This is a genomic window from Peribacillus deserti, assembly GCF_002863585.1.
Lineage (GTDB): Bacteria > Bacillota > Bacilli > Bacillales > DSM-1321 > Paraperibacillus > Paraperibacillus deserti_A.
The window spans coordinates 1-115,343 of the sequence record NZ_PGUY01000021.1 but is presented as its reverse complement, the minus strand read 5'-3'; the positions used below and the strand labels follow the sequence as shown (position 1 = coordinate 115,343).

The window sequence follows — 115,343 nt, the reverse complement described above, 5'->3', positions numbered from 1 at the left end:
CACGGGTTCCATCCCCGAAATAGGTATATACTGTGGAAGATACATCAAAACAATGGAGTCCCGGATTTATGCCCTCTGTATGTTTCACCCATCCATAGGTAACATTTGCGAAAAGAAGGCAGCTGGATCGATTGTTTCCTGCACTGGTCCGTATTGCTTGCGGGAGACGCTCTACATTCCAATCCAAACTTAAGTGCTCCACTGCTATATTTCGGTTTCCTTTAAAATGACTTTTATTTGTGATGACCCAGGCACTTCTGGAAGACTGAGGATGAAGCTTTATCACACTTTTTCCTTTTCCCTTGCCCGTTATGATGGACCATGAAGGAAGTTTAATTCCTCTTGTCACAAAGATTCCTTCTGGAACGATCACCTTTACATGCCCACTTCCAAGCGCCTTTCGAAATGCCTCGGTGCAGTCTGTCATTCCATCGCCCTTCGCCCCGAATTCCGTCACATCCACCTCACGTTTAATCATGTTTTGAAGCTTTTGATATTCCTGGTCAAGTAATAACTTCCATTCAGGGTAAACGGTTCCCTCGCTTACAGCCGGAGTATGAGACCACTCCCTGTCCTGTATCCCGGCTGATTTAATCAGGAATAATCCCATCAGCTTTTGCAGGCCTCTAAATGGGGGAATAATAGCAGGAGCTTCTTTTTTATATTGGTTAAATAGTTGGTTTGTTTCTTCAATAGCCTGCTGTATGTTATCTATACCGGTATAATCTTTAATAAGATCCTTATTTTTGCCTGGATCATGTGTTTTACTTAAATATATCAAATCCTCCACCTCGTATCCTTTCTACAAGGATTATTCCCGGTCTATACCGTATTAACCTGTTTTACTACAAAAAAGTATTTGTAGCCGCCGATTCATGGCTGTATCCTGTAAACCTTTACTGCTACTATTTATTAACAGAGCTTTCTGTTTAGCGAGTAAAAGATTGTTACGGCAGCTTTACCCCTTGCTCCATATTCACTCTATTTGTTTTCCGAGATTATATTTATCTGTTGTAGTTCTTCATAATAACAAAAACCGGATAAAGTAATTTGAGTTAAATGTGAGAATGATTAAGTCAGCTGGCTCATTTACCACTAGATATTGTGGAAGTATGAAATTTCGTTTCAGCATTTGGTCTTCTGCGCATGGCAGGTAAGAGGAATCTGGCAGAAATGATGGCAGCCGAGGCTATTATCCGGATGCGGTTGGAACAATCCTAATATCTCCCATAAGCGTTGGAGAAAGATTGGGAAGCCATTTAAATACAATCAAACTTATTTTAGGGATGAGTGTGTTACCTGTATGGAATTCCTGAGTTGAATAAAAAAGCACGATCGACTCCGGTTGAAGTAAAGGTGGTTTTTAGGAAACAAAAGGCTGGCAATATTGCTGATGTGATCATTTGCATATAGGAATTCGGTGGAATGTTTTCCATTACTCTGAAAATGCGAATAAAATGAATCTACGTAAAAAGATTGCTTATCAATAGAAACCGTCGTTTTTAACCCGCCGATGTTTTGTATGTTTCAAAGGTTTCCTATAAATTTACAGAAGCTGATGATGAAGCAGCAAATACACAATACCCGGAAAAAACTAAATAACAATATTCGCGGTCCTGCATTCCGTGGCCCATTAGTTCACGTTCATACAAAAAAGACCGAACTATTTCTCGGTCTTTTCCCTTGGCTCTTTTCTAAAAGATTGTTGTTTTTTAAAAGTTTTTTACGGCACCCTATTGTTCAGTCAGGTCGATTAGAGCGTAAGGTGCGAGACTCCTGCGGGAGCAGCGGGACAGGTGAGACCCCGCAGGCGAAGCCGAGGAGGCTCACCGCCCGCCCCGCGGAAAGCGAGCATCCTGGAGAGGAAATCAACCTCTTGTTCTATAGCAACAAAGTTTGCGAAACAGCCTTTCCCTTATACAGACACAATATAGCTTTTTTCGGGTTACCCAATTTGATTTTGAAATAAGGTATTTCTGTCACTAAGCCTTGTTATTCTAGTGTACAAGAATATATTAATCAAAATAACGATCAGAGAGACCATCAGCAGAAATTGAGGGCCGATAAAAAACACGCCGGATACCTGCCCCACCAGCATTCCGATAACCGGCAGCACAATAATTCCCCCGATGTTTTGAGCTTCTTGAAAGGTTTTAACTCTTGAGGAAATAATGACATTTAACAAAATCGTCATTATGGTAACCAGCGGAGATAAACAAAGGATCAGAATCAGCCAATTTATTGAAGGAAATATGAGTTTATCGAATAAAGAATATCCCGCTGTATTAATAATAATTCCGCTTATTAAGAAACTTACCGCAGATACAGCAAAAGACGGTGTGAATGAAGCGATAATTTTTCCGATGAACAGCTCCTTCATGGTAATCGGGGAAAATAATAAGCTCTCTAGAGTTCTCCGTTCCTTTTCCCCTACAAAACTATTAGCTCCTAACACAGAGGCTGTTATTATGGGTACCAGCAGAAATAAAGCAGGGAGAAAATAATTAATGGCAGTATAGTAGAATTTTTGATTGATTGTTTTCAAGCCGGCTGAATGTTCTACCTTATCCAGCAGAGATTGAATAAGCTCCAGCGACTTACCATCCAGCACACGGTCAATATCGGCGAATAAAGCCACACCTGCTAAAATACTCGGAAAGGCCACACAGAATATGATTGGTATCACTATAAGTGTGACAAAAAGACTTTTGCTTCTTTTAATGTCAATTAAATCTTTCTTCACCAATGTGAAAATCACTGTTTTATCCATTATTCCCCTCCCGAATATGGAAATAGATCGATTCAAGGTTATTGTTCTCTTGAATGACAGAATACACAGGGTAACTTTTTAAGATTTCTTTTAATAGAATCGGTATGTCCTCTTTATTGTGAAGCTTGAACGTTATGTAGGAACCCCTTCTTCTCATACACTGAAAGCCCTTAATGGTATGTGTAGGTTCGATTGGAAAATTGGACTCGATTGTAATCGTTAGTTCTTTAATATATGCAGCTTCTAATTTGTGCAGTGGAGCATGCTCAATAATGGATCCGCTTTCCAAAAAAGCGAAGGAAGTGCAGATGGTTTCTAACTGATGGAGGACATGTGAACAAATCAGGATGGTTGTGCCGGTTTCTTGATTGTACTTTTTCAAATAGGACAAAACCATCCGTATGCCTTCGGGGTCTAAACCATTTGTCGGCTCATCTAGAAAAAGGATTTTTGGGTTATGCAAGAGCGCCTTCGCCAGGCCAAGCCTCTTCTTCATCCCCGTACTATAGGCACCTGCGAGCTTATGCTGATGCTCTTCTAAATCAAACAAGTTTAAGAGCTTGTCGATTTGGGCCTTTTTATCCTTTACTTTATATAACCCTGCAAAAAAATTCAGATTTTCCCTTCCGCTCATTTGATGGTAAAGCCCGGCGCTTTCTGTCACAATCCCTGATAATTTTCTAATTTCATCGCCTTCTGTAGCCGGATTAAAGCCGAAAATCGATATACTGCCCGTATCATGATTTATGACACCATTCAACAGCCTGATGAAAGTGGTTTTGCCAGCACCATTCGGCCCTAGCAGCCCTATAATTTCTCCTTCATTTGCGCTGAAATTTATATCTTTTAAAATCAGTTCATTGCCGTATCGTTTAGATACTTTGGATACCGAAATAATAGCCAATGCAGCTCCCCTTTCTATCCTACGTCTTCTTTTTCATGGTTCCTTTTTACTATTCTCTTCCAAAATTTAATCTATTTTCATACAGCCGTCAATGACTATTTTTCTTTTTTCGATCAAAAAAAGAGCCGGCATAAGCCAGCCCCGGTAACCCTCGGTTACGTAAATTATTTAGCTAGGACATCTGTTAAAACCGGTACAATTTGCTTTTTACGGGATACAACTCCTTTTAAAACGGCTGTACCTTCAGTTAGGGCTACATCATACGCTTTTTCAACCGCACTGGTTTTCTCTCCTAAAGCTAAAGCAACGGAATCATTAGTTAAAATATCTGTTACAACAAACAGGAACAGATCCAGGCTCTTTTCGTTAATAACTGAAGTAATTGCAGCTTCTAACTCTGCTTTGCGTGACATTACTTCATCCGTGTCAACGGCATTTACCTGTGCGATTTCAACCTTGCTGCTTCCCATTTCGAACTCTTTTGCATCCAATGAAATAAGCTCCTGGATCGTTTTGTCCCCTAAATCTGCTCCAGCCTTCAGCATATCCAGTCCATAGCTATCAGCATCGACACCAGCTATTTCCGCTAGTTCGCGGGCAGCAGCAATATCTTCATCTGTACAAGTTGGAGATTTAAATAATAATGAATCTGAAATGATTGCAGACAGCATAAGGCCGGCGATATCTTTTCTGATTTCCTTGCCGTTTTCTTTATATAATTTATTTAAGATCGTAGCTGTGCAGCCTACCGGTTCTGCACGGTAATACAAAGGATCGCTTGTTTCAAAGTTCGCAATGCGGTGATGGTCAATGACTTCTAGAACACGTACAGCATTAATATCATTAACGCTCTGCTGGCGCTCATTGTGATCTACTAAAATAACCGATTTAACTTCGTTTGCAGCCGTTTCAACCAGGCGGGGAACTTCAACGTTAAAGTGGTTTAGGGCATATTCTGTTTCTCCGTTGATTTGACCAAGACGCACAGGTTCTGCATCCATACCAAGCTGTTTTTTTAAGTCTGCATAAGCAATCGCCGAACAAATAGTATCCGTATCGGGATTTTTATGACCAAAAATTAATACTTTTTCCATATTTCATTACTCCTTATATGTATATTTCAGGACCTCTTTCGGCTGATGGAATTCCACCAAAACCATACCATATCCCCAAAGGGTCCTAAGGTTTGACAGCTATTCTATATGTCTCGGGTTAAGACTAGCTTGAATACCGTTAACCAATATTTTTATTATATCTATTTCTTCCTTCAGCACAAAGCATTTTCCACTTTTTTATGAGCCCTAATTTACAGGAAATCATTTTGTAACTTTTTTAATATTATTGTAAAGTTTCACCCCCCTTCCCTCATAGGATAAACGGTAAAAACCATTAGGGGGGAATTTTTTGTTTAGAAAGTGTCTAATTCTATTTGTATTTGTTTTCTTGGCAGTTTTCAGCATGGGCGGAACCAGCAGCTTTGCTGCCGGCAGCAAACTCATTGTCATTAATAAGGCAAATAACCAGCTTGCCTATTATAACAATGGAGTCTTAACCAAGATATTTAAAGTAGCGACGGGCAGGAAGCCATCCTATACTCCAGAAGGTAAATTTAAAGTGGTGAATAAACTTGTAAACAGGCCTTATTATTCCGGCCATATTCCGGGAGACGATCCAAGGAATCCCCTGGGCAACCGCTGGCTCGGATTGAATGCACGCCAGACATGGGGAACTACCTATGCCATCCATGGCAACAATAATCCTGGTTCTATAGGGACATACGCCAGTGCCGGATGTGTCAGGATGTATGATCAGGAGGTAGAGTGGCTGTTCAGCCAGGTGCCGGTTAATACTCCTGTTGTGATCACTGCTTCTTCGAAGCCATTTAACAGTATTGCAGCTTCTTATGGGTTTAAGGTAAAAGGTAACTTTAAGCCCCCTGCTCCTCAGACTGCTGCAGCTGTACTGAAAAAAGGCAGCCGCGGAGAACAGGTTACAGCCCTTCAGAAAAAACTGACCTCTTTAGGGTACAGCACAAAAGGAATTGACGGGGTCTTTGGTTCGAATACAGAGAATGCAGTTAAGGCTTTCCAGAAAAAAAAGGGCCTCAAGATGGATGGAATTGTTGGAAGCACTACAAAAAAGGCTCTCGGCTTGAAATAACAAAAGCGGCATCTCCACAAGGATGCCGCTTTAAATCAGCCAATAATGATTTTTTCTTTAGGATATTGATAGTGCCCCGTCTTTTCCTGGCGGCCAATGATGAATAAAAAGGAGATAATGCCGACTCTTCCTATAAACATCAGGATCATTACTACAATTTTCCCAGTTATCGAAAGATCAGAAGTAACCCCTAATGACAAACCGACCGAACCGAAGGCAGAACAAACCTCAAAGATGATTTCTACAATGTTCAAAGACTCTGTGATCGTCATTATAAAGATCGACAGGAAGCACATCGTCACCCCCATAGTCATGACGGCAACCGCTTTATAAATGTCCTCTTCGCAGATTTCCCTCTTAAAGACTTTAATAGCTCTGTTTCCAGTTGCGAAATTAATAACAAATAAAAACATAATAGCAAAAGTGGTCGTCCGGATCCCGCCTCCTACCGAACTCGGCGAAGCGCCTATAAACATTAAGAAGCTGAGCAGCAGGGTGGTCGGCTCTGAAAACTGGCTCACATCCATTGTCGTAAGTCCGCCGCTCCTTGTGTTGGAAGAAATGAATAAAGAATAAAAGAATGTATCTGTCCAGCTTTTATCCGCAAAAAACCCATTTTTTTCAAGGAGGATGATTAAAAGTGTCCCTACCACAATGAGAGCGCCAAAAGTAAAGGATGTGATCTTAGTGAATAAAGAAAAACGGTACTTGTATGGATAATGATTGTCCCTGGAAAAATACTCCTTTATTTCAATCAGGACTGGGAAACCTATAGCACCCAATGTAATTAATATAATTGTAATGATCTGCAGAAAATAATCCTTTGCATAAGGAACCATGGAGTTTCCTGAAATATCAAATCCCGCGTTAGTCGTCGCACTTACAGATAAAAATAATCCATGCAAAAAAGCTTCTTTCCAATCAGAAAAATATTGTAAGAAGTATAAACCCAGTACAATGGCTCCGATGACTTCTATGATCAGTATCATCTTAACAATTTCAATCAACAGTTTAACGAGTCCGGAAAGCTTCGTCTGGTTTTGATCCGTCATAATAAGCTGCCGCTCTTTAAGACCAATCTTCCTCCCCAAAATCAACCAAAAAAACGTCCCCAGCGACATAATGCCAATCCCGCCAAACTGCAGCACAAACATCAATAAAAACAAGCCGGTTGTATTGAATGTCTGGCTGACATCTACTACAGAAAGACCTGTAACACTAACGGCACTGACTGCCATGAATAGAACATCAATAAATTCCCATTTTACTCCTGGTTTCAACGATATCGGAAGACTCAATAATATAGTAGAAATTGTAACAGAAATCACATAATACATAATAATTAACTGAGCGGGATTCAGTCTGTCGAGCATTCTTTGCTTCATACTGCTGTCCTTTCAATACAAGCTTAAAATATATTTAACCATATACCCGGAATTTTAACATATATACCGGGCCGATGTTCAGATAAGGGTGCGGCTGGCTGATTGGACTGTTGAGTATCCATGTAATGTGGTTTTACATAACAAGGCCATACTGTTTTTAAGCTGCTAAATATGACTTCAGCTTGCCCGCCGGCAGAACTATACAATAACAAACGGCTGTACATTCCGGGACTATGGGCGCCATAACCATTTCCCTCCGAGAAGGATTATATTTTGTTTTCCCTCCCACCTTGTGGGAAATGGGGACTGTCCCCATTACGGATCTAGATGTAACGGGCTTGTACGCTTCGGGAAATAGGGGACTGTCCCCACAATCTAATCCATATTTTCTAATCTTTCTAATATACGTCTCTTCTTATACAGCATTGTTCCGGTTTCAGCCAGATCCTTGATCATGGAGCGGTTGGTAATCGCCCCAAAAACAAGACCGGCGACAGGAACCATTTGAAAAAACTTTTTCCAGCCGAATGCATCTCGATATGTATAGACTACTTCCCGCCACCCTTGAAGCTGTGACATCATTTCTCCTGAGGCATCATCAGATGGGCTGCTATGTTCCTTCAGGCTGTTCAAGATTGCTCGTTTGCCGACGATATCAGCTGAGGAAAACTGAAGACACTTTACAATAAAAATTCTTTCGCTTTTTTCATTCGGGTCGTATCCATAGATGATCGCTATTTCCTGCAGTGTTTTTAAAGAGATCGCCAGGATGGCCGGGATATCAAGAGCAAGAGTAAACATCCCTCCTATTCCCGTGCTGGCCCCTTGAAAGGCGGCTAATTTCTTCCGCTGCCCAACCAGCTCGGAAGTCACTTTGTCTAGAGACTTAATGGGAAGGCTATGGATATCGGAAAGTGAGGTTAATGGCTTTCCTGTACTCTGCTCAATCCTGCTGAACAGCCTTTCTTTGCTGATCAAGTATCTGCCCCCGGACTGGATGTAGCCTCCAATTTCATCAAGAAGGCTGCCCATTTTTTTATGAATAAACGCTGGAGTAATTTTGTCCAGTATTTTAAAGGGCAGACGGCCGATACGATCCCAAAACCACAGGCCGCCTTGTTCATCTTCCCACTTTTTGATCGTGTCAAGCTCCTTCAATAGTTCTTCTTTTGTTTCCAATATTCATCACCTTCAGTTTGGTAGTGTTAGTGCCTATTCTACACAATTTCTACGGCTATGTTTAGGGTTATCTTTCATCAGCCGTACGAGACAAGGATGTTACTGGTACGATATAGGTGTTGAATGAAAAGTAAAAAGCCTTCTATCGCAGACAGAAGGCTTTACAATATAAAATTTTTAGAATGGAAGCAGCGCTGCTTTTTCCACCGTTTTAAGGTTTTCTATCATCTCAAGCCATTCTTCCGGCTTGTTCGGCAGCACCGTATAATAACGTGTAAGGAAGTTTACAATCAGATCCGCTTCCACTTCCGTTACATTTCCGGCCATAGGCAGGAAACAAAGGTCGAGGCCGGTAACTGCCTCTCCGTCATTATTCCAGGATGGATGGACGTAGGTAAAATCCAGGCGCTTGTATCCAAGGTGGCTCAACACTTCACGGCGGACAAAAGGGTCCATCGGCTTGACTCCGCCGAACTTAAAGTCCTGAACGAGATATGGGTTATAAATTTCTGCAAACATACCAAAGAGTTTTTTCCCGTTTTTTTCTGCAAGACCATGGAGGTCTTCAAGTCTCTTTTGTGCGAGAAACGGTCCGACACCAAGACCCTCTCTGCCGATAATCGTAAAATCAGTCATGGCAATATTCATGTCCTCATAATACCGGTATTCTGTTGCACCCACTACTTCGCCGTTATGTAAAGCAACATATACCTGGATACCCTCATCTTCCAGGGGTTCTGCCCATAGATTGAATTCAAGGACTTCTTCAGGAGGAAACACTTGCTGCATCAGTTCATGCATTTGTTTAAATAAAGGATCGGTTAGACCGGTAATTCTGCGATAATCCACTTCTTTTTCCCCTTTTATTTTAGTGTGGTTTAAACGGATTCTTCCATTCCATGAGGGCACCGTAATGACAGGATTCTTCGTCCTCTAAATAATTTGCTGCTACTTTGATAGGGGTGCGGCCGCAGCGAAGGAGGAAGGTAATGACAGGATCCTTCAGCTCTCCTTTTATTACAGCCTCAAGATAGTCCTCAGGAGGCATCAGGTCCGCCTTTTTGTGATATCCTGGCATCCTTCCGCCCCCTAGCAGCCTTTCCAGCCCAAGATGAAGGACTACATCATACATTGAATGCATCAGCCATTTTCCGATTCCTGATTTTCTAAATCGAGGCCGGACACTGATATCGACAACATACAGGGTATTCCCTTTTGGATTATGGGTTCTGATATATCCATTATCAGTGATTTCCGCCCAGGTATGGTCACTGTCGCCATACTTATAGTCTACTAACAGTCCAGTCATGGAACCAGCGATTATACCATCCACTTCCATACATAAGGCACCTTCCTGGAATAGAGTAATATGATTCGTCAGCTGCTCTATATTCCATAATAAATCAGGCGGAAAGGGCGGCGGGAAGCATTCCTTTTGGATTTCTATTAAACTTGGAAAATCGTCCTCTGTGTAATTGCGGATTACAGCTCTCCTGGGTTTATCACCATCGAATATAAAAAATTCCTTGTGAAACATAGCTGCCCCCTTAAACAAGCTCTGCTATTTTTGTTTCCCAATCCCCATACAGATCGGTCCTGCGGTCGCGCCATGTCGTAACAGACCCCTTTTCCCTCACTTTATACAGAAGCTCCAGGTTAAGGTCAGCTGTAATAATCATGTCTTGATTCATTTCACCTTCGGCAGCAATCCCGCTTGGAGGAAACGGAATATCATTTGGAGTGATAACCACTGCCTGGCCGAAATTGGCCCTCATAAAATCTACTGTAGGAAGTGAACCTACTGTACCGGTGGTCACCACATACACTTGGTTTTCAATGGCACGTGCATGGCTTGTGTACCTTACTCTATGGAACCCGTGACGATCGTCTGTGCAGGATGGACAGAAAATGACATCGGCGCCTTTCGCTTTTGCCATTCTAACGATTTCGGGAAATTCGATGTCGTAGCACGTCAGCATCGCTATCGTTCCCTTTTCCGTTTCAAAAACCTCCAGCCCCTCTCCAGCAGACATATTCCATTCATTAACCTCTGTGGGTGTGATATGAAGCTTCGCCTGTTCAGCTACCCTGCCATCTGGATAAAATAAATGAGCTACATTGTAGAGACGGCCATCTCTCTGCACTACATGCGTGCCCCCAATGATGTGCATCTTCATCTGCATGGCCAGCCTGATGAATAACGCACGATATTGTTCGGTAAAATCAGGGAGATCCTCTATAGTACGCGCTTCCCCATATTCATTGGGAATGGACATCAGCTGAGTTGTAAAAAATTCCGGAAAAAGTACAAATTCAGCATCGTATTCCGCAGCTGTTTTTACATAATGCTCAACCTGGCTTTCAAACTCGTGAAAAGAATGAATCGAGTGAAGGTCGTATTGAACCGCAGACACCCTTATTTGCATAAAAAAACACCCCGCTTTTTATCTATATAACGTAAGCAATAACGATATTATTAGATAATTTTATATAATTGGCAAGTACACACTTTTTAGTTACATAGTAACAAAAAGTATACTATAAAAAGTCTTTTATTAGGTGATTAACTTTCTGCTTCGTATCGTGCAAATTTTGGATGCCGAGTGATACGGTCGATACAGCTTCAGGTCCAGTCTGACCCTTTCATTGTCGTTCAGTAACAGCCTCAAAAATCCCTTTTTAAATGGCTATATTAAAGGTCATTGTTCATTTTTGCACGATGTTGATTGGAGCGGAAGGTGCGAGACTCCTGCGGGAAAAGCGGGGCAAGGGAGACCCCACAGGCGTCAACGCCGAGGAGGCTCCCGGACCGCCCCGCGGAAAGCGAGTGCCTGCAGCGGAAATCAACAGCCATGTTTAACATAGCTTTTTAAATAAATAAAAGCCAGGGAGCTTGTCCCTGGCCAATTTGGTCATTATTTGATTAATGCTGATGGTGACTGCCTTTGGAAGGATTCGTAATGACAAACTCTTCTTGTGGTACATAGAAGAATTGAATCCATACTCCATCCAGGAAGTCATCATTTTTATCAAGTAATACATCGATGTCTTTGTCGGTTTTAACAATTTCATCATTCTCAGTTGGTGTATCAAAAGTCAAGGCATAATGAGCATGGTCCCCATGTTTTTCAGTCACAATGACTCTTATCATTTTGCCAGCAGCTGCTTCTTCCTCATTAAGCATTTTCTTAATCACTTTCGCAGCATTTCTATTGATTTTACATTTCATATCAGAAATTCTCCTCTTTCAGTTGATAGTGATATTATCCCACCTATTAGGAAAAATTAAAAATAAATTGCTCCTAAATCATCTTGTCCACTCTGTTTATAAAAAAAAGCCATCCTTTTGGAATGGCTCAGATACCAGCTTAATATACCATTTCAATATCGTGATAGTACTTGAACTCTAACAAATTATTGGCAGGATCGATCAAAAAGAACGTAACATGCTCTTCTTTCTTTCCCTTAAACCGGATCATCAGCTCCTGGAAAAAGGGCAGTTTCTGTTCCTGGGCAAAAGTAAGGGCTTGATCGAATTCTTCTTTATCTGTAAAGGTGATCCCATAATGCCTTGGATACATTTTTGGACGTTCATCCACGCTTTCTGGATTTAAATGGCACACCACTTGATCGCCAAAAAAGTTGAAAGTAACTCTGTCGTCATATCTTCTTGCAAGAGTACAGCCTAATTTCTCGTAAAAATCTACGGTCTCATCCAGATCCTTACACGGTATGGCCAGATGGAAAACTTTGTTTGTATCTCTCATTCATATTCCCCCTCATGAAACGTATAAAAAGTGTCGGAGCGAAGTCCCAGCCGGAGTGTTTCTAATGATATCGGATCAGTGAAGGGTATGTTTGCCAAATTAACATTCGGACCCGCAAGTTTTATGAAGGACGTCTGCAGTTTTTTATTTGGAGCCTCAAAAATAATATTGGCTAATGAGATGCCTGCCTCTCTGATTCTGCCTACAATGTCGAAGCGCATTTCTCCTTTTTCATCACACAGACCACTTGTACCGCTCTCCCTGGCTTCCGTAATCACTTTATAGGCACCGGCTTCCAAATCTTCTTGTATGAATTGGACCCAGTCCTCGGAATGAAGTGTGTTTGAAATCACGGAATCTTTGTGGCCGACCTCGCTGAACACGATAAAATCTTTTGAAAATTCCTCAATAAATCTAGCTTTTTCCCGATTAGGGATATCAATTGTCCCGTTGGAGATCTCCACGAAGGCTGATCCATACCGTTTACAAAAATTGTAATATTCATCTACTTTCTTTTGGCTTAAAAACTTTTCAAATAAAGTTCCTCCAAAGAAAAAATCCACATTATTTTCATCAAGGAAGCTGATTTTTTGTTCCAGGCATGAGGTAATAATCGAAGTACCCCAACCAAACTTAATGAAATCTATATATGGCCCTGCACTGGCAATCGTATCCTTAAACAAATTGAACGGCACGCCGTTATCAATTAAAATGGTAATTCCATGCTTCCTTGGTTTGCATATCCTTTCAGGCAAATGGAGCCCCTCTATATTCACACGCTTACCCTCTCAATCATCGGTATTCTGTCTTTATAGCTGACCTTCATAATAAAGCCTGAAGATCGTTCCTTTATACAAAGATCTATATCTTCTGGATTGAACTGCGGCTTCGCTTCATCGAAAAATTTTTGAGCAGCCGCCGAATTTACGATTCTATCTGCGGCCTCTTTTCCAGTACAACTGCGTGGTCCATGCAAAAGGCCCGAAATATACTCGGCACAAGCAAGATCATCGTCACCATCCGGATGTGAGGCGATTATATTGATCAACTGATCAGGAGCAGGGCCTATCAGCTTATTTTTAATAAACTCGGCGGTGGTTCTTGCATTTGAAAATCCAGTCACAAATACATATTCAGCATCCAATGAGTTCAAGGTTGCCGTGACGCCGTTTGTAGTCTTTTGAATCAAATATCTGTTTCTTAGATCGGCCTTGAACACATTGGCAGGTGAATTGTCAAAGTCAAAACCTGAAATAGGGAGACCGCCGACCTCTCCAGCAAGAAGATAATCTGGATTTTTCTGCTTTAGTTTGAAAGCCTCCTCCACACTGCCTGCGAGAAGAATTCCTTCAGCGCCTTTCATAAACGCGTATTGCGTTACCGTAAAAGCGCGTATCACGTCAATCACCACATTTATATATGAAGATTTCAGTGCTGGTTCATGTCCTTGAAATATATGAATTCCCACCTGCACCCTCTCCTCCTGTGTTGATGAGAGCTACAGTTCAAATAACTGTATTACACTAAAAAGTATATTCGCCCGGTTGGAATGGGTGCCAAGTGCTCAAGCCCTTCCTTGGTAAAAACCCAAATGTTTATTGCAAGGCAGCTTTTTGCCAAAGTGTACTGGTATTTATAAGGAATGTAAGTTGTACTTGGAGAGTTAAACATTATGGAGGCAGATAGTGAGGTATTACTTGAGGAATCAGCTTTCCATAAAGCAGGCAACTATTCACTCACAAATCGGAGGACCGCAGACATTATAAAAGATCCTCGTAAAACAGAGGATCTTCATACATTTTCCTTATTTGATTAATTAATACAAAGCTCCCGGCAAGCGTCAGCACATCTCCGGCACGCTTCTGCACATCTCCGGCAGTAATCATCCTCGTATTGCTCACAAGCCCTGGCAGAAGCGTCACAGATATTAGCTGCAACACTGCATAACACTCTTGAATAAGGGCTTTCCCGTGTAATCAGCTGCCTGACAAGGTTACACACATCTGCACAATCTCTGACAAGCCTCAAAGCTTCCCTTCTCACATCTTCGCTGCGCAAGCATTCTCTATAACAGTACTCACAGGCTTCTGCACATGCATTACAAGCTTCTGCACACTCTCTTAAGTAAGTTCTTAATCTTTCACTTGATGCCACAGGTGCACTCATCTCGATCCCTCCAAGAAGTTACTTCTTACGTGTACAATATATGAAAGGGATTTCTGTAATATTCAGGTAAAAAGAAGGGACAGAATATAAATTCATATCAGCCTTTGTGGGGTTGAGTAAACATATTAATAGCCTGCACGTGCTGCAAAATCTCATCCTTAACCTTTTCTGTCTGCGATGTATCCCCGCACTCTTTTGCATTCTCCACCTTATCAAGAAGCAATGCCAGCTTTCCCAGCATCATTTCCTTCTGCAATAACAGGTAGAAGGAGTCCGGTTCTTCAGTATTTTCCCGAGCGGCATCAGACCCATTATTGAATAAGGTCAATTCCCGATTTTCCCCGCTTATTTCATGTTTTTCACCCTGTACATTTCCTTGAATTAAGAGAAATTCGATGGCATTTATTAGCTCAGGAGCAGGATTTACCAATCTTTGATATTCAAGCCGGAATATAAAATTCCCGTCGGTTTCTTTAAAAAAAGTAAAGGGAAGTGATTCGTCTTTTTTTATACTATCAATTTTCATCCATTTCGCATGATCATTCAGGAACAGTTTATCAGATATAAGTTTCATAATATGAAGCCACTTCTGTACCAATGGTTTGGCCACGTAACCCCTAAAATCTCTGTAAATTACAATTCTCTGCAAAAAAAGACTCCTCCTTTCTGCGATATCATATGAGACGCACGAAAGAATGGAAACGTTTTAAACGAAGGATGGGCAATTGATGTTGAAGGCAGGGAATTGTTTGCATGAATGATTAATATCAAACAGTCTGGATGCAGACTGCTTTGGCCATCAAGATTAGGCTCCTAGCGACCCCGTTTCCCCCGGAAGTAACCAATGGGCTTGCAAGGGTTACGCGAGGAAACTTCCTATGGGTTCAGTAATGGAGCTCTCAGGCGCCGCAGTTCAATTTACCATACCTAACAAATTTATTTTAATTTTCTTTGGCTGGATTTAAAGCTCTCTGGGCTGGGAACTATAAATTGCAGGGCTTATTTCGTAAACTGTATTTCATACATAGGTGGTGCTTAAAAATTTTATGAGTAAAAACGAAACAGTGAATGCATCTTTTCGTATTGGGCCTATATTTGCAGTAATGATAGCCGGTGCAGTTGCCGCTTTTTTAAATCAAACACTGATCAACATAGCACTTCCGCAAATCATGAATCAGATGCATATATCAGCAGCAACAGCAAATTGGCTGACGACCATTTTTATGCTTGTAAATGGAATCGTTATTCCTGTAACTGCCTACTTGATGAACAGGTTTACGACCAGGCAGCTTTATCTGGCTTCCATGGGGCTCTTCGCTGCTGGAACATTGATCTGTGGAATTGCACCTTCCTTTTCAATCATTCTGATCGGGCGTGTGGTACAGGCTGCTGGAGCCGGCATACTTTTTCCGCTTATAACCAATGTGATCTTCACTTTATTTCCTCCCAACCGCCGAGGGTATGCAATGGGGATTTTTGGGATTGCGATGAACTTTGCCCCAGCTGTCGGTCCAACCTTAGCAGGCTGGGTCGTCCAGACCTACTCCTGGAGAGTTCTCTTTTTTATTATCTTTCCTATTGCTTTTCTTAATTTTGCTGCGGCCATTTTCATAGTGAAAAATGTGACCGAAGTCGGCCGGCCTAAGCTTGATATCCTTGGCGTGATTTTATCAACCATAGGATTTGGAGGCATTCTCTATGCCTTTACCGAAGCTGGTACAAAAGGCTGGGCCAGTATGGAAGTAGCTGCAATGTTTGCGGTAAGCGGGATCAGTTTGAGTCTCTTTGTCTGGAGGCAGTTACGGGTGGAAGCTCCTATCCTCGAATTTCGGATTTTTCGGTACCGCATCTTCACATTAACGACCATCATTAATATTATTGTGACTATGGCGATGTTCTCGGGAATGATTTTAATGCCTATTTACATGCAGAATGTCCGCGGCTTTTCTCCATTGATGTCCGGATTACTGCTTCTTCCCGGGGGAATAGTGATGGGCATCATGTCCCCTATTACCGGCAGGTTATTTGATAAATATGGCGCAAAGTGGCTGGCTGTGATAGGTCTTGGAATTACGGTCATTACTACGTTTGGATTAAGCAGGCTGCACACCGATACTTCATTTAATTACGTCGTCACCATCTATACAGCTCGCATGTTAGGAATGTCTCTCTTGATGATGCCTATATTTACAGCCGGATTAAACGAACTTTCCTTGGATTTAAACAGATATGGCACAGCCATGGTCAACACGCTTAGAATGATTGCTGGTGCAGTCGGCATGGCCTTTTTTGTATCCATTATGACTAATAACGGCGCACAGCATGTAAAGGAAATAATCCGCCTCCAGCAAATTTCACCAGCTGACAAAGGAGAAATAGCTGCAGCCATCAACCAGGGAACCGTCATGGGGGTAAATGATGCATTTTATATCGCAGCATGGCTTACAGCAGCTGCATTTATATTGGCCTTCTTTATCAAACGCACATCACCAAGAGAGAACATCATATCCCGCCCCCGAGAAAAGACTGATTCCAGACCTGGTCTTCGCGGAGGGGCGAAGAAGTTATTAGACTAAGCTGGGACAGATCCAAGCGAAAACTTTAAAAATTACGAGGTAAAAATAGTAATTACGAACATTTGCTATCCATAGTTAAAAACGGCTGCCGGATCTGGCAGCCGTTTTTACCTTTGTTCAAAAAAGAATGCAGATCTCACTGTCCATCCATGAAACGTGCATATATTCCTAAAATCGTTCATATATCCCAGAAATCGTGCATATACCCTAAAAATCGTGCATATATCTCAAAAATAGTTCATATATCCAGGAAGGGTCCACAAACCGTCCATATATCCAAGAAGGGTACTCATATCCCGAAATTCGTTCGTATATCTTAAGACTCTAATATATCCCAAAAATCCTTTATCTCAGGAATCGTGCATATATTACGATAATCGTCCATATATATTATAAATCGTGCATATGTCTCGAAAATCGTTCGTATATCTTAATCATCATTCATTATCCCAAAAGTCATGTATATTCCATCCCGAAGTAAATAAAACCCTTGGCAGAATCCTTTTCAGATGTCTCCCATTCAGTCATTTTCTGAAGCATGCCCATTTTTTCTAGGAGTTGTTCCTTTTAATCCTTGAAGGGCAATAGCTGCCTCCCCTAATTTCCTGCAATAATGAGCTAATCCTCTATTATGGCCTGGTTCCCCACAATAAGTAAAAAGGTTTACATAATCTTTTTATAAAAAACCATTAGCGGATGCTGTACCCCGCCCTGTATTGTTCCGGGGTTAATGGATCTCCGCCAAGTACAAGTGATGCTTCATTAGCCCAGTAAGGATTGCGCAGCATACCCCTGCCTACTGCTACCAAGTCCGCTTTTCCTTCTCTGATGGCTTGTTCACTTAAATCATAATCTTCCATACGGCCTACTGCTATGGTTGGAATGTTTACGGCTTCTCTTACTGCAGCTGAGAAATCAAGCTGGTATCCTGGACCGGCTGATGCTGGTCCTGAGGTTCCTTCACCGCCTGATGATACATGCAGAATATCCACTCCAGCTTCTTTATAACGCTTAATCAGCTCGATCGAATAATCAAGGTCATACCCTCCTTCAGCATACTCAACTGCTGAAATGCGGAGGATCAGCGGCATGGATTCCGGCATAACACGTTTTGCCGCTTCAATGATTTCTACGCCGAAACGGGCTTTATCTTCCCCGTACACATCCGTTCTTTTATTTGTAAGAGGTGATTGAAATTGATGAATCAGATAGCCATGAGCCCCATGAATTTCAATAGTATCAACACCTGCTTGTACGGCCCTTCTAAACCCTGCTTCAAATTTACCGACCATTTCTTTCACTTCTTCTGTTGTTAATTCCCTCGGCTGTTTATAGCGATCTGAAAACTGGATGGAAGATGAAGAAACGGGTACCTCAGCATCTTCAGCTTTTCTCCCGGCATGGGCGATTTGAATGCCCACCTTGGCACCGTAGCTCTGGCATGATTCGATAATCCTTTTGAACGCCGGAATATGATCATTAGACCAGATCCCCAGATCAAAATCTGTAATACGGCCATCCGGTTCCACATCGGTCATTTCTATAATAATTAGTCCGGTTCCCCCAACCGCCCGGCTGGTATAATGAGTATAATGCCAGTCATTTGGTATTCCATCCTTCGCTTTTACGGAATATTGGCACATTGGCGGCATAACGATACGGTTTTTTAATTTTAGCCCTTTTATTTCAAAGGAATCTAATAAAGTGGTCATCATATAACTTCCTTTCCTGTACATTCCCTATGAAAAAATCCTTAGTGTTCATAATGGGATACTTTACATTTTTACATTTGCCAATCTTTGATAGCAAATTAAATGCCTTAAAAAATAATATAAAGCTGGATTACCATATGTAGTGTTCCCCGCCCTTTTAATTATAATTAAGCTTAGGTCGTGCCTGTTTTATGCAGTAAGCAGGCACTTGCTTTCCGCGGGTTTCGGGATTTCTCCCTTGACCCGCAGGAGCCCCACCCCGTCCGCTTTAATCATTATAAAGCTTAAAGCAACAATAGATTTTTCACCCATAATTTAAATTAATGAGCAAGAATCAAGATGCCCTATGTGGATGTTTTTAGTAAAATCGAAGTAAGATGTTCAAATACTGCTAGACTTGGAGGTGTTACTATGTATACAGGAATTTTTAAGTCTCCTATTGGGCTGCTAAAAATTGAAGCAGATAACAATGCCATTTTATCCATTCGTTTCTCAAATACAGACATACCAGAAGAAGTTCAACATTCAAACCATCCAATAATAGTCGAAGCCATAACTCAAATGGCTGAATACTTTACCGGCAATAGAATTTCTTTTTCTCTCCCTCTAGACATAAATGGCACTGCTTTTCAGAAAAAGGTATGGCAACAAGTTAGTACGATTAAATTTGGAAAAACGCGGACCTACAGTGACATTGCATATGAAACGGGGAGTGAAAAAGCCGTGCGGGCGGTTGGGAACGCAAATAGTAAGAATAAGTTCCTGATCATCATTCCCTGCCACCGTGTGGTTGGCTCACGCGGACAGCTCACAGGTTATTCCGATGGACTATGGCGCAAAGAATGGCTTTTAAACCATGAAAAGAAGCTGGCTGCACAAACAAAACCCAATCATCTGTCTGATCGGGCTGGTGTTATTTACTGAAGACATCCGAAACCAGATTGCTGAATTCTCTTAAATAATACAAGTAGTTTCCGGCGCCATAATTATAGCGTTTGTTGTACATCTTTGCGACGACCACGTTATACTCAGGAATTACTAATATGGTGGGTCCGGTTACCCCTAAAATTTGATAAGAGCCCTTTGGCACTCTGCTTCCAAGTTCACTTCTTGCTGCAGGGGCAGCTTGAACATACCAGAACAAACCGTTATAAGGAAGATCTGAATTTTTATAGTGAGGACTTTGTACGGTTGTGGCAAGCCGAATAACTTCATTAGGTACAATCTGTATGCCATTTATACGCCCTTGGTTCAAATGAAGATTCCCCCAATAAGCAAATTCTCTCGCTGATACGTGAAGATTTGATTGGGAACCGTCCTTACTATCACCCAGCTTATGGGTTCCAGCTTCGGCCGGGTCTACGATAACCTTTACCAGCTCATCAGCTTCCTCTGTATGCCAGCCGGTCTGATTCCAGCCTGATGGTATAAAAACTCTTTCTGAAAGCAGTTCAGGAAAGTTTTTCCCATACAGCTTATTAATGAGACGAGTTATGGCCCATACATTTATTCCTCTGTATGCCCAGTTTTCACCAGGCGCAAATTCTCTAAATATGGTGCCATCCTCTGTTACATGCAGTCCATGGGAATGGCTGATAAAATGGCGGATCGTGCTTTTCCCCAGTAAATAAGGATCAATATCCTCTATATAATCTGCAGCATAATCATCAAGGCTGTTAATTTTCCTTTCGTATAAGGCATATGCCACCGCCAGCCCAAGATAGGATTTTCTGGCCGATGCAATGTTAAATTGTGATTCAGCCGTGACACGCCTGGAAGGAGCGGTATTAGAATGAAAGCCGCTGTAGTGTTCCAGAATTAACTGATTATCCTTCATTATAACCAAACCTGCAGCGGAACTTTGATTTCGTTCTTTAATCTCTTCAACCCAGTGAATGAGTGGTTCTAGATTATATCTCAAATGTGGACCCTCCCGTTTACTTATAATTCGTCAAAATTCATGGTTTCCCTTCAAACTTCTGTGTAAAATCGCAGAGATTCGGAAAACTAAGTCTGGTGTGAACTTTCACCCTACTAACTTCGATGGAGGGATATAACCATGAATGTTCGTGAAGGCTTAATTCCTACCGCTTTAGGCACTGCCGTAACTGCCGCTGGTTATACAATGAAACAAATGCAGGGCTCCAATAAAATGATTGCAAACACGGTCTTCGGATTTGGTCTAGCCCACGTGGTGCTTGGAGTCATTGACCTTGTTGAACATCGACGTTAGTAAGTAAAAAGGAGCACTCTCTTGTGCTCCTTTTTCATGCAAAAAACCCCTTTATACCAGGTACAAAGGGGTTTTTTGCATTTATGCTGATAGTTGTTTCTTTCCAGTGACTCCTGAAAGGATTCCGGCGCCTATTGCCTGAATCACTGTTTTCACAATGACCTGGCCAAGAATAGCTGCCGGCACAGCTTCCCATGGTAAAAATCCTGCTCCGAACGGGCTAAGCCCGATAACCACAAAGATAGCGGAATCAAGGATCCCCCCTACCAAACCGCTGTAAAATACTCGCCAGCTCATCGGCAGATTTAATCTTGTATATATTTCGGTATCAGTCGTTTCTGAAACTGCAAACGAAATCGCAGATGCAAGCACGATCAGCAGGGTATCACCCAATAAGTACGATACTACAGCGGACAAAATAAGTGCCGCAGCAATGGTCAGGTATGTTTTGGATCTTCCAAATTTATTTTGGACAAGGTCCCGCAGGATAAAGGTCGCTCCAATAAGGAACGTTCCCATCGGAACAATGAAAGCCCCAAATGTTAATGGAGCAAAAGATGCAGTCACCACGTTGGCTGCAACAATCGCAAGTAAATATAAGGGTATTCGAATCATAATTTCTCCTTATTAAACTCCTCTTTTATTGCCCCATACTAAGGCATGGAGCTGAGGAAGTACTTTTACATTTTTAAGTTCATTGTCATTCATAACAGCATCGATTAACCTCTCGTATTTATTCAGTAAATGAGTGATTAACAACGAATTGTCTTCTGTGGCTGTTTCATCATTTCCGACCTGCATAAAGAATGGAATCTGTGGATACCTTTGATGGATTCCTTTAGCATACTCGTAGTCTTCTTGATTAAACACAACCACTTTCAAACTTACATTTCCCGAAAAATCATGACTGCTAAGCCTTGCAATCACATCATCAAGAATGGAAAAGTTTGTAATCATCTTAGAGCTTGGCGGCTTAGGTGAGATCGTCAGCTCATCGATTTCCATCATCCAGTCCTGCCATTTTGACCCTTGAGTTTCAAGACCTATTTGAATCTGGTTTTGTTTAAAAAGGGTGATCACATCTTCCATATTTTTAAGGAGTGCCGGATTCCCTCCAGAGATCGTTACAAAGGAAAAACCTTCTCCGCTTAATTCTTTAAGTTTTTCCCAAATTTCCTGCGGCTCCATCTGGGTGATCAAGTGCCTGCCGGTTCCGTCCCAGGTAAAAGAGGAGTCACACCATGAACACGAATAATCACAGCCGGCTGTCCTAACAAACATCGTTTTCTGTCCAACAACCATTCCTTCACCCTGAATGGTCGGTCCAAAAATTTCCATAACAGGAATCTTACCCAAGCTCCATCCACTCCCGTCTTGCTTCTGCAAAGCTTGTTTGCGTTTCATACAAACGCACGAATTCGACTCTGGCACCATCGTATTGTTCTTTACGGTTTCCCAGGGCGTCTTTCATCTTCTCATAAATCCAGGCCACCATATTTTCTGCAGTCGTATTCATTGACGGAAGAGTTTCATTGATATAGCGGTGATCCAGGAAAATTTCTATTTCATTTTTCCATATTTCCTTAATATCCCCAAAGTCGATCAGAAGGCCTCGTTCGTCCAAATAGCCGCTGATTCCAAAGATAACTTTGTAAGTATGCCCATGAAGGTTCTTGCATTTTCCTTCATAATGATGAAGATGATGTGCAGCGTCAAATGTGAATTCTTTACTCACCATTACTCTCTTTGAATGATATTTAAGCTGTTCCAGCTTGATATCTTCATGGAGTTTTTGAAGTTTATCAACAATACGGAAACCGTACATCTACAACACTCCCTTTTCGGCCAGATATTGATTAAGCCCATTTTGCCGTAAATGACAGGCAGGGCATTCACCACAGCCGTCGGCAATGATTCCGTTATAGCATGTCAGTGTTTTTTCCCGGACAAAATCAAAAGCGTTAAGATTATCTGCCATTTCCCACGTTTCTGCTTTATTCAGCCACATTAAAGGAGTATGGATCACCAGGTTTTCATCCATTGACAGATTAAGAGTAACATTAAGCGATTTAATAAAGATGTCCCGGCAATCCGGATACCCGCTGAAGTCCGTTTCACAAACACCGGTAACAATATGTTTTGCTCCAATTCCCCTTGCCAAAATTCCGGCAAATGAAAGGAATAGCAGATTTCTACCGGGTACAAATGTGCTGGGGAGTTCTCCATCTTTTCCGTCGCTGACAGGAATATCGGCTCTTGTTAAAGCATTTGGAGCCAGCTGATTTAAAAGCGACATATCAAGGATATGATGCCTTACATTCAGTTCTTCCGTTATGGCTTTAGCACAATCAATTTCAAGTTTGTGCCTCTGGTTATAGTCAAACGTTACAGCCTCTACTTCCTCAAATTGCTCCAAAGCCCAGAATAAACAGGTAGTACTGTCCTGTCCCCCGCTAAATACAACAACCGCTTTATCTCTTTTCATACGAACTCTCCTTCTAAACGAAAAAACAGTGCAGCTAAAGAAAAGCAGCACTGTTTTTCCTTAGTTTTTTAAAGAGGGTAGCTAAGAACCTCTCCCGTACGGTCTTAATGTAAAAAACACCGTCCGGTTTTTATTTTTTTTAAGTCAACTTAAATATAATAACATAACTTTATAAAAACGAAAGAGTTTTTTATCATATGCAGCTGTGACGTGTCCTTATTCTGGTCAGATTACAAAAAAATGCTGTGAACGGAGCTTTTCAAAACAATCTATGTAAAGACAATTCATGGCTGTAATAACACGCGGAAATGTTTATAAGTCTGATGATGACAGCTATCTACCTAAAGGTCTAAAAAATGAGCATTCTGCATAGTAAAGAGTGCTCTTAGTAGGAGAAATACGGATGTTATGTATGGCGGTATCATGTTCCAGCTTAAAGAGATAGCTAGGCTATAAACCATATTGAAAACAGTACTGATTTTGCTTATTACACGTGAAATAAAACAGTTTTTTTATAAAAACCATCCATATAGAGTGATTATTTTCTGAAACTCGCTTAGAAAAGGGATAAATGGCAGCATTCATACTAGATTAGAAGATTTTAAGTCTCGTGCTCAGTGCTTATGCTTACCTTTAAGGTATTTATGCTTATGTTTTAAAATTTTATGCTTTAGTTTTAGAATTTTATGCTTATCTTTAACAGGTTTATGCTTATCACATGTAAACCTATGCGTATGCTTCCTGTCTTTTGCTTAAGAAAAACCTTATATGCTTAAAGAACAGTCTTTATGATTATTAGTTAATTGATATGTGTGAGAATGCTTTTATGATAGCCACAACCAGTATGCTTAAAAATTACCTTTTTGATATTGCAACAGCCTGTTTGCCTTTAAACAGTCTATTTGATTATCCGATTTGCTTATTAACTGCCACTATATCGAACGACAACTGCATGCATAGGTTCCCTCTCGACCCATACTTTCATTAACATGGAACTTTTACGAGTCCTTCCTAAAGAAAGAATAACTTTATACAAACATGAATACTGTATCCTGATTTTAACTATCACGAATTGGACATAATTGTTAATGAGGTGACAGCATGAAAAAGAAAGTAATAATCATACTCTCAATAAGCTTTATGGTATTTATGACTGGACTATTCATCTATTTTCTAGTAAAAGATGACACATCAAAATGGCAGGTAGGGCTGGGCGGAATTATTGTGAGCGGTCTGCCGTTATTATTACTTTTTCTGAGAAATAATCCATTTAATATTCCGGAAATCATTGGCTACTATGTTTTTATTTTCTGCTCTACATTTTTGGGATCAATTGTAAAATTTTATGTATATGTTAGGTGGTGGGACACTACTCTTCATCTTTATAAAGGACTTTTTATGGGTGTGATTGCGATAACGCTCATTAAGGTACTGATCACGAAAGAGGCCCTCGAAAGGACCTCACGCTTCCTGATCTTCCTTTTTGTCCTTTCCCTTGCTATAGTAGCAAGCGTTGTTTGGGAAATTTATGAGTTCTTCGGTGACCTTTACTATACTGAAACTATGCAGCGGGGCGGAAATAAGGATACCATGTACGATTTACTCGCTGGTTTTGCCGGAGCCTTGATCATAGCTTCATATGCAGGATTTAGAAAGCAAAAATTTTGACATGACGAGGTGAACCATGAGCAGGAAACTTATTATAACAGCAAGCATGATTTATGTTTTATTCATGGCTGTGCTGTGCTTATATTTTTATTCTTCCGGACAACAATTTAGAGCCTCAGTGGCAATCGGAGGTATAGTATGCGGAGCTGTCCCCTTGCTGCTTGCTTTGTTTACCAAGCTGACTTTTAACGTTCCGCTAACGTTCAGTTACTTAATTTTTCTGGTTGCCTCTCAATATTTAGGTTCCATCAGAGGCTGGTACGGACTTGGCTGGTGGGATACATTTCTCCATGCACTTAGTGGTGCCCTTTTAGGATTCACTTCCATTGCGTTATATGAAAGGCTTGCCTATAGAAGTGCCGGACGCGGGATCTCTCCATGGTTCGTATTCCTGTTTACCTTCTCTTTTGCTGTTCTCGGCGGTGTGCTTTGGGAATTCTATGAGTTTGCTTCAGATCAGTTCTTTAATATGACCCTTCAGGGAGGAGGAAACAAAGACACAATGACTGACCTCATCTCAGACAGCCTGGGCGGCCTTGCTGTCGCTGTCTGGGCTGGAATGAGAACAGGGTTCAAACAGAGGAATGACCACACTTAATAATTAATTAACAGCAGGTGATGCTGGATAAAGTCAAACAGTTGGCTGGTTTCCAGTGTTCTTATGATTGTGTTTTCGTAAGTGCTGAGTTTTGTTGATTGGCTCTTTTCTAAAAGATTTTAATAAGTTCTGTGAACCAATACTATTGTTAAACAGGTTGTTTGGAACGTATGGTGCGAGACTCCTTGATTCAGCTCAAAGCTTTAGACCCTTCGAGCCATAAGCCAATCCGTCCATGAGAAGAAAACCAGTTCTCATATTGGCTTATGCTTTTCAGGTCTCTGCCTTCCCTAAACTTTCGTGTTGATAAATGACAAGCTTATCATTAGAGTTCTTAAACAATGATAATGGGGAAGGCCCGCGGGTCTAGCCATTGCTATTAAAAGGCAAAATCGGCCTTTCTCTGCCGCGCGTCATATGACGGGCTAACGCTCGGGTGCACAGGAGGGGCCACTGGACGTGGCGGTTCGAGCATGGTAAGGGCGTCTAAGCTTCTGTCTTCGCTGTCGTTTGCGAATCAGCAAGTCTTCTTAATCAGGTGTCTGTTTTACTTCATAACTAGGCTGCTACCATCCACGGCTTGCTCCCCCTCCGCCTGAAGAGCCGCCTCCACCGCTTCGGGGACCTCCTCCTCCGCCCCCTCTTGAGAAAATAGACAGCAGGAAAAAGGTAAGTGTTCCTCCAAAAAACACAAAATCCAGAATGATAAGACCCACAACCAGCAGGATTACAAGCCAGGTTGGAATGGACCCTCCATCTTCCTGCTGCGGAGTTTCAGATCTTTCACTGCCATCTCCTGAGACAGCATTCGCAATAGCTCCATACGTTTTCATGACAGCGATATTTGACTGATCTGCCTGCAGACTTGGAATGGCATTTTCATCAATGATTCTGCCGGCTCTTCCATCAGGAATCACGCCTTCAAGCCCATACCCGACTTCGATCCTTATTTTCTTTTCTTTCATTGCTAATAGCAACAGTACGCCATTATCTTCTTTCTCAGTTCCAAGGCCATACTCACGGTAGGCTCTATTTGCATAATCTTCTATGGCTTCGTCTCCGATGGAGTTCACTGTTAATACTGCAATTTGATTGGAAGTATGATCCTCCACTGTCCGTCCTAATTGGATTAACTGTGCTTCTTCATTGGGATTTAAAACATTTGCACGATCCTGGACATATATATCGCCGGCAGCCCGCGGAATGGGATCCGCGCCAGCCGCCTCAGCTCTGCCGCATATCAGTACAACAAACATTGATATGATGAGAAAGACAGAGCTTTTTCTGCCGCCCATTTTACTTTCCTCCAAAATCGACCGCAGGAGCCTGTCCGGACCTTGGGTCAGCCTTGAAATACTCTTTCTGGTCAAAACCGGTTATCCCCGCTACAAGCGCTCCTGGAAACCGTTTTACTTTTTTATTATAAGAAGCCACTTGATCATTATAATCGCGGCGTGCTACTGAAATGCGATTTTCTGTACCATATAGATACGATTATTGGCGAAACTCTAGTCGTAACTACCAAACCTTAACTTGTACCTTGATATATATGATTTAGGTATCCATACCTTTTATGACCAATAATGTAATTGTTGGACAAAAAGGAATTTAATAAAGTAAAATGATATAGAGAATAAAGGTTCTTGGTTTTAATAGGGGACATAGCCTCGGTCCGAGGTAGGACTCCGGAGAAACGAAGTTTCGAGGACCTTAAAAATTATATACATATACTTTAAAATGGTAGTGCCTCTGTTAATAGATGCCGGGGTTAACAATAAAATTAAATAAAATGAACAGACAGTCTATAGATTAAGGTGGGTGTACATGGAACTCTCTAATTACAAATTTGTTGCTAGAGAAACAGAATTTAATGAGATAGTGCAAGGGAAAATGAGAAATATAAAAGCAGTTACGATTGGTGTTTTAGAAAAAACTACAGGGATTATTTACCCTCATCCTGTTACTGATTTTATAAAATCACAATATGGAGATACAGGTGGTACGATTAACAGTCAAAGTGCTCCTGCTAGTCTTATATGTAGATTTTTAAACTTTTGCATTCAAAAGATTGATGATGGAGATGCTGAATTTCATGACTTGAACCATATAGGATTGTCAGCTTTAGAAAGAAAACACGCCAGCAAATTCATTACAACAAAGACATTTGAAGGTCTTCAACCTAGTTCTATTAATCAATATGATACCTATCTTACACAATTTTATATTTATTTAAAAAAGGCTAACTTAATAGATGAAGAGTTTCCAATAGAAGGTAAGAAAAATTCTAAAGGAGAAATTATTCATAAATCTATCTTTAAGGGAGTTCCAAAATTAAATACAAAATATCCCTCAAGAGATACTACAAGAGAAAGACCTATGAAGCTTAAGGATTTTGGAGAAGAAAGAGCAGCTTTAACTGCTAGATTGATTCAAGTGGCAATGGATAAGGCTCCTGAAATTGCACTTGGCATTTGCTTTCAATTCTACGGAGGTCTTAGAAGAGGTGAAGTCGTTAATTTAGATAGAAGTTCATTAATTGTCACCCGCGGAGAATCCATGGAAGTACAAATAAAGGACAATCGAAGACGCTTTTTCTCTCGCCTTAGCGATACTAAAAGAGAAAATCCTAAAAGATTAAACTATTTAAAGTTACATATGGCTAGACAAACAATTCTTGATAACGATTTAGTTTGGGATATTTACGACAAACATATAAAAAAGTTAAACTCTTTGCTTAAAAAAGACAAAATAAAAAAACCTTCTGCACTATTCGTAGACGAAAATGGCTATCCAATGTCGGGGCTAGTTTACGATAAACGTTTTAATAAAGTGAAAGAGGCATTTCTAAAATCCCTAATTGGTCATAAAGATTACGAACAAATAGAATCCACGTTTTGGTTATCTCATGCAGGAAGAGGAATTTTCACAAACATGCTTATTGATTTAGGATTTTCAGTCACCCAATTAGCCATTGCTCGTGGCGACACTAACATTAACTCAGCCATGGCTTATATTGATGAAGTTCTTTCTAATGAACAGATGAAAGAAGCTATCAATGAATTAAAGAAATACCCTATTCAAGACCTTGGAGTAATTGATTACAAACATGTACAAAAGTGGAAGAAATTAAATCCTGCGTTGAAAAGGAGAAGTTAAAGTTATGGAACACGGATGGATAACAAAATATGAAGTTGTTCACTCAGGTAAATATAAAAAAATAGCAAAAACGTATAAAGGGTTTAAGCCATGGGTTGAACAAGGTTTAATCTCAACAAAAGAAGGAACCGGAAAAACCAGCGGAAGCATTACTTACTTTAAGGAAAGTGATTTAAACGACGTTTTACGACTAATTGATTTACTTGAAATTTGGTATGTGCGTGATATTGAAGCTATGAAAATGATTGGAATGGCAGCCACTCTACGTCTAAAGAATATTCCTATGCTCAAAGACTTTTGTGATTCCGAAGGAATTGATTATAAATACTATGAAAAAGGTATTTTGAACACATATCTTTATGTTAATAAAACTCAACTAAATGAATTTCTTGATACTCATATTAAAAGTGCTGATGTTTATAAAAAGTACAACATCGACCTTGAAAGAATATATTCTCTTGAAAAAAAGTATGACATTGGAAGAGTTTCAATAAATGACTCTCTAGTCTTTTTTAATCTTGATGATGCCAATAAATACTTCACTATACCAGAACTAGATATATCGAATTTTTATAGCTTACAGGAAGTCCAATCCTTGTTGAACATGAAAAGATTTGATTTAGAAGCCATGAGAAAAGAAGGGCTCCTCAAACATGTCATCATTAAAGCAAAAACCTACTACAGTAAGCAAGATATTGAACAAATATTAAAGGAAATAGAAAAAATTAAAGAAACCTTTTGTACTGCAAAAACACTTAGGAAAATCCTTAATATTAAGTACACCCCGGAGCACTTTGTTCCCTCCCCTACTAATTTTCTGGAAAGAAAAATACTAGATGGTCAAAGTAGTAATAAATACTTATTGAAAGATGTCTATAAATTTAAACAAGAGAAAGAAATAAACGAAATGTATATCGAAATTTTAAATGATACTTCTGACCTTGTTTCCGCTTATCGAACAATTCTAAAACTGAAAAAAATCACTTTCTCAGATAAAAGCCTTTACACTCAAAATGATTGGCAAAATTTCTCAGAAACTAAGTTAATGTTAACTAATGGCTCCAGAGCTCATCAAAAAACTATGGTGTCGCACCTGGTTGACTGTACGTCATACCTAGTCGAATTAACACAAACAAAAGAACTTTATTCTCTTTCATCTAATGATATTAACTTAAAATTATTCACCAAATTAGTACCTATTGCGAAACAATGCACTCTTTATTCATTCCTTCTAGAGTTTCATGGAAAAACAAATGACCTGTTAAAAAAAAATAAACAAAATACAAATATTTTTAAGTTAGATAGGGTCATCAATCCGTATAAATATGAGAAAGCTGAAAAAACTAAAGAAACATATTCATACGAGGAATATAAAGATTTGTATGAATATGGACAATCAATGAATCACAAAATTCCAGCTATTAAGGATGCAGAAGAAATAATATTGAAAACGGGAAATGGAAAATATTATGCATCATCATGGTTATATGTCTTAACCCACATAGGAAATGCCTGGAGGCATGGAGATGTTATGTGGGTGCCTTTGCTAGATTTAGAACCTATTGGTGTATCTTCCCTAGAACAGTTAAAAATGCAAGATTTAACAATGGCACAAGCAAATGCAATTGTGAATCAAATTAAACAAAAAGACCTTGCGGTTGAAAAAACAGGAGCAACAAATAGATTTAACTGTCCAGATGATTTGATTTTGCCCTTTGCAACTGCGGCTGTAATTTGTTCGCTGATTGTTAAAGAAACGAGAGGAATTATAATTGATAAAGGTGGTACTAAAAACCAAAGGATTATAGATTTTGGCATATCTGATAACAGTAATTTCCCTAAAAAAGCACAAAATGCTTTTTTCAAGGACTTTAAGATAAAGAACTTCGAATTCAGGAGTATGAAATTGAATAGAACGGTATTAACTCTCATGTACACTATATTGGTAAAAAAAGGACGTGGGAGTGCAGCTTTGAAGTTGGCGCAACGATTAAGAGCTCATGAGAACTTTGAAACAACTAATATCTACCTTGTTATTCCACAGGAGGAACTTGACGAGTTATGTGAAGGTCTTTTTAACAGAAAACCTTTTGGTTATATAACTGACCTACTAGCGACAACATTGCTTGGAGAAAGTGAAATCAGAGATGAAAGAACGAGAGACATAGTTGCTTTAAATTCAATATTTGGTGGTGTACACCATATTCAAGCAACCACTGGATTTATCAATCAACACATTGCTGATAAACAAAAAGTGGCGGAAAAAATTTTCAACATGGGACTTAATGAGGTTACAGGTTTAATGTTTGATTTGAAAGTTAATGCCCTTCCAGGAAAGGAAGAAGAATTCCAGTGCTTATTTTCACCTGAATGTAGACGACCGGAATTAGAATCTTGTAAAGATTGCCCTTTTTCAGTTCCTAATTTTTATGCGATTTCATCTGTAACTGAAGGTGTCAAAGACTCAATTTGGAAGTTTTTCGACGAATTCGAACCAGATACTTTCGAAGGAGAGAAAACTCGCCTCCTGAATGCATTATATAGGGATTTAGATATTCTTGAACAAGCTATGCAAACATTCGGAGAATCAGAGGTATTGAACTTTTTTCCAGGTGGAAAAGAAGAATACGACCAGTTACTAGATTTATTAGATGAAGTTCAATCAAAAACTGGAGAAGAATTAGAAACATTAGAAAAAACATATCTAACTTATAAACCTATTTATTTAACATAGGAGGAACTATGGCTATCTTACAAAATGACATTACAATTGATATTGGAGAGTTTTCAGACGAATCATTTGATTTAGAAACAAGTATACACGAGTCTAAAGAAATAATTAACGAATTAGTCCAAGAAAACAGATGGATTAAAGGCGAATTTGAAGACGACTATTGGCTAGTATCTAAATTACTTTATAGCGAAAACAACACTGGATATGACTTTAGTATTTTTAATACGACGTCTTTTAATAATAGTCTGCCAGATAATTTTAAATCTATTGTTAAATGTTGGACTGTAAATCTTATCAATGAATATAAAAGACTATCTATAACATACCTTATCCAATTAAAAAAATGCTTTGAAGTAACTTTAGGATTCAGAAGTGAAGAGAAAGAAGCTTTAAAAAAGTTCCTTCAATACTCTGATTATAGTGATAAGTACAAAGCTGATATGGTATGTGCATTATTGAATTTCTTTGACTATGCAGATTTAGAAATAGCAGATGAATACGCCCCTCCCCTAACAGAAATCAAAAATAAAATAAAGATAAAAAGAAACGTACGACAACTGCCACCCTCTAAGTATGTACTATCATTCTCTTTTTATTTAGATAAATATTTTAACAAGGTTCTAGACGATACTACTCAGGGGACTGAGTCAATTGGAAAACTTTTATTGATTTACCCATTAGTTATTTGGTGGAGATTAACCAATGTCATACCGATGCGCCCATCAGAGTTTTGTTCGATAAGTCGTGATTGTCTTCTATCGAAGGATGATAAAAGATACATTAGATTACCAAGAGGAAAGCTTAAAAATACAAAGAGGATTCAAATACCGGATAAGTTATTAATTAATGAAGATATGTATCGGTTAATAAAAAACTATATTGATTTAACTAAAGAATATGGAAAAACAGATACTTTAATTTCATATCGTTCCATTATGAGCGTAAGTCCATCTACCAATCGAGCTGTATTGACTAAAAATAGAAACCAATTTAAACCTCTTAATCTAGAATCGATAATTGATGGTGTTTATAGCACCATGATAAAAGAATATGACTGTCATATCCCTAATCAATATCGTGTAAAACCAGGTGACACTCGACATTTTACGTTCATTTCATTGATGATGCAAGGATACTCTCCTGTTGAAGTTGCAAGATTAGGAGGACATACAACAATCAAAGCTCAATATCATTACAATCAACACGCCGAATATTGGGCTGACTGCGAAGTATTTAGGCTAATGAAAAAAATAAAAAATGCTTCTCTAAATCAAAGTAATAATACTACAACCCAGATTCCAGATGAAGTAAGTTTAAAAGCATTTGATAGTGGTGATTTCCGAAAAAAGATGAAAATAGGATTCTGTAAAGATGAGCAACAACGCTGTGAATCAAGACGATGTTACTTTTGTTCGAAGTGGGGTATCACTCCGGAGGAATTTTTAGAGAAGAAAGAAAAAATAAGGTCAGATATCGCAGAGATGAAGGACAATATAAATGAACTTACAGGAGTAGTTTTAAATCTTAATAAGCAATATCTTAATCACGAATTAAATAGACGAAATCCTGAAACTCTTAATAAGATAAAAACCAAATCAAATGCTATTCAAAGCGATTTATATAAGTTAGCTTTATTGTGTTCAAAAATAGGTGGAGGTGAAGTTTTAGATGGAGAGCAAGTCCGCTGGTAGAAATACAAAACTAAAAATAGAAGAAGTTAACTTGGTAATACAATTGTTCAGAAAAAATGAGAAACCCATGGGAACAATTAGTTACTCAGAGATATGGGAATACGCAAATCACTTGTATACCGAAGGCATAGTATCAAATTCAACCTCTGATTCTTTTTGGAGAAAAAAAGGTCGATTGGGAAGAAAAAGAGTAGACCAAGCAAATGAAATATTCAGTGCAGAAATACCTGCTTCCAAAGGAAAAAAAGTAAAAGTTCCTAATGTAGTAGATTTAGTAGATAAAAAATATAAGAAAAAAGACGAATTATTAAAGCAACTTATTTACATGGAAAACGATTTTCATGAAGCCTTAGAAAGAGAAAAGAAACTTGAGGATGAACTTTTAGTTCTTCAAGATATTCTTCAAAAGACCAAAACTACCTTAAACCAAGAACAAGATAAAAACAAGGGTCTGCAATCGTTAGTGTATAGACTTTATAGGATTTCTACTGAAACAACTAATCCAGAAGTTGAACAAAAAACTGATTATGCTATGAAAACCATGTTTAAGACCCCTACCGCCTTTTTCGAATTCGAAAAGGAAAACAAACCCAAGATATCCGAATCAGCTCTATCAGAGTCAAAGATACTTCCTTTTGATAGTGACCAAAAGAAAAAGTTTTCAAGTAGGTTCCGCAAATAGATATTAATAAGAGGATAAATGCACTGAATATGTTCCTTTTGAAACTGCTGTTGGAAAATATATTTAAACCAAGCAGAATTTAAACACAAGGAGCTGCCGCCAGCTCCTTTCTTTGCGTTTAATGTCATTAAAAAAATTCATGGTCTAACCAATGTGATTTAAAGGAATCTGATTCTAAAACATATACATGGATAAAACCACCAACAGTATCCACCTTATCAATTACTTCTAAAAATCCTTTTTTAAAGTGTTCTACGGATGCTGTAAAAGTCATGTTCTCAATATTTGATTCGAAATAAGGGATAATTATAGGATATACTTCCTCATCACCAGCCACTGCACCTTTACTAGTATGAATATCCCCAAACTGGGATTGGTACGAATATACTTTGGGTAAGACTCTTCCAGGTTCCACCTCCTCCCATTTGCAAAGTAGTAATGTATACATCGCATCCACACTGGTCGGCTGTCGACCAAATTTTTCACTGAGAATTCCATTCCACATTTTTATTAGTCCTTTTAAAGCCTCTTCACCAGAAATAGTCGGCAGTATTTGTTGATGAATTTTTAAATAATGTTCGATTATTTGCATCAAGTCAACATACTGCCCTCCACCAACTGATATTTTTCGTAAGCCAGAATGCCCAATAACCATCCTCTTATTGAAAGGGAATATTTTAGTTGCCTTATCATTAAAATCTACCATCTTCCCCTCAGAATCTTTAGCTGATGACCGGCTATCTGCCATCATAACAATCTTGTCATTCCATGTATAAGCTATTAACATTGTCACGTATCTATTGCCTCCAAAAGTTTCTGTTTTAAGATTCTAGTAGATACTTTCAACTCTTATCTGAGTAATATACTTGGGTATCTTCTGAAACTCACCAACATGCTAGGACAATCATATATTTTATTAAACTTGCACCCATTTAGATTGGAAAACTTCCAAATCTGTCAAGAATTCAGACTTTTGAGCTGGAATAAATTTATCTTTTGCTGCTTGATACCTTAAGGAACTGGACATCAGAAATAATGCTGATTTTGCACGAGTAATTCCAACATAATGCAGGTTTAACGAATCAGAGTAATTTTCATAATCCTGATATTTTATCCAGTCAAATTCCGGTAATAAAAATTGGTATAAATCTAAATGAACTACAACTTCAAATTCTAATCCTTTAGATTTATACAAATTCATTAGTTGTATTTCATTATCTTTAGCAGGTAGAAAGTCATTTAACTTTCTTTTATTATCCAATATATATTCTAAATGCAATACTGCTCTTTGGTCGTCTATGTCTGGATAGACCACACCGCACAGGTCCTTAAAAATTTTGATTATTATCTCGGTGGTGTCATTAAAATCTTGGTGAAATTCAACTAAATTCTCTCTAAATGCTTTTACAAGTTTTGTTGTTTTTTGAACTCTATAACGTTCTCTTGAAATTTCTCTATCTAGATATTCGTCAATAAAATTATACACTGTTTGTTTTTCGTCCAAGGACATTGTTAACAAAGCTCCCAGTAATCCACTACAAAGGGACCTGTCTTCATCCAATATTGTTTTATTAAATAATTTATGTGGAATATCTATCCTCTCCAAAAACTTCTCAAGAGTAATATTTTTTTTTGCTAATATACCAATTTGCGAATTATGTTTTAAATTGAATTGCTTCTTGATTAAAGCTAAATTTTGATTAAACCAAACTCCTATATCATATTCAGTTCCGTCTACAAAGACCTCAAAAACTCTATTGTCCTTTTCAACTACAGTTTCATCAAAGCCGAGTAACTTTCTGCTATATACGTTTATTGACGGGTGACATCTGTGGTTAATGTTCATAGGAAATTTGTTAAACTCTTTGTTACTTAGGAGTTCTTTTAAGTATTTCGCATCCTTTTTTGCAAACCGAAAAATAGATTGATTTATGTCGCCTATTGCCCAACATTTAACTCCGATTTCAGCTATGCGTAAAAATAACAGGTATTGATTTTGCCCGGAGTCCTGGAATTCGTCAATAAAGATGTACTTGAATCTTGACGCGAAGTATTTCCTACATGCCTTTGAACTTAAAAAAATTAGGTTCGATAAAACCCCCACGAGTCTTAGGTCCATCATTCCATCTTTAAACTTTTGGGCTATAAAGTGTAAAGTGCTCTCTTTCAATTCGTTTATTAAGTTTATTTGATTCTCTTCCAATTGTTTAATTGAGTAATCTCTAAACTTGAAGAGTATGCCTTCAATTTCAGCCAGTATATTCGAAATCAAATCACTATAATAATCATCAAGATTCTCAACACTAAGTTTCTTGTTAGGTATTCCGAAAAATCTTTTACCAAATGGAATAATGATGTTGCCAATGTAGAAGGAGTCAATCGTGCTGAAATATGAGTTTTTTAAATCAGAACAAATACTTTTTGTTTTCTCTCTAAGTTCTCCACTTGCCTTATTAGTGTACGAGATAGCAGCGACGCCTTCATACCAATTTAAACAATCAACAACAGAACAAATTTTGTGAGCAATCGTTGTCGTTTTTCCACTTCCAGGTCCGGCTACAACTACACAGTTTCCACTACATTCGAGAATTTTTTGCTGTTGAGTAGTCGGTTTATACATGACGTAACGACTCGATTACTTTCTGACATGCTACTAATGGTTCAGCGAGTTCAATATCTCTAAGATGCTCTAAACATTCAAAATGATTTTCGACGAAATGAAACATAAAAGTAGATTTTTTCTTTTTCATTAGTTCAATAATTTCTTCATCATCTTCATCTGAATCAAAATAATTCTTTAAATTTTCTTTCAGTTCAGTACAGGAATAATAAAGGTCTTCTTCAAGTCCAATTTTAGCAAGAAATATATGATTTCCAGCGAGTTCGTGGTAAAACCTTTTATACATTTCCTCCCTGTGTTCTTCATCTGGCGCTATTAGGTTTGATAATCCGACTTCATTAAGTTGTATTATCTCTTCTAGCTGTTCCATATTTACTTGGGATAATTCCTTTTTTAATAAAGCAATCGAAATAGCTCTTTGAATACCAGCCAATCTATACACTTCTTTTGGCTCTTTTTTCTTTCGGGTTACTTTAAAATAATCGTTATCTGTCCGAACCAACCAAGGAATATTTAACTTCTCAAATAATTCTATATATCTTTTAAATCCGACACCTTCAACAGAGAGTATACTTACATTTAATTTATCTAAATCAATATTTAATCTGTTAGCTAATGCCTTATAAAAAATAACTTCTGAAGAACCCTCCACCAACAATACACAATCTGAAAAGTATACCTCAGAAGATATCACGTTCGAACGAAACTCTAATCCTTTTACTTTTTCTGCTAACCCCTTTGAAACCCCACCTCCTGCTGCTACAGTAGATTTGTCCAGTGTAGAAAATAATCTTACAATTGAAAATGGGTCAAATTCGGTTGCGATAAATGGGGAGTGAGATGTTAATATCACCTGCGTATTCAAGTCCTGAACCAAATATTCGGACAGCTTTCTCTGTTGATGGGGATGAAGATGAGCTTCAGGTTCTTCTATACAAAATATTGAAACTTCTTCAACGTGTCCGTCTATCTTTTGGAGTTCATTTAAAGCAGACCATAAGGCAATGAACGCCTGGTTTTTTCTTCCGTCACCCCCTAACTGAATAGATTGGTCATTTACGTATGAAAGAAGTTGTACTTTCTTAAACAAGTCTTTACTATTTGGAACATCTATACCCAATTTCACTTCCTGGGATAAATGATGTTCAGCCAGCTTGCTTAAGGTAGTATTTAACCTTGTTCCGGCGGACTTAATATATGACAAGCCATCAATTTGCTCTTGAACCTCATTCATTAAAATTCGGACCTGTTCCATATAATCGGAATCAATTTGTGACTGTTCATCGGTACGGGTACTTTTTAATGCCTCCAACAGTTTGTTTTTTTGAGTTCTGAGAAAATTGTCGATATTTCGACTTGCTCCTACATATTTTAAATTTAATACCTTAAGATAGTTTCTTCCAGCCAATTCTTCTAATAATTTTATAGAAGGTCCTGCTTTAATTTCATATTTCTTTTGTCCGCCTGCAATATCTCTTGTCGCAAAGTAACCCAAGTACAGCTCATTGGTATCATCGTGTATATATTGACCAAGCTTTGCCCATATACATTCTTCTTCAACTTCATCAAAAACTAGGATAATTTCAAATTCGTTACAATTAGCAAATGCACAGAAATCTTCATCTGCGGGTTCAATATCAATTTCTGACAAACTCTTGTCTAATAATAACCTTAAAGCATCAATTAAATTCGTTTTACCTACATCGTTTGCCCCAATTATTAAACTCTTTTCATTAAAATTAATCTCTGCATTTGCGAAGTTTCGATAGTTTTTTAATATAACCTTAGATAATTTCATATATTCAACTCCTTATAAACTCTTACACCTATACTACCAATAGGTGGCAATTATTCACAAGATTCAGTCGAATAAATTGTCAAGTAATATAGGAGAGCACATTAAAACCAAAAAGTATTCGTACTAATTGATAATATTTTTATTTACTAATAGAACATTTGTTCGATAAAATGAAGTTGTAATCCTTAGAAAGGAGTGCAACTTTTGAATACCCAAATAGAACTAGATAAGGAGCTTGCTTTAATATTTATTAAGGGCGCAGCAAAAGGTATAGCAGGGGCTATATTGGTTCAATTCCAAGTCAAAGTATTATGGTTTAGTAAACCATATACCTGTCTTATGGAAGCACTTATAACGAAGCCACAAATTAATAGAAAAAACATTACTGTTAGGGTCTTAAACGGTCACCTGCATCCTAGTTTTACTAATGGAGACCTAGATGATTTGCTGGAGTATCATAAGCTATCAATCTGGAAGGGATTCAAATGGGAGATTTACTGTTTAACGGAACACATCACCGAAAGCATGGAATATAGCGACTATAGATATATACTGCTGCCATTATAGGAGGGGAAATATGAAAATCTTTGATTTTGAGGAATCTAGGCGAAAAAAAGAAATAATAAGGGGAGATGAAATTCTGGGAGACATTAAAAGAGTAAATAATAATGTCGATAAGTTGCTATGTGAAATAAGGAAGAGCCTGGAGGCTACAAGAACTAAGGAGGAAATAAGAACCAGTAGGGAATTGTTCAAAAAAGCCAAGAGGATATATATAATGAATCATAACAGAGACCAACTACACCGAATTCAGGAGCAAACTTACGAGGATGAATTTAACCGGCGTAAAGAAAAAGTAAAAGAGTCGATTGGAAAAGCTAATACTATATTGGAGAAATTGGGTCGAGAACCAATCGATATAAACGTTGCGCTTCGCATTTCTAATAAAGAATAAGAAATGGTTTAAAAGCCATTTCTTATTTCATCTGTATTAGAAAAGGTAGTATTCTGTGGGATAAAAAAAGCTACCTTAACGGCAGCCGACCCGTTCCATATTACTATTTTTAATGATGATGTTCAGGAACTGCATCATTTTTCGGTAAATCTTGTTTTAAGTATTTTATTTCCGTTTCCGTTAACTCCCCTACGACAAACTGCTTTTGGGGCATAATCATTGAACCATTATTACTTGCATGTACTTTTATATAATAAAGACCGTTACTATTGAAATCCTTACTTAAAGCATACATCCCGTTTCCAACTTCCTTGGCTTGTTCCATATTGTAATGAAGGGAACCATCCTGTTTCCATATCTCAAAATGAACATAATCAGCACCTTCAACCTTTTTACCATCCTGTGTTAGGACAACTTTAATATTTTCCTGGGTATTACTTGAGAAAATTTTAGGTATAATAATATCTGCTTCAAGTGGACTTTGTTTTTGATATAGGTCGGCAGCATCTTCCTTGAGTGAGCATGCGTTTAGAAACAAGCTCAATATTAAAACAAAAAGCAATTGTATTTTATTCTTCATGGAAAAACTACATCCTTTATCATTATTATGCATTCATAAATCTCTTAACCGCACCGATTCTTTGGATTACCAAGAAATCAAGTAGCCACACAACAATAAGTGACAAACCAACTAGTGGAAAAAGAATTCCTAAGCAGATTACTATGAATAGAAATACTTTCATCTTCTTAATGCCTGGTGCTACTGGTGCCCCTATTTGGTTTTTAGGCTTCCGTTTCAGCCATAAATAAAAACCACTTACAGCAACTAAGACGATGCCTAAACAAATAAGAAGGCTAATTAGTTGGTTAAACAATCCAAACTGAGTACCTTTATGAAGGGTAATTCCCCATGCAACTATTTTTCCTACCAGTCCATAATTATCATACCTGTAATCTGCTAAAACAGCACCGGAATATTGGTCTATATGAATGGTAGCCTCATCTTGTGCCTTTGGAGGAAAGGCAGATAAGGTATACACTCCTTCTTTTTCATTCGGAATGCTTATGGTATAACTGGGATGCATACCTTCCCGGTTTGCAATTGCTACCACATCATCGATAGGAACCGGAATAAAACCTTGTATCTTTGAAATTGGTACATCAAGGTTTTCTGCTGCCCACGGGACATCGGCAATATCTTTTGTTTTAACGCCGGATGTAGGGGCATTCCCCGTCCAGATAGAAGGCGGATACCCAGCCCCAGTATTAGTAGCGAATGATTGGAAGTTACTACCCCAGAAGCCTGACCAAGGCAACCCAGTCATAATTAGAAATAACATACCACCAGCAATCCAAAAAGCAGGAACAGCATGTAAATCTCTTCGCAAAATCTTTTTCCCTTTATTAAACCTGGGTACCAAAACACCTAACAGTTTCGATTTTTTTTTCGGGTACCATAGAAACAGACCGGTTACTATTAACACCACTGCCCAGCAAGCAGCTAATTCGACAATTCTGTCCCCTAAAGTTCCAGCCATCAGTTCTCCATGAAATTCTTCAATCTTATCCATAATTCGGTCTTTATTATTTAACGCACCTAACGCATCACCAGTATAAGGATTAATAAATACCGTAAGGGAATCATTATTATTAGTTATGCCCACTTCGCTTGAGCGGTTTGAGTTCTCACCTGGACGGTATGACGTAACAACTGCATCTGGATATAACTTTTTCACTTCCTCGATTTGACGGGATGCTGGTAGTTTTTCTCCATTTGGTGAAACCACCCAGTAATCTTGATAAATTACTTGTTCGATTTGGGGCTTGAATAAATAAACTGACCCTGTAATAGCCAGGATAAGAAGGAAGGGCGCAAAAATGATACCAGCATAAAAATGCCATCTCCATACCGTCCGATATACCGAGATGGCGGATTGTTTCCTATCTTCAATTGTAGTGCTTTGAACTGTCTCCATGTACTTCTCCTTTAAAAAAATAATTGGTTTGCATACGCATTAATCAAATAAAATAGTGAATAACAAGATTTCCGGTTTGCGGTCCTACTCACTCGTTAATCAGAAACCATTACTTCACAAACCACTTCGCATAAATAAATCCATGTTTGCTCTTTAAACCAAAAATAAACCTTCTTTTTCCGTCCGTATCGAGTCAATTGTAAATCCACCACTCTTTTTATGTAAATAGCCCTTACGGGCTATCAGTGATGGAGCTTTTTTGGTTATTATACTTATAAAAGAATAAAAAATTAGTAGGGAGAGAACAAGCTTGTCCTATCGTCTTTTACAGTTACTTTGTATAATTTTGCCCACATTATTAATCGGGGGATTCGAATACGTTCGCCACGTTTTCCTTTTGGGGTCGCTATCTATGGAAACAGGAAATTTATATATTACAATCCTTACTTTCGTGCTCTCACTTTTGTTTTCATCTTGGATGTTTCGTATTATCAAAGCTACGAATGACAAACTCGTGAATGAACAGTCAAAACGAGCCGTATATGAGGAGCGTGAAAGACTCGCAAGAGAGCTTCACGATGGTATTGCTCAATCCATTTTCTTTCTAAATATCAAGTTAAAACAAGGTGATTTTGAAGCAGCATCGCGGGCTCTATCCACAATCGATAGCAATGTGCGTCAAGCTATTTTTAATCTTCGGTCTGAGCCAAAAATAGACGATTCGCTTAATTCGAGGATAACCAAATGGCTTTCCGAATGGAGTTCAATAACAGGAACTGAAGTAGAAACGGAAATACAGATTCCAAACGGTTCATTTACCGTGAAAGACGAAATACAAGTCTTTGCTATTATCCAGGAAGCTTTTGCAAATATTAGAAAACATGCTAAAGCTTCTCAAGCGTGCATAAAAATTAAAGGGACGGAAGCCGGGTGGCAATTAAAGATTGCCGATAATGGAAGTGGAATTAACAGCTCGGGGAAATCAGACAAGAAATATGGAATGTCTATTATGCAGGAACGTGCGAAGCAACTTGGGGCAACATTACAGGTAACAAACAGACAAAAGGACGGAACCGAAATAATCGTCACAAAGGAGAACCGATAATGCAAACTTTTACTGTAATCATAGCGGATGACCATCCACTGGCAAGAGAAGGAATCAAAAGTGTGCTGGAAGCTGATTCTTCCTTTTTGATAGTTGGTGAAGCTACTGATGGAATCGAAGCCATTGAACTTTGTGACCAACTTCAGCCCGATTTGCTTCTTTTGGATATAAACATGCCCAGATTAAGTGGACTCGAAACAGTAAAAAAAATACGGTCTTCCTTTCCTCATATACATGTTGTCATGTTGACTGTGTCAGATGATGTAAAAGACTTGTTTACGGCGATTCAGTTTGGAGCACAAGGTTACTTACTAAAAAATATGGAGCCGGATGACTGGATTGAATATCTCCATGCCCTACTTGGGAACCATACAGAAATCTCTCGTGAAATAGCGAGCCGGTTACTCTATCGCTTCCGTAGTCGCAATATCTATGAGGAAGTTAGTCCTCTTGCTTTGACACCTAGAGAGCGTGAAGTCCTTTCCAGAGTAGCAGCTGGTGATACAAATAAGGAAATTGCCCGGCGATTTTTGATTGCGGAAAATACGGTAAAAAACCATATAAAAAATCTTCTTGAGAAGCTTCAGTTAGATAATCGTGTGCAGCTTGCTGCATATGCTGTCAGACATGGTTTGTCAGAATAAAATGATTCAACGGATTGGTGCACCTCTCTCCACTTAAGTAACTGTATTTAGCTCCTTATCTTTACATAGCAATTGTCAGTTTATGTACATTTGTTCACAATCATTAGCTTTAACAAAACGCAAATTCGCTCAATTTTTACTGGTCGTTACATCAATTGGAGGAAAATTTATAAATAAAGGAGTGTTTTATTGAATTTTGACCATATGTAATTGGGCGAAATATAGTGTAAGCTATATGTGTACTACAAAAATCAAATTATGACCAACTATTACGTATCTATTAAGTGCCGGCCAGCTCATCCATTAATTGTGTAAACTGCTTGTCTGCCTTTAAATCGGGATAATTTTCTACAACAACCAGGAGCCGGCTCAATGCTGATGACAGATCAGCATTTGCTGTAGCCTCTTCTTCAGGTGACCTGGCACCTGCAAGCCGGGCCCTCGCATCAGAAACAGCCTGAATCGTTTCTTTTTCATGTGCCGCATATCCTTTAACGGTATTCACTAAATTTGGAATTAAATCCAGCCTGCGCTGAAGTTGATTTTCTATCTGAGAATAAGATTGATCGACATTTTCTTCCGCATTGACAAAGCCATTGTAACTCCCCATTAGTATGAGAACTAATACAATGATAATCCCCACTATAATGAGAATTGGCCCCATTGACCTTTTTACCATAATCCCACTCCATTCTAAGCTGCTCTGTTTTACATTAGATTCCCTAACAAGAACCCCTTTTAAACCAGATATTTATTCGCTTGCCTGAACCCGGGATTGGTAATTTTTCTGATAAATCATCTTAAAGAAAATGACGAATACTACCCATTAATAGCTTTTTTACCAAACAGCCAGCCAGTCGCGGTAGATATCTACATGAAAGGAGGTCTCTCTCTGGATAAGATTAACTGTGATTTCTCACCAATGAAAACTCAAATTGTCGAGGGCATCCATAGGATCATCGCAGACCTGCAGGACAGCCTTCAGGTCCTTGGAAATGAAAACCAGTGTCTTCTTGGTGAACTAGAAGATATAAAAACAACCTTTATAAACATTGAATCAGCAGCAGCAAACTTTTATTTAAATTGCTATCTGTCAGCATTTACAGATAAATTCGAGGATTTATCTGTTTCTGTCCAAAATTTATCCAAACACCGATATGGCGCGCTAATAGTGGTTGAACGAACAGATTCACTTGAGGATTATGTACAAAAAGGAACAATGGTCGGAGCACCGCTGACCTCCGTATTGCTTGAGACCATTTTCTATCCTGGTAATCCACTGCATGATGGTGCTGTATTAATAAGGGCCAATCAAATTGTTTCTGCTGCAAGTGTCCTCCCGCTGTCACAGGCCATTATTATCGGTAAAAAAATCGGCACCCGACACCGTGCTGCACTTGGAATATCTGAACAAACAGACGCACTTGTGCTGGTAGTATCAGAAGAGACAGGTAAGGTTTCATTTGCTTTAAATGGCCGGCTTTATCCCATTTCCACGGTCCAGGCCCTTCATTGACGCCTGTTTGTAAGCGGACGTCTGCTGAAATTTTCCGCATCGTCAGTGATCTATGTTTCGTTCTTACTGGTATAGCCGTCTCTAAAACGACTTGATTATTTTCTCCTTCTTATCCAAATGCCTAAAAAATAAGAAAAATCCTTCAATATAGGGTTAGTGTCCATTCCTTTTTATGAGATCTTGAATAAATTATCTTATAAAAAGTGAAAGGGGATATATGATGGCTAAAAATAGACGAAACCGCAATAACGGCCGTTCCAGGTCCAATTCGGATTCAAATGTTGATTTTACGATTGACAATGATCTAAGGAACAGATCTAAGTCTGACACCGATGTTGACAATGATGTGGATACAAAAAACCGGTCTGATAATAACAACGATAGTGATAACGATTTAAAAAATAATAACCGAAGCAGCTCTCATGCAAACTCTAAAATTATTAACAGCGGTAACGCACGAGTTGACTTCTGTATCGATATCAATGTAGATTCAGACTCTAGATCCAGAGTGAGATCCCGTTCTGATGCGGATGCTGATTCTGAACAAGACCAAAACCAAGATCAGGACCAAGATCAAGATTAAGCCTGCAAAAAATCAAGCGATATAAGAAACCTTATATCGCTTACTTTGTTTTTACACAAGGCTGTTTTCGCAAACTTTGTTGCTATTGAACAAGAGGTTGATTTCCTCTCCAGGATGCTCGCTTTCCGCGGGGCGGGCGGTGAGCCTCCTCGGCTTCGCCTGCTGGGTCTCACCTGATCGAAAAGCGGAGGACGGTGCTTTTCAAGAAAGGATCCATCCAAAAGCTGAATGATGATCTTTTTTAAGTCGAGGCAAAACACTAAAAGAAAAGCAGACACCTGATAAAGAAGACTTGCTGATTGGCAAGCGATAGCGAAGACAGAAGCTTAGTCGCCCTTACCACGTTCGTAACGCCACGTCCTGTGACCCCGCCTGGCTCGCACATCCTGTGCATCGTGCGTTAGCCCGGCATAAGACTAGCGGCAGTGAAAGGCCGATTTTGCCTTTTAATGGCGATTGGCTAGACCCGCGGTGTCAGTCCGGAGCTGGACAAACCGAAAAGCGGAAAGCGGTGCCTTCCCCAATAACATTGCTTAAGGAAGCTCATGATTAGCTATCTTTTATCACAAAAAACTCTCAGGGAAGGCAGAGACCTGAAAAGCATAAGACGAGCTGGCCGTGAGGAGCGGTTTTCTTCTCATGGACGGATTGGCTTATGACTCGAGGGTCTAAAGCCTTGGAGCTGAACAATACCCGCTGCTCCCGCACAGAAAAGCGGAAAGCGGTGCCTGCCCAACATATAAATATTAAACACTCAGTGATAATCCCAATTGATATAAAATTCTAAACAAATTGGCAGGCAGAGACCCGATAAAGAAGACTTGCTGATTGGCGAACGACAGTGAAGACAGAAGCTTAGTCGCACTTATGCGTCAGCCAAGCATAAGACGAGCCGGCTGTGGGGAGTGCTTTTCTCCCATAGACGGATTGGCTTATGACTCGAGGGTCTCAGCTTGTAGCTGGATCAAGGAGTCTCGCACCTTACGCACCAATAGACCTGACTGAACAATAGGGTGCCGTAAAAAACTTATTAAAAAACAACAATCTTTTAGAAAAGAGCCTTACACATGTCAAGATGGTTCCAATAAATGGGAAATTTTGCGAGTGAATGAAGGGGCGGTAAAAAATTATGCTGTTACGGCCATTTTTAATGGGGTATTGATGTATTTGGCAGGTTAATGAAGCTTACTATTCATCATATAAGCATGATGCCTGGTAGTCTAGCCTGTTCTGCATTAGTATTACATAATAGAGGATTTGAAGTAGCGGTTACGGGATTCCTGTTCTGATCTTATCTGTGTTTGCTGTTATATGGTTGGAGATCAGCTCCAGGAATGCCAGCGGGCAAAAAAACATTATAAAAACTAAAATATAAATTAGATAAAGAATCTTTTTATTGTTGCAGCCATAAGGCAACCAGCAAAACAACAAACATTTCCTCAAGAAGTGAGAAAATGTTGTTTGTTATTTTCCTGTTTTTTTAACAAGCAGGATATGGCTGACAATTAAACCAATGTAGATGAATAGGATGATTAAGGTTGTATGGAACCTTTCCTCATTAGATCCGCCGGCAAACAAAACCCGTCCAACCCCAAAAAAAGTAACCGTAATATACAAAATTGTATAGTAAATGGAAATGAACTTACTCAATAGTATAGCCTCTCCTTCTGCCATAATGATATTACGGAATGAAAATAAATTCCTATGGCAAGAAGGGCTTCTGACCCAAGAGATATGTTATAATTCAGTCATTTCTCCATACATACTGAGTAGATATTGTAAATTTTACGAAAATATATATTCAGCTTCTTTTGTTAAGCCGATTCTATCAGCAACACGGATTGAAGCTTTGTTCCGCGGGTCGATGATACTGATTACTTTTTCCCTTCCAAAAGAAAAACCTAAATCTCTTCACGCCCTGGCGGCTTTAGCTGCGTATCCTTTACCCCAACCGTTCTCTGCCGAGACAGCAGCCTATTTCAACTTCCACCCGATTATTAAGGATTTGTTCAACAAGACCACAATCCCCTAAGAGTTCCTCTGTTTCTTTTAAGCAGACTGCAAATAGTCCGTACCCTGTATTAAGATATCTCTCTTGATTTCGTTCAATCCAGTCGAAAGTATCTTGGAAATTCAGGTGGATTCGGGTAAAATTTCATGACCTCTTCATCAGACAACATATTATGAAGGGCATCCGCATCATTGTGATGAAACGGTCTTACCCATAGCCTTGAAGCTTCAAGTATAGTCAGGTCACAAAATGCACTCCGTTGTTTACCTTGGGACTCTATAAGAAAAACGACCTTTCAACAAAGAAAAATCGTTTTTAATAAGGCTATACGAATCAGCTATGGATTACTTCTCTAAGCTCAAGATATCTTTCTAATTTTCTCTTAACCCTCTGAAGGGCATTATCAATAGATTTAACATGAGTGTTTAATTCTGCAGAAATTTCCTGGTAGGTCTGGCCGTCGATATAGAGTGCTAATACTCTTCTTTCTAAATCACTTAATAATGCAGCCATTTTCAATTCAATATCATCTGCGTTTTCCTGGTTAATGATCAGGGCTTCCGGGTTCATGATCTTTGCAGCGGGGAGTACATCCATAAGGGTATGATTCGACTCTTCGTCATAAATGGGCTTGTCCAGTGAAACATAGGAATTCAGTGGAAAGTGCTTTTGACGCGTAGCTGTTTTGATCGCGGTAATAATCTGCCTGGTTACACATAACTCCGCAAACGCCTTGAATGAAGTAAGTTTATCTTCTTTGTAATCTCGAATCGCCTTAAAGAGACCAATCATTCCTTCTTGAATAATGTCCTCTTTATCCGCCCCAATCAGAAAATAGGGACCTGCTTTTGCACGGACAAAATTACGATACTTGTTAATTAATATTTCAGAAGATTCCCCATCGCCGCTTTGCACTCGCTTGACTAATGCTTCATCGTCTAATCTAGTAATATTATCAATCAGCCTTACTCCGAAGTCTACACTCACTCATATCCCCCCACAATTCAGATGAGTTTTTGATGTTTAATAACTGATACCTTACCTCCCAGCCCATTCATCTCGAAGGTATTCAGAACCTTAATCCGCTTAGTCGTATGTACAATTACTCTTGTCGTTTCCTAAGCTAGGAGAAACAAAGGGACACTGGAAAAGTCACCAGGCTAATAAGTAACAAAAACTTTAATGTGTAATTTTATATTAACCTACGGAAGCTTTGAAAGATATTAGCAAATATCGACTATTGTTGACAACGATTGTCGGAGAACCCATTTATATTCACTCCCTCTTTATTAAGGTAAAGGACCGAGAAGACTGGATTATACTTAATAACATCTGCTTTTAAGCTTGAGTGGAGCGGATTTTAAAGCTCGATAATCCTCATATTCTCTGGAATTTTTAAGGAATAAGTCCTAACGTCCAAGCATAAAGACATTTCTGGGTTTTAGATTTACTGTGGTACAGGCGCCAATTATCTAAAAGCTGAATATGAATATTTTATACTCTTCACCTTCTTACGAAATAGTCGAAGCATTCCTCTATTTTGAACGAAGAGTAAAGTAGATATAGGAGGTATTACTATTGCAGGAATATGTGCCCTATGAATTTATAGATGAAAATCTTCAGGAACAGGAGCTCGATGAAAGACAATATGGATACGGAGGATATGGAGGTGGTTATGGCGGAGGCTATGGCCACTATTACCCCCGACCTAGACCTTATCCGTATTATCCATACTATCCGTACTATCCACACTACTATCCACGGCCAAGACCTAGACCATACCCATACCCATATTACCCTTATGGCGGCTACGGCGGCGGGGGTTATGGCGGAGGATACGGCGGAGGTTATGGCGGAGGCCACCGATAAAATGAAAGAAGTCTGTCCTGATTCAGGGCAGACTTTTGTTTCGTATTGAAGGAAGGGCAGGGCAATACAGCATGAAAAAAGAGACAGGGCGGACCTATCTCTTTCGTTTATTGTGTAATGATATTTCTCAATTCTGTCCAGCTTGTAATCCGAGGAATATTTACGTGCGTATTATAAGACTGATTCATTACATACACTTTTAGCTGCTCATTCGCTAAGGTTTCAAGAACAGCAGGTTTATCGTCAAAATAGTAATCAAGTTTTAGCTTGCGGATAATTTGAATTTTCTCTTCATCTTTCATACCGCAATAGAATCTGCCTTCCTGCATGGGGAACCCCTGCTTGGTCATCCATTTTTTTGTACGTTCCCCATGTTCTTTGGGCCTTGCCGTTATATAGTAAATTTCATGGCCCTGATGATCCAGCTCTTGTAATGCTTCCAAAGAGTTCTGGATGGGAGGGCATGAGGTATAATAAATTTCATCTACTAAACTGTTCCACATTTTAAATCCTTCTTCTGCTGTTAAACCAAATGCTTCATGGATTTCCAGGGTTTGTAAGGCAAGAAATATATCAGTACCTACATTTTTATTCAGCTTCTTGTTATAAATATGAAATGCATGTTCACGCAAATTAATTAATGTATCATCAATATCAAAACCAAACTTCATCTTCCTGCTCCTAAAAAGCTACTCTGAGTAAACAGGATAGCCTGTAAATTTAAAGTCTTTACCAATTTTGGAAACTTCTATATCGCCAAGCTCAATAGCGCTGGCCATTTTATCAATGCCTGTTCCTTCAAAGAATGTGGCGGCATCTTTCCCGCCAATTAACTTTGGAGCCATGTATATGACTGCTTTGTCGACAAGCTTATTCTGTAAAAAGGCAGCGTTAATCGATCCCCCGCCTTCAATCATCAGTGAAGATACAAGATTTTCGCCTAGTATTTGCAGCACTTCTTTCGGATCTACACTGGTCATTCCAGTAGTTACAAATACCTTCATCCCTAAATTCTCAAGTACATTTCGTTTATCTTCACTAAAGTTTTGAGACGTAAAAATCCATGTTTCAGCTTTTTGATCTGCTATCACCTTGGATTCAAGCGGTATGGATAACTTTGAATCCATAATGACTCTGATTGGATTGCGTCCGTTCGGGATCCTGGCAGTCAACTCTGGATCATCCTTGATAACTGTATTCACTCCAACCAGGATGGCCATATTCTCATTTCTGATTTTATGTACGTCCAATCTTGCTTCCGCCGATGTTATCCACTTACTGTCATGAGTATAAGCAGCAATTTTTCCGTCCATCGTTATTCCAGCTTTTAACGTTACAAATGGTATTTTTTCGACAATAAATTTATTGAACACTTCATTCATACGTTCTGATTCTTCCCTCAGGACGCCAATCTCCACTTCAATCCCAGAATCCTGAAGAATCTTGACGCCATTACCCGCAACGAGCGGATTTGGGTCAAGCGAAGCTATGACCACTTTCCGGATACCTGCTTCTACAATAGCAAGTGCGCAAGGACCTGTTCTCCCATAATGGGAGCAGGGTTCAAGTGTCACATAAATCGTCCCGCCCCTTGCTTTTTCGCCAGCCATTCTGATTGCATGTATTTCGGCATGCGGCTCCCCAGCTCGTAAATGGGCACCAATCCCTATGATTCTGTTGTCGTTCACGATAACTGCCCCAACAAGGGGGTTCGGGTCTGTCTGCCCTTTCATGGCCTGAGCGTTTCTTAGAGCCGTTTCCATATAAAATTCATGGCTGCTCATTCTGAGTGAGTCCCTTCATCTTTTATATGGCCGGAACGGTTAATTTTTGTCTGCAGATACTTTTCATTGAATTCAGATATATCCCCCCAGATCGGCGTCCGGCCGGAGACAAGCATTCCTGAGTCCTTCAGCGCCTTTAATTTTTTGGGATTATTAGTGATCAAAGTAACCGGTTTAGTTCGAAGTGCTTTTAAGACTTTAATCGCGTCACTATAATTTCTTGAATCATCCACAAAACCAAGATGGATATTAGCTTCAACAGTATCGTAATCATTTTCCTGAAGAACATAGGCCATCGCTTTGCTGAATAAACCAATTCCCCGCCCCTCGTGGTTTGCTAGATAAAACAACGCTCCTGTTCCGTGTTCCACTATCATTTTCATGGACTGTTTCAACTGATATCCGCAGTCACATCTTTTACTTCCAAAAATATCACCTGTGTGACAAATAGAATGCATGCGGATCAATGCGTCTTCATTAAACTCAAATTCCCCATACACCAATACACTGGACTGTTGGAGTTCAGCCAAATTTTGTGAAGAAAGTTTTTCAATAATCTGTTCATAGTCCTCGGTTACTTCCTCAGAATTCATCCAGCAATACCATTGGAATATTTCCGTTTTCCCATATAAATTCACAGGAAGCCTAATTGGACCAACCAAATATATGGCTCCTTGTTCTGTACGGATCATCTTGATTTTCTTTTCTAATAATGTTAGAACTTTACTGTCTAATTTAGTTTGATTCATGTTATGGTCATTCCTTTTATGTTTAATGTAAAAATTTTAGCAAAATATATAATAACAAATTCCCTGCGATGACAAACAGCATTCTGCTGTAACTATCGCGGTTACATAATAATAGCATGATTATGCGATTACGTACTCTTTTTATGCTTATTTACCTAATTTTTTCGACAGCCATGTCCCGAACGCAGGTTAGATAAATGAATACGCGGAGGGTTACGTATATGTTGATTTATTGTAATGGATAAAGAACGTATATGGTTTATTACTATAATATCCATTTAATCATTTATAATGTTAAAGATAGAATCACAGAATACAACAAGAACTGTAAAGGATGCGCTGTATGAAATGAAATATATTGTAGTGGGTGCTGGTATCATGGGAGCTTCAACGGCATATAGGCTGGCAAAAGAAGGTGCGGAGGTCACTGTTGTTGACAGGAGAGATCAAGGGCAGGCCACAGAAGCTGCTGCTGGAATTGTATGTCCATGGCTGTCTCTGCGCCGAAATCAAGCGTGGTATCAGCTTGCGAAAGGCGGTGCCGCTTTTTACCCTTCATTGATTGCTGAATTAAAAGAAGATGGGGAAACGGAAACTGGATATTCGAAAGTCGGAGCAATAAGTATTCATATGGAAGATGAGAAACTGTCCGCAATGGAGGAAAGAGCAGTCAAACGCAGAGAAGAAGCTCCTGAAATAGGAGACATCACCAGGTTATCTTCCATTGAAGCAAGAACACTTTTTCCTCCTCTAGCGGAAGGTTTTGGTGCTGTACATATCAGCGGGGCTGCCAGGGTGGATGGGCGTGCGCTGAGGGACGCTTTGCTGCGAGCCGCTCAAAAACACGGAGCAGAGCTGCTTTACTCTGATGTGTCACTATATTTTGAAGGCAATACGGTAAAAGGTGTACAAAGCAATGGACGATTACTAAAGGCTGATCAAGTGATTGTCTGTGCTGGAGCATGGGCCCAATCATTATTTCGTCCGCTTGGCATCCAGTTCAATGTGCAATATCAAAAAGCACAGATCATCCATTTAGAATACCAGAATGGTGATACCGCCCGCTGGCCGGTTGTTATGCCTCCAAATGACCAATATTTGCTTGCTTTTGAGAATAACAGGATCATTGCCGGTGCAACCCATGAGAATATCGACAAATTCGACGTTACGGTTACAGCAGGAGGTTTGCATGAAATCTTCAGCAAAGCACTTGCTATTGCACCCGGTTTAGCAGAAACCCGTTTTCTGGAGGCTAGGGTTGGATTCCGGCCGTTTACTCCTGGTTTTCTTCCTGTGTTCGGTGAGCTTCCAGGGTGGAAAGGTATCTTGACAGCAAATGGCCTTGGTGCTTCCGGGCTTACCATGGGTCCATACCTTGGTACACAACTGGCAAAGCTTGCTCTGGGATATGATTGCGACATTGATTGGAAGAAGTATGACCCTGCAGGTGCTGTTGAATAATATCCCAAATAAAAAGGAGCTAATAAAAGGAGCTGAATTCTCAGCTCCTTTTGAGTTATATTGGAAGATGCATAATGTGCAATTTCCCTCTTTTTCCCATGGTTCGTATTCCTCTATCTGTAAAGCCGCATTTTTTATACACGTGCTGGGCAATTGTATTCATATAATTGACGCCAAGGACGATTTCATTTTTGTCAGGAAAATGCTTTTTAATAAAAGATGGGAGGAGCTGCAGGCATTCGTGCGCTATCCCCTGTCCCTGAAAGGCTGCATGGATTGAAAAAGCCCTGACCATCATAGCACGCTTATTATTATAGTAATCCTTTACCCCATTCCAGCCTTGAAGAATAAAGAAGCCTGCCGGCCGATCATCCTCAAATATGATCACGGGGAATCGGTCTGATTGTTTTTCACAAGTTTTTATGGCCTCTCTTGGAAGTGAGGTAAATGATGCTTGTTCTTTCGTTAAATAATAATCCTCTACCACCTGTTCTTTATATTTCTGATGATAAAAGCCGAGTGTTATTTTTGTCCTGGTAGAAAGTGTACTCATTTCTCTCTCCTGCCAAAATATATTTTAACTGCGAATAAACTGAATATACTTTATATATCCGCTAATCAGCATGACTAATCCTGCTGGCATAAGATTTTTTGTGAGCTAAGCATAGTTCAATGTCAGACAGCCACAATATAGAAAAAGGAGATGATTACATGAGACATATACTGCCGCTGCTAATTAAGTTTATTGCTACTTTTTCCATGCTTGGCATTATTCTTGGGTTATTTAACAACTTTTCCATTTTTGATGTTCTGGTCATTTCAATACTTTTAACGGCTGTTGCTTATGTGCTGGGTGATTTTATGATTTTAAGGAGAACAAACAATGTCATGGCGACTGCCGCTGATTTTGGGCTGGCCTTCTTGCTGATCTGGTTACTAAGCAGAAATTTAACATTCCAGGATAACCTAGTTTCTGCCTCCTTTTTTGCCGCTCTTGGAGTTACTTTATTTGAATACGTATTTCATCGTATTATCCCTAGGAGTGCTAATCATACGGTCCGGGCAAAGGGACGTCAACATTCAGGGAATACCGGGAGAAGTACATCACGTTACGAGACGGAAGCATCTGAGGATCTAACCCCTGTCCGGCCTGATGTCAGGAGCAAGAAAGATAGTGAAGATCAAAAAAATACATAAAAAATGGCAGCTTCCACTTGGGGGATGCTGCCTTTAAAATTATATGTAGAATTGCATATGTTTTTTATGTTCTTTATAATAGTTCAGTCTATCAATCAAAGTACCCGTATGAAACTCGAATTTATGGCCATCCCTGTCAGTAAAATAGATAGATTTCTGGTCCAGTTCATTTCTTTCACGGCTTGGGAGAATGTGAACATGAAGTGACACTAACTTCTTATAAATTCTGTCAAAGTCCTTTTCTTCATGCAGTGGTCCTTCCCTTTACTAATAACTTCGCACCAAACACATCTTGATAAAAGCGGATGGATTCACCAAGATTCGATACGGAAAATAATAAATGATTAATCCCTTTAATGTCAGACATAGACTCCCCTTTCCCAGGAATACCATAAACAGCATTCCTGAACAACCAATACTTCTACAATATTATAATAATCGAAATACTATTTAAAAGACTCTTACGATTGTTGTTTTAATAAGTTCGGTGAACCGACCCTATTGTTAAACTCTTTGATTGGAACGAAAGGTGCGGGGCTCTTTTGATCCAGTTCAAGGCTTTAGTCCCTCGAGTCATAAGCCAATCCGTCTATCGGGAGAAAAGAACACCCCACAGGCGACGCTGTGGAGGCTCACCGCCCGCCCCACGGAAAGAATCACCCCCCTTCAATAACAACAAAGTTTGCGAAAACAGCCATAAAAAAATTAAAAAAAGCCCCGATTCAGGGCCGGCTATCGGCTGTATCCGAGCTTCCATAGGTGCTTTTTCTATATGGCTCTTTTCTAAAGATTGTTGTTTTTTAATAGTTCGGTGAACCTACCCCTATTGTTAAACAGGTTGATTGGAACGTAAGGTGCGAGACTCCTGCGAGAGCAGTGGGTATTGTCCAGCTCCAAGGCTTTAGACCCTCGAGTCATAAGCCAATCAGTCCATGAGAAGAAAAAACCGCTTCTCACGGCCTGCTTGTCTTATGCTTTTCAGGTCTCTGCCTTCCCTAAAATTTTGTGTTGATAAAAGATGAGCTTATCATGCGACTTCTTAACAATGTTAATGGGGAAGGCACCGCTTTCCGCTTTTCTTTTTGTCCAGCTCCGGACTGACACCGCGGGTCTAGCCAAATCGCCATTAAAAGGCAAAGTCGGCCTTTTACTGCCGCTAGTCTTATGCCGGGCTAACGCACGAAGCATAGGATGTGCGAGCCAGGCGGGGCCACAGGACGTGGCGTTACGAGCGTGGTAAGGGCGACTAAGCTTCTGTCTTCGCTATCGCTTGCCAATCAGCAAGTCTTCTTGATCAGGTGTCTGCTTTTCTTTTAGCCTTTTGCCTCTAATTAAAAAAGATCATCATTCAGCTTTTTGATGGATCTTATCTTGGAAAGCACCGTCCTCCGCTTTTCGATCAGGTAAGACCCCACAGGCGAAGCCGAGGAGGCTCGGGCGCCCGCCCCTAAGGTCCGCGAGCATCCTCACGTTCCAATCAACCCCCTGGTTCAAAAACAACATAGTTTGCGAAAACAGCCACCTATATAAAGAGCAATAAACTCAGGGCCATCACCACCATACCGCTGATCAAGCCATAAATGGACAGGTGGTCCTCGTCATATTTTTTGGCTGCAGGCAGTAATTCATCTAAGGAAATAAAAACCATGATTCCCGCAACAGCAGCGAATATAATACCAAACATAATATCATTAAGAAAAGGCATTAAGATGAAGTAGGCAGCAATTGCCCCAATCGGCTCCGACAATCCTGATAAGAATGAGAGTTTAAAGGCCTTTTTCTTGTCTCCTGTAGCAAAATAAACAGGTACTGACACAGCAATTCCCTCTGGAATATTATGAATGGCTATCGCAAACGCAATTGCAATACCCAGAGCGGGATCCTGCAAGACTGAAGTAAATGTGGCAATGCCCTCAGGAAAGTTATGGATTGCTATGGCAAGAGCTGTAAAGGTACCCATCTTTAACAGTGCTGGATCCTTTATTGTCTTTGCAGCACCGCTCATTTCCTCCACTTTCTTCAGTTCGTGCGGATTCCCTGCCTTTGGGATAAACTTATCTATCATGGCAATTAACAGCATCCCTCCAAAAAAACCAGCTACAGTCAGCCAATTTCCAGGGTGAACACCTAAAGCTTTAACCAGGGCATCTTTTGCTTTTACAAAAATTTCAATCATCGACACATAAATCATTACTCCTGCAGAAAAGCCGAGAGCAACAGAAAGGAATTTAGTATTGGTTGTTGATGTAAAGAAAGCAAGCAAGCTGCCAATTCCTGTAGCAAGACCTGCGAACAAAGTTAAACCAAAGGCCAGCATTAAATTTTCTGCCATTACTTCTCCCCCTTTTGTTTTTATAAATTATGCACCTCCCTCACAAAAGTTTCTTTGGAGCAACTTTCTATACTTACCGAAATATCTTTTCTATCATTAAGCCCAGCCTATTTTCATCATAAGATTGTGTTTTTTTGACATAAAAAAACCGATTATGGTTCCCATAATCGGCCTCACCTGGAGATGAAGTTAGATAACGGCTTCTTTACCAGAGTGTTCTTGTTCATTTTTGATAAGGTTATTGTAAAATACTGCCATAGAAGTCGACACATAAGGTACAAGCCATAGCAGTCCGATTCCTAAAGTGAAGATACATAGAATGGCCCAGCCGATGAAGCTAAGATTCATCAAGAAAAACTTCCACTTATTACCTTTCATTAGTTTTTTACTTTCAGTTATAGCTTCTAAAGCAGATAACTCCGGACGGTCTCGTAAAATAAAAAATGTCTGGGAATAAGAAAAGCTTTTAATTATTGCTGGTATGATTAACAAAATAGCCCATAAAAGTACAAAAATACCAATAAGAATGGTTGTTCCAATAATTTTCAGGGCCATTCTCCCATTCGAATATATGGTGAATAGCCATGAAATTTTAACATTCCCGTTTCTTGACACATTTAAAAAGATCCAATAAAAAGCAGTAGATAGCGGGAATAAAATGACGGAAATAATCATGTTAAGAATATCCGCCTCTATTGGCGCCTGCCCCTGGTTCCACCAGGACTCAAAACCTCCGGCTAACAATACTTCCCCTATTCCTCCTGGTATGGTACTGACCAGGAAAAATACGAAGGTAAGCAAAACGGCGGCTCCCCATTTGCCATTTAACGACCTTTTTGCTTCTTTTTTTATTTCAGAAATAGACATGTAATCCAATCTCCCCCTTTTTCTAGTAGAATTATACCACGGCATGTCGAACCAGCGGGAATCAAGGCTGAAAATAATCATTAAGACTTAACAGGATACGGAAGTTGATTTTTGCAGTGAGAGGTTCCATACAGTCTATTTTTAACAAAAGAGAAATATGAATGAAAACAGTAGTTTAGCAATCTCTGTTTGATATGAAATTAACTTTCCTACATGCTTACAATTCAACTGCCTTTTCAACTTTTCGTTATGATTGCAGGCAACATCATCCACACAAAAAAAACAGCAGTGACCCTGATATAAAAGGTCACTGCTGCCTTTTAATGGGTTTAGTCTAAAGGTAAAACCCACACTTAACTCTATGGATCCCCATGTCTTGATTTATGAAGTAAACGAATCTGATCCAAAATACCGGTCCCGTATGATTTTTCTGTGGTGAAGTTCATGTCCAGCTATTATGGCTGCCAGTGCACGGACACTTATTACTGAATTGTTGGCATTGCCTTTCTTATCCCAATCTGAAGGATGCAGGCTTTTTAACAGATGCAAGGTAGAGAGCCTGACGGCAGAGTAACTCTTGAGCAGGCCGTCAAGGGATGACTCATTAAAAGAGGCCTCCATTACATATTTATTTTCATCATAACCTGGCAGTGCCTGATCTTCCCCTCTTGCAAAAGAGAGGAGCCTAAACCCCATTATGCGCTCCGTATCCGTGATGTGACCAATTACTTCTTTAATACTCCATTTCTCAGGTGCATATCGAAATACTGCTTGTTTTTCTGTTAGTTTCCTGTAATCATTGTTCATTCCTATTTGCTGTTGCGTAAGTAGGTCAACAAGATCTCCTTCTGGCACCAGCTTTATGTATGTTGAATAATAAGGAGGATATTCATTTGTTTCTGGGAGTTTATACATATCTAGAACCTTCTTTCTTTTTCGTCATCCCCATTCATTTCTGTCTTTCTTTCATTTATTCCTCTTTTCAAAAGCATTTCAGGCGAAAAACCGGTTCGCAGTCATGAGCCAGTCTTCCCGAAAAACAGGCCATAAATTGGGGCGTCGTTTTACAGCCAAAGGATGATATGCTGCAGCTGTAGGAATCCCTTGAATATCATGCCACTTTCCGCGTAACTTTCGAACCTCGGCATTTGGGTCTTGAAAGAAGGATTGAACCGCAACATTTCCTAAACACAAAATTAACTTAGGCATATTTTCAGCAAGCTGCTGTCCTAGATGGAGCATACAAGTTTTACGCACAAGTTCTTTATCGTAAGCCCTGATTGGCCTGCGCTTTAAAATATAGGTAATATAAAGGTCATTTTTCGTTAATCCGGCATCATATGCCGCTCTCTGCAACGTCTGCCTTGTGCTGCAGACAAAGGGAGTACCTTCTTTATCTTCACGTGCACCAGGGTTATCTAATATAACCATAAGCTTTCCTGCTGGATTGCCTTCACCCCAGACCATTCTTGTACCATGCCTAAATAATCCACACTCTCTGCAGTCTCTCTGTCCTTCCGGCGTCTGTATTTCCGGCCATAATTCCCCGCAAAATGAAGACATTCGATTCACCTCATGAGATTAAAAAATCATATTTAATTATAGTCTGCGATAATAGAACTTAGGAAATACCTACTGGACCTTGTGAAATGAACATAAAAAAGCGAGATAAAGAATGGGTACCTTTGCTATCAAAATCACTTGGAGACTTCATTGCAATCTATTTTTAATAAAAATTACATCCTATAGTAATGTTCTTCTGTTAAATTATACTAAGAAAATGAAAAATTGGAGAAGACGCCCATGAAACCTTCAAATTGTAAAATACAGCAAAAAATAAATGAATTAATAAACAAAAGCTTTGAAATTAAAAAGGAACTCGATGCAACTCCCCTTCAAGACAAAAAAAGGTTTACATCTTTACTTGCAAACCTGCTTAAAGTCCATAAGGATTTAGATGAAATCCGTGAATAACCATCTAAGCCAGCAGGAAAGGCAGCTGTTTAGTAAGTAGCTGCCTAATTATTTAAACCGGCTCACTAAAAAGGAAATAAAAATTTCTTCTCCTCATTTGACGGTATGTAAGAGAATACTCGAGATCCTGTCAGCCTATTTCCAAGTTTGGCTTAACACTCGCAGCCAATTTTGATGTGTCAGCTTTAATAGATCAGAATCTTTGAATCCCCGCCCCTTGAGATCTTCTAATATCTTCGGCAGCCCTGCTGCATCCTTTAATTCGGAAGGAATATTTGTTCCATCAAAATCTGATCCGAATGCCACATGATCTATTCCAAATTTCTCAGCAATATATTCAATATGGCGTCCAATTTCTTGGATTGGCGTATTATTGTCTCTCGCACCATCCTCCCGAAGCATATTCACTGAGAAATTGATTCCTGCAACCCCTCCCGACTCAGCTATTGCGGCCAGTTGTTTATCAGTTACATTCCTAGACATATTGCAAAGAGCATGAGCATTGGAATGTGTAGCTACAATAGGAGCATCTGTTTTATTTGCAACATCCCAGAATCCTTTTTCAGTCAGGTGAGAGGTATCAATCATGATTCCCAGTCTATTACACTCCCGGACGAGATTTTTGCCCGCTGCTGTTAAGCCTCCTCCAATATCTGGAGAAGAGGGATAGCGAAATGGAACTCCCTCTCCGTACGCATTAGGCCTGCTCCATACAATACCCAGGGACCTTAGCCCCGCTTGATAGAAAACATGCAGTGCATCTAGATCTGTATCGATAGCTTCTGCCCCCTCAATATGGAAGATTGCAGCGACGATCTCCTTTTCAATGCAGGAGGTTAATTCCTCAGAGTTTCTGACCACTTTAAAACGTCCATTTGATTCGGCTTCGTATCGAAACAAATTGGCAGCCATTGCCTGTGTTGTCCGAAGAGCAAATTCATGTGAAATGGGCGGTGGCAGTGGAATCTCATATCCGCGTTCGTTTTCTACCACTTCCGTTCTATGAGAGGGATTGGGTGTAAATACGGCAAAGAATCCTCCACCTAAACCGCCTCGTTTTGCCCGTGGAAGATCAATATGCCCAGTGTCTGATGCAGTGAAAAAAGAACGTCCCTTCCCGCGTTCTGCATAATACAGGCTTAAAAGAGTATCGTTATGTCCATCAAATATCGGAAACTGATTCAAACTATTTCCTCCTTATAAAATTTTCTGTCAATTTAATCATATCACAGTTTTCATTGGTAATAGGTCAGCAGCACTCTAGTTATCTGCTAATCTTTTATACATAACAATATGCGGGCCGATGCCGGGAATTTCAAATAGTCCTCCACGCTCTTTCAAGCCTAGTTTTTTATAATACCCGCTTGCGGATGTTCTTGCATTGCACCACCAAACATCCGCATCTTTATTATGTAATACCTGTTCAGCTGTCTTTATCAGGAGGCTGCCCGCCTGTCTGTTCCGATATTCTGGCAAAGTAGCCATTCCTCTTAACCGAAATTGGTGCGGGTCGTTAAGTCCAGCATGCTTCTCTTTATAAAAGGAAGCAATGCTGATCAACTCATTATCCAAGAAAACTCCTAAATGGAAAGTATGTTCCGCTTCATCATTAGGAAACTTACATTCTTCTATCGTTTGATTTGGGCGCAGTACCTTATGTCTTATCGAAAATGTATCTTCTGAACGAATAAGTTTCACTTCCATTACTTATTCCTCCTTATAGGTTTAATTTGTTTTCTACTATCATCATACCCCCTGCCCTGCCTCTATAAAATTGCCATTTTCCCATATCCAGCTCAATCTCTGAATTGGTAATAATAACCTCATTGTTTAATTTTTGTTACTCATTTATAATCTTCTAGAACACAAGAAATATAGAAGTTTGAAAGGGAGAACTGCATGAAAAAAATGTGGGCAATATTACTTACTTTTTCATTGTTATTGAGCTTATTTCCTCAACTGACAATGGCCGCGAAACAGCCTGATTTCGATCAAAAACTAGAGGCTTATCTGGTAAAGGTGAGTGGGATTAGAGGTTTCGAAGTAACCAAGGAAGATATAGAAGCTTCACTGGCTGCTTACGATGAATCTCTGAATGATTATGAAACGGTTAATGAACTGAGTACATCCCTTGGAAGCGTAATTAGAAAAGATCTCAGTAATTTAAAATCAGTGTATGAAGAACATGAAATTGATCAAGCCGGTCTTGAAAAGTTACTCCAAGAAAATGGAGAAGAACTGGACGATTATGTCTATGTGGCCGACCTGAGTGATGCAATCTATACATACATGGAAGGTGAATTTGAACAAGATCCGAACTTCGAACAGGATTTAAAAGACTACCTGACTGAAGTGAGTGCGGTAAGAGGCTTCCCGGTTACAAGAGAAGATATTGAAAGCTATCTTAATACGTTCGATGACAGCCTGGATACCTTTGAATCAGTAGACGAACTCCGTGAATTCATGGGTGATGTAATCAAGGCCGACTTAAGCAACCTGGATTACTTTAATGAATCTTATGATTTGGATAAAGAATCCCTGCTCGGCTTGTTAAAGGAAAATGGAAAAGATATTAAGAATTATGTATTTATGGATCAATTAGAAGAAGACGTCTGGAACTTTACTGAAGGAGATCTCCCTCCCATGGATGAAGAGATCGCTGAAGATATCCTCCCGATATTCGAGCAGGAGCTTGGATTATCTGAGACGGAACTTAAGAATATTGAAGAACATTTAACATCCCTCGAGGACGTACTTTCAGATCCGATTGTAATGGATCGTCTAGATGAATTAGCGGAAAAAATGATGGCATTCGAAGACTTTGACATGGCATCTGAACTTTCACCTGCTGATATAGCTGAAATAACTTCCATTTATAACGAGTTCTTATCCATCTTCCAGCTAAAGGCTGATTATAGCCTTGTAAAAAATGGAACTGAAACTCCGTTATCCATCATGGATTTGTTCAGCATGAAAGAACTGACAGATGCAAAACTAAAAATCACTCTTTATTCAACAAGTGGAAAATTCCTTGCAGACCTGCTGATTACCGGAGATATGGTTGATTCTGATACCATTATTGATGCGGGGGAACAGGTTGAGAAATCCGTCGAGGATGTAAAACAAACAGTCTCTAAGGAGACACCTGAAAAACCAAAGCACCTGCAAAAAGAAACGTTTAAAAAGAAGGAAGCAATGAAGACGGTCAAGGGAGCAAAACTTCCTAAAACTGCTTCAGATTATATTCCTAATATGCTTCTCGGTCTCCTTCTAGCGTTTGCTGGATTCATGATATACCGCAAAGTAAGGACAAACTAAGATGGAAAGACGGAATACTAGAATCAATCGCAATAAGCGGTTGATTCTTATTTCACTATCTCTGGCACTGGTTACTGCAGGCGTATGGTTTACAGCTGATAATCTGTATAAATTTGCAAAAGGCTACTTTCTATTTAAAACCGAGGCATCTGTCCCCGCGCAGGAGATAACAAAAACACCAGAGCCCAGGCAAACAAATCTGTCAGAGGTTCAAGATGAACTTTACCCAGTCCGCCCTAAAATTGGAGAGAAAATGGGTGAGTTATATATCCCTAAATTAAAGGCTTCCCTTCCTATTTTCCATGGAACGGATGAGGATGAACTGTCAAAAGGAGTCGGTCACTTCGCGGGAAGTGTTCTTCCCGGAGAAAAAGATAATTCGGTTTTGTCCGGACATCGTGATACAGTCTTCAGAAAACTGGGAGATGTAGGAGAAGGAGATTCGCTTATTGTACGTACGTCTGCAGGTGAATTCCGATATAAAGTAAATAAAGTGAGGATTGTGGATGCAGATGACCGGACCGTTATTGTCCCTAAACCACGTGCCACTTTAACAGTCAGCACTTGTTATCCTTTTAATTTTATTGGCTCTGCCCCAGAACGGTATATTCTAGTCGCATACCTGGCCGAGAAAAAAAACAAAAGAGAGGCACACGCCTCTCTTTTGTTTTTTTTAGTAGGCTCTTTTCTAAATGATTGTTGTTTTTTAATAGTTCGGTGAACCTACCCTATTGTTAAATAGGTTGATTGGAACGTAAGGTGCGAGACTCCTGCGGGAGCAGCGGGCAATGTCCGGCTCCAGCGCCTAGACCCTCGAGTCATAAGCCAATCGGTCCATGGAAAGGAAAACCGCTTTCCACGGCCCGCTTGTCTTATGCTTGGCTAACGCATAAGTGCGACTATGCTTCTGTCTTCGCTAACGCTTGCCACTCAGCAAGTCTTCTTTATCGGGTCTGAACAAGGTGCTTCCGCTTTTCTATCAGGTGAGACCCCACAGGCGAAGCCGAGGAGGCTCAGCGCCCGCCCCGCGGAAAGCGAGCATCCTTTAGTGTAAATCAACCCCTTTGCGAAAACAGCCCTTTACTAATATCTGGGGACTCCTCCCGTTTACATCTGCACACTTTTTAATGAATTTAGTTAATTTTCACCTCCGGTGATGTTATAATTAATCAATTATATTTTGAAGCGGAGGATAGTAAATGGAATGGTTGTCAGCGTCAAATGATACAAACACATTTGATTCCTTCTCCCTATCCCATTTAATCGTCATATTCATTTCATTTGTTTTCCCGGCTATCCTTTTTTTAAACAAAGGCAGGCTGCAGCAATTGGACTTTCGAAAAATGGAGATAATAGTAGCCCTTTCCCTTCTGGTTTCAGAGCTTAGCTTTCAATTCTGGATGATTTACAACGGCACATGGACAGCCGCCCATTCCATTCCGTTGGAACTTTGCAGCATCAGTTTATTCTTATCTGCTGCTCTTCTCGTCACCAGAAAGCGCGCTCTTTACGAAATAGTGCTTTTTACATCATTATTAGGGGCATCCCAGGCTATACTCACGCCGGTATTAACGTACGATTTTCCTCACTTTAGGTTTATCCACTTTTTTTATACCCATCTCATACTTATTTGGGTACCTTTTTATTTCACATGGATACTAGGTTACAGACCTACTTTATGGTCGGTCCTGAAAGTATTTATATTCCTCAATACTCTGATGCCTGTTGTAATTTCATTTAATAAGCTCGTAAAGGGCAATTACATGTTCTTAAGCCATAAACCTGATAACCCCAGTTTACTAGATTTATTGGGACCATATCCTTGGTATATTTTGTCCCTGGAAGGGTTATTGCTGCTGATGAGTGTATTGGTTTGGATTCTTTTTAGAGAAAGAACTGCAGAGGGGATGTTCCCAGTGAATAAGGAGGAGAATTGAAACACCGTTACATCACTTTAAGAGAGACGGATTGTTCCAAAGTTTTTTGGGTAAATTTATTACAGAGAGGCAGCTCGCGGTTATGAATCACCTCTCTGTTACTGCTAATTCCGATGAGTCTAACTTTAACCTGCCCAGCTATAGTTATAAAAGGATAACTTCTCTCCGTTCAACGTGATTGCCTCATTATCTATAGAGTCCAGTTCAAACCCGTTTTTTTCTAAGACTTTTTGTGACGCGATATTTTTATTGGTCGTTTTTGCTAATATTTTGTTTATTTCGTACTCGTCCGCGCTTAAGGCTAATATATATTTCAATGCGGTGGCTGCAATTCCTTTTTGTAAGTGATTTCTCCCTACCCGGTATCCAAGGTCAGCTTTTCTTCCAGTACTTTCCATAGCGATATCCGCTAAATTGATCCTGCCGGCTATGGCATGATGACCAACAAAAATAAGATGAAAAATGGATAACCCGTTTTCTTGTTCCAGGAGTAGACTTTCAAGGTTATTTAAAAAATGGCTGTATATATAGTAGTCATCCCCGCGCCCAGGTACCATTGTTTCAAAAAATCTTCTGTTGTCACACTCAAACTTAAAAAGACTTTGTGCATGACGTTCACTTAACTTTTCAATACGTATACTCAGGTTCCCCGCCCCCTTTCAACTTTCGGACTTTTCATTTCATAATTTTACGAGATTCCAATACTGATTGATAACCTGCAAATGTACAACTTACTGCTTTCATATACTAGCAAGTAAACTTTATCATATCTAACAACAAGCCTGATATTTTGTCATAGATTAAAAAAATACATGTTTTACTAAAGGAGTGGTTATTGAAATGTGGGAAATTATCGTTTATATTGTCGCCGCCCCGCTTCTTACTCTCTTTTTAACGATTACAGCCATGAAATATAATCAATTCATTCTGCCTCCCGTAATTGTCTTTGTAGTTCTAAATCTTTTTACCATCTTTGTTCCTATGTTAACTAATAATGAATGGCAGCCATTATTCAGCAGAGCTATTATATTTACAATAGGTTCCGTACTGCTGTGTACGATTATCTGGACAGGGAGAATCTTTAAAAGAATCAGGGCTTATAAATAATTGGTTAGTATAAACTTGATTCATTTTAGAAGAGATCCGGCACTGTTTAGATTGATAGCATGGTAATAAATGTTATAATTAACAAAAACAAGTTCAGACATGGATGTGTAAAAATGGCAAGCAATGACATAAATCAATATACTACCCAATTAGTGGAGTTACTTAGTCTTATTCAATCAGTTGGTTCCACTTCTTATAGAAGCAAAGAGACTCAGCTTCAATCCATTCATACAGATGTAAATGATACCGAAATCAGCAGTCTTATGTCTTCCATTTTAGTTGAACTTGGCAAGATCAATGAAAGAATGATTGATATGACCTGGCTTAATGAGCATTTACGTATTCTTCACGATTTTGGCCGGACGTGTTCTCAGACACTTAATGAAAAAGTCCTTATGGAAAAGGCTTATCAGCTTGTTTCACAAGTTATGCCCACAGATGCCTTTTTTATAGCTCTTTATGAAGAGGGAAATCAGAAAATTCAAATCCCTTTTATGATGGATGATGGCGAGTTTTTACATTCCATTGAAATCCCATTTGATGATAATAGTTTTACAGTGAAGGTGATCAAGTCAAGAGAAACCATCCACGCAAAAACAGCAAAAGAATTAAATGAATTTAATTATATAATCGGTACAGGGGAAGGAAACACCTGTATTTATGTCCCACTTCTCATTGATGATGAAGTAAAAGGGGTAATTTCCGCTCAAAGCAACCGGGAATTTGCTTACAGAAAAGAACATGAGGATCTGCTGCAGATCATCGGCAATCAAGTTATTAGTTCTATTAATACGGCCAGACTATATACAAGAAATTATGAAATGTCCCTTACAGACGAGATGACCGGGTTAGGAAATTATCGAGCCTTTCATTCTGATTTGGAGAAAATCATCAAAGAACATGCAGATTCGGTATCTCTCTTGATGATAGATTCAGATGGACTTAAGTGTATCAATGATCGTTATGGACATCATGCAGGTGACTTGTATCTTAAAATCATTGCACGAGGTATGGAAAGTATCTCTTGCACCAGAGCAAAAGCATACCGCTATGCTGGAGATGAATTCATGTTCATTATTGAAAATTCTTCGATCTCTGAACTAAGACTCGTATTTGAAGAGTTACGCTTCTTTTTAAACCAGAATCCAATTCAGATAAATGGAACAAGCATTACCGTTTCCATTAGCGGTGGCGGAGCCATATACCCATTACATGCAACTTCCTCAGAAACTTTAAAGAAGAATGCAGACATTGCCTTGTACAGGGCAAAGAAAGCCGGTAAGAATCACTTCGTTCTATTCATAGACGATCTTTCATCCCATACATCTTAACTCTTAATTAGGGAACGCTCTTACGTATCCAAAATCCCTGAATGCCTTGCCAGGAAGCGGTAATCCGCTTCCCTAAGCTTCATAACTACTATTCAATCATCTAATGGATTCTCCAGATAAACTTACATAAATAAAACGGTTACACCGTATAAAAGTGCCGTGATGCCGGCTGCGATTAAGGCCGGCTTTAATTTATAACGTGCATATTTCATTACGGAAAGATTCAAAATTCTAGCAATGGTATTTGTATCATCGCTTAATGGAGACGCAAAAGCCCCAAATGTGCCGCTGGCAAATACTGCTCCTATTACAAGTGGTAAAGATATGTGGGCCGCATACGACATCGAAACTCCTAAAGGCATAAGTATTCCCCAAGTACCCCAGGCCGATCCAATAAAATAAGATATAGCTCCCCCAAAAAGAAACAAAATCGGAACAACGACAGAAGGCGGTATCCATCCTGCATGCTCTGTTATAAATTCTGTAAAACCCAGTTTTTCCGTTACAGATGATAATCCCCAGACCACTGCAAGTAAAACAATCACACTCATCATTTCATTGCCCCCAATAATAAAACTATTGAGCAGCTCGGCAGTTTTCATTTTTTGTATTCTCAACCATACAAAAGCCAAAATAGAGGTTAACAGGAGAGCTGCGAGCATGGCCATCATCACATCTGCTTTGATAAATGCACCCAGTACCCCCTTTTCTTTTTGGTAACCGTCCCACCAAGTGAAAACAAGGGTCAGCGAAACGATGAGGGCCAAAGGAATTAGCAGATTCCACGGCTTGGATGGAAGGTCCTTCCCTACTGCCGGGTCACAGCTATGCCAATCATCTTCATCCGATTCACTTTCTTTACCTATCATTGTTGGGTCAGTATCTTCTGTCGATTTAGAACGATGAAAGAAGCTTAAATATATTCCTACTAAAATCATGACAAAAGAAAAAAAGTTAAAAGGTATACTTTGGATAAAAAGTCTATAAGGATCAGCATGTATATGCTCGTTCTTTACGGCGAGATCCACAATGGAGGTCATATATCCAACAAATGCCGTAGCAATAGGGATAAGGACGATGACGGGAGTCGCAGTAGTTTCAATAACAAAGCCCAATTCCTGTGTGGACATTTTGACCTTTTTCAACAGTGCCCTCATTATGGGAGCAATCGTCACAAAACGGAAACTCGGTGCGGCGAAGGTTCCAAGTGTTGACAGATAGGTAAGAATCAGCGCTTCCCTTTTTGTATGTATTCTAGTCGAAGCTTCCTCGACAAAACCTCTTATACCTCCTGAAATCTTAATCATTCCGATCAAACCAGAAAAAGCATATAAGAACAGTAATATTCTGATATTACCCGGATCAATAAGGCCGCTGACCAGGTAACCGATCATCTCCTCGAGGCCCCCTGTCAGAGTGGGTTTAAGCAAGTACGAACCCACTAATAATCCAGCAAATAATCCTGGCAGTACCTGCTTAGTTTTCATGGCGATCGGAATGGCGATTAAAAACGGGACAATAGAAAGCCATTTACTATCCAAAAATCTTCACCTTCCTTCATGTCTTCTATGGATAGAATGTGAAGGAACGGAAAGTTTATACAAGATATCCAAGGATAGCAATTTTTAAGGCTTCGTACAATTACAGAAGGCTGCGTTACCATTCTTTATGACACTATCATTGGAATGGTTAAGTAATACCCCCGAATACTTCTAACACCGGGGATACTTCCGGATTCCCGCGGAATGCGGGTGCCCTTGAATACAATCCATTATCAATTTGGACCGAGCTTCCCAAAAAGAGAACTTATTCTAAGGACAGGCGCATATTCTATTTTATAGACTTTGATATGAGGAGGAATAGTATGGTTTGGGCAGCAGTCTGCATTTTTTCTCTGATTTTAATAGGCTTATTAATCCAGGTCTTTGGAGAAAAATCAACAGGAACACATAAAAGAATACATTCTGTTGACTATGTTCAAAATGAGGAGCAATTGAGAGCAAATACAATGGTATCCAGCAGTTCGGATTAACTCCTCCCGGGCGGATGATATGCATTAAACAGGCGATCTAATGAGATCGCCCTGTTTATCTCTAGAATAGTTACCTCTATTATTATTGTTTATTAACACCCAATCCTGACTTTCTGCGCAGATGTATCTCTTTTTTCGTAAAAGCCACTTCTACACGGGTACCTTTCCCTGGAACGCTGGTATAAGCAATTTTTCCATTAATTTTTTCCACAATTCTTAAAGATACGGAGGTGCCTAGCCCCGTCCCTTTCACTCTTGTTGTATAAAACAAAGATCCTTGAAAGCTCTTCGGGGCTCCTGCCTTTTCCTGTACCGGTAATTGAAATATTGTTGAAATAATATTTGATCTGTCCCGAGAAGAAAGCTTGAGGATATCCCGCCATGAATGGAGCACCTTAGTAAAAGGAGGTGTAAAACATGGAATATCAAAAAGATGCAAGAGAAAGCAAGCAGAATTCTAAAAAAGGATCAGATCATAAACAAATTCACGGAGGGGTAATGAGGACTGCAGACGAAACGACGGATGCACTTGTGACAGGTCTGCAAAACGCGGTTACTGGGGAAGGTGAATCCAGTAAAGGCCGAAAGTAAAGAGTTTCGATAGGAGTAGTGATCATATAAGGCAGCAAGTGTGGTTGGGCAGGCCGGATAAATATGGGGACCACTTTTCCGAACTAGTGGGACGGAAGTATGGGGGCCATTGGCTTGAGAACGGGACATCGCGAAGAGTAGAAGGGCTAAATTTGATAGGCAAAGGGTCAAACTACATGATATTAATGAAAAATTAAAGTAAAATTTAAAAGAAGGCTGATGTTGAACCGGCTTTCAATATCGTTTAGTGGCTAAAAATCACTATTACGGGTAATTTTTAGCACTTACCATAGCAGGGCAGAAACTTATGCTTGTGTTTTAAGGTTTTATGCTTATTTTTTTGGATGTTATGCTTAACTTTCAGCCTCTTATGCTTAGGTTTAAAGGTTTTATGCTTATTCTGAATTTTCTATGCGTATCCCGGCCCTTTTATGCTCTTAGAGAAGCGGATATGCTTATCCTAAGCCGGTTATGATTAGGGAAAAACTAATAGGCTTATCCTGACCACTGGTAAGCCCAGAAAATACGGATATGCTGCTAATCCTAAAACCTGTTATGCTATGGTTACACTAATATTCTTATCTTAATCCTAAGGTTATGCCCAGGGATAAGCGAATATGAGTATCCCGCCCGTGTAATGCTCAGGGATAAAATGAACCCTTCAAGATTAAGCTCTCGAAGGGTTAGGTTGCTATTCAATGATTTCCGTATGAAAACATAGTTTCATATGGTTAATAAAAGTTTCTCCCAAATCAGTGAACGTGGCTGCGCCTCTTTTATGTATGACAGTATGAAATCCTTCAGCATTGGCCCCGGCAATCGTCTGATAGTTGCATATATCCGTACATACTCCGACAACATGTACTGTATTCACACCGCGCTCCCGCAATCGGTCTGCAAGAGGTGTCTTAAAAAAGGCATTATAATTCGTTTTTGGAATGTACCATACATCCTCCGAATCTTTTTGCTGCAAATACCATTCATGCAGGTCACCAAAAAGCTCCTGTCCTTTCGTTCCGGCTACATTGTGGACTGGCCATAAATCGAAGTGAGGATCATTCTCTGCATGTGCATCCATTGTAACCACAACTGTTTTACCTTCAGTCAGAAATTTTTCTGCTACCCTTAAAATATAGGGAACAATTTCCTGTCCCGGTTTTCCGACAGTTAATGTTCCTTGATCTGCTATAAAATCGTTGCTCATATCCACTATAAGCAGAGCTTCATGTACCATTCGTATCTCTCCCTCAAAATTTCTATGTTACTTGTCCTGTCAGTTCCATGTGATCCCCTGAATATGATCGGTGAAAAGGACAAGCTCTTCTAAATGTATGCTTGTATCCGGCGATGCGATTGGCTGAATCTTGACGTTCTTTAGGTACAAGCATGCATGTATATTAATCAGCTCTCTTGTTGATATATCAAGCAGCGGTTCTTTTTCTGACTTCATTAAAGCCTGGGACAAAATAGGCTCCTTTTCCATTTCTTCCGGTTCATATGCCCTTATCTCTCCCTTGATGATCGAGGTAGCTGTCAGGATTTCCAGTTTCTTTTTTGGTGATTGGTTTTGCTGTAGCTCATCTAAAATAATCTGCAGCTGCACAACAGTAAGTTTTTTAAAATCTAGTACAGATTGTAAATTTGATCCTTTCATACAAACCTCCGTTAATAAATGTCTAAGTACATTCACTATGCCTCAAAATTCGGACGTTTATGTGAGGCCTGGAAGAATTGTTTTAAATTAAGAATGTTTTGTTTTTATAAACATAAAAAAACACGCCCCAAAAAGGAACCTGGTTATACACGTGGTACCACCCTTATTGAAGAACATGTTCTTCCGCTCTGGCCGGATAACGGTCCGTGCCGTTCTTTGCTATTATTTTTCACAAAGAAAGTTCCTGGAGGTAATTTATATTTATCTATGTACCGATTTTCACCACCCACCGGCTCTCTAGAACAGGGAGATAACATACTACTGAATCCTGTCATTACATATCAGCTATAAATTTTTTCTCATTTTATCAAAGCAGGCTCAAGATTACAATGAAAATTGGAAAAATATTCTGATATATCCACGTTGAGCAGGACACCATTAGCTGTAATCTTGGGAAATAATCCAGGAAATGGGGACAGTCCCCACATGATAAAAAAAGCCGCTCCCGTAGATAGGAGCGGCTTTTGCCATAAGGCCCATATTTCCTTAAGTCTTTTTGTTTATACCATTTAATCGTGACTGAGGATACTATGTTTAATGAGAGTTCCTGTTAGCAGATAATTCCTAGCGCCAGCAGCAGCTTCTACACCCAAATATACGTTGAATTTCCAGCAGCTCTCAAGCTGTTGCCTATTCACGTCTCAAGTTTGTTTCGTGTATTACTTAACGACGTCGTGTCCGCCAAATTCATTTCGAAGAGCAGCCACTACTTTTCCTGAGAAAGTATCTTCTTCTAATGAACGATATCTCATCATAAGTGACAATGCGATGACCGGGGTTGCCACCTGAAGATCCAGCGCTTCTTCAAGGGTCCATTTTCCTTCACCGGAAGAATGCATAATTCCTTTTAGTCCTTCTAATCTTGCATCCTTAGAGAAAGCATTCTCAGTTAGTTCCATTAGCCATGAACGGATAACAGAACCGTTATTCCAAACTCTGGCTACCTGTTCATAGTCAAAGTTAAACTGGCTTTTCTCAAGGACATCGAAGCCTTCGGCAATACTCTGCATCATACCATATTCAACACCGTTATGTACCATCTTCAAGAAGTGCCCGCTGCCGCTTTCCCCAGCATACAAGTATCCATTTTCCACACAAATGTCTTTAAAGATCTGTTCAACTGTCTGGAAAGCTTCTTTATTTCCCCCCACCATTGTACAAGCACCGTGTCTAGCTCCTGCCATACCGCCGCTTGTACCTGTATCGAGGAAGTAAATGCCTTTTTCTATAACATCTTCTGCTCTTTGGATGGATTCCTTGTAGTTAGAGTTACCGCCGTCAATAATAATGTCTCCGGCATTAAGAAGCCCTTTAAGTTCAGCAATGACCTGATTTGTAATTTGGCCTGCCGGGACCATAATCCATACAGCTTTGGGAGAAGGAAGCTTTTCTACTAATTCAGCAATAGAACCTGCACCTTCAGCGCCTTCTTTTGATATATTTTGAACTGCTTCTGAATTTACATCATAGGCAACTACTTCATGCTTATTATCCAGTAAATTTAATGACAGATTATATCCCATCTTGCCTAAACCAATTAATCCTATTTTCATATTATACGCCTCTTTTTGAAATTTTTTTTCACAACGTTTTTATTATACGAAATATTTTTCTTTTTGCAATCGATAAAGAAGAAATATTTTTTCGCGTCTTATATGCTATACTATTTTCATGAAATTTTAAAGGGTGAAGACTGGATGAGCCAAAATTGTATGGTTAAGATTCGATCCTATTACTCCGGATTCAGTGATAAAGAAAAAAAGATCGCTGATTATATATTGGAAAAGCCAGAACGAATCATACACAGTACCATTAACGAAGTAGCGGATGATTTAAAAGTAGCGGATGCAACAGTATTTCGATTCTGCAAAAGGTTAGGATTTAAGGGATACCAGGCTATGAAAATTGCCCTGGCAGCAGAAGTTATGTCCCCCATCCAACAGATACATGAGGAAATCAGTGAGCAGGATGACGAGAAAACCATTGCTGAAAAAATTTTTCACTCAAACATTAGAACCTTAGAAAATACACTTCAATTTTTGGACAAAGAATCCATTACATCAGCTGTAAATCTGTTAAAGGATGCAGATAGGGTCGAATTCTATGGAACAGGCGGTTCCGCTGTCATCGCCATGGATGCTTACCATAAATTTATCAGAACAGGCATCAAAGCATTTTCCTTTTTAGATTCCCATTTCCAGCTCATGTCTGCCTCACAGCTTACACCAAAAGACGTTGCTGTGGTTATTTCGCACTCAGGGACAAATAAAGATACAATCCGGATCTTAAAGACTGCCAAAGATAACGGTGCCAAAACAATCGGAATCACCGGCTTTGCAAAGTCACCCATCAGCCAGAACGTACATATAGCGCTTTATACCAGCTCTGAAGAAACAGAATATCGTTCAGAGGCTCTTGCTTCTAGGATTGGCCAATTAAGCTTAATTGATGCCTTATATGTTAATTTAATGATTGCCAATAAAGAAAAAGCCAATCAAGCATTGGATAAAATCAGAGATACCATTTCGGATACACGAATGTAAGTGAATGAACAGGCTGCCATGTAAGGCACCTGTTTTTTTGCCGCAAAAAAGCAAAGTGTATTTTGCTGAAGTTACGTGCAGGCAAAGCCCTACATCAGTTCATACGCCTGGAATGAAGATTTTTATTACGCAAATCCTATAGTCATTATATTTTTGGGAGCTGCCACTTGAAGGTAACAACTACAAAAGAGTTCAATAAAAATAGATTATATATGTATCTAGTTTTACATGTTCTATTAATTTCTCTTTTGCTGTTCACTTCAATTTATAAAGTTAAACAAACTAGGGAATTATGTCATTTTAGCTGGACTCATTCTAGCCTTATTCCTTTGTTTGTATCTTCTATTTGAATTTATTATATGTATTCCCTCAAATGCATTCCGGTTGAAAAATATCTTCTTGGGTTCAGGACTTCTCTTGTCCTCAATCTTGGTGACCTACACAAATCTATAACACCCGGTGTATAGAATCCAAGAGGACCGGGCCTTTACCGGGAAAGGGCTGACAGGCAGTTGCGGTTACCCTGAGCAGCATACCAATACATGTGACACACCCCTTTACAATTCTTCATCACAGTATATGAATGAATAGGCAAATGGTACTGGAGCCTCCTACCCGAGCAAAAGCAACAAGGAGTTCCTGAAGGTCCATCCAAGTTTCCTAAAAATTAAAAAAGCAGCCATTAGGCCGCCTCACAATGAATCGTAGTATTCAGCGTAACGAGGGTCGCTTTTTTCCCTTATTTCTTCCGCCAGTTTTTCGTTGTTTAACATGGAGGCCTCATCACCTAAGGAATCTTCTTCCCCTGTAATCATGTTATAATCCTTCTCCTCTGATCGAATCAAATGCGGCTTGTACGGATCTTGTTCCATTTATCTTACTCCCTTCACTATTTTATTGTTTATTCTCTTCTAAAATTCCATTGTCATACGTGAACCGCTGTAAACAGCCTCCATTACTCATAACATAGAACACCTGCTTATTCCCCTTCTGCTTGTTCAGAATTGTAATGTTAACGTCAGCCGGACAGTCATCCTTAAAGGAAGCATCAGAAAAGTAATGCACGCAAAGCAATTATTCAATCAGCCTTCAGATATGTGATGAAATCAGCCCTGTGTCCAAAGCTGGAGAAAACGTAATTAAATGGAGCAGGCATTTTTTTAATAACAAAGAAGCCCAGTTCTCATATAGAGCTGGAGCTTTTACCGTATAATAGCCAGCAGTCCTAATAAAATAATGATTCCTCCAGCCATCTTATTTATGAAGGCAAGATGGGGTGTTACCTTTTTTCGAAACAAACTGACTGCAATGCTTAATATTGCCCACCAAAGGGATGCACCAAAAAATACCCCGCTGATCAGCGCCGCTGTTTCCGCACCAGAACCATTCTCTGGATTGATGCCCAGGCCGCTGAACATAGCCACGAAGTTTAAGATGGTTGCGGGATTAGTGATCATTAATACAAATGTTGAAAGATACATGGATAAGAGGGCTTCGCCTTGTATTTGTGCAGCATGATTTGCAGGTGCTTTTAATAGAGTCTTTATTCCTACATAAAATAAAAATAGTGAACCAAATATCCTTAGATAGATTTCCTGTTCGACTAAGAAAGCGGAAACTACGGAAAGTCCTAAAGCTGCAATACTGGCATAAATAAGATTAGCGGTTACAGCCCCAAAACCTGTCAGGAACCCTGCAGCCTTCCCTCTTGAAAGGGTCCGTTGAATACACAGCAATCCAATGGGTCCCACAGGTGCAGATACTGAAAATCCTAAAAGTAATGCTTTGATAAATAACAACCCGTTCACACCTAACTAATAAAGAATATTTTTATATAGTAACATAAATTGTCAGGGCAAAAAAAAACGGCTCTGTTAAACTATAAAACTTAGTGGAGCAACTTTCGTCAGTCTAAATATTTTAAGCTCACTATTGAGTTTATAATTTTTTACCTTTTCCGTTTGATAAGCCGGCTAAAATTCAGAAAGTATGATAAACCTGCACAATAGCAGTATGCCCTCAATCATTTCATACATATGAAAAACTCGTTTTCTATATTGAAAACGAGTCTGTGAAGTGTTTCAATCAAGCGAGATACTGTATCTTCGCATCAATATCTGTTCTCATTTTTGCTTCGGGTACTTCATCAGGGTAACCTGCCCCGAATATTCCGATCACATCATAATCATCGGACACATTTAAGGCAGTTCTTACAAGGGCAGAAACACCAAGTGAAGACCAAAAAACTCCTACTCCTGCTGACCATGCAAGCAGCATGAAGTTTTGGACAAAACAAGATACAGCAACCATGTTTTCGTCCCGTATGACTTGTGTTGATCCTTTATGTGATAAAACCGCAAACAAAACAGGTGCATGGCCGAAATTGGTCTTGTGATTTAATTTTGCTCTTGTTTCACTTCCAATAAAGACAATTTTCCAGGGCTCCGTCATTTTATGGTTGGGGGCCATGCTGGCTGTCTGAAGCCAGGAAACCAGCAGATCTTGATCCACTGGATCCGGCTTGAATTTTTTAATTATGCGCCTGCTCCTGATAATTTTTTCAATCTCCACTTTTTCTCCTCCTCATTCAACTGCTTTTACGCTATGAAAAGTATCATTTTTTTCAGACATAAACAATTTCATCATACCCTTTTTGGGATGGAACTACAATTCAAGGATTATTGTGATTACTGTTTTTAATTTCTTATTTTACTACTATTCTAATGTTCATCTTTTTTCAATATTTTTCACTGCAATAAGTCTTGGTATTACCTTATAATTATTCTATAAAAATAGTATATGGGGTGTAATTATGAAAAAGCGCAAACGGAAATCTCTTAAGCCCCTTTTGACAATGATGATCGTTCTACTTCTGTTTACTGGAGCAATGCGGGTAATTCAGGTAACCAATACTAAAACAGAAACTTCATCCTATAAACAAGACCCTTTCAGTGGAGTCAAACGTTACTCACCGCAAATAAATAACGAGCTAAAAAAGTACCAGTTACAAAACTTCGCCCCGGTCCTGCTGGCTTTAATGCAGCAAGAAAGCAAAGGGAAAGGCGGAGATCCTATGCAGGCTTCAGAATCTGCAGGCCTTGCGCCGAATACCATAACTAGTCCAGAGAAAAGCATTCAGCAGGGGGTCAAGCACTTCGAGCAGATGCTCGCCTACGGGAAACAAAAAAAAGTAGATTTTCCCGCCATTATACAAGCTTATAACATGGGACAAGGTTATATCAATTATGTATCAGCTCATGGTGGAAAACATAGTCAAAAACTAGCCAAGCAATTTTCCATGCTGCAGGTGAGGAAAAACCCTGCCGTATATAACTGCAGGGGCGATAAAAATAATTTCCGCTACCCCTACTGTTACGGTGATTTTACCTACAGCACCAAAGTGGAGGGACATCTAAAATCCATTCAGCCAGGCCTTACTCTGGCATCACTTAATGTAGAAGCGGCTATTTAAAGAACAAAGCCGGTTTTCAGTTTCAATATCTGACTCTTAATGAGAGGGGGGATTCTGCGGACAAATTCGCAGTGACTCCCTTTATTTAGATACATATGACTTTTTTAAGAGTACTGGCTATCCTTCTAACTTGTGGTTTGGAAATGACTTTATATTGATGGTTATGACAGTGTTCTGTGTCAGCATGAAGGATATGTCTTGGCCTCTGGATTTATTGTAGATTCTCCTGGTAAGCATTAATGGTTGTTTAATAAGCTTATATAGATTTTGAAGCAAAGCAGGGTTGGATAATAACATACATATTTTTCCGTTTTTTTAGATAGGCGCATTTTTGTGGCATAACAAGCTCAGAATGAGTATATCCGTTTTTCCCTGGACAACAATTTGGTTAGAATATGTATATCGTACTTTTGGACATAACAGGGACAAGATAAGCATATAAGTTTATCTATGATTATAACTAAGTCGGGATACTCATATCAGTATTTTCTGGTTATAACAGTGCCAAGATAAGCATCTTCCTTCATAAGCATAACAGGCTCAGGATAAGCATAACTGGCTTAGGATAAGCATATCCGTTTATCCATAAGCATAACAAGGTCAGGATAAGCATAGAAATTTCCAAGATATGCATAAAACCTTTAAACACAATCATAAGTTTCTGCCCTGCTGTGATACGTGCTATAAATTGTTCAAAAAAGTTGATTTTGTGCCACGAAACTATAATGTAAGCGGGTCAACATCAGTCTTCTATTGCCATTAACTTTAATTTTTTCATAATTTGCCTGTAATTTAACCCTTTATCTACCAAATTCAGCACTCATTTAGCACTCTTCACTTCACCATGTCCGTTTTCAGACCAAGCTGCCCCCATTCTTCTATATCAGTTGTGCGGACAAGCGGCCCCCCAAAAGAACCATCCCTACATTGTATGAATGGTGTATGAATCCCATGCACCACCTGCTGTTTTTTCATTTATGCTCTCCTCCACATCCGCTCTACATCCACATGCGTTACCCCATCGAACGAGAGTTTATAGATGTCAGGCATATCAAGCTGTTTCCAGAATTTAAAATGGTATAAAGGATTGAAGTAATTCATAATAAGTACCATTATATTGCCGTGTGTAGAGATTACCATTTTTTCCCCTTCATATGTATGAAGCAGATTAAAAATCGCCTTGACTCCTCTCTGCTGGGCTTCATTATTGGATTCGCCGCCCTCCCATTTAAAACTGCTGTTTTCCCATACTTTTTCAATGGCAAATGCAAAATTTTCAAGGGGTACATCTGATAAAGTTCGTTCTCTTAAAGCATCTTCGATGATTATGTCCTTCTTTACTAACGCTGAGAGAGTTTCGACCGTTTCAACGGCCCTTCGATATGGACTGGAGAATATTCTGTCTATCTTTTCATTTTTTAACATCTGGCAAACGGTTTTCGCATCTTTTGTACCTTTTGCGGACAAGGGTCTCCCCAGTTCATCGGGATTATAGTGAGAATGGGCATGTCTCACAACATATAAAACAGTCATTTTTTCACCTCTATGTAATTTATCATATAATATGGCCGGAGAAATAAAAACACAATAAAAAAACTACGTCGAAAAGACGGAGTTTCTAAAAATTAATACTTTTCTTCTTAGGCAGACCTTTACAGATAAATTTGTGATAAATACCTTGACATACTGTGATAAGAACCGATATGAGCAGCGTATGCAGTATGTTTTTGTATCCATACAACCCCCAAATATCCAAACCGATGCCAGTTATGAAAAATACTAAAAAGAAATCGACCAGTATCACGCCCAATACTCCTTCCCTAGGCAGTACGATCATATCTCCTATTGTGTAAACACTGATACTGATGACCAGTCCCAATAAAAAGATACTTAACGCAGGAACATGGGCTGTCTTGATGAGCGCAGCCGTTAATAATGGATATATAATAAGTAATTGATAGAATACATTTCTAAGATGTTTCATAGTTCCTCCTCCGGTATAAAGTCCTGAAATTTCCGCACGAAAAAAGCCAAAACAGACAGAAAGGTCATCTGTTTTGGCTTATGTCCAGCTCTTAAGAGAAAGTCCGGCCCATTCCCGCCTTTAGCTTGGTTTTAACATAAACACAATTACACTTTTATCAAGATCGAAATCCCAGTCAACAAAAATATCCGTAATCTTCCTGTCAATCACTGATTCAAAATCAAAATTATGTAAGAACTTTTTCTCCAGGATTCTCTTCGTTGTTTTTAGGATCTTTCCATAGCCTTGACGAATCAGTTCTTTTTCAATGGTAACCAAAATTCCATCACGGATAAAGATGATGATCCGATCATTCATTAAATAAGATTTCAAACCCTCTGGAGCTTTTTGAGCTTCCTCACTAATATCAACAATTTTACGATCCATTGTGTGTTTCTCTGGAAAATCTTCCTCGATACTGCCGATTTTCCCATCTATCGGACTGCCTATTCCGACAAAGACCCCGGACTTGTTACTCATGCCCCAGTCATAATAAAACTCATTAATATCTATTCCGGTTAGCCCCTTAATAAATGCTTTTATTTCTGGGACCAGGCTTTGAAAGACGATTTCCCGGGTATTTTGGACAACATTTTCATTTTCCTGTTTTAAGAGGGCTTCTTCCATCGGTGAGATAAATTTACGTATATGAATGACGATAAACTCCCCGGCAATAGAGACATATACTGATTCCGGGCCTTTTCCAAAATTATCCCTCAGAAGCTTGCCTACATAACTGGCTATAACGATTTCAGGTGATTTATTTTCCATCAAAATTCCCCTTAAAGACGAAAGCTTTACTTCTTTCATCCATTTTTATAAGGTTTCATAAGAAGTTTCCCCTAATAAAGTATTCTTAAACCCTCATCATTTACTATGATTTGATTTTCGATTTTGATTAAGCACAAGAATAATATGACTCTCATCTTTTCTGAAATCCCAATCCACAAATACGTCACCAACCCTTTCGCTCAAAAGGGCTTCAAAATTAAATGCATTATTGAAAAACATGGTTCTCTCAAGATTTTTTTTCGTATATCGGAGTGTTTCCATATATCCTGAAGATATTAATTCCTGCTCCACCATGGTCAAAACCCCTTTTCTATTAATTAAGAGAGTTTTGGGATTTAAAAAGCTGGATGATACACTGGTTGGCCTCTTTTGAATCTTTTCACTTAAATTCCCTATAAGATGATTCACTTGCTCCTGGGCTGGATAAGGCTGTGCCTCAGAATAATCTGACATCAGGCCCAGAATGAATCCTGTCCTTTTATAAAGGTCCCAATCATAATACATATCATTAATTTCCAAACCGGTCATGGTATGAAAATGCAGTTTTATTTCAGGCATTAAAATATTCATAATAATATCTCTTGTCTGGTAAACAGTTTGGTCCTGACGCTGATCCAGGAGTGCCTTTTCAAGTGGTGATAAAAAATTTCTCAGGTATATGGATAAAAAAGAGTCATCGATCGTAATGAAGACTGACTCTGGTCCTTTTCCAAACTGATTTCTAAACAGCCTGCCGATATAGCTGCCAAACTCAGTCTGAAGATTTTTAGACATGTCCTTCATCCCGGCCTCCTTTCTAAAGTAAAACAAAAAAAGCCAAATAGAAGGAGTATAAAGTATACTGCCCTCTATTTGGCTTAAGTCTGGCTCTATTGTCCAGTTCTTTACCGCCAGTATTTTATTGTAAAGCTCTGTTAAACATGGCTGTTGATTGCAGCTAGCAGGCACTCGCTTTCCGCGCGGCGTTCCGGGAGCCTCCGCCTGTGGGGTCTCCCTTATTAGAAAAGCGGAGGACGGTGACTTTCTAGGTATTTTTATAAAAAGAACTGTGATGAGCCAAACTTTTAAAATACCACATTATATGGAAAGTCAGACACCTGATAAAGAAGACTTGCTGATTGACGAGCGTCAGCGAAGACAGAAGCATAGTCGCCCTTACCACGCTCCAACCGCCACGTCCTGTGGCCCCGCCTGGCTTGCACATCCTGTGCGTCGTGGGTAGCCAGACATAAGACGAGCGGCAGCAAAAGGCGCTTTTGGCCTTTTGATGGCGATTGGCTAGACCCGCGGTGTCAGTCCGTAGCTAGACAAATCGAAATGCGGAAAGCGGTGCCTTCCCCAATAACATTGTTTAAGGAAGCTCATGATTAGCTCACCTTTTATCACAAAAAAATCCCAGGGAAGGCAGAGACCTGAAAAGCATAAGACGAGCAGGCCGTGAGAAGTGGTTTTCTTCTCATGGACTGATTGGCTTTTGACTCGAGGGTCTAAAGCCTTGGAGCTGGACAATACCCGTCTTTTCCCGCAGGAGTCTCGCATATCCGTTCCAATCAACATCGTGCAAAAATCAACAATGACCTTTAACATAGCCTATTGTCAAAGTAAAACAATTATTTACGGATGCACTGATCATATTTGAAGATGGAAGCTATCTATTCTTTCATCCTTATATTCTTTGATTGCATAGCAGGTGTGGTATGTGATGGAACCCTCTTATGTACACTGATGTATTATATATGCAAATGTATGATATGAAAAGGATTTTTTTCTTTACTAAAAAACGCAAAAACATCTAAAAAAATTGTTATTTTTTGTCTGAAGTTAAAATATTCAAAAAAGAATTTCAATCTTTTTTTCCATGGTATGATGTTTTCGGCGCCTAATATTGGAAAATATGGAGGAAAAGAATGTTACTGCTAAATGCACTAATCCTGCATTACAAATATGTTAAAAGCCGCAATCCTGCGCATGTAAACGACTTGCTTGATTTTGTTCAGAAACAATATATCATTGGAAGATTATCTATTTGGGAGTATAAAATACTATTCCATGAACTGGATAAACGAGGGGCTAAACCAGCTGCAGACTGCAAATCTTGAACTTTTTCATCGACAATGGAACCTTGTGATTCTATTACCGGCCTTTGGCAGCAATCTCCTCTGACGAGAACACAGTGACACCAGCCTCTTTAGCTGCAGCGGATTTATACATGGCCAGCGCTACCGTTTTTGCGTGAATAGCCCGATATTTCTTAAGCGGGCCTTGAAAGAGAATGCCTACAGCGCTATAAAGGACCGTTCCGATTCTTTCTCCCAGCCTAAATTCTTTTCGGCTGCCTAACAATAATGATGGACGAAAAATGGATACAGAATGAAACGGGACCTTTCTAATTTTAAGCTCTAATTCACCCTTTATTTTGGAATACCAGATAAAGGAGTCTGGATTTGCATTCATTGAACTAACAATCAGAAATTGTTCAGCGCCCCTATTATATGCAAGCTGCGCAAGAGATACTGGATATTCGACATCCACTTTATACATGGCTTCCCTTGTTTTTGCATTTTTTATAGTTGTGCCAAGACAACAGAATACATCGTCTGCTGTTAATGAATCTTCGTATGTTTTTAACTCGTCAAAATGGATAATTCTCTCCTTAAGCTTTGGATGCTTAATGTGCTGAGGTGTTCTGACTAAAGAAATAACCTCGGCATATTCGTTTGAATTCAATAGCAGATGCATCAGCTCACTGCCGATGAGTCCGGATGCACCAGCAATCAATGCGGTTCTCCCTTTCAAAGAAAATCCCCCTTTTGCTTTCGTTAGATGGTGCCCTTTTGCTTTCGGAAATTAATGTTCACACAACAAATGCTGACTACGATTAATAGAAGTCCGGCTATTAAATTAATCGTAATCGCTTCATCCAGCATAAACGTACTGCAAAAGATAGCAATCATTGGGATAAGGAAGGTAAAAGATCCTACCTTGCTTGCTTCCCCGGATCCTACTAACGTAAAGAAAGCCAGCCACCCTAATGCTATGACAAAGGTAGATATAAACAACAGATTAAGGATAAATGGTGCTTCCCACTGAATACTAGACCAGCTCTCAACTGCCGAACCGACTGATAATAAACATAGACCGCCTGCGATCAACTGAACGGTTACCATCCAGATTGAATCTACTTTGTCTCCAGTTTTCTTGACATATACAGTCCCTAAACCCCATCCTGCTGCTGAACCGAGCGCGAGTAGGATGCCTGCAGCGGAAACTTCTCCAGTAAAACCGCCTGCGCTTATAATGACCACTCCCGCAAATCCGAGGAATAAGCCTGCAATCTTCATGCCATACATCCGTTCCCCAAGCCACATCCAGGAGAATATGCCGAGGAGGACCGGTTCAATAAATACAATGGCAGCAAACAGACCTGCTGGCATAAATAATAGTCCCACGGTCTGCAGTCCATAAAAAATCACAATGTTTAGTAATGCTGATACCAAGTAATAATACCATGTTTCTTTTAATCTAAGCTTCTTATACCTTGGCATGGCTGCCAGTAATAAAATGAACCCGCCTAATAAAGTCCTTATGCCTGCAAAAAGCAGCGGCGGCGTATAGGAAAGGGCAATCTTGGATAATGGCCAGTTCACGCCCCAGACAACGACTAAAAAGGTAAGAATAAAGGCAGTTTGTTTACGTGAAAGTTTCTGCACTAATGTGAACCTCCTTAATTACATACATCTATCCCATATTACGCCTTTTACTAAAATTCTCAAGGCATCTGCTCAAGATTATTCTGTCTATGTTAAAGTTCATTTACGGATTTGGCATTTTTATTCTTCCCTGGGGAAACGACGAATCTCCTTTTTCTGGATGTACCGATCAAAAAGACAACGCGTAAACCTCGAAGCTCTCTGGGCCGGCCATGGGTGGCGAGTGTATTCCTTTTCAGATCACAGATACATGTAGCAAGGCTTTCTATAAACTGTGAGAGAGAATGATAAAAGCCCTCATAAATGAGGGCCCCGGACTTATTCCAAATTGGCATGGCTTCCATACATCTTATTGGAGGTCATTCCCTTTTTGTCCATTATTCTTAAAATGACGGCGTCAAGGAACAACAATAACGTCTGCTCGAACAATGTTCCCATTGGCTGAATGGTGATATAACTGCTGCCTGATTGATCCTTTGGGGACCCTGGTAATTTTAGGGTAATATCGGCCAGTTTCCCGATACTTGAGTCCGGTTCAATTGTAACCAGGGCAACGGTGCCGCCGATAGCTTTTGCCTTTGCTGCCATAGACACCAGGCTTTTTGTTTCTCCTGAACCAGATGCAATGATTAGAAGGTCTTCTTTATCAAGACCTTTTGTTACGGTTTCACCCACAACATAAGAATCAAGACCCATATGCATAAGACGCATAGCAAAGGACTTAGCCATGAATCCTGAACGTCCAGCCCCGGCCAGAAATATTTTTTCTGATTCAAGAATACGTCCAATTAATACTTCCGCTTCTTCATCTGAAATAAGATCTGCCGTCTGCCTTAATTCTTCAAGGATGTTCTCTAAAAAACCGGATACGGACATCAGACTTACCCCTGCTGGATCATTTGCTGCATTTTTTCAGCAGCTGCTTTTTTATTGTCCTGGCTTGTTATTCCGCCGCCGACAATGACAAGATCAGGCTGTGCTTTAATAACCTCTGGAAGGGTTTCAAGCTTGATTCCACCAGCAATCGCTGTTTTAGAATTTTTTACAACTTTTTTTATTGTCATTAAGTCTTCGAAAGAGTTTTGACCGACTGCCTGAAGATCATACCCCGTGTGGACACAGATATAGTCGACTCCAAAAGCATCGAGTTCTTTTGCACGTCCTTCCAAATCTTTCACAGCAATCATATCGACAAGGATTTTCCTGCCCTGTTTTTTCGCCTCTTCTACTGCTCCTTTGATGGACTCATCTTCAGCGGCTCCAAGGATGGTAATAATATCGGCACCCGCTTCTGAAGCTTTCATTACTTCATAACCGGCAGCATCCATAATTTTAAGGTCTGCAAGGACTGTAAGATCAGGAAATGCTTCTTTCACTTCCTTAACCGCTCTAAGTCCTTCATTAATAACAACTGGAGTTCCAATTTCAACAACATCAATGTGCTGTTCAACCTCTTTAATGAGGCTGATGGCTTCTGGGATATTCACTAAGTCTAATGCTAATTGCAGTTGCATACGTCATTCACCTCATGATTAATTTTTTGGTCGGGGGAGTGTTTCCACTCAGGTTCCCTGCACATGTAACAGTATAATGAGTAATATCTTACAGTAAAAGTACGCACTTTTATTTCATATAGTGATAAAAATGGTACGTAGTTACAAAAAGTATACTGTAAAATTAGAAAATGAGTTTCTTTTATTTTGGCCTCTTAATGTTCAAAGCTGATCGGAGCACATATAAGAAATCCTTGGGAAAATTGGATTGTCCAGATACAACCAGAAAATCTCGAGTCATAAGCCTATGAGTGGTAAAAAGGTACGCCTTCCGTCTCTTTTGTACCCGAGGTGGCACTAGGACTCCCCCTCGAAAAAATCTTTCGCTGCAATCAATAGGGGCTTTTTACAAAACTTTATAGAAAAACACCGGTCAGCCAACTTATCAAAGTTACTGAACGGTGTTAGTATTTGAATTGAACTACAGGTTCATACCGGATTATTACGGTAATTCCTTAATGATAACCTCATCCTTCATCACGGTTTTACTATATGTTTTTCCCCACTCATACATGGCATCGATTATCGGTATTAAGCTTTTCCCTTCCTCAGTAAGTGAATATTCCACTTTAGGCGGTACAACGGGATACACTTCACGATGCACAATAAAATCATCTTCAAGCTCTCTCAGCTGGTTTACAAGCATTCGCTGAGTTACGCCAGGCATGAGTGATTTCAATTCACCAAACCGCTTGGTTCCATCCTTTAAATGCCATAAAATCAGCATTTTCCATTTACCTCCGATTACTGCAAGAGTTAATTCCTTTTCGCAGCTGAATGTCTTTCCACTAATGTGTCCCATCGAATTCTCTCACCCCATAAAACGTAGTTACAATTTTTTCCGACCATTTGTCCAAAGATAAAAGCCAGCTGTTTATAGTATACATGACCATTTCAATTTTCTGTATGGAATGAACCTACAAGGGGTATTTACATAGATAAAAACCGCCTATTTTATTAATTAGACGGTTTTTTCCAACCTTACTTTAAGCCTGTATAAATGTGGATGGCATCCCTTAGGAATTCTGCTGTTCCCGGCTGCTTATCATCATAATATTTTTTGAACCGTTCATCATCCACATACATCTGAGCCAGGCCCGCATGAGCCTCTTTGGTGTACTCATTCCAATAAAATGTCAGCCTTTTTTTTGCAATTGGGCTGCTTTCTGGGCCAGGCTGCCAGCTGGTTCTCCTGTTTTGAAGGCTTTGGCCAAGATTTCCAACACTTCTTCAGCCAGGCGCTCTGCTTCTGCATGTGATTCCTGTGACATAGCACGCACTTTCTCATTGGCCTTGTTTACTGTTTCATTCCCGTACTTTTCACGAATCTCCTTGCCATACTTCTTTTCATTTTCATCTATCATCTTCTGCTTAAACCCTTCAAATTTCTCGTTGTCTGTCATGATTATTCTCCCTTCCGATGATGCGATCGTTTTTTCGACGTTAGCAATCAGTAAATCCAATTGCTTCCGCTTGTCAAGGAGCTGTTCACGATGTTCTTTCAGAGCTTTTGTACCATCATAGGAAGGATTCCCCATAATTGCTTTAATTCTATCCAGGCTTATCCCCAGTTCCCGATAAAATAATATTTGCTGCAGTCTGTCAATCTCTGCTTCCCCATAAATCCGGTATCCCGATGAATTAATTCTTGCCGGCTTAAGAATTTCAATTTCATCATAATACCGAAGAGTCCTGGTGCTGATCCCTGCGAGCCTTCCCAGCTTTTGCACTGTATATTCCACTTGCCGCCCCCCCCTGACCACTTAAACTCTACACCTTTACGCTGCGTTAAAGTCAATCTGGATACGTAAAAAAAAAGTTGAATGGCGCCCTAGAACCTCCCACTCAATAAGCAGAAGACACTTTTACAAAAAAAGTCTACTTATACCGTCTGCCGCTTCGGTTCGTAATGTGTGGATAAAACGTTTTCATCGGACTCTAGAAACGCAGAAATAAAAATAAGCGAAAAAGAAATGAATAACTCCATACAGAGGATGGATACTATAATAAATCGTCATAAGCATGGAATTGGGATAGCATTCGCGGACTGTTAACAACAATTGTGAACGTTCTCGATACAGACTGCCATAGAATTACAACCTTTTTTATAAATCAAACCATATTTTACTTGAATCGGGTAACGCTTTTGGAGAGTACAAAAAATAATTCCTGCAGCTGCTAAATGGGAGCTCATTAACTATGACATGTTCCACTTCTAAGGATTTTTTAAGAAGAAATAACGGTTCAGTTCATCATCACTAACAAGTAACTTTCCCTTTTGATTTGAAGCTAGCAATGTATATTCTTTTACCCCAATGAATTCTGATTCTGAAATAAGAAAGAATTGAACTCCTTTTTTGTATAAATCCTTGTAGTCTTTTTTCAACTGAAAAATCTTCATTGCTAACCTCGAATATGTATTGATTTATGTATTTTACCACTCTTTGCAATCATTTCAGAGTTATTAAAAGCTTAAAGATACTATTCGCCGGTTACCTCAGTGCCACTATAAGCCAGCTGGCCTTTCTACCCAACTGCGAATCGATCAATTAAAAATGCTGCTGCCGTGAAATATCAGTCTTATTTTAAGTCTCTTTTCTAAAAGATTGTTGTTTTTTAATAGTTCCGTGAACCTACCCTATTGTAAACAGGTTGATTGGAACGTAAGGTGCGAGACTCCTTGATCCAGCTACAAGCTGAGACCCTCGAGTCATAAGCCAATCCGTCTATGGGGAGAAAAGCACTCCCCACAGCCGGCTCGTCTTATGCTTGGCTGACGCATAAGTGCGACTAAGCTTCTGTCTTCACTGTCGTTCGCCAGTCAGCAAGTCTTCTTTATCGGGTCTCTGCCTGCCAATTTGTTTAGAATTTTATTTCAATTGGGATTATCACTGAGCGTTTAATATTTATATGTTGGGCAGGCACCGCTTTCCGCTTTTCGATCAGGTGAGACCCCACAGGCGAAGCCGAGGAGGCTCAGCGCCCGCCCCTCAGGTCCGCGAGCATCCTCACGTTCCAATCACCCCCCTTGTTCAAAAACAACAAAGTTTGCGAAAACAGCCTATTTTAATTACATCGGCTTTAGAAGGCTTTTCCTATCAGGTTGGCAGAAATACTTTTCCTTCAAAAAGCTGAAAAGCCAATTAAATTCTATTGGGATGGGGAAGAAAAACTGGGCATTGTTTAATGGACCGAGGATGCATAGGCGGATAAAAAATTAGCATAGAGCAATTCGAACCAGCCGCTGCTATTAGTGATGGCTGGTTCGATTTATGGACGGCCAAAAAGGCTATAGTTATGGCTTATAATCCTAGCTCTTCGATTTGATTCAATAAACTTTGTACATCTTTAATCATCGGTAAAAGCTCTGACGATTCCAGTTTATCTAAGGTTAGTTGTCCGTTTTCCATCACCTTATTTATTTCAGTGATCACTGCTTCATTCTTAGTTACCAGCTGCTGATGCAGATCTTTGGCCAAAGCAGGCACGGCTTCAATGTCATTAAATTGGCTTAAATCTTCTTTTAATGAAGCAAGCTCGGCCTCTAGGTTTTCCTTCACCTCAGCATTGAGAGCAGCATCCCGGAGCATATCAGGTGCTTTTTCTGCGAAGTTAGATAAGTACGTCAAGTTTTCCGTTGCTTTAGCTGCATACTCCACAGAATTATTAATATCTCCTAGTGCCGAACAAGCGCTGAGTAGCAGTGCGGCCATGATTGAAATCACAACAAAGACTTTCCTCATAGTTTCATTCCTTTCTATCAGCCCTAAATCAAGCCTCTCTAATGTGCTAATTATTCATACGTTTAAGCATAAAAAATGTTGCAGATAATTTTAGGAAGTTTCTTTTACCATATGTTTAGATTGAGGTGTTTTTAGGTAGCGGAAAATACTTCCATATTTTAAAATAAGTATGAACGAATGAACCAGGGGGGTATTTGAAATGAAGAATCATGTAATTGATTTTGAAATTTATGGCGATGATATGCAGTTTGTCAGTGTCGAATTAGATCCACAAGAAACAGTCATCGCAGAGGCTGGAAGTCTGATGATGATGGATGATGGAATTCATATGGAAACCATATTTGGTGATGCTACCAGTGAAACCGGATTAATGGGCAAGCTTTTTAGTGCCGGAAAAAGAGTACTGACCGGAGAAAGTTTGTTCATGACAGCATTTACGAACCAAGCATCTGGTAAAAAGCATGTTTCATTTGCTTCCCCATATCCCGGAAAAATCATCCCGATGGATCTAAGTCAGTATCATGGGAAAATCATATGTCAAAAGGATTCTTTTTTAGCAGCCGCAAAAGGTGTGGCAGTTGGAATTGAATTTCAAAGAAAAATAGGTGCCGGGTTCTTTGGGGGAGAGGGTTTCATCATGCAGAAGCTAGAGGGTGATGGAATGGCTTTTGTCCACGCTGGGGGAACCATTTTCAAAAAAGACTTGGCCCCTGGAGAATTATTGAGGGTTGATACAGGTTGTCTCGTAGCGATGACAAGCAGTGTTGATTATAATATTGAATTGGTGAAAGGAGTTAAAACAGCTCTTTTCGGCGGTGAAGGACTCTTTTTTGCAACTCTCAGAGGTCCTGGCACTGTTTGGGTGCAATCACTTCCTTTCAGCCGGCTGGCCAGCAGGGTGTTTGCGGCCGCTCCACGACGCGGCGGGTCAAAAGACGAAGGAAGTATCGCCAAAGGTTTATTTGATATCTTCAATGGTGACTGAGCGCAAGAAACTTTGTATACAAGCTTTTCTTGGATGTTTGAGCCAATAAAATAGACAATAAGTGAAAATTACTTTATAAAAAATTTGCAATACTTCCATGAAACTGGCATGCTTATACAAACACCATATAGAAAATGCAGGTGACAGCCATGATTGAAATCAGAACTTCAAAACTAAGTGACGGAGAATTAAATAGAGGGGTATTTGCTACCCGCGACATCAAAAAAGGCGAGTTGATTCATGAAGCGCCGGTTCTCCCCTATCCAAATGAAGAGCACGTCCATATTGAAAAAACACTGCTTGAGGATTATGCCTTTGAATACGGCATAAACCACAGCGCCATCCTATTAGGATACGGCATGCTGTTCAATCACTCATACGAACCAAATGCTACTTATGAGATAAACTTTCCGAACCATACATTTGATTTTTTTGCCTACAAAGACATTAAAGCAGGGGAAGAAATTTTAATCAACTATAATGGTGAAGTTGATGACAACGAACCTCTTTGGTTCAATAAGGACTAATGTTAAAAGGAGATGCATACACCTGCATCTCCTGCTTTGCATGGATCCCTATGACGGCATGTGTGCCATGCTGGTAAACTTTTTAGCGATTCATTAAAATGGGTGTGTTTACCATGACTCCGTTGAGCTCCAAATTCTGAACGACTGCAAAACGAAGGAGTATCAGGGGCCATTTACTGGAAAACGGCTATTAGGGGGCTGAACCATACATTGGTTCATTTTTTTGTTAACTTCAGCTTCCCAGCTATTCAAAACATAGGTTTTTGAAGAGTTTTTCTGTTAATAGTACAGGATTATAATATGCATCCTGGTTTATGCTCCACTTAATGGGAAATATGATTATGTTTAAGAAGTTTACGCTTAAGTTCTTACGTTTTATGCTTATGTTTCCCATGTTTATGCTGATTTCCCTTCACACAATGCTTTTGTAATCTCCTTTATGCTTTTGTATCCTCCTTTATGCTTATCCAGCTGCCTTTATGCTTTTATTTCGTCGAATATGCTGATCACGTGAACGAACAATCCGCTCTACAGTAGACGCGCTTTAGTTAAAGCAGTACAGTAAAAAAGGCAGCCGTCAGATCCTCGACAGCCAGCCTGAAAGATGTATATTGCTGTATTTCCTTTATGTAGGGGGGCTGCCCACTATGCGGGCTTACTTCAAATACTCATCGGCTGCTTACTATAAAGATGAGTTATTCTCTTCGAAATAATCCCTGATCACACTATCCAGGGATCCGAGACTTTCGATGAGTCCCCTTAAATCACAAGTATGAATCGTATCTTTTAGTTCACGGTTTTCTTCGGTCACAGTGTACAAATGTATTTCCATACACCCATCCCATCTGGCATTTACATCCATTCTGCCATCTTCACTTTCTAATTCTACAGCAGCAATTCCTCCATCTGCCCGATTATGTTTGTACTTTACCTTCCACAAAGAGAACACCTCTCCAGCTATTCGTTACTTTTTATAATGTCCCTTTTATAAATTTTTATAATAATACACGGTTGTATGCAGGTTTCCATCTGCTGATCTAGCGTAGTTGGGAATCCTGCCGGCTTCTGTATATCCCATGGAAGTATAAAGCAGATTAGAAGGATCTCCTTCTCTTGTGTCTAACACTAACAAAGTGCGCCCTTCAGCTTTTGCCCTCTCCTCAGCGGTCTGAATCAATATCCGCCCCAATCCCATCCGCCGGAATTTGGGATGTACTAAAAGTTTAGCGATTTCCGCACGATGTGAACCATTTTGAGTTGTTGATAAGTGCAGCTGTACGCTTCCTGCTACTTCATTTTCCGATTTTACAATATACAAAATGATATGATCCGCCTTTATGGCTGTGGTCCAATACTCTTCCGCTTCTTCATTTGGGCAAGGAGGCAGAAAACCGATTGATGCTCCCTCTTCTACCACTTGTACCAGGAGATCCGCTAAGCCCTCAAGGTGTTCCTGGACTGAACTTAGTTCCTCAACTTTCAATGATATGGTCATTTAAACACCTCTCGTGATCTGTATGAAATTAAGACTTTTAACCTTCTCCAAAACAAGATGCAAAACAATAATAAAAGGGAGCCTATCGCATGGCTCCCCCTTTAGTGGATAAAAGACCAAAACAATTTCAACATTATTTTATGATATCTATAGCATCACTTAGCAATTTTATATCCTTGGAAATGATATTTCTTATATACTGGTCTTTACAATTGTATCGATCCCTGATCAGTTGGCGTAATTCTTTTATGAGAATAAGGTACTCGTGGCTGCTATTCATCTGTGCACCTCTTTTGTTAAATATTAGCTGTTAACAGTAAATTACCCAATTTTGTAAACAGAAAAACAAAAGTGTGGTGAAAGCAGCCCTTAAAAAAGGGATAACCATGCGTTCAGGTTCTGTCGGCCTTGATCAGATATTTCCCTTTCATGTTACCCATCTGTTTAATTCAAGAGGTATATTCTTTGAATGAAAAACAGAATAGTTTCCTTTCAATCCTCCCCCTGTCACCGGTGAATTTATACCAGCTCTGGCCAATATAAAAAGGATTTGTCAGCATTTTTTCAATGATATAAGCTATACGTTCCTGGGCATCACTGCTGTCAATTTTATTTTTGCATGAGAGCGCAAGCACAAAATAGGTCTTATCTTTATTTAACTCTAATAACTGTAAATGGTAATGGTCATTTTGTACGGTATTGAATTCTTCCAATACGTTTTCTATACATCTTTCAACTTCAATTTCGTATTTGTTTGCTTCGGACCAGTTTAATAGAAGAGAATCATAGAGGGACAGTGTAAGGATATAGTAGGTGGCATATTCAGCCGGATCATATTCTTTTTTACAAGATTCATGTTGTTCTTCTGGAATAACGATGTAGCTGCTGTAGTTAGCAAAGAAATTGCCATTCATGTTTATACCTTCTTTCCTTAGAGGTCTATAAAGTGTGGGTACAGGCCCTGGATACCTAATGGATATGTATATCTATCTGAAGGCGCTTTTCCATATGTATTAATAAACAGTTCTATTCCCATCTAAAAAAACCCTTCAAGATTCCTCACTTTCTTCAAGAAAATTTTAACTGAAGGTATTTAATACTATCCTCATACATAAGGGCTGCACGCGGCAGCCCTTACCACCCTCTTAATAGAGGGACTACAAAAATATCTTACAAGCAGCAGAGCCCTTCCGACTCGCATTAATTGCTCCCCCTTATACCATTAACAAAAGAAGAATGTTTTAATTTTCATTACGTTATACATGAAAGCGGCTTTTTTTCCTTTATCCGTGCGGGGATTGATTCTAGACCGAAGACAATTTATCAAAGCCCTATCACATTTACAAGCAGGGACTCCAGCACTTAAGCAGCGGTCATGCCTATAGCAGCACGCATCTACATCATTAATAGGAACTCCTGGGCCGCTACATCCTGGGCCGCACCACCGGTATCTAGGAAACACACAGAATCTAAAGGGGCTTGCAGATCTTCTTCCAGCCATATACACACTTCCTATAATTGTATTATTTGTACTATTATATAGATTAGTTACAAATGGGATATAGCCAGAATCCCAATTAAAACAAATTAAATTTGTCGTATTAGGATGGAAATTGTCTTACTTATTTTGTAGAAAGATGCTATTAGATATCTTACAATTAAGGGTAATCGTTCTTTGAGAGGTTGTATTTATAAAATGAATGAATTACTAGAGAGAATTGTAGAAATGCAGCAGGAAATGATATCTATTGCGGCTGCAACAGGGTTAAATAGTCAAGAAACACTGACTTTCAGCCAAAAATTAGATATATTAATAATAGAATATCAGAGAAAAATGGTAGATAATAAGATTATCATTTAACTGTCAAAAAGTTGTGAAACTTAGGAATAGGTTATCCTTGAGATGTCCTTCTATCAGGCACCTTTTTACATAAATGAATAGGAATTACGGACAAATTGTTTTTGCCTATCAAGTCATCATTCTTTATAAATTCAGATTTATATGGATACATGTAAAAACAATTCGGGGAAAAGGGGATTAACATGTTTTCGTCGCTGCAAAGTTCACATAAAAAAATTCTTGTTTGCTTTCTTGAGGAGCAGGAAGCCAAAATTATGAAGGATTGGCATGACTCTATTATTATCGATAAAGTGGATCCTCATAAAGAGCTGATACTTGAAAACGGGTTTAGTATGTTTAATATTATCAAACATGCGATCACCGGCTCCCTAAGTGAGAAAGAAATGATAAACCTTGCCCATAAGGTAGCCCTTGAACGGTTGGAGGCCAATATAAATATTGGAGACTTTGTTTACAATGTCAATCTTGGAAGAAGCATCATCATTAAACACATTTTCCAATCAAACATACCAGCTAAGGACATGCAGTCCATCATCAATCACATGAACTCGCATTTTGATTTGTTCTGTTATCATGCTGTATCTCAATATACGAATTTAAAAAATAAAGAATTAAACGATAAAACCTTATATATAAGTGAAAATCACAAGGACAAACTGGCAGTACTGGGACAGATTTCATCTAGTTTTGTTCATGAATTTCGAAATCCTTTAACGTCCATAATGGGCTTTACTAAAATCCTTAAAAATGATCACCCCAACCTCTTATATTTAGATATTATCGAACATGAACTAAATCAATTAAACTTCAGGATCACCCAATTTCTTCATACTTCAAAAGCAGGAATGGATGGTAAACAGGAAGCCATCTCGATTAAGACCCTTTTCAACGACATTCAGCAGCTGTCCTATCCAAGTATTGTTGATACAGATGTGAATGTCCAGCTGGAAATCGGCGCAGATCTAGAAATCCGGACAAACAGAGATGAATTAAAGCAAGTTCTCCTAAATCTTTTCATTAATTCAATAGATGCTCTAAAGCAGAAAGAGAAACCACGTAATCTGCTTGTTAAATGCTGGGGTGATCCAAATGCATTAGTCATTACACTTTCAAATAATGGTCCAGCCATCGCACCTGAAAACATAAAAACTATCTTTGAACCTTTCTTCACCACGAAAGAGCTTGGAACAGGCATTGGATTGTATGTATGTAAAAAGATCATTGAAAAACATGGCGGGTATATAAAATGTGACTCCAATGACGATCTCACTACCTTCAGTGTCTTTCTTCCAATGAGTGGAAAACCAGTCAGCTAATCAAGATATGTTAATTACCCCAAAGCCTCCAACGTTTTTGCCTATGACAGGCAGCAATCGAATTTTTTAAGAGGCGTGCACTTAATTGAAAAAAACCTGTGAGAAAAGGACTGTGAAAGAATGAACATAAACCAGTAAAACCTCCAGAGCCCGCTTCTCTCTTTCACGGTGTGCGGTCGATCGGAAAGCCAGCCAATACCTGAGTGTAGCCTGGATTTTATTGAAAGCCGGTGTGATTACGCCCTTTTACACCTCCTGCCCATACTAAAATCGCGGGAGTACACCTCGATTCTAAGGGTGAGATATCCCCTTGTTAATAGCTTAATTCCCGAGAATTAACACAGGCTGGCGGGAAGGTTACTTGGGACCATTGAAAATTAAAAATCCCGCTGATGTTTGGTCTGGTATGACCACTAGCTATTTTAACTGCGGGGTAAACAAATTCACCTCCCCATTCAGAACAGCTGGAAATCGTGATCATTTTTATTAAAAAACTGCTAGTTTTTCGGTCGAAACATACATTTCGGCGCCTTTTTGATAAATGTGAGCTCCTAGCTCCTAAAAATGTATATTTTGGATGAGGATTTTTGCCAAATGTATAGAATGAAGTATAATGCAGGACAGTTTATGATTAAGTTTTTAGAATTTATGCTTATGTCTCCAACATTTATGCTGATCTTGCTTTATCCAATGCGTATGTATGATGCTTTATGCTTATCCAGCTGTACTTATGCTTTTCTTACGAGGGATATGCTGATTTCCTAGCGAAAAGCATGCACTTCGTTTAAAGCAGAATGATAAAGGGCCGCCGAAATTTTCTCGGCAGCCTGTCCAGATCTTCATTGATCTGTTTTTTTATTTGTATACGATTTTTAATTAGAGTGCCGCCTCTATTTAGCGTACATACCCTTTCATTGCTTTTAGGCTGAACGCTTATCCATTATATATTCAGGCAGAGAACCTGGCTTTGGCAGTTGCTTGTAAAATAACAGGCCGCTGGCAAGAAGTATCATACCAAACGTAAATGTTTTAATATCAGCTGTTCCTGCAATAATAACCCAGGCTGAATAAAGAGTGGCAAGGGCCGCAATAATTCCGTCTGTCATCCTGCTCTTTTCTCCGTTATATGTTTCACCAGTGAATGTTAACTTCAACTGAAATACTGAAGATATAAAGTATGGTACAAGATATGACAATGTAGCAATATAAATGATGAAATCAAAAGCTGCAGATATTGAATTGGAAATGGTTGAAAATAGAAATACTTGGGCAAGCACATTCGTTATAATCAGTGAAAACGCAGGCAGCCCATTTTTGTTCAATTTTAAGAAGGCAGGGATAAAAAGACCCTGTTTAGCTGCCTGGTATGGCACCTCAGCACTCAGCATAACCCACCCAATGGTGGAGCCCATCAAACTAATAAGGCCAAGACCTGCTATCAGCTTTCCGCCAATTGGTCCAAGTACAGCTGCCATCGCATCGATTAGAGGTTTATCTGATTTTACTAAAGCATCAGGTGACAACATTCCCATAACAAGGGTGCTGATCCCAATATAAATTGCTAAGGCAATTAACAGCCCTAGGATGGTAGCGCGTTTTACATCCATTTTCTTTTTTGCTCTAGAAGCAAATACAACAGCCGACTCCACCCCGATAAAAGCCCAAAGAGTGGAAACCGCAGCATGGTTTACCTGACCAAACAAACCAACAGAATGTCCTGCTTCATCAAGCTTAGGAGCAACAAACGGCATCACATTTCCTTTTTCGAAAGCAAATAATCCGATCAGGATGAATAAAAAGAATCCTAAAACCTTTGTAGCTGTGGCTGCAAAGTTGATTTTACCCGCACTTTCAAAACCTTTTAATATGATAAAATGTGTTCCCCATAATAATATTGAACAGACGGCAAAAGTTAAAGCATTACCTACTTTTAAAGAAAATGAGCCTGCTGTAAATAAAACCGCCTCGCTTGATAATATCGGGAAGAAAGTGGATAGATAGCTTCCAAACGTTGTAATAACTGCAACATTTCCTGCAAAATTACCGATCCAGTAACCCCATGAAGCCATGAAGCCTGAAAGCTGTGAGGATTTTGAACCTGATTTAAATAATTCTTTTGCATATATCTGCGGACCGCCTGTAAGCTCCGGTTTCCGGATAGCCAGATTCCCGAATACCAGTGCAATCATCAGGACTCCGAACCCAGTCACTGCCCATGCAGACATCACACCTGCTGGACTTGCTGATTCAGCTAATGAACGGGGCAGCATAAATATTCCCGAGCCTACCATGTTCCCCACTACTAATGCCGTCAGGATCCATAACCCTAATTTGTTATTAACTCCCACTTTTCTCTTCTCCTTTTCTAGTTGATAATTGCAATCTATTAATCTCCAAGATGAAAAAGCAATAAAAAAGATACACCTGTTGGGGTGTACGCTGTTTACAATTCAGCTATCCAGCTAATATTTATTCATTAATATTTATATTTATATAATACTTACCTCCTGTACGTTAGTCAATACAAAAATATATTAATATAATTTTCTGTATTTTTATTCACATTAACTTTTTTATTTAGGATATGTTAAAGGTTTATTGTTGATTTTGGCACTGGGGTGATTGTAACGGATATGCCAGACTCCTGCGGGTAAAGCGGAGCAAGGGAGACCCCACAGGGTAAATGCCGAAAAGACGCTCCCGGACCGCCCCACGGAAAGCGGGTGCCTGTGTGGAAATCAACAGGCAAGTGTAATAGAGATTTTATTTAAAGTATAGCCGTATAATTTGGGAAAATCTATATTACGTATTTCTCCCTATTCCATGGTGCCCTGTTAAGGAGGATGTAAAAAAAGATCTAAGGACCCTTTATACAGTCCGGCCATCAAAAAGGACCCTCTCATCAAGAAAGGATCCAAGTAATTACAGTTGTTTGATTGCATCAATAAAGTACATAACTTCCTCTTCAGAGTTATAAGGGGCTAATCCGGCACGGATCCAGCCTCCAGTATCATTCACCCCCGTTTTATTACCCAATGTGGAGGCATAAAAATCTCCGCTTGCTATGAAAATCGCATATTTTTCAGACAAAATCCGGCACACCTCCTCTGGATGATAGCCTTCTATTTTAAAGGCAATGGTGGGTGTTTTAGGAACATCAGCACCAGGCTGATATAAGCTTACTTTATCTAATTTAGATAACTCTTCCCGGATTATTGATGCCAGCCTGTTCTCGTGTCCTTCTATACATTTGATTCCACTTATTATTCTTTCTCTGCGTGTTGTTCCTGTTCCTTGGTTTTCAAAAAACTCGATGGCAGGCTTGATTCCTGCAATGCCTTCGTGATTCTGAGTCCCTGTTTCTAATTTATCAGGATAATAGGCTGGTGCAGGCTTGAGTTTATACGGCTCTAAATCAGCGAATATCTCTTCTTTTATAGCGGCAATACCTATATGCGGACCAAAAAATTTATAAGCTGAACAGAAAAGGATATCAGCCCCCAGCGCATCCCTGTCGATCGGAACATGCGGTGCCGCATGAACAGCATCTACTGCCAAAAGAGTACCAGTTTGTTTGGCCCTTTTTGAAATTCCTGCTATGTCATTGATAGTACCTACCGCATTGGAGGCAAACCCGATAGCAGCCAGCTTCGTATTTTCATTGATTACTTCATTAAGATTTTCCAAATCTAAAGTTAGTGTATCCGGATCAGCTTTGATCCACCGGACAGTCATGCCTTTATCCTCTGCCATAGAAATCCAGGGATCAACGTTTGCACGATGATCCATTTCTGTCACCACGATTTCGTCTCCCTTTCCCCATTTCCTGCCGAGAGACCATGAAACAGCGAAAGCTAATGTAGTCATATTCGCTCCGAATGCTATTTCTGCTTCTTTAACATTAAGAAAATCGGCTATGATATTTTTGGCCTCTGCGATGATATTTTCTGTCTCTTGGCTTGTAGGAAACGCGCCATGAAGGTTTGCGCCGCCGTTCTCCATATAACTTGTAATTGCTTCGATGGCAGCCTTCACTACCTGGGAACCGCCGGGTCCGTCCATATAGATCACGGACTTTTCATTATACGTACGTTTTAATGCAGGGAATTGGTTACGGATTGCTTCGATAGGGAATACCGTTAGATTCTGGCTCATAAACTGCCTCCTAGTATAAAGTTAAACTCTACTGCTTATCTAACTTATACACTTCTTGCTGGAAACCCTGCTTATAGTAGAGTTTTTTTATCTTCATTGGACTAATTGGAGAATAAAAAGGCCTTATATTATAATTATGATAGAAACGTACAGCTGTGTTACAAGGGAGAGTTGCATGTGGCGGAACTATTAACCAAGGAGAATGTTATTTTTGCATTCAGCAGAGATAACAAGCCTGTTAAGCACATCAAGCCAGGGACTGAGATTACGATTGAAACCTATGACTGCTACAGCAATCAGATAACTCCGGGCAATACCATGATTGACCGGAGTAAAATCAATCCGGCCACAGGACCGATCTATATTGAAACTGCGGAGCCTGGCGATGTTCTTAGAGTGAATATAGAACGAATAGAGATTTCTGAAGAAGGTGTCATGTCAACTGGCCCAAATCTTGGTGTTATGGGTGACCAGCTGGAAAAGCATGAGGTGAAATTCATTACGATTAAAAACCAGAAAGCCCTCTTTAATGAAAACATAGAGATTCCGCTGAACCCGATGATCGGCGTCATTGGAGTGGCTCCAGAAGGCGGACCTGCACCTACGGGAACACCAGGTCCGCATGGCGGAAATATGGATACTAAGTTAATTGAGGAAGGAGCCGTCCTTTATCTTCCTGTAGCCTGTGAAGGAGCACTTTTTGCCCTCGGTGATATGCATGCTGCATTGGGCGACGGTGAAATTGGCATATCCGGGATAGAGGTATCAGGCAAGGCAACGGTAACTTTGGATATAATCAAAACAATCCGCATCAAACACCCTATCCTAACCAATAATGAAGGACTGTCTTTGATTGTTTCTGCAGGCACATTGGATGAAGCTGTAAAGCATGCCGTTGAGGAAATGGTGGAAATGATCCTTCCCCATACAAATTTGTCTATGAATCATTTGACTATGCTCTTCAGCGCTATCGGCCAGACCCAAATAAGCCAAGTCGTGAATCCGCTTGTGACAGCCCGCTTCTTCTTACCACGATATTTCTTGGAAGCTTATAATATCAATTTTTCAATGAGTGAGAAAGCACGATGCAGCAAAAAGACCCGGTACCAGCCCGGGTCTTTTATGTATCATTTGCAAATTTTTACTTTAAGGGTGACGCTTATCCGTATCAAGCACCGTGCTTAAAAGAACAATATCAATCTTTATTTGTTCTCGTAATTTGTCAGAAGGACATTTGTAATAATCGTCTATTAAACGCCCAAGTTCTTTAATGTATAAACTCTGTTCACTATTCGTCATGTGTTTTTTGTCTCTTTCTAATAGAAATACAGTTGGCAATCATGTTTCCACCCCTATAACTTATCGATGGTCCCAATTTTATTGTAATATGGCCATACCTGGAAGTCTAGTATTTATAAGACAATAGTACTATTTAATTCTAAGTTATTACTAAAATACATACCCTAAAGTCCTTGTTGGCTTTTGAAAGGTTTGGATGCAGTAAATGTTGTTCTTACCCGCAGACGCACTTCTTTTCCTGGCAAAATCAAATCAAGGAGACCCACTCAGGGATGTAACGTGTTGCACAGGCAGCCTTCGAAAAAGGGTACACTTCGAATGTAAACATACCAGATTACTGAGCTTGAAAACAAAAAAACCACCAGTCCCTAAATGGACTGGTGATCCCATAAACAAAGTTAGACCCGTATTAATGTATGCTTCTTTTTTTGAAACGGCCGCCCCGTACTTCCGCTATATCTGCTATCGCGATGAACGAAGTTGGATCAATATCTTCGACAAGTGAAACCAGTTTAGATTCTTCAAGACGAGTGATAATACAAAAAATCACTTTCTTTTCATCACCGGTATAAGCACCTTCCCCTTGAAGATAGGTGACTCCTCTTCCTAATCGAGCATTGATGGCGTCCCCGATTTCAGTTATTTGGTCACTTATAATATAAGCTGACTTTGAGCCTTCAATTCCATCTACAACGGTATCAATGGCTTTCGCTGCAATCACATATGCGAGGATGGAGTACATCGCACGGTCCCAGCTGAAGACAAATCCTGCTGCGCCAAGAATAAAGATATTTACAAACATCACAATTTCACCAACAGAGAAAGGGACCCGTTTATTCACTACAATAGCAAGAATTTCTGTACCATCTAAAGCCCCGCCATTCCGGATAACTAACCCTACACCCACGCCTAAAGCCATTCCTCCGAAAATTGTAGCCAGAAGGATATCTTCAGTAAATGCAGGTACCGGATGAAAAAGGGTCGCAAAAACGGATAAAGCGATAATTCCATAAACAGAAGAAAAAGCGAATGTCTTCCCTATTTGTTTATATCCCAAATAAATAAAAGGAAGGTTTAACAGGAAAAGGAAGATCCCAAGTTCAAATCCTGTAAGATGTGACAGCATTATGGAAATACCAGTGATACCTCCATCAATTACGTGGTTCGGTATAAGAAAAATTTCCAACCCTGTTGCCATCAATAAAGCACCGATTGAGATGATAATAACGCGGCTGATAAGTCTGCCAATCGTTAACTTCTTATGCTGGACTTTTGCTTGGATAAGTTCTGTCATAGGATCCCGCCTTTATAAATATTTTTTTAAAGTTCTGTTAAACTTGCCTGTGTTGTAGCAAAGGGCACCCGCTTTACCAGCAGAATTTCCGCACTCCGCTACAACCAACACAGTGCTGCAACATTACAGTGCCAAAATCAACAATGAACTTTAACATAGCCTTTTCTAAAAAACCAAAGCTACAGATTAACATCAATGATCGTTTGCGTTGGTTCTTCCTTTGTAATACCCAGATATTTATACGTTTCTGATGGGGCCGCATGGTGGTAATATTCTTGAATAATGGAGATGGATACGCCTTTTTTGTATGCATGATAGCCGAAGGTTTTACGCATGGAGCTCGCACCAAACTTCCCTTTAATGCCCAGATGATCGATCGCATCGTGTATGATTCGATGTGCCTGCTGGCGGCTGATTGGATTTTTGGTCTTTAATGAGGCAAACAAGTAATCATTAGGAGTTAATCCGGAGTTAAAAATATAGTGCTCCAAGGCAGATCTTACCTTTGAATTAAAATAAATTTCCTTCTTGTGGACTGTTTCTTCGCAAGGAATCTGGTAGAACGCAATTGATTCATTACCGCACAACACATCTCCAGCTTTGATACCCAGCATTTCGCTGATCTTCATGCCGGTATTTATTCCCATGACAAATAGCAGGTAGTCTCTTTCTGAATTTTGTTTAAGGTAATTTTTAATTTCGTCTATTTGTTTCAAATCCTTGAATGGCTCAACAAAATCCATCTTCATCTCTCCATCCATGTAACATAAATCTATTTTATCATAGTTTATGTTACATATCCATTTAATTGCTTGACCATTTAAAGATAGCTTCCAGATCTTTTTTAAAGGCTCTTTTCTAAAAGATTGTTGTTTTTAATAAGTTTTTTTACATCACCCTATTGTTAAATCAGGTTGATTGGAGCGTAAGGTGCGAGACTCCTGCGGGAGCAGCGGGACAGGAGAGACCCCGCAGGCGAAGATGAGGATGCTCGCCGCCCGCCCCGCGGAAAGCGAGCATCCTGGAGCGGAAATCAACCTCTTGTTCAATAGCAACAAAGTTTGCGAAAACAGCCTTTTTAAAATTTTTTATAGATTCTGTTTTATATAATTAAAAACGGGTTATACTATTATTATACTCGTTGCGGGACTTAACCATTCGCAGCGGTATAAGGCCCGGGCTTCCCGGGTCTTTTTTTGTTGGGTTTGTTAATCGTCATAATTAATTTTTGTGTCTATCCTGATTGGCAGTAGGTGCGTTCCTCTCGAGTGGGAAGGAAAAGCATTTCACTACATATACACCCAGCTTGGCCCTGATGGCCTCAAACCGAAATCAGCGGCTGCGTTTAATGGAGCTTTTCTTGAAGATAAGAGCGAGCCGTTAGTGAACGGCCCGCTCTTTTTAGGATGATATATCTAAGTATTCCATCTTCATGTTTATTGAAAAAATCATTGGGAAAATAAGATGTAAACACGAATACAAAGGAGGGTTTCAGTGGGTATTTTAAATAAGATTGTTAAAAAAGCTAAGTTTTCTCTAAATCAATCAAATGCCAGTGCGAAGGAAAGATTATATGAGTTCACCGGAACAAATTCAGCCACAATCCCTCAACTGGCTGAATTTATACAAAAACATCCTGATACAAAAGTGAAGCAGAACATTCTACTGGGCAATAAATATAGTGCCTATGAATTATACAGCGGAGATCTTTTTTATTACTTAGAGAAAAGAAATTCCCGCATTCTGCAATTGGATGTCCGGTCCCAAGTCCATGATCTCATCGCCTTTCGTTCATACAAGGATCAATTTTCTTTGAATACACCGATTAGATTGCCTGACGCCTAAACACAGTTCCAAAAAACAAGAAGCCTGAGGAGGCTTCTTGTTTTTCGCCAGAGTGATAGGCGCCTTATTTAGGTGATAATCCATGCATGAGTATAAATATGCTTCTTTCCATTTCTCCCTCATCATCCCATTCATCTTCCGGCATAAGTAAGTATCTTGCTATTAGATATCCAAAAATGGTGGAGGCCAGCATTCGAACTACGCTATATGGCTCCATTATAATAATTTGTCCCTTTGACTGATAGTGTTCTACAATCTTCCTGAATCGTTCGAAGATTTTTTTAGCTATATGCTCAGTAAACTGCTCCTTCAATTCTGGCTGGAATGGAATTTCCTGGACAAGGATCTTAAAAAGCTGCATATTATTCTTTAGAAATTGAGCGCGATTTTCAATCATTGCCTTAACAAAATCCTCAAATCTCTCATATTCTTGATTTAATACTTTATCGAAATCCTTTATTACAAAAGGTGCAAGCAGTTTTGCCATCAAGGGTGCTACAATGCATAACAGTAAATCCTTTTTCGTTTTGTAATGTCTGAAAATGGTTCCCTCAGCTACACCGGCCTTTTTGGCAATTTCGCTTGTTGAAGTGGCAGCATAGCCTTTTTCCGCAAAAGATTCAATCGCAGCAGCTAAAATTCTCCTTTGCTTTTCAGTTAACTCTTCATGGTTATTAAAAAGTTCGTTTATCATTTGGTCTTGTTCTGACATGTTGATCTCCTAACTGCAATTTACTATTATATAATTAAGGATTGTTAAGACGGGGAAATGACGCCTTATATTAAATCTTTCTATAGCGCTTAAGGGCAAGTATATTCAGCAGCATAAATATCAGGGAGAAGCCAGCTAAAACAAGCAGATTCATATAAATATCATCTATGCCCTGGCCTCTAACCATGACGTCCCTTAAAGAATCTGCAGCATAATATAATGGAGTCAGCGGTCCAATCCAGCTTAGCCAGCCAGATATCGTATCTAAATTAAATAACCCTGAAAAGAATATCTGCGGAACCACAACAATGGGAATAAACTGAATCATTTGCAGCTCATTGTTTGCAAATGCAGACAGGAGGATCCCTAGTGTGAGAGCCGTTAATGACAATAGCAGAGTAATGAGTAATACATATGGGAATGACCCTTCCATATGCATCCCTAATACATAAATAGAATATAAAGCAATGATCCCTGCCTGAATCGTTGTAAATACCCCAAATCCTGCCACATAGCCAATTACAATTTCCCACCTGCGCAAAGGACTTGAGAGAAGTCTTTCAAGGGTACCAGTGGTTCTTTCCCTCAAAAAAGAAACGCCTGCGATCAGAAAAACAAAGAAAAATACAAAAAAGCCAAGCAGCACTGGACCAAAATAATCAAATTGCCCCATTTCACTTGAACCATGCAGATAGGAAATGTTCAACGGTGTACGCTTTTCATCCACGCCAGCCTTTAAAGCACCCTGAACCCACTTGATAACTGCAGCGTTTACACTGGGATCACTTCCTTCAAGAAACAAAGAAGGCTTCATATCGCTAAATAACAGATAGCCTTCGATATCCCCGCTGTTCAAGTCCTCATCCGCTTTATCTTTCACGTTATACTCTGTCACCTTTGCTTCATCGGTACTCAAATGCCCCTTAATAGCTTCCGGGGCATTCACCACCCCCACTTTGGGAGAGTATTCTTCCCCGTTAAAAACTAAGTGCAGCATAGTTAAAATAAGGATTGGGGCAGCTATAAGCAATCCCATTGTACGTTTATCACGGACAATTTGTTTTAAAATCCTGATCATTAATGTCCTGACTCTCATATTGAAGCACCTCCAAAAACCAGAAATGCATCTTCAATGCTATTTGAATTTGTTTTATTCTTCAATTCCTCTGGAGTGCCAAGCGCGATCAGTTCGCCGTCTCTTATCAGCCCCAGCCGGTCACACTTTTCCGCTTCGTCCATTACATGTGTGGTTACGATCAGAGTGACTCCCTTCTTTTTTAAATCGTAAAAGGCTTTCCATATGCTTTTTCTTAAGACTGGATCGATGCCAACGGTCGGCTCATCGAGAATCAGGAGCTTTGGATCATGCAGGAGAGATATAGCCAGGGACAGCCTTCTTCTCATCCCGCCGGAATACGCCGAGACCTGCTTTTCCAAGTGTTCTCCCAGCTCGACTAGGGTCATAACTTCTAGAATCCTTTTGTTCATGCTCTTCCCATTTAACCCATACAAAGCCGCAAAGAATTGGAGATTCTCCTTTGCCGTCAGCTCCCCGTAAAGCGCATCAGATTGAGCCATATACCCAATATGTTCCATTAACTTTAGTGAAGGCATTTTCTCCTTAAACAAATAAGTTTCACCCGCATCTGGAGTATCCAGACCGGCAAGCTGCTTTACTAATGTCGTTTTACCTGCTCCCGAAGGACCGAGCAGCCCAAAGATCTCTCCGGCACGGATATCCAAGCTTATATCCTTTAAAACCGTCTGCCTGCCAAAAGCTTTTGATAACTGGCGTATGGAAACGAGTTCAAACTGATCATCCATTCTTAGCCCCCCTTTTTATAGTGAGTAATCACTCACTTTTAATATATGAAAAGCTGATTCTTTTGTAAAGTGAGTAATCACTTATTTTTTTTGTGGATTTATATTACTGGGGCACTAAGGTAAAACAAAAGTTATGGAGGTTAAGATATGCGGATTTGTTAGTCGTACGTTTTGGGGCTTTGGGGCTTTGGGGGGCCTTTGGCATAATGGGTAGCTAATCGCCAAACTTTGCATCTTTTGCATATTGGGGTAGCGTTAATCGGCTATTTTTCATTTTTGGTAATTAGTGTTTCGTTAATCGCATGCTCTGCTTGTTTGGCAAATAAGATTTCATTACTCGAATACTTTGCATCCTTTGGCATATTGGGGATTTTTAATAATCACAAGCTTTGCATCTTTAGTAGATGTGACCTTAGTTAATAACAAGCATTGGCTTTTTAGGGGCATAGTTATTCACAGAAAACTATAGATTCTATACGTATAAGGATAGTTAGTTAAGCATATTTCGCCTAAAATAAGCATATCCCCTGCTCCTTAAGCATATCGCCTATGAGTTACGCATACCTTTTTCTCACATAAGCATAAACGTACTAAACTTAAGCATAAACCTGCAGAACTTAAGCATAAAACTTAAAAACATAAGCATAAATCATCTAAACAGAAGCATAAGGCTCTGCAAGCCTAGTAAATATACAGTTTTGAGCTCTTATACATGGAAATATAGCAGTTTTTTAAAAATACAAGACTCGAAATTATTCATTCTATCCATTTTTGATTAAAAATCATTAAAAACCCACATATTTTTTTCACTTTTTTTGTTCATTGGATATATGCGGACTGGGCTTCCTGTTTACCGCGATACTCCTTGTCTATCCTAAGGATCAAAGGGACCACGAAAAAAATTAAACCAGTATACAGTACAATTTGTTAATAAATCGAGTCAACTCAAAACTACAATTCATTTTCCTCTGTCAGTCCAACTGTTGCCTGCTGTAAAGCGAAGAATACTCCTTCCTGAACAAAATATTCACGTGATCCTGTCCAGGAAGCTGACGCAATCTTCCATAAGATAACTCCGCCGTTCCCTTCACTTACCCTGCATGTTCAATTCCATAAAGCGCTGCGGCTCGCTGAGTGATTTAAAACCATAGCCCGCGTACAGGGAATGGGCATCATGAGTGGCCAGCATCAGCCGTCTGACTTCTGAGAGATCCGGATGCTGTGTAATGACCTCCAATAACCATTTGGATAAACCCTTCCCCCGATAGGCAGGAAGAATAAATACATCACTGAGGTAGCCGAAGGTGGCCATATCTGTGATTACACGACCAAATCCAGCCTGTATAAATTCACCCATTGAACCTGTCTCATAGATTCCAAAACAAAGCGCAGTATTTTTTATTGATTTTTCAACTTTTTCTCTGGAAATACCTTTAGCCCAATAAGAATCGTTACTTAGAAAATGATGATCGCAGTTATATCCAGATGTACTTTGTCAGTAGAAACTACGAAATTTCCATTTATCCATTGAGTCATAAAAATTCCCCCTGATCTATTACATCCTTCCATTTGATTCAAATGGCGCATCAATTTTATGATATTTTTTACTCCGCAGAATAGAAAGAAAGACGGTCAGGAGCGGAAGGATCCATAAAAATACCGCAAAAGGCAAATAGGAAAATAGCTTTATATTTAAGATGGTGCTGCACATAATGGCCAAAATGCTCCACGGAATCATTCCTGGGAATAGAAGAGTAGTATCTCCCATCACCCTGGCTAGGTCCTCCCTCTTATAATGCTTGCTCCAATGCGCCAAGAAGGATCTTCCTGTAAGGATAATCGGGAGTGTTTGATTTGCTGCTATAAAAGAGATAAATAAGGTAGAAATGATGATTTTTATGGAATCGTCTATTAGAGAATGAGATGACTGCAGCCATTTATCGAGGTATGGCTGAATAATATTAAGCTCCTCCAAGACTCCATTATAAGCTCCCGCCAAAATAATAAAAAGCAGCAAATGATACATGTGAGCGAGCCCTCCTCCTGTTCCATCAATTCCATACCAAAACCCATGGATGAGACCGGAAAAAGAAAGGCCCTTATAGATTGCGATGGCACCAGCAGACGCAATGCTGGCCATAAAAGCATAAACAATTTTTACTCTTGCCAGTACAAAAGCAACTAGTAAAAGCGGTGGAATAAACTGAATTAGAATGATTTTTCCATAGGAGTTCATGAAGAGAGTCTTGCCGTTGATTTCCATAAAATGATCGAAAATAGCATAAAACAAACAACCGATTATAATCGCTGGCAACGTGGTAGCAATCATGGCCTTTTGCTGCCTCTTTATATTTATTTCAACGGTATGCGAAAGCAGCTGGTGCGCACTGGAAAATGGAGAAGTACGGTCACCTACAAAAGCACCGGAAATAAGAGCCCCTGCTGTAACGTCTGCTGGCAGTCCTAGCAAGAGAGCAGTACTCATAATTGGGACTCCTATGGCGCTTAAAGTACCCACAGACGTACCCAGAATCATGGAAAAAACCGATGCTGCCAAGAAGGCCAAAATAAAAAAGTGGTCAGGATCCAAAAGCCTCAGTGTCACAGCCACCATTTGATCCAGTGTTCCTGATAAATGCCAGGAGGGAAGCAGGAAACTTACAAAAAATAATATCAATACAACGATCCTGGTTTTTGCAACTCCTCTCATGCTGATATCGAAAAGTGTTTTCAAAGGTACGCGCTTTTTCCTGCAAAGAACCAGCAAGACGAAGAGTCCTGGTATAAACCCGAAAACGAGTGGAAGTTGTGCAATAACTGAATAAAGTACCCCTGATAAGGTAATTACAAATAGAAAGATTACTTCTTTGGAATTAAAGGTCGTCATTTTTCACCCTTCATTTTATAGTTTATTCGTTTTTTGCTCGCTATTAAAACGAGTCTCTTCATTTAATCCTTTATGTACCTATGATATCTTTTCTTTTCCAAAAGGATGAACAATCAAAATCCAACACTTATACTTATTCCAGAATAATTTTTTGATGAAACATGACATTTGTGTATGTTTTTTTTTCGTATTTCCTACAAAATAATGAGAGCATATTCTTACAGATTCACAGTTTCTTTTCTATAGGAGGACTAACGCTTATGAAAAAAGCTAGAGTTGCATGGATTACGGATACTACCAGCTCATTAAGCAGGGAATTCATTGATAGGCACAATATATATGTAGTACCTTTAAATGTTTTAATCAATCAGGAATCTTATAAAGAAAGAATTGATATTACAGATAAAGAATTCTATGAACGAATGGCTGCAGAAGAAGGCGTGTTTCAATCATCTCAGCCCTCTGTTGGCGATTTTGTAGATTTATATAAAAAACTTAAATCTGAATATGATTTCGGAATAGCAATACATGCGTCCAGCAAATTGACAGGTACCTATCAAACGTCTTTATTAGCAGCGGAATTAGCAGAGTTTAAGATATTTGCGATCGATTCGCTCACAGGTTCCTTTCCGCTTTCGTTTTTAATCAAAAAAGGTATTGAATTGCTTGAATCTGGTGTAAATGAAGAGGAACTTGTCCGCACGCTCGAAGACTACCGTGAATATACCACACTGTATCTGGTGCCTTCCAATTTGAAACAGCTTCACAAAAGCGGCAGAGTTTCGGGCACACAAAAAATGCTCGCTGACTTATTTAAGATTAAACCTATCTTATCAATAGAAAACGGAGAAGCAAAGATAAAAGAAAAAGTAAGAACTGAAAAAAGAGCCTTATCCTGGCTTTTAACACAGCTAGAAGAAGATAAAAAAAAATTTATCATAAATAAAGCAGCCATTGTTCATGCCAATAACGAGGAGCAAGCATTGAAACTTCAGAAACTGATCGCTGAAACGCTTCCTGAACTAGACACTGAATTGTTAATGCTGATTCCAGTAGCAGGTGTTCATACTGGGGCCGGCACAATAGGATTATCATGGGTCTCTGAAAAAACTGATACCTGATCCATACCAAAAACTGACGAGTTGAACTGCCCCGCAAGGTGAGACAAATTTCTCCTATGAAAGGGCAGTTTTTTACTGCGAAAACATATGCAGTGTCTTTCTTAAACTTTCTTAAAAGTATATAAACAGTCACCTATCCCCCATGCTGAATCAGGTATGGCATTAGCAGATGAATTCTTACCGCCTCTTTAGCTGAACCTCGCATCACCTCCATGCATGTACCAAATACCCGTCTCTAAAAGATAATACCCTGTTGGATGATTTCTTTGGATGATGTAAAACGAAATATCTTTGTGAAATAACGTAAAAGTAAAGACAGGTTAAGCGAGATGGGAACCAATTATTTTCATTAGCAAAATGGGAAAATTAAAAGGCCTGATTCCGGTAAAATACCGGATCCAGACCCAGGAATCTGCTTACATATACCTGTCTAACCTTTTAGGGTTCAGTTCCCTTAGCGGCAGTCAGTTAGTTTCGTATCTCAATACATTAATGAACAGATCCATGACGATGTCTTTCGTGGAAAACATTGCTCGCAAGATACTTATGGAAGAACCACTCACCTGCTCCAACTACAATCGCTGATAGCAATGCTCCTAAAAGCGTCTGCTCTGTATCAGTAAATAATGCATTTCCCATAAGCCAGACAACAATAAAGGTTAATACCATGTCCGAGATGGTAGCGATCATATTCCTTTTTGAGTATTCAGTATCATTTCTAGTTCCTCGGAATATGAATAAATCTCCCAGAACATAGGCAAGCACTGTAAGTACTGCACTAATTAATAGTGTATCACTGAATTCACCGCCAAATATTCCTGATAGGATGATCCCAAGTACTACTGTAATCATAATGAATTTAATAACTATTGCTTTAACATGTTCCATCTTGTTTCCTCCTTTTTAATTGGCTTAGTTTTATATACCCATTTGAAATTAGATAAACCAACGATCTAGCGAAAGGGTACTTTTTTTCCTCAGACGGTCCGGGAGATCCTCCATGTTACTCTTGTGGGTTTCCACCAAGTCCCCATGAAGGAGTCTCATCTTTTTCTGCAATTAACTAGTGCAAAAATCAACATAGCCCTTTAACAAATTTGGTTAAGTCTTTCTCTCACTAACATTTTTAAGCAATATTCTGCTTTTTAGGAGAGTGGGATTCTATTTGAACTGAAACCTGCGGTATGTTAACCCATGTAAGGTTCTTAATACGGTTGGTGCGGGACTAACTAAACCCTGTACTTCAATTAGGGACGAGAATAGGTCCTTTTAAGGGAGATGAGGTTCCGTTCCTCGTGTGCGTTATAAAACTGCTTCCGAGACAGATTTTTTAATACATCTATTAGACTGCAAAACTTATCAGTATTGGTTCTCTCAAGTCCTTTCCCTCGAAAGATCAGTCCTAATCAGAAATATATATTCCCGCGAAGACAGCTGAATCAAAAAAGCCGGAATCATCTCTGATTCCGACTTAATTTCATCCTATTATTCATCTGCATACTGGACATCTATAACCCTGCCCTGTGTTATTTCCTCCAGCTGCTGAAACGTAATAGGAAGGGCAGAATGTGGTGTACCAGCGGCCGTAAAAACTTTGTCAAACCGTTTCATAGATTCATCAAGGAAGATAGGTACTTTTTTGTTCAGGGCAAAGGGACATACCCCTCCAATTTGAAACCCGGTTACGTCCTCAACTTCTTCAGGAGCAGCAAGCTTAGGCTTCCCAGGACCTAGGAGCTTCTTCACCGTCTTCTGGTTAATACGGATATCTCCAGCAGTTACAAATAAGCCAAATTGATTTCCTGTTTTAAAAAGGATAGATTTTGCAATCTGGGCTCCTTCTACGCCAAGGGCTTTAGCGGCATCTTCGACAGTGTTAGTTTTTTCCTTAAATTCAATCGGCTCTAAGCTGTCATCGAACTTTTTAACATATTCACGAACTTTATATATCGACATGGCTACCCTCTTCTTATTTTTTTGAATTGTAACAAATTTTAAATTATAGATTATCATATTTCAAGTCTAATGCTTTTGAAATGCAAAAGGGCACATATAGCAATGTAATGCTCTGTGCCCTTTCTCTACATTTCGTTAGTCAAAATATACCGCTTTCCCGGTTTTTGCTGATTCATAAATGGCTTCAAGTATTTGAGTGACTACCAGGGCTTCCTCCGGTTTAACAACTGGTTCTGTGTCATTAATGATGCAATCAATCCATAATCTGGCTTCCATCTCGGCTTCACTCTCCTGTTTAGAGTCATAGAATGCAGCTCCACCGGCAGACATTTGGACTTCCTTGGCATACAATTTGCCATATTCTTCGCCATTAATGCGCAGCCCGTTGTCCATGTCTGCACCTCCCTCTGTCCCTGAAAGAGTGCATTTTGCTTCTCCCACATTCAGTGAATTCAGTGCCCAGCTGGACTCAAGCACGATAGAAGCTCCATTTTGCATGGTAATGTAGCCAAAAGCTGAGTCTTCGACTTTAAACTCATCAGGATTCCATGATCCCCAGGCATTGGCTGAATCCTTCTTTTTGCCAAGCTTGTGAAAAGTGGATCCAAGGACCGCCTTCGGCTTATAATTATTCATCATCCATAAAGTTAAATCCAATGCATGTGTGCCAATATCAATTAAAGGTCCGCCTCCCTGTTTTTCTTCATCCAGGAATACTCCCCAGGTAGGTACGGCACGCCTCCTTATTGCATGCGCCTTAGCGAAATAAATTTCACCAAGGCCTCCTTCATCACAATATTTATGTAAAAACTGACTGTCCTGTCTATACCTGTTTTGATAACCTATCGATAGTTTCTTTCCACTGCGTTCCGCAGCATGGAGCATCTGCCTTGCTTCATCTGAGGTTTTTGCCATCGGCTTTTCACACATTACATGCTTACCCGCTTCTAGTGCTGCTATTGTAATTTTTGCATGGGAATCATTAGGGGTGCATACATGAATTACATCAATGGAAGGGTCATTTAGCAGTTCTATATAATCCTTGTAAACTTTTGACTCTTCCTTGCCAAAGTCAGCTTTCGCCTTGACTGCCCTCTCCTCTTCGATATCACAGAAAGCTGCAAGTTCAACATTTTCAAGCTTTGCCAGGGATGGCATATGTTTGCCGTTAGCGATTCCTCCGCAGCCAATAATGGCCGCTTTTAATATCTTACTCATCCTTTTTTCCTCCTATTAGACAACGTTAAAAATCATCTCACCTAGTTACTCCTAAATAAGTATTATATAAACTTATTAATAATCCTTCTCTTTTCATCAAAAATAGGGCTAAATGATTTTAATAAAATCTGATTTAACAGAAAAAGATGGAAATGTGAAAATGAACAACCAAATAATCCCAAATAAAATTCTCCTAAATTCTGTTATACTATTAGTAGTAAGGTGGGAAGATTATGAAGATATTTAAATTTCTTTTTGTAATAATATTGCTTGCTGTAATTGCTACTGCCGCATGGGTTTACTATCCTCAATATCAGTTAAGTAAATTGAAAGCCAAAGGGAATGAACAACAGAATATGACAACGCTAACCTCCAAGTCTTATCTGGATTATTATAAACATTCATCAAAATCGAAGCTCAACCACCTGGCACTAGGTGATTCTATTATAAAGGGATATGGAGTTTCTCCAGAAAAAAATCTTGTATCTCACTTTTCACATTCTCTCGAAGATACTATACAAAAACCGGTTGTATTTCATAATGAAGGAATTAACGGAATTACCAGCACAACCCTTCTGTCGCTGATTAAGGCTGGTACTTTCAATGAAGAAATAAAAAATGCGGACATCATAACGGTGAATGTAGGCGGAAATGACATTCTAAAAATGGCAGTTTCAGCCCCAAGGGACAATCTATTAAGCGCTCTAAACTCTTTTGATGATCTTCAGTCTACATTCTCTAGCAATCTATCCGATATATCGAAATATATATCTTCATTAAATCCGAATGCGGCCGTTTTATTCTTAGAATTATATAATCCACTTCCTGAGAATAGCCCATTTTATAGTATGGGATCGAAACTTCTGCCACAGTGGAACTTAAAGATTTACCAAGCTTCAAGTAAAATCTCTTCCTCCATAGTGGTCGAAACCACAAAGGTAATCAACGGCAAGAATCCTGATTATCTTTCAAGAGATGGGATTCATCCAAACTCCAGCGGTTATGCTGCCCTTTCCGAACAAATGATGAATCAGTTTAAGACTTTGAATAGCCCTGTATAAAATTTGCACAAAAAAAGCCTTCACCTTTGCGGTAGAGGCTCTTTTCAAAAAGCTCTGTTAAACATGGCTGTTGATTGCAGCTAGCAGGCACTCGCGGACCTTAGGGGCGGTCCGGGAGCCTCCTCGGCATTGACGCCTGTGGGGTCTCCCTTAATAGAAAAGCGGAGGACGGTGACTTTCTAGGCATTTTTTTAAAAAAACTGTGATGAGCAAACTCTTTAAAAAACTACATAATATGGAAAGTCAGACACCTGATAAAGAAGACTTGCTGATTGACGAGCGGCAGCGAAGACAGAAGCATAGGTCGCCCTTACCACGCTCCAACCGCCACGTCCTGTGGCCCCGCCTGGCTTGCACATCCTGTGCGTCGTGCGTTAGCCAGACATAAGACGAGCGGCAGCGAAAGGCGCTTTTGGCCTTTTGATGGCGATTGGCTTATGACCGAAGGTGTCAGTCCGTAGCTAGACAAAAAGAAAAGCGGAAAGCGGTGCCTTCCCCATTAACATTGTTTAAGGACGCTCATGAAAAGCTCATCCTATATCACACAAAAATTAAGGGAAGGCAGAGACCTGAAAAGCATAAGACGAGCGGGCCGTGAGAAGCGGTTTTTCTTC

Annotated in this window: 116 protein-coding genes, 4 pseudogenes, 1 riboswitch and 1 other annotated feature (1 of these 122 running past the window's edge); of the genes and pseudogenes, 38 read left to right on the top strand and 82 right to left on the bottom strand. The window is 39.5% G+C overall.

Features of this window, described 5'->3' with window-relative positions:
- From CUU66_RS07720 to CUU66_RS07705, 4 genes are all read right to left on the bottom strand, one after another.
- On the bottom strand, positions 1–790 hold the 5' portion of the coding sequence (locus tag CUU66_RS07720; protein ID WP_308302471.1) for a glycosyl hydrolase family 28-related protein. 764 nt of this gene lie to the left of the window's left edge; the window shows 790 of its 1,554 coding nt (coding positions 1–790); the start codon lies at positions 788–790; its stop codon lies beyond the left edge, outside the window.
- Between the two features lie 1,155 nt (positions 791–1,945).
- A complete protein-coding gene (locus tag CUU66_RS07715; RefSeq protein ID WP_101641098.1) occupies positions 1,946–2,770 on the bottom strand; it encodes an ABC transporter permease in 825 nt (274 codons plus the stop codon).
- The gene (locus CUU66_RS07710) at positions 2,763–3,674 is read right to left on the bottom strand and encodes an ABC transporter ATP-binding protein (RefSeq protein ID WP_180955200.1); all 912 of its coding nucleotides are present in this window, start codon (positions 3,672–3,674) and stop codon (positions 2,763–2,765) included. The genes CUU66_RS07715 and CUU66_RS07710 overlap by 8 nt, the downstream gene beginning before the upstream one ends.
- A 164-nt stretch (positions 3,675–3,838) precedes the next feature.
- Positions 3,839–4,768, bottom strand: coding sequence for a manganese-dependent inorganic pyrophosphatase (locus tag CUU66_RS07705; RefSeq protein ID WP_101641096.1), 930 nt, complete (start codon positions 4,766–4,768; stop codon positions 3,839–3,841).
- Between the two features lie 310 nt (positions 4,769–5,078).
- Between CUU66_RS07705 and CUU66_RS07700 the strand changes: the two genes are divergently transcribed.
- Positions 5,079–5,834, top strand: a complete 756-nt coding sequence (locus CUU66_RS07700; protein WP_257967928.1) for a L,D-transpeptidase family protein — start codon at positions 5,079–5,081, stop codon at positions 5,832–5,834.
- Positions 5,835–5,869: 35 nt separating this feature from the next.
- On the opposite strand, the gene CUU66_RS07695 is transcribed toward CUU66_RS07700, so the two are convergent.
- The 11 genes from CUU66_RS07695 to CUU66_RS07645 all read right to left on the bottom strand — a co-directional run bounded on the left by CUU66_RS07695 (position 5,870) and on the right by CUU66_RS07645 (position 14,980).
- A complete protein-coding gene (locus tag CUU66_RS07695; RefSeq protein WP_101641095.1) occupies positions 5,870–7,219 on the bottom strand; it encodes a TrkH family potassium uptake protein in 1,350 nt (449 codons plus the stop codon).
- A gap of 375 nt (positions 7,220–7,594) precedes the next feature.
- Entirely contained in the window at positions 7,595–8,398 is an 804-nt protein-coding gene (locus tag CUU66_RS07690; RefSeq protein WP_374702979.1) for an EcsC family protein, read from the bottom strand.
- 177 nt (positions 8,399–8,575) lie between these two features.
- Positions 8,576–9,247: a GNAT family acetyltransferase gene (locus CUU66_RS07685; RefSeq protein WP_101641093.1), complete on the bottom strand. Its 672-nt coding sequence runs from the start codon at positions 9,245–9,247 to the stop codon at positions 8,576–8,578.
- A 19-nt stretch (positions 9,248–9,266) separates the two neighbouring features.
- Positions 9,267–9,935 carry a GNAT family N-acetyltransferase gene (locus tag CUU66_RS07680; RefSeq protein WP_101641092.1) on the bottom strand — a complete coding sequence of 223 codons (669 nt, stop codon included), beginning with the start codon at positions 9,933–9,935 and terminating at the stop codon, positions 9,267–9,269.
- A 10-nt stretch (positions 9,936–9,945) separates the two neighbouring features.
- Positions 9,946–10,824, bottom strand: coding sequence for a carbon-nitrogen hydrolase family protein (locus CUU66_RS07675; RefSeq protein ID WP_101641091.1), 879 nt, complete (start codon positions 10,822–10,824; stop codon positions 9,946–9,948).
- A 497-nt stretch (positions 10,825–11,321) separates the two neighbouring features.
- Positions 11,322–11,627 carry a heme biosynthesis protein HemY gene (locus tag CUU66_RS07670; protein ID WP_101641090.1) on the bottom strand — a complete coding sequence of 102 codons (306 nt, stop codon included), beginning with the start codon at positions 11,625–11,627 and terminating at the stop codon, positions 11,322–11,324.
- Between the two features lie 139 nt (positions 11,628–11,766).
- The gene (locus tag CUU66_RS07665; protein WP_101641089.1) at positions 11,767–12,165 is read right to left on the bottom strand and encodes a VOC family protein; all 399 of its coding nucleotides are present in this window, start codon (positions 12,163–12,165) and stop codon (positions 11,767–11,769) included.
- Positions 12,162–12,941, bottom strand: coding sequence for a phosphosulfolactate synthase (locus tag CUU66_RS07660; RefSeq protein ID WP_101641088.1), 780 nt, complete (start codon positions 12,939–12,941; stop codon positions 12,162–12,164). The genes CUU66_RS07665 and CUU66_RS07660 overlap by 4 nt, the downstream gene beginning before the upstream one ends.
- The gene (locus CUU66_RS07655; RefSeq protein WP_101641109.1) at positions 12,938–13,633 is read right to left on the bottom strand and encodes a 2-phosphosulfolactate phosphatase; all 696 of its coding nucleotides are present in this window, start codon (positions 13,631–13,633) and stop codon (positions 12,938–12,940) included. The genes CUU66_RS07660 and CUU66_RS07655 overlap by 4 nt, the downstream gene beginning before the upstream one ends.
- A gap of 344 nt (positions 13,634–13,977) precedes the next feature.
- A complete protein-coding gene (locus CUU66_RS25355; protein ID WP_101641087.1) occupies positions 13,978–14,331 on the bottom strand; it encodes a four-helix bundle copper-binding protein in 354 nt (117 codons plus the stop codon).
- 97 nt (positions 14,332–14,428) lie between these two features.
- Positions 14,429–14,980, bottom strand: coding sequence for a hypothetical protein (locus CUU66_RS07645; RefSeq protein ID WP_101641086.1), 552 nt, complete (start codon positions 14,978–14,980; stop codon positions 14,429–14,431).
- A 397-nt stretch (positions 14,981–15,377) separates the two neighbouring features.
- Between CUU66_RS07645 and CUU66_RS07640 the strand changes: the two genes are divergently transcribed.
- Positions 15,378–16,907: a DHA2 family efflux MFS transporter permease subunit gene (locus CUU66_RS07640; RefSeq protein WP_101641085.1), complete on the top strand. Its 1,530-nt coding sequence runs from the start codon at positions 15,378–15,380 to the stop codon at positions 16,905–16,907.
- A gap of 689 nt (positions 16,908–17,596) precedes the next feature.
- Here CUU66_RS07640 and CUU66_RS07635 read toward each other — a convergent pair.
- Entirely contained in the window at positions 17,597–18,619 is a 1,023-nt protein-coding gene (locus CUU66_RS07635) for an NADH:flavin oxidoreductase/NADH oxidase (protein WP_441339242.1), read from the bottom strand.
- 411 nt (positions 18,620–19,030) lie between these two features.
- Between CUU66_RS07635 and CUU66_RS07630 the strand changes: the two genes are divergently transcribed.
- A complete protein-coding gene (locus tag CUU66_RS07630) occupies positions 19,031–19,543 on the top strand; it encodes a methylated-DNA--[protein]-cysteine S-methyltransferase (protein WP_101641083.1) in 513 nt (170 codons plus the stop codon).
- On the opposite strand, the gene CUU66_RS07625 is transcribed toward CUU66_RS07630, so the two are convergent.
- Complete coding sequence (locus CUU66_RS07625) at positions 19,533–20,540, bottom strand: serine hydrolase domain-containing protein (RefSeq protein WP_101641082.1); 1,008 nt, start codon at positions 20,538–20,540, stop codon at positions 19,533–19,535. The genes CUU66_RS07630 and CUU66_RS07625 overlap by 11 nt on opposite strands.
- A 138-nt stretch (positions 20,541–20,678) precedes the next feature.
- Here CUU66_RS07625 and CUU66_RS07620 point away from each other — a divergent pair, with 138 nt between their 5' ends.
- A complete protein-coding gene (locus tag CUU66_RS07620) occupies positions 20,679–20,852 on the top strand; it encodes an asparagine synthase (protein WP_101641081.1) in 174 nt (57 codons plus the stop codon).
- Positions 20,853–20,933: 81 nt separating this feature from the next.
- On the opposite strand, the gene CUU66_RS07615 is transcribed toward CUU66_RS07620, so the two are convergent.
- From CUU66_RS07615 to queC, 4 genes are read right to left on the bottom strand one after another with little or no spacing between them, the layout of a single operon-like run.
- Positions 20,934–21,464 carry a VUT family protein gene (locus tag CUU66_RS07615; RefSeq protein ID WP_101641108.1) on the bottom strand — a complete coding sequence of 177 codons (531 nt, stop codon included), beginning with the start codon at positions 21,462–21,464 and terminating at the stop codon, positions 20,934–20,936.
- Between the two features lie 15 nt (positions 21,465–21,479).
- Complete coding sequence (gene queE, locus CUU66_RS07610) at positions 21,480–22,208, bottom strand: 7-carboxy-7-deazaguanine synthase QueE (RefSeq protein ID WP_101641080.1); 729 nt, start codon at positions 22,206–22,208, stop codon at positions 21,480–21,482.
- Complete coding sequence (queD, locus tag CUU66_RS07605; RefSeq protein ID WP_101641079.1) at positions 22,201–22,677, bottom strand: 6-carboxytetrahydropterin synthase QueD; 477 nt, start codon at positions 22,675–22,677, stop codon at positions 22,201–22,203. Before queD ends, queE begins: the two co-directional genes overlap by 8 nt.
- A complete protein-coding gene (gene queC / locus CUU66_RS07600; RefSeq protein ID WP_101641078.1) occupies positions 22,678–23,337 on the bottom strand; it encodes a 7-cyano-7-deazaguanine synthase QueC in 660 nt (219 codons plus the stop codon).
- 54 nt (positions 23,338–23,391) lie between these two features.
- Positions 23,392–23,435, bottom strand: a riboswitch (PreQ1 riboswitch).
- 1,003 nt (positions 23,436–24,438) lie between these two features.
- Between queC and CUU66_RS07595 the strand changes: the two genes are divergently transcribed.
- Both CUU66_RS07595 and CUU66_RS07590 read left to right on the top strand, forming a co-directional pair.
- Positions 24,439–25,005 (top strand): membrane-spanning protein, encoded by a 567-nt coding sequence (locus CUU66_RS07595; protein WP_101641077.1) that lies wholly within the window; start codon positions 24,439–24,441, stop codon positions 25,003–25,005.
- 16 nt (positions 25,006–25,021) lie between these two features.
- Entirely contained in the window at positions 25,022–25,603 is a 582-nt protein-coding gene (locus tag CUU66_RS07590; protein WP_101641076.1) for a hypothetical protein, read from the top strand.
- Between the two features lie 566 nt (positions 25,604–26,169).
- Here the strand turns inward: CUU66_RS07590 and CUU66_RS07585 are convergent.
- A complete protein-coding gene (locus CUU66_RS07585) occupies positions 26,170–26,898 on the bottom strand; it encodes a TPM domain-containing protein (protein ID WP_101641075.1) in 729 nt (242 codons plus the stop codon).
- A 1-nt stretch (position 26,899) separates the two neighbouring features.
- Positions 26,900–27,091: pseudogene (locus tag CUU66_RS07580) on the bottom strand (LemA family protein); the annotation flags it as partial.
- A 336-nt stretch (positions 27,092–27,427) separates the two neighbouring features.
- On the opposite strand from CUU66_RS07580, the gene CUU66_RS07575 reads away from it, so the two are divergent.
- Genes CUU66_RS07575 through CUU66_RS07560 form a run of 4 tightly spaced genes read left to right on the top strand, consistent with a single transcriptional unit; the run spans position 27,428 to position 33,866 of the window.
- On the top strand, positions 27,428–28,759 hold the full coding sequence (locus CUU66_RS07575) for a hypothetical protein (protein ID WP_101641073.1): 1,332 nt from the start codon (positions 27,428–27,430) through the stop codon (positions 28,757–28,759).
- 4 nt (positions 28,760–28,763) lie between these two features.
- The gene (locus tag CUU66_RS07570) at positions 28,764–31,493 is read left to right on the top strand and encodes a helix-turn-helix domain-containing protein (protein WP_101641072.1); all 2,730 of its coding nucleotides are present in this window, start codon (positions 28,764–28,766) and stop codon (positions 31,491–31,493) included.
- A gap of 8 nt (positions 31,494–31,501) precedes the next feature.
- A complete protein-coding gene (locus CUU66_RS07565; RefSeq protein ID WP_101641071.1) occupies positions 31,502–33,184 on the top strand; it encodes a site-specific integrase in 1,683 nt (560 codons plus the stop codon).
- Positions 33,162–33,866 (top strand): hypothetical protein, encoded by a 705-nt coding sequence (locus tag CUU66_RS07560; protein ID WP_101641070.1) that lies wholly within the window; start codon positions 33,162–33,164, stop codon positions 33,864–33,866. The genes CUU66_RS07565 and CUU66_RS07560 overlap by 23 nt, the downstream gene beginning before the upstream one ends.
- 127 nt (positions 33,867–33,993) lie before the next feature.
- Here CUU66_RS07560 and CUU66_RS07555 read toward each other — a convergent pair whose 3' ends face one another.
- From CUU66_RS07555 to CUU66_RS07545, 3 genes are all read right to left on the bottom strand, one after another.
- Positions 33,994–34,659, bottom strand: coding sequence for a hypothetical protein (locus tag CUU66_RS07555; RefSeq protein WP_101641069.1), 666 nt, complete (start codon positions 34,657–34,659; stop codon positions 33,994–33,996).
- 123 nt (positions 34,660–34,782) lie between these two features.
- The gene (locus CUU66_RS07550; RefSeq protein WP_101641068.1) at positions 34,783–36,486 is read right to left on the bottom strand and encodes a UvrD-helicase domain-containing protein; all 1,704 of its coding nucleotides are present in this window, start codon (positions 36,484–36,486) and stop codon (positions 34,783–34,785) included.
- On the bottom strand, positions 36,479–38,284 hold the full coding sequence (locus CUU66_RS07545) for an ATP-dependent nuclease (protein ID WP_101641067.1): 1,806 nt from the start codon (positions 38,282–38,284) through the stop codon (positions 36,479–36,481). The genes CUU66_RS07550 and CUU66_RS07545 overlap by 8 nt, the downstream gene beginning before the upstream one ends.
- Before the next feature lie 204 nt (positions 38,285–38,488).
- Here CUU66_RS07545 and CUU66_RS07540 point away from each other — a divergent pair, with 204 nt between their 5' ends.
- Positions 38,489–38,851 (top strand): hypothetical protein, encoded by a 363-nt coding sequence (locus CUU66_RS07540; RefSeq protein ID WP_101641066.1) that lies wholly within the window; start codon positions 38,489–38,491, stop codon positions 38,849–38,851.
- Positions 38,852–38,861: 10 nt separating this feature from the next.
- Entirely contained in the window at positions 38,862–39,239 is a 378-nt protein-coding gene (locus CUU66_RS07535) for a hypothetical protein (protein WP_101641065.1), read from the top strand.
- Positions 39,240–39,348: 109 nt separating this feature from the next.
- Here the strand turns inward: CUU66_RS07535 and CUU66_RS07530 are convergent, their stop codons facing one another.
- Positions 39,349–39,819: a FixH family protein gene (locus tag CUU66_RS07530; RefSeq protein WP_101641107.1), complete on the bottom strand. Its 471-nt coding sequence runs from the start codon at positions 39,817–39,819 to the stop codon at positions 39,349–39,351.
- Between the two features lie 25 nt (positions 39,820–39,844).
- Positions 39,845–41,215 carry a PepSY-associated TM helix domain-containing protein gene (locus CUU66_RS07525; protein WP_101641064.1) on the bottom strand — a complete coding sequence of 457 codons (1,371 nt, stop codon included), beginning with the start codon at positions 41,213–41,215 and terminating at the stop codon, positions 39,845–39,847.
- 412 nt (positions 41,216–41,627) lie between these two features.
- Here CUU66_RS07525 and CUU66_RS07520 point away from each other — a divergent pair, with 412 nt between their 5' ends.
- Both CUU66_RS07520 and CUU66_RS07515 read left to right on the top strand, forming a co-directional pair.
- Positions 41,628–42,320 (top strand): sensor histidine kinase, encoded by a 693-nt coding sequence (locus CUU66_RS07520; RefSeq protein ID WP_257967926.1) that lies wholly within the window; start codon positions 41,628–41,630, stop codon positions 42,318–42,320.
- Entirely contained in the window at positions 42,320–42,964 is a 645-nt protein-coding gene (locus tag CUU66_RS07515; RefSeq protein ID WP_101641062.1) for a response regulator, read from the top strand. Before CUU66_RS07520 ends, CUU66_RS07515 begins: the two co-directional genes overlap by 1 nt.
- Before the next feature lie 283 nt (positions 42,965–43,247).
- Here CUU66_RS07515 and CUU66_RS07510 read toward each other — a convergent pair.
- Positions 43,248–43,628, bottom strand: a pseudogene (locus CUU66_RS07510) (LemA family protein); the annotation flags it as partial.
- A gap of 210 nt (positions 43,629–43,838) precedes the next feature.
- Between CUU66_RS07510 and cdaS the strand changes: the two are divergent.
- Positions 43,839–44,480 carry a sporulation-specific diadenylate cyclase CdaS gene (cdaS, locus tag CUU66_RS07505; protein WP_374702978.1) on the top strand — a complete coding sequence of 214 codons (642 nt, stop codon included), beginning with the start codon at positions 43,839–43,841 and terminating at the stop codon, positions 44,478–44,480.
- A 220-nt stretch (positions 44,481–44,700) separates the two neighbouring features.
- Entirely contained in the window at positions 44,701–45,063 is a 363-nt protein-coding gene (locus CUU66_RS07500) for a hypothetical protein (protein WP_101641060.1), read from the top strand.
- A gap of 1,464 nt (positions 45,064–46,527) precedes the next feature.
- Here the strand turns inward: CUU66_RS07500 and CUU66_RS07495 are convergent.
- The 4 genes from CUU66_RS07495 to sigH all read right to left on the bottom strand — a co-directional run bounded on the left by CUU66_RS07495 (position 46,528) and on the right by sigH (position 48,061).
- The gene (locus tag CUU66_RS07495; RefSeq protein ID WP_101641059.1) at positions 46,528–46,713 is read right to left on the bottom strand and encodes a DUF6954 family protein; all 186 of its coding nucleotides are present in this window, start codon (positions 46,711–46,713) and stop codon (positions 46,528–46,530) included.
- Between the two features lie 292 nt (positions 46,714–47,005).
- Entirely contained in the window at positions 47,006–47,173 is a 168-nt protein-coding gene (locus CUU66_RS25350) for a GNAT family N-acetyltransferase (RefSeq protein ID WP_374702981.1), read from the bottom strand.
- Positions 47,169–47,309 carry a GNAT family N-acetyltransferase gene (locus CUU66_RS25205; RefSeq protein WP_308302473.1) on the bottom strand — a complete coding sequence of 47 codons (141 nt, stop codon included), beginning with the start codon at positions 47,307–47,309 and terminating at the stop codon, positions 47,169–47,171. Before CUU66_RS25205 ends, CUU66_RS25350 begins: the two co-directional genes overlap by 5 nt.
- Positions 47,310–47,407: 98 nt before the next feature.
- Positions 47,408–48,061 carry an RNA polymerase sporulation sigma factor SigH gene (gene sigH / locus CUU66_RS07485; RefSeq protein ID WP_101641058.1) on the bottom strand — a complete coding sequence of 218 codons (654 nt, stop codon included), beginning with the start codon at positions 48,059–48,061 and terminating at the stop codon, positions 47,408–47,410.
- Positions 48,062–48,652: 591 nt separating this feature from the next.
- Between sigH and CUU66_RS07480 the strand changes: the two genes are divergently transcribed.
- Positions 48,653–48,943: a hypothetical protein gene (locus tag CUU66_RS07480; protein WP_180955199.1), complete on the top strand. Its 291-nt coding sequence runs from the start codon at positions 48,653–48,655 to the stop codon at positions 48,941–48,943.
- A gap of 107 nt (positions 48,944–49,050) precedes the next feature.
- Here the strand turns inward: CUU66_RS07480 and CUU66_RS07475 are convergent, their stop codons facing one another.
- Genes CUU66_RS07475 through CUU66_RS07465 form a run of 3 tightly spaced genes read right to left on the bottom strand, consistent with a single transcriptional unit; the run spans position 49,051 to position 51,476 of the window.
- Positions 49,051–49,614: a 5' nucleotidase, NT5C type gene (locus tag CUU66_RS07475; protein WP_101641057.1), complete on the bottom strand. Its 564-nt coding sequence runs from the start codon at positions 49,612–49,614 to the stop codon at positions 49,051–49,053.
- Positions 49,615–49,632: 18 nt separating this feature from the next.
- Positions 49,633–50,727, bottom strand: coding sequence for a bifunctional diaminohydroxyphosphoribosylaminopyrimidine deaminase/5-amino-6-(5-phosphoribosylamino)uracil reductase RibD (ribD, locus tag CUU66_RS07470; protein WP_101641056.1), 1,095 nt, complete (start codon positions 50,725–50,727; stop codon positions 49,633–49,635).
- Complete coding sequence (locus CUU66_RS07465) at positions 50,724–51,476, bottom strand: GTP cyclohydrolase II (RefSeq protein WP_101641055.1); 753 nt, start codon at positions 51,474–51,476, stop codon at positions 50,724–50,726. Before CUU66_RS07465 ends, ribD begins: the two co-directional genes overlap by 4 nt.
- 348 nt (positions 51,477–51,824) lie before the next feature.
- On the opposite strand from CUU66_RS07465, the gene CUU66_RS07460 reads away from it, so the two are divergent.
- Positions 51,825–52,937: an NAD(P)/FAD-dependent oxidoreductase gene (locus CUU66_RS07460; RefSeq protein ID WP_101641054.1), complete on the top strand. Its 1,113-nt coding sequence runs from the start codon at positions 51,825–51,827 to the stop codon at positions 52,935–52,937.
- A gap of 55 nt (positions 52,938–52,992) precedes the next feature.
- Here CUU66_RS07460 and CUU66_RS07455 read toward each other — a convergent pair whose 3' ends face one another.
- A complete protein-coding gene (locus CUU66_RS07455) occupies positions 52,993–53,490 on the bottom strand; it encodes a GNAT family N-acetyltransferase (protein ID WP_101641053.1) in 498 nt (165 codons plus the stop codon).
- Between the two features lie 158 nt (positions 53,491–53,648).
- Here CUU66_RS07455 and CUU66_RS07450 point away from each other — a divergent pair, with 158 nt between their 5' ends.
- Positions 53,649–54,134 carry a YndM family protein gene (locus CUU66_RS07450; RefSeq protein ID WP_101641052.1) on the top strand — a complete coding sequence of 162 codons (486 nt, stop codon included), beginning with the start codon at positions 53,649–53,651 and terminating at the stop codon, positions 54,132–54,134.
- Between the two features lie 39 nt (positions 54,135–54,173).
- Here CUU66_RS07450 and CUU66_RS07445 read toward each other — a convergent pair.
- The 5 genes and pseudogenes from CUU66_RS07445 to CUU66_RS07425 all read right to left on the bottom strand — a co-directional run bounded on the left by CUU66_RS07445 (position 54,174) and on the right by CUU66_RS07425 (position 58,896).
- Positions 54,174–54,501, bottom strand: a pseudogene (locus CUU66_RS07445) (VOC family protein).
- Between the two features lie 1,155 nt (positions 54,502–55,656).
- Entirely contained in the window at positions 55,657–56,466 is an 810-nt protein-coding gene (gene zupT / locus CUU66_RS07440) for a zinc transporter ZupT (protein ID WP_101641051.1), read from the bottom strand.
- A gap of 189 nt (positions 56,467–56,655) precedes the next feature.
- Positions 56,656–57,333: a DUF975 family protein gene (locus tag CUU66_RS07435; protein WP_101641050.1), complete on the bottom strand. Its 678-nt coding sequence runs from the start codon at positions 57,331–57,333 to the stop codon at positions 56,656–56,658.
- Between the two features lie 381 nt (positions 57,334–57,714).
- Positions 57,715–58,248, bottom strand: coding sequence for a DinB family protein (locus tag CUU66_RS07430; RefSeq protein WP_101641049.1), 534 nt, complete (start codon positions 58,246–58,248; stop codon positions 57,715–57,717).
- A gap of 78 nt (positions 58,249–58,326) precedes the next feature.
- Complete coding sequence (locus CUU66_RS07425; RefSeq protein ID WP_101641048.1) at positions 58,327–58,896, bottom strand: uracil-DNA glycosylase; 570 nt, start codon at positions 58,894–58,896, stop codon at positions 58,327–58,329.
- A gap of 240 nt (positions 58,897–59,136) precedes the next feature.
- On the opposite strand from CUU66_RS07425, the gene CUU66_RS24070 reads away from it, so the two are divergent.
- The gene (locus CUU66_RS24070; RefSeq protein ID WP_180955198.1) at positions 59,137–59,307 is read left to right on the top strand and encodes a hypothetical protein; all 171 of its coding nucleotides are present in this window, start codon (positions 59,137–59,139) and stop codon (positions 59,305–59,307) included.
- Positions 59,308–59,442: 135 nt separating this feature from the next.
- Here CUU66_RS24070 and CUU66_RS07420 read toward each other — a convergent pair whose 3' ends face one another.
- Complete coding sequence (locus CUU66_RS07420; protein ID WP_101641047.1) at positions 59,443–60,492, bottom strand: dipeptidase; 1,050 nt, start codon at positions 60,490–60,492, stop codon at positions 59,443–59,445.
- 75 nt (positions 60,493–60,567) lie between these two features.
- A complete protein-coding gene (locus CUU66_RS07415; RefSeq protein ID WP_101641046.1) occupies positions 60,568–61,011 on the bottom strand; it encodes a GNAT family N-acetyltransferase in 444 nt (147 codons plus the stop codon).
- Between the two features lie 195 nt (positions 61,012–61,206).
- Here CUU66_RS07415 and CUU66_RS07410 point away from each other — a divergent pair, with 195 nt between their 5' ends.
- The 3 genes from CUU66_RS07410 to CUU66_RS07400 all read left to right on the top strand — a co-directional run bounded on the left by CUU66_RS07410 (position 61,207) and on the right by CUU66_RS07400 (position 64,562).
- Positions 61,207–62,625: a processed acidic surface protein gene (locus CUU66_RS07410; protein WP_101641045.1), complete on the top strand. Its 1,419-nt coding sequence runs from the start codon at positions 61,207–61,209 to the stop codon at positions 62,623–62,625.
- Between the two features lies 1 nt (position 62,626).
- Positions 62,627–63,346, top strand: coding sequence for a class D sortase (locus CUU66_RS07405; protein ID WP_101641044.1), 720 nt, complete (start codon positions 62,627–62,629; stop codon positions 63,344–63,346).
- Positions 63,347–63,824: 478 nt separating this feature from the next.
- Positions 63,825–64,562: a YwaF family protein gene (locus CUU66_RS07400; protein ID WP_101641043.1), complete on the top strand. Its 738-nt coding sequence runs from the start codon at positions 63,825–63,827 to the stop codon at positions 64,560–64,562.
- 125 nt (positions 64,563–64,687) lie between these two features.
- Here the strand turns inward: CUU66_RS07400 and CUU66_RS07395 are convergent, their stop codons facing one another.
- The gene (locus CUU66_RS07395; RefSeq protein ID WP_101641042.1) at positions 64,688–65,206 is read right to left on the bottom strand and encodes a GNAT family N-acetyltransferase; all 519 of its coding nucleotides are present in this window, start codon (positions 65,204–65,206) and stop codon (positions 64,688–64,690) included.
- A 196-nt stretch (positions 65,207–65,402) separates the two neighbouring features.
- On the opposite strand from CUU66_RS07395, the gene CUU66_RS07390 reads away from it, so the two are divergent.
- Positions 65,403–65,669, top strand: a complete 267-nt coding sequence (locus CUU66_RS07390) for a hypothetical protein (RefSeq protein WP_101641041.1) — start codon at positions 65,403–65,405, stop codon at positions 65,667–65,669.
- Positions 65,670–65,782: 113 nt separating this feature from the next.
- Positions 65,783–67,000 (top strand): sensor domain-containing diguanylate cyclase, encoded by a 1,218-nt coding sequence (locus CUU66_RS07385; protein ID WP_180955197.1) that lies wholly within the window; start codon positions 65,783–65,785, stop codon positions 66,998–67,000.
- A 122-nt stretch (positions 67,001–67,122) separates the two neighbouring features.
- Here the strand turns inward: CUU66_RS07385 and CUU66_RS07380 are convergent, their stop codons facing one another.
- Positions 67,123–68,541 (bottom strand): Na+/H+ antiporter NhaC family protein, encoded by a 1,419-nt coding sequence (locus tag CUU66_RS07380; protein ID WP_101641039.1) that lies wholly within the window; start codon positions 68,539–68,541, stop codon positions 67,123–67,125.
- 323 nt (positions 68,542–68,864) lie between these two features.
- Between CUU66_RS07380 and CUU66_RS24065 the strand changes: the two genes are divergently transcribed.
- Positions 68,865–69,032 (top strand): hypothetical protein, encoded by a 168-nt coding sequence (locus CUU66_RS24065; protein WP_180955196.1) that lies wholly within the window; start codon positions 68,865–68,867, stop codon positions 69,030–69,032.
- Positions 69,033–69,114: 82 nt separating this feature from the next.
- Here CUU66_RS24065 and CUU66_RS25345 read toward each other — a convergent pair whose 3' ends face one another.
- Both CUU66_RS25345 and CUU66_RS24055 read right to left on the bottom strand, forming a co-directional pair.
- Complete coding sequence (locus CUU66_RS25345; RefSeq protein ID WP_374702980.1) at positions 69,115–69,285, bottom strand: ATP-binding protein; 171 nt, start codon at positions 69,283–69,285, stop codon at positions 69,115–69,117.
- Positions 69,230–69,415 carry a hypothetical protein gene (locus tag CUU66_RS24055; RefSeq protein ID WP_180955204.1) on the bottom strand — a complete coding sequence of 62 codons (186 nt, stop codon included), beginning with the start codon at positions 69,413–69,415 and terminating at the stop codon, positions 69,230–69,232. Before CUU66_RS24055 ends, CUU66_RS25345 begins: the two co-directional genes overlap by 56 nt.
- Before the next feature lie 34 nt (positions 69,416–69,449).
- On the opposite strand from CUU66_RS24055, the gene CUU66_RS24050 reads away from it, so the two are divergent.
- Positions 69,450–69,623, top strand: a complete 174-nt coding sequence (locus tag CUU66_RS24050; protein WP_180955194.1) for a hypothetical protein — start codon at positions 69,450–69,452, stop codon at positions 69,621–69,623.
- 691 nt (positions 69,624–70,314) lie between these two features.
- Here CUU66_RS24050 and CUU66_RS07370 read toward each other — a convergent pair.
- The 3 genes from CUU66_RS07370 to gnd all read right to left on the bottom strand — a co-directional run bounded on the left by CUU66_RS07370 (position 70,315) and on the right by gnd (position 72,890).
- A complete protein-coding gene (locus tag CUU66_RS07370) occupies positions 70,315–70,857 on the bottom strand; it encodes a cysteine hydrolase family protein (RefSeq protein WP_101641037.1) in 543 nt (180 codons plus the stop codon).
- Positions 70,858–70,896: 39 nt separating this feature from the next.
- Positions 70,897–71,277, bottom strand: coding sequence for a hypothetical protein (locus CUU66_RS07365; protein ID WP_101641036.1), 381 nt, complete (start codon positions 71,275–71,277; stop codon positions 70,897–70,899).
- Between the two features lie 130 nt (positions 71,278–71,407).
- Positions 71,408–71,621 (bottom strand) — a binding site (T-box leader).
- Between the two features lie 375 nt (positions 71,622–71,996).
- On the bottom strand, positions 71,997–72,890 hold the full coding sequence (gnd, locus tag CUU66_RS07360) for a phosphogluconate dehydrogenase (NAD(+)-dependent, decarboxylating) (RefSeq protein WP_101641035.1): 894 nt from the start codon (positions 72,888–72,890) through the stop codon (positions 71,997–71,999).
- A 144-nt stretch (positions 72,891–73,034) separates the two neighbouring features.
- On the opposite strand from gnd, the gene CUU66_RS07355 reads away from it, so the two are divergent.
- The gene (locus CUU66_RS07355; RefSeq protein ID WP_101641034.1) at positions 73,035–73,880 is read left to right on the top strand and encodes a MurR/RpiR family transcriptional regulator; all 846 of its coding nucleotides are present in this window, start codon (positions 73,035–73,037) and stop codon (positions 73,878–73,880) included.
- Between the two features lie 692 nt (positions 73,881–74,572).
- On the opposite strand, the gene CUU66_RS07350 is transcribed toward CUU66_RS07355, so the two are convergent.
- From CUU66_RS07350 to CUU66_RS07340, 3 genes are all read right to left on the bottom strand, one after another.
- Positions 74,573–74,752 (bottom strand): hypothetical protein, encoded by a 180-nt coding sequence (locus CUU66_RS07350; RefSeq protein WP_101641033.1) that lies wholly within the window; start codon positions 74,750–74,752, stop codon positions 74,573–74,575.
- A 330-nt stretch (positions 74,753–75,082) separates the two neighbouring features.
- Positions 75,083–75,688 carry a LysE family translocator gene (locus CUU66_RS07345; protein ID WP_257967925.1) on the bottom strand — a complete coding sequence of 202 codons (606 nt, stop codon included), beginning with the start codon at positions 75,686–75,688 and terminating at the stop codon, positions 75,083–75,085.
- A gap of 277 nt (positions 75,689–75,965) precedes the next feature.
- Positions 75,966–76,451, bottom strand: a complete 486-nt coding sequence (locus CUU66_RS07340) for a nitroreductase family protein (RefSeq protein ID WP_101641031.1) — start codon at positions 76,449–76,451, stop codon at positions 75,966–75,968.
- Between the two features lie 241 nt (positions 76,452–76,692).
- On the opposite strand from CUU66_RS07340, the gene CUU66_RS07335 reads away from it, so the two are divergent.
- Positions 76,693–77,352, top strand: a complete 660-nt coding sequence (locus tag CUU66_RS07335) for a lysozyme family protein (protein WP_101641030.1) — start codon at positions 76,693–76,695, stop codon at positions 77,350–77,352.
- Positions 77,353–78,186: 834 nt separating this feature from the next.
- On the opposite strand, the gene CUU66_RS24045 is transcribed toward CUU66_RS07335, so the two are convergent.
- From CUU66_RS24045 to CUU66_RS07315, 5 genes are all read right to left on the bottom strand, one after another.
- Positions 78,187–78,327 carry a hypothetical protein gene (locus CUU66_RS24045; protein ID WP_180955193.1) on the bottom strand — a complete coding sequence of 47 codons (141 nt, stop codon included), beginning with the start codon at positions 78,325–78,327 and terminating at the stop codon, positions 78,187–78,189.
- Positions 78,328–78,885 (bottom strand): histidine phosphatase family protein, encoded by a 558-nt coding sequence (locus CUU66_RS07330; RefSeq protein WP_101641029.1) that lies wholly within the window; start codon positions 78,883–78,885, stop codon positions 78,328–78,330.
- Positions 78,886–78,970: 85 nt separating this feature from the next.
- Positions 78,971–79,336 carry a DUF2512 family protein gene (locus tag CUU66_RS07325; protein ID WP_101641028.1) on the bottom strand — a complete coding sequence of 122 codons (366 nt, stop codon included), beginning with the start codon at positions 79,334–79,336 and terminating at the stop codon, positions 78,971–78,973.
- A gap of 120 nt (positions 79,337–79,456) precedes the next feature.
- Positions 79,457–80,146, bottom strand: a complete 690-nt coding sequence (locus CUU66_RS07320; RefSeq protein WP_180955192.1) for a Na-translocating system protein MpsC family protein — start codon at positions 80,144–80,146, stop codon at positions 79,457–79,459.
- A gap of 96 nt (positions 80,147–80,242) precedes the next feature.
- Positions 80,243–80,950, bottom strand: coding sequence for a Na-translocating system protein MpsC family protein (locus CUU66_RS07315; protein ID WP_101641026.1), 708 nt, complete (start codon positions 80,948–80,950; stop codon positions 80,243–80,245).
- Positions 80,951–82,074: 1,124 nt separating this feature from the next.
- On the opposite strand from CUU66_RS07315, the gene yppF reads away from it, so the two are divergent.
- Positions 82,075–82,266 (top strand): YppF family protein, encoded by a 192-nt coding sequence (gene yppF / locus CUU66_RS07310; protein WP_101641025.1) that lies wholly within the window; start codon positions 82,075–82,077, stop codon positions 82,264–82,266.
- Positions 82,267–82,300: 34 nt separating this feature from the next.
- Here the strand turns inward: yppF and CUU66_RS07305 are convergent, their stop codons facing one another.
- The 8 genes and pseudogenes from CUU66_RS07305 to CUU66_RS07265 all read right to left on the bottom strand — a co-directional run bounded on the left by CUU66_RS07305 (position 82,301) and on the right by CUU66_RS07265 (position 89,173).
- Entirely contained in the window at positions 82,301–82,963 is a 663-nt protein-coding gene (locus tag CUU66_RS07305; RefSeq protein ID WP_101641024.1) for an NAD-dependent epimerase/dehydratase family protein, read from the bottom strand.
- A gap of 23 nt (positions 82,964–82,986) precedes the next feature.
- Positions 82,987–83,877: a DMT family transporter gene (locus tag CUU66_RS07300; protein ID WP_101641023.1), complete on the bottom strand. Its 891-nt coding sequence runs from the start codon at positions 83,875–83,877 to the stop codon at positions 82,987–82,989.
- A gap of 318 nt (positions 83,878–84,195) precedes the next feature.
- Positions 84,196–84,753 (bottom strand): 6-phospho-3-hexuloisomerase, encoded by a 558-nt coding sequence (gene hxlB, locus CUU66_RS07290; RefSeq protein ID WP_101641021.1) that lies wholly within the window; start codon positions 84,751–84,753, stop codon positions 84,196–84,198.
- 5 nt (positions 84,754–84,758) lie between these two features.
- Positions 84,759–85,391, bottom strand: a complete 633-nt coding sequence (gene hxlA, locus CUU66_RS07285) for a 3-hexulose-6-phosphate synthase (RefSeq protein WP_101641020.1) — start codon at positions 85,389–85,391, stop codon at positions 84,759–84,761.
- Positions 85,392–85,872: 481 nt separating this feature from the next.
- Complete coding sequence (locus CUU66_RS07280) at positions 85,873–86,232, bottom strand: winged helix-turn-helix transcriptional regulator (protein WP_101641019.1); 360 nt, start codon at positions 86,230–86,232, stop codon at positions 85,873–85,875.
- A 179-nt stretch (positions 86,233–86,411) separates the two neighbouring features.
- A pseudogene (locus CUU66_RS07275) lies at positions 86,412–87,172 on the bottom strand (MerR family transcriptional regulator).
- Between the two features lie 473 nt (positions 87,173–87,645).
- A complete protein-coding gene (locus CUU66_RS07270; RefSeq protein ID WP_101641018.1) occupies positions 87,646–87,831 on the bottom strand; it encodes a hypothetical protein in 186 nt (61 codons plus the stop codon).
- 901 nt (positions 87,832–88,732) lie between these two features.
- A complete protein-coding gene (locus CUU66_RS07265) occupies positions 88,733–89,173 on the bottom strand; it encodes a DUF6376 family protein (RefSeq protein ID WP_101641017.1) in 441 nt (146 codons plus the stop codon).
- A 199-nt stretch (positions 89,174–89,372) separates the two neighbouring features.
- Between CUU66_RS07265 and CUU66_RS07260 the strand changes: the two genes are divergently transcribed.
- Together CUU66_RS07260 and CUU66_RS07255 are read left to right on the top strand one after the other, a co-directional pair.
- Positions 89,373–90,158 (top strand): TIGR00266 family protein, encoded by a 786-nt coding sequence (locus CUU66_RS07260; protein WP_101641016.1) that lies wholly within the window; start codon positions 89,373–89,375, stop codon positions 90,156–90,158.
- Positions 90,159–90,307: 149 nt separating this feature from the next.
- Positions 90,308–90,685, top strand: a complete 378-nt coding sequence (locus CUU66_RS07255; protein ID WP_101641015.1) for an SET domain-containing protein — start codon at positions 90,308–90,310, stop codon at positions 90,683–90,685.
- Positions 90,686–91,367: 682 nt separating this feature from the next.
- On the opposite strand, the gene CUU66_RS07250 is transcribed toward CUU66_RS07255, so the two are convergent.
- The 3 genes from CUU66_RS07250 to CUU66_RS07240 form a co-directional block, all read right to left on the bottom strand.
- Positions 91,368–91,625, bottom strand: coding sequence for a hypothetical protein (locus tag CUU66_RS07250; RefSeq protein WP_101641014.1), 258 nt, complete (start codon positions 91,623–91,625; stop codon positions 91,368–91,370).
- Positions 91,626–91,670: 45 nt separating this feature from the next.
- Positions 91,671–92,180: a GNAT family N-acetyltransferase gene (locus CUU66_RS07245; protein ID WP_101641013.1), complete on the bottom strand. Its 510-nt coding sequence runs from the start codon at positions 92,178–92,180 to the stop codon at positions 91,671–91,673.
- 449 nt (positions 92,181–92,629) lie between these two features.
- Complete coding sequence (locus CUU66_RS07240; RefSeq protein WP_101641012.1) at positions 92,630–93,094, bottom strand: hypothetical protein; 465 nt, start codon at positions 93,092–93,094, stop codon at positions 92,630–92,632.
- Between the two features lie 782 nt (positions 93,095–93,876).
- Here CUU66_RS07240 and CUU66_RS07230 point away from each other — a divergent pair.
- Together CUU66_RS07230 and CUU66_RS07225 are read left to right on the top strand one after the other, a co-directional pair.
- Positions 93,877–94,041 (top strand): aspartyl-phosphate phosphatase Spo0E family protein, encoded by a 165-nt coding sequence (locus tag CUU66_RS07230; protein WP_101641010.1) that lies wholly within the window; start codon positions 93,877–93,879, stop codon positions 94,039–94,041.
- A gap of 182 nt (positions 94,042–94,223) precedes the next feature.
- A complete protein-coding gene (locus tag CUU66_RS07225; protein WP_101641009.1) occupies positions 94,224–95,357 on the top strand; it encodes a histidine kinase N-terminal domain-containing protein in 1,134 nt (377 codons plus the stop codon).
- A 920-nt stretch (positions 95,358–96,277) separates the two neighbouring features.
- Here CUU66_RS07225 and CUU66_RS07220 read toward each other — a convergent pair.
- Both CUU66_RS07220 and CUU66_RS07215 read right to left on the bottom strand, forming a co-directional pair.
- Complete coding sequence (locus CUU66_RS07220; RefSeq protein WP_101641008.1) at positions 96,278–97,705, bottom strand: amino acid permease; 1,428 nt, start codon at positions 97,703–97,705, stop codon at positions 96,278–96,280.
- A 574-nt stretch (positions 97,706–98,279) separates the two neighbouring features.
- Complete coding sequence (locus CUU66_RS07215; RefSeq protein WP_101641007.1) at positions 98,280–99,512, bottom strand: cysteine desulfurase-like protein; 1,233 nt, start codon at positions 99,510–99,512, stop codon at positions 98,280–98,282.
- A gap of 177 nt (positions 99,513–99,689) precedes the next feature.
- On the opposite strand from CUU66_RS07215, the gene CUU66_RS07210 reads away from it, so the two are divergent.
- Positions 99,690–100,697: an acetamidase/formamidase family protein gene (locus CUU66_RS07210; protein ID WP_101641006.1), complete on the top strand. Its 1,008-nt coding sequence runs from the start codon at positions 99,690–99,692 to the stop codon at positions 100,695–100,697.
- 523 nt (positions 100,698–101,220) lie between these two features.
- On the opposite strand, the gene CUU66_RS07200 is transcribed toward CUU66_RS07210, so the two are convergent.
- Both CUU66_RS07200 and CUU66_RS07195 read right to left on the bottom strand, forming a co-directional pair.
- Positions 101,221–102,105 (bottom strand): YitT family protein, encoded by an 885-nt coding sequence (locus CUU66_RS07200; RefSeq protein ID WP_101641004.1) that lies wholly within the window; start codon positions 102,103–102,105, stop codon positions 101,221–101,223.
- 179 nt (positions 102,106–102,284) lie between these two features.
- Positions 102,285–102,848 carry a tyrosine-type recombinase/integrase gene (locus CUU66_RS07195; RefSeq protein WP_101641003.1) on the bottom strand — a complete coding sequence of 188 codons (564 nt, stop codon included), beginning with the start codon at positions 102,846–102,848 and terminating at the stop codon, positions 102,285–102,287.
- A 751-nt stretch (positions 102,849–103,599) separates the two neighbouring features.
- Here CUU66_RS07195 and CUU66_RS07190 point away from each other — a divergent pair.
- On the top strand, positions 103,600–103,950 hold the full coding sequence (locus CUU66_RS07190) for a hypothetical protein (protein WP_101641002.1): 351 nt from the start codon (positions 103,600–103,602) through the stop codon (positions 103,948–103,950).
- Between the two features lie 64 nt (positions 103,951–104,014).
- Here CUU66_RS07190 and CUU66_RS07185 read toward each other — a convergent pair whose 3' ends face one another.
- From CUU66_RS07185 to CUU66_RS07165, 5 genes are all read right to left on the bottom strand, one after another.
- Positions 104,015–104,662, bottom strand: coding sequence for a TetR/AcrR family transcriptional regulator (locus CUU66_RS07185; RefSeq protein ID WP_101641001.1), 648 nt, complete (start codon positions 104,660–104,662; stop codon positions 104,015–104,017).
- A 70-nt stretch (positions 104,663–104,732) separates the two neighbouring features.
- On the bottom strand, positions 104,733–105,758 hold the full coding sequence (locus CUU66_RS07180) for an ABC transporter permease (RefSeq protein ID WP_101641000.1): 1,026 nt from the start codon (positions 105,756–105,758) through the stop codon (positions 104,733–104,735).
- A complete protein-coding gene (locus tag CUU66_RS07175) occupies positions 105,755–106,486 on the bottom strand; it encodes an ABC transporter ATP-binding protein (RefSeq protein WP_101640999.1) in 732 nt (243 codons plus the stop codon). Before CUU66_RS07175 ends, CUU66_RS07180 begins: the two co-directional genes overlap by 4 nt.
- Positions 106,487–107,573: 1,087 nt before the next feature.
- Positions 107,574–107,888 carry a GNAT family N-acetyltransferase gene (locus CUU66_RS07170; RefSeq protein WP_308302472.1) on the bottom strand — a complete coding sequence of 105 codons (315 nt, stop codon included), beginning with the start codon at positions 107,886–107,888 and terminating at the stop codon, positions 107,574–107,576.
- Between the two features lie 153 nt (positions 107,889–108,041).
- Positions 108,042–109,373: a Na+/H+ antiporter NhaC family protein gene (locus tag CUU66_RS07165; protein WP_101640998.1), complete on the bottom strand. Its 1,332-nt coding sequence runs from the start codon at positions 109,371–109,373 to the stop codon at positions 108,042–108,044.
- Between the two features lie 260 nt (positions 109,374–109,633).
- Between CUU66_RS07165 and CUU66_RS07160 the strand changes: the two genes are divergently transcribed.
- Positions 109,634–110,494, top strand: coding sequence for a DegV family protein (locus CUU66_RS07160; RefSeq protein WP_180955191.1), 861 nt, complete (start codon positions 109,634–109,636; stop codon positions 110,492–110,494).
- Between the two features lie 489 nt (positions 110,495–110,983).
- On the opposite strand, the gene CUU66_RS07155 is transcribed toward CUU66_RS07160, so the two are convergent.
- The 3 genes from CUU66_RS07155 to CUU66_RS07145 all read right to left on the bottom strand — a co-directional run bounded on the left by CUU66_RS07155 (position 110,984) and on the right by CUU66_RS07145 (position 113,668).
- Positions 110,984–111,382, bottom strand: a complete 399-nt coding sequence (locus tag CUU66_RS07155; RefSeq protein ID WP_101640996.1) for a DUF2512 family protein — start codon at positions 111,380–111,382, stop codon at positions 110,984–110,986.
- Between the two features lie 597 nt (positions 111,383–111,979).
- Positions 111,980–112,450, bottom strand: a complete 471-nt coding sequence (locus tag CUU66_RS07150) for a YbaK/EbsC family protein (protein WP_101640995.1) — start codon at positions 112,448–112,450, stop codon at positions 111,980–111,982.
- 135 nt (positions 112,451–112,585) lie between these two features.
- Entirely contained in the window at positions 112,586–113,668 is a 1,083-nt protein-coding gene (locus CUU66_RS07145) for a Gfo/Idh/MocA family protein (RefSeq protein ID WP_101640994.1), read from the bottom strand.
- A 233-nt stretch (positions 113,669–113,901) separates the two neighbouring features.
- Between CUU66_RS07145 and CUU66_RS07140 the strand changes: the two genes are divergently transcribed.
- Positions 113,902–114,729, top strand: coding sequence for a GDSL-type esterase/lipase family protein (locus tag CUU66_RS07140; RefSeq protein ID WP_101640993.1), 828 nt, complete (start codon positions 113,902–113,904; stop codon positions 114,727–114,729).
- Positions 114,730–115,343: the final 614 nt, after the last annotated feature.

Coding starts and splice junctions, on each gene's coding strand:
- CUU66_RS07410 (WP_101641045.1), top strand. CDS start 61,207: ATGAAAAAAATGTGGGCAATATTACTTACTTTTTCATTGTTATTGAGC.
- CUU66_RS07450 (WP_101641052.1), top strand. CDS start 53,649: ATGAGACATATACTGCCGCTGCTAATTAAGTTTATTGCTACTTTTTCC.
- CUU66_RS07405 (WP_101641044.1), top strand. CDS start 62,627: ATGGAAAGACGGAATACTAGAATCAATCGCAATAAGCGGTTGATTCTT.
- CUU66_RS07230 (WP_101641010.1), top strand. CDS start 93,877: ATGAATGAATTACTAGAGAGAATTGTAGAAATGCAGCAGGAAATGATA.
- CUU66_RS07320 (WP_180955192.1), bottom strand. CDS start 80,146: ATGGAAAATAAATCACCTGAAATCGTTATAGCCAGTTATGTAGGCAAG.
- CUU66_RS24070 (WP_180955198.1), top strand. CDS start 59,137: ATGAAACCTTCAAATTGTAAAATACAGCAAAAAATAAATGAATTAATA.
- CUU66_RS07255 (WP_101641015.1), top strand. CDS start 90,308: ATGATTGAAATCAGAACTTCAAAACTAAGTGACGGAGAATTAAATAGA.
- CUU66_RS24055 (WP_180955204.1), bottom strand. CDS start 69,415: ATGGCGGGATATCCTCAAGCTTTCTTCTCGGGACAGATCAAATATTAT.
- CUU66_RS07195 (WP_101641003.1), bottom strand. CDS start 102,848: ATGGATTTTGTTGAGCCATTCAAGGATTTGAAACAAATAGACGAAATT.
- CUU66_RS07245 (WP_101641013.1), bottom strand. CDS start 92,180: ATGACCATATCATTGAAAGTTGAGGAACTAAGTTCAGTCCAGGAACAC.
- queC (WP_101641078.1), bottom strand. CDS start 23,337: ATGAAAAGAGATAAAGCGGTTGTTGTATTTAGCGGGGGACAGGACAGT.
- CUU66_RS07570 (WP_101641072.1), top strand. CDS start 28,764: ATGGAACACGGATGGATAACAAAATATGAAGTTGTTCACTCAGGTAAA.
- CUU66_RS07240 (WP_101641012.1), bottom strand. CDS start 93,094: ATGAATGGCAATTTCTTTGCTAACTACAGCAGCTACATCGTTATTCCA.
- CUU66_RS07670 (WP_101641090.1), bottom strand. CDS start 11,627: ATGAAATGTAAAATCAATAGAAATGCTGCGAAAGTGATTAAGAAAATG.
- CUU66_RS07460 (WP_101641054.1), top strand. CDS start 51,825: ATGAAATATATTGTAGTGGGTGCTGGTATCATGGGAGCTTCAACGGCA.
- CUU66_RS07270 (WP_101641018.1), bottom strand. CDS start 87,831: ATGAAGATTTTTCAGTTGAAAAAAGACTACAAGGATTTATACAAAAAA.
- CUU66_RS07575 (WP_101641073.1), top strand. CDS start 27,428: ATGGAACTCTCTAATTACAAATTTGTTGCTAGAGAAACAGAATTTAAT.
- CUU66_RS07180 (WP_101641000.1), bottom strand. CDS start 105,758: ATGAGAGTCAGGACATTAATGATCAGGATTTTAAAACAAATTGTCCGT.
- CUU66_RS07160 (WP_180955191.1), top strand. CDS start 109,634: ATGAAAAAAGCTAGAGTTGCATGGATTACGGATACTACCAGCTCATTA.
- CUU66_RS07185 (WP_101641001.1), bottom strand. CDS start 104,662: ATGTCAGAACAAGACCAAATGATAAACGAACTTTTTAATAACCATGAA.
- CUU66_RS07390 (WP_101641041.1), top strand. CDS start 65,403: ATGTGGGAAATTATCGTTTATATTGTCGCCGCCCCGCTTCTTACTCTC.
- CUU66_RS07525 (WP_101641064.1), bottom strand. CDS start 41,215: ATGGAGACAGTTCAAAGCACTACAATTGAAGATAGGAAACAATCCGCC.
- CUU66_RS07370 (WP_101641037.1), bottom strand. CDS start 70,857: ATGGTACATGAAGCTCTGCTTATAGTGGATATGAGCAACGATTTTATA.
- CUU66_RS07590 (WP_101641076.1), top strand. CDS start 25,022: ATGAGCAGGAAACTTATTATAACAGCAAGCATGATTTATGTTTTATTC.
- CUU66_RS07680 (WP_101641092.1), bottom strand. CDS start 9,935: ATGTTTCACAAGGAATTTTTTATATTCGATGGTGATAAACCCAGGAGA.
- CUU66_RS07565 (WP_101641071.1), top strand. CDS start 31,502: ATGGCTATCTTACAAAATGACATTACAATTGATATTGGAGAGTTTTCA.
- CUU66_RS07400 (WP_101641043.1), top strand. CDS start 63,825: ATGGAATGGTTGTCAGCGTCAAATGATACAAACACATTTGATTCCTTC.
- CUU66_RS07260 (WP_101641016.1), top strand. CDS start 89,373: ATGAAGAATCATGTAATTGATTTTGAAATTTATGGCGATGATATGCAG.
- CUU66_RS07545 (WP_101641067.1), bottom strand. CDS start 38,284: ATGAAATTATCTAAGGTTATATTAAAAAACTATCGAAACTTCGCAAAT.
- gnd (WP_101641035.1), bottom strand. CDS start 72,890: ATGAAAATAGGATTAATTGGTTTAGGCAAGATGGGATATAATCTGTCA.
- CUU66_RS07640 (WP_101641085.1), top strand. CDS start 15,378: ATGAGTAAAAACGAAACAGTGAATGCATCTTTTCGTATTGGGCCTATA.
- cdaS (WP_374702978.1), top strand. CDS start 43,839: ATGAAAGGAGGTCTCTCTCTGGATAAGATTAACTGTGATTTCTCACCA.
- CUU66_RS07520 (WP_257967926.1), top strand. CDS start 41,628: ATGGAAACAGGAAATTTATATATTACAATCCTTACTTTCGTGCTCTCA.
- CUU66_RS25355 (WP_101641087.1), bottom strand. CDS start 14,331: ATGAGTGCACCTGTGGCATCAAGTGAAAGATTAAGAACTTACTTAAGA.
- CUU66_RS07635 (WP_441339242.1), bottom strand. CDS start 18,619: ATGACCACTTTATTAGATTCCTTTGAAATAAAAGGGCTAAAATTAAAA.
- CUU66_RS07265 (WP_101641017.1), bottom strand. CDS start 89,173: ATGAGGAAAGTCTTTGTTGTGATTTCAATCATGGCCGCACTGCTACTC.
- CUU66_RS07535 (WP_101641065.1), top strand. CDS start 38,862: ATGAAAATCTTTGATTTTGAGGAATCTAGGCGAAAAAAAGAAATAATA.
- CUU66_RS07215 (WP_101641007.1), bottom strand. CDS start 99,512: ATGAGCCAGAATCTAACGGTATTCCCTATCGAAGCAATCCGTAACCAA.
- CUU66_RS07695 (WP_101641095.1), bottom strand. CDS start 7,219: ATGAAGCAAAGAATGCTCGACAGACTGAATCCCGCTCAGTTAATTATT.
- CUU66_RS07515 (WP_101641062.1), top strand. CDS start 42,320: ATGCAAACTTTTACTGTAATCATAGCGGATGACCATCCACTGGCAAGA.
- hxlA (WP_101641020.1), bottom strand. CDS start 85,391: ATGCAACTGCAATTAGCATTAGACTTAGTGAATATCCCAGAAGCCATC.
- CUU66_RS07705 (WP_101641096.1), bottom strand. CDS start 4,768: ATGGAAAAAGTATTAATTTTTGGTCATAAAAATCCCGATACGGATACT.
- queD (WP_101641079.1), bottom strand. CDS start 22,677: ATGTACGGTTTCCGTATTGTTGATAAACTTCAAAAACTCCATGAAGAT.
- yppF (WP_101641025.1), top strand. CDS start 82,075: ATGTTACTGCTAAATGCACTAATCCTGCATTACAAATATGTTAAAAGC.
- CUU66_RS07715 (WP_101641098.1), bottom strand. CDS start 2,770: ATGGATAAAACAGTGATTTTCACATTGGTGAAGAAAGATTTAATTGAC.
- CUU66_RS07435 (WP_101641050.1), bottom strand. CDS start 57,333: ATGTCTATTTCTGAAATAAAAAAAGAAGCAAAAAGGTCGTTAAATGGC.
- ribD (WP_101641056.1), bottom strand. CDS start 50,727: ATGAGCAGCCATGAATTTTATATGGAAACGGCTCTAAGAAACGCTCAG.
- CUU66_RS07465 (WP_101641055.1), bottom strand. CDS start 51,476: ATGAATCAAACTAAATTAGACAGTAAAGTTCTAACATTATTAGAAAAG.
- CUU66_RS24045 (WP_180955193.1), bottom strand. CDS start 78,327: ATGAAAAAACAGCAGGTGGTGCATGGGATTCATACACCATTCATACAA.
- CUU66_RS07145 (WP_101640994.1), bottom strand. CDS start 113,668: ATGAGTAAGATATTAAAAGCGGCCATTATTGGCTGCGGAGGAATCGCT.
- hxlB (WP_101641021.1), bottom strand. CDS start 84,753: ATGTCCGTATCCGGTTTTTTAGAGAACATCCTTGAAGAATTAAGGCAG.
- CUU66_RS07500 (WP_101641060.1), top strand. CDS start 44,701: ATGGCTAAAAATAGACGAAACCGCAATAACGGCCGTTCCAGGTCCAAT.
- CUU66_RS07225 (WP_101641009.1), top strand. CDS start 94,224: ATGTTTTCGTCGCTGCAAAGTTCACATAAAAAAATTCTTGTTTGCTTT.
- CUU66_RS24065 (WP_180955196.1), top strand. CDS start 68,865: ATGGTTTGGGCAGCAGTCTGCATTTTTTCTCTGATTTTAATAGGCTTA.
- CUU66_RS07665 (WP_101641089.1), bottom strand. CDS start 12,165: ATGAGAGATACAAACAAAGTTTTCCATCTGGCCATACCGTGTAAGGAT.
- CUU66_RS07385 (WP_180955197.1), top strand. CDS start 65,783: ATGGCAAGCAATGACATAAATCAATATACTACCCAATTAGTGGAGTTA.
- CUU66_RS07165 (WP_101640998.1), bottom strand. CDS start 109,373: ATGACGACCTTTAATTCCAAAGAAGTAATCTTTCTATTTGTAATTACC.
- CUU66_RS07585 (WP_101641075.1), bottom strand. CDS start 26,898: ATGGGCGGCAGAAAAAGCTCTGTCTTTCTCATCATATCAATGTTTGTT.
- CUU66_RS24050 (WP_180955194.1), top strand. CDS start 69,450: ATGGAATATCAAAAAGATGCAAGAGAAAGCAAGCAGAATTCTAAAAAA.
- CUU66_RS07430 (WP_101641049.1), bottom strand. CDS start 58,248: ATGTATAAACTCCCAGAAACAAATGAATATCCTCCTTATTATTCAACA.
- CUU66_RS07155 (WP_101640996.1), bottom strand. CDS start 111,382: ATGGAACATGTTAAAGCAATAGTTATTAAATTCATTATGATTACAGTA.
- CUU66_RS07560 (WP_101641070.1), top strand. CDS start 33,162: ATGGAGAGCAAGTCCGCTGGTAGAAATACAAAACTAAAAATAGAAGAA.
- CUU66_RS07335 (WP_101641030.1), top strand. CDS start 76,693: ATGAAAAAGCGCAAACGGAAATCTCTTAAGCCCCTTTTGACAATGATG.
- zupT (WP_101641051.1), bottom strand. CDS start 56,466: ATGGCAGAAAATTTAATGCTGGCCTTTGGTTTAACTTTGTTCGCAGGT.
- CUU66_RS07475 (WP_101641057.1), bottom strand. CDS start 49,614: ATGAAGTTTGGTTTTGATATTGATGATACATTAATTAATTTGCGTGAA.
- CUU66_RS07280 (WP_101641019.1), bottom strand. CDS start 86,232: ATGGGACACATTAGTGGAAAGACATTCAGCTGCGAAAAGGAATTAACT.
- CUU66_RS07595 (WP_101641077.1), top strand. CDS start 24,439: ATGAAAAAGAAAGTAATAATCATACTCTCAATAAGCTTTATGGTATTT.
- CUU66_RS07675 (WP_101641091.1), bottom strand. CDS start 10,824: ATGCAAATAAGGGTGTCTGCGGTTCAATACGACCTTCACTCGATTCAT.
- CUU66_RS07355 (WP_101641034.1), top strand. CDS start 73,035: ATGAGCCAAAATTGTATGGTTAAGATTCGATCCTATTACTCCGGATTC.
- CUU66_RS07630 (WP_101641083.1), top strand. CDS start 19,031: ATGTATACAGGAATTTTTAAGTCTCCTATTGGGCTGCTAAAAATTGAA.
- CUU66_RS07315 (WP_101641026.1), bottom strand. CDS start 80,950: ATGAAGGACATGTCTAAAAATCTTCAGACTGAGTTTGGCAGCTATATC.
- CUU66_RS07140 (WP_101640993.1), top strand. CDS start 113,902: ATGAAGATATTTAAATTTCTTTTTGTAATAATATTGCTTGCTGTAATT.
- CUU66_RS07150 (WP_101640995.1), bottom strand. CDS start 112,450: ATGTCGATATATAAAGTTCGTGAATATGTTAAAAAGTTCGATGACAGC.
- CUU66_RS07175 (WP_101640999.1), bottom strand. CDS start 106,486: ATGGATGATCAGTTTGAACTCGTTTCCATACGCCAGTTATCAAAAGCT.
- CUU66_RS07325 (WP_101641028.1), bottom strand. CDS start 79,336: ATGAAACATCTTAGAAATGTATTCTATCAATTACTTATTATATATCCA.
- CUU66_RS07200 (WP_101641004.1), bottom strand. CDS start 102,105: ATGACAGAACTTATCCAAGCAAAAGTCCAGCATAAGAAGTTAACGATT.
- CUU66_RS07330 (WP_101641029.1), bottom strand. CDS start 78,885: ATGACTGTTTTATATGTTGTGAGACATGCCCATTCTCACTATAATCCC.
- CUU66_RS07350 (WP_101641033.1), bottom strand. CDS start 74,752: ATGGAACAAGATCCGTACAAGCCGCATTTGATTCGATCAGAGGAGAAG.
- CUU66_RS07365 (WP_101641036.1), bottom strand. CDS start 71,277: ATGAAAGGATCAAATTTACAATCTGTACTAGATTTTAAAAAACTTACT.
- CUU66_RS07530 (WP_101641107.1), bottom strand. CDS start 39,819: ATGAAGAATAAAATACAATTGCTTTTTGTTTTAATATTGAGCTTGTTT.
- CUU66_RS07620 (WP_101641081.1), top strand. CDS start 20,679: ATGAATGTTCGTGAAGGCTTAATTCCTACCGCTTTAGGCACTGCCGTA.
- CUU66_RS07550 (WP_101641068.1), bottom strand. CDS start 36,486: ATGTATAAACCGACTACTCAACAGCAAAAAATTCTCGAATGTAGTGGA.
- CUU66_RS07455 (WP_101641053.1), bottom strand. CDS start 53,490: ATGAGTACACTTTCTACCAGGACAAAAATAACACTCGGCTTTTATCAT.
- CUU66_RS07425 (WP_101641048.1), bottom strand. CDS start 58,896: ATGTCTTCATTTTGCGGGGAATTATGGCCGGAAATACAGACGCCGGAA.
- CUU66_RS07415 (WP_101641046.1), bottom strand. CDS start 61,011: ATGGAAGTGAAACTTATTCGTTCAGAAGATACATTTTCGATAAGACAT.